Raw genomic sequence first — 114,433 nt, 5'->3', positions numbered from 1 at the left:
GGCTAGGCTCGGCTACGAGATGCGTGCCTCGTTGGCCGTCGAAGCCTGCACCAACATCTCCATGCCGGTGCGCGATCACACCGGCGCCGTCATCGCCGCACTCACGGTCCCGCTGCTGCCGCAGAAGGCCGCACGGTTCGACCGGCAAACCATCTTCGAACGCACCCGGGCAGCCGCCGAGAAGATATCGGCGGAGCTCGGCTGGGGGGAATCCAACTCTTCGTTACGTGCCGACCCGGAACGGCGGGGCTATCCGTTCAGCGATTAACAAAAGCGATAAACCTGGGAGAAGAAAATGCACTGGTCCAAGTCAATCCTGTTTGCATCCGCGGCCGTGCTGGCCATGGGCGCGGCGGCCGCACATGCCGAGAACATGCCGAAGCGCATCGGCTACGTCACCAATTACGCCACCCATGAATGGTACCAGAACGTCATCAAAGGCATGAAGGCTCACGGGAAGGAACTCGGCATCGAGGTCGAGGTGCAGGACGCCAACCTCGACATATCCAAGCAGGTCGCTGCAGCCGAAGACTTCATCGCCAAGGGCGTCGATGTGCTGATCATCACGCCGGTGAATGAAGAAGGTGTGGTACCGCTGCTGCGCCAGGCCAAAGCCGCCAACATTCCTGTGGTGCTCGAGGGCAATCCGGTCAAGGGCATGACCACGATGGTCGCCATCTGCGACTATGACACTGGCTATTTTTCCGGCGTCGAAGCCGGCAAATATGCCAAGGAAAAGCTCGGCGGCGTTGCCAAGGTGATGAATGTCGGCCTGCCGCTGCTCTCCGCCACGGTGCTGCGCTCGCACGGCTTCATGGACGGGCTGAAGACCGTCATCCCTGACGCGGTCATGGTCCACGACCTTGACGGCGGCGGCAATCCCGACCGAGCGCTCGAAGTGTCTTCGGCGGCACTCGCCAAGAACGCCGACATCAACATCATCTACGGCATCAACGATTCGTCGTCGCTGGGCGGCCTGCAGGCCTGGAAGGCGGCCGGCAAGTCGCAGGATGGCCTGTTGACCGTCGGCACCGGCGGCGAGGGGCTTGCCTTCATCAACGCGATGCAGAACGAGCCGTCGTATCGCATCGAGGCCGCGATGTTCCCGGAAAAGGAAGGCTTCACGGCAATCGATGCTGCGGTCAAGCTCTTCAACAACGAGGAAGTGCCGGAGCATATCGTCAGCCCGACCGCACCAATGAACGGCGAGGATTGGAAGAAGTTCTATGATTACGACGGCACCACCCGCACCATCAAATGGGATGCCGTCAACGCACTGCAGCCGCCGGCAAAGTGCATGAAGACCTCCGCCGACCTGAAGAAATAAAGCTGGCTGACTTTGCCCTTCCCGCAGTGCGGGAAGGGCGCCTGAACCATAGCGGCCCGAATGGATTGAGATGAGCGAGCTTACACACGCCTCCGCGCCGAAGCGCTTTGTCGGCGGACAGCTGCTGGGCAGCAGCCAGCTTGTGCTGGGTGTCATCCTGGCGGTGCTGTGCATCGCCATCTCGATCGCGGCGCCGCAATTCTATTCGGAGGCCAACATCATCGCCATTCTGCGCCAATGCGCGCTGGTGCTGATCGTTGCCTCGGGCATGACCATGCTCATCATCACCGCCGAGGTCGATCTGTCGGTCGGCGCGTCACTCGCCTTCGTCGGCTGCATCGGCATGGCGGTGCTCAATTCTACCCATAGCCTCACGCTCGGCTTGCTGGCGGCCCTTGCCTTTGCCGGCGGGGTCGGCCTGTTCAATGGGCTGGTCGTCACCAGGCTCCGGGTCAACTCGCTGATCGCCACCATCGGCACGATGATGATGCTGCAAGGCGGCGTCTATCTGTTCACGCGCGAGGCGGTGCAGAACCACAACCAGCTCGCGAGCTTCACCGATCTCGGCGCCGGCTATGTCGGCGCGGTGCCGGTCCCCGTCATTCTGGCGGCGCTGATCTTCGTGGTCGCCTATGTGACGCTGCGTTTCACCACGCTCGGCCGCTACCTCTATGCGGTTGGCGCCAATGAAAAGGCGGTGCGCCTGTCCGGCCTTCGGTCCGAGCGCCTCAAGCTGTTTGCCTTCGTCCTCACCGGGCTCTGCGTCGGCGTTGCCGGCATGATCCTGTCGTCGCTGATGAATGCCGGCCAGCCGACCGCCGGCCGAGGCTTCGAACTGACGGTCATTGCTGCCGTCATCCTGGGCGGCACCAGCCTGCTCGGCGGCCGTGGATCGCTGTTCGGCACCTTGCTCGGCGTGCTGGTGCTGAAGGTGATCGACAACGGCATCATCATTCTCGGCTGGAACCAGGACCTGCAGATGGTGGTGCCGGGCGTCGTCATCATCCTCGCAACCTATCTCGACATCATCCGGAACAAAGCCAATGTCCGTTGATTTCCTTCACCCTGGCGAAGGCGGGGCCATCGACACCAGTGTGCCGGCGCTCGAACTGCGCGGCATCGACAAGCGCTTCCCCGGCGTCGTGGCGCTCGACAATGTCGACTTCAGCCTGGAGCCCGGCAAGATCCATGCCTTGATGGGCGAGAACGGCGCCGGCAAGTCGACGCTGATCAAGATCATGGCTGGTGTCTACGGCAAGGATGCCGGCACCATCCGCATGCGCGGGCACGAGGTCGACATCAAGTCGCCGCGCGACAGCTTGAAGGAAGGCATCAAGGTCGTGTTTCAGGAGATCGCGCTGATCTCCGAATTCACCGTTGCCGAGAACATCTTCCTGGAAGGCTATCCGACCGGCAGAGCCGGCTCGATCGACTGGAAGAAGATTCGCGCCGATTCCGCCGCACTGTTCAACCGCATCGGCTTCAACGTCGATCCGGCGGCACGCACGGGATCGCTGCCGGTCAGCCAGCAGCAGATGGTCGAGATCGCGCGTGCGCTCGCCCATGAAGCCCGCGTCGTGGTGATGGACGAACCGACGTCCTCGCTGACGCCGAACGAGGTTTCGCTACTGTTCACAGTCATCCGCCGGCTGGCCAGCCTTGGCATCGCGGTGGTCTATGTCAGCCACAAGCTCGACGAGGTTTTCGAGATCGCCGACACGGTGACCGTGCTGCGTGATGGGCGCCACATCTCGACCAGGCCGATCGGCGAGCACACCAACGACACGCTGATCCAGGACATGATCGGTCGGCGCATCGACAATCTGTTTCCCCGCCAGCGTGGCCCGGCCGGCAGCAGGGTTGCCTTGTCGGTGGAGAACCTCAGCACGGCGAAGAAGCTGTCCGACGTCTCCTTCGAGGCGCGAGCCGGCGAGGTGCTCGGCTTCTTCGGCTTGATGGGCGCGGGCCGCACCGAACTCGCCAAGGCGATCGTCGGCTATGACCCGATCACCGCGGGTACGATCACCGTCGACGGCAGCCGGCTCGTGCCGCACGATACGCGCACCGGCGTCAAGCTCGGCATCGGCCTGCTCACCGAGGACCGCAAGAGCGAAGGGCTGATGGGCGAACTGCCTGTCTACCAGAATGCAAGCCTGGCCTCGCTCGGTGCTTTCGCCCGCCTGGGGTTCGTCGACAAGGCGAAGGAACACAAGGCGGTGCAGGACTATGTCGACCGTTTCCGCATCAAGACGCCCAGCCTGTTCCAGCAGGTGAAGAACCTGTCGGGCGGCAATCAGCAGAAAGTGCTGATCGCGCGTTGGCTGATGCGGGGCCTGAAAGTGATCGTCGTCGACGAGCCGACGCGCGGCATCGATGTCGGTGCCAAGTCGGAAATCTTCGCGCTGATCGACCGGCTCGCCGGCGAAGGCCTGGCGGTGGTCATGATGACGTCCGAGATGCCGGAGCTGCTCGGACTTGCGGATCGGATCGCGGTGATGTGCGAAGGCCGCCTGACCGTGATCATGTCGCGCGAGGAAGCCACACAGGAGAAGATCCTCAATGCGGCGATCGGGTAAGATGACGACATCAAGCGATCAGCCCCACCTCGAAGGGAGCACGCGATGAGCTTTGCAGCCACGGCCCCCGCAAAGGCCCAACCATCCATGCTGGTGCGTCTCGTTGCCCGACAGGAACTGGCACTGCTTGTCTGCCTTATCCTGGTTCTGGCGTTCTTTTCCTTCACGGTCGAGAATTTCTTCTCCGTGCGCAATTTGACCAACGTGCTTGGCCAGGCGTCGCTGCCGCTGATCGCCGGCATTGGCTGTGCCATCGTGTTCATTTCCGGCGAGGTCGACATCTCGATCGGCTCGCTGGTCGCGACCATTGCCCTGCCGCTGATCATCATCATGAACGACACCAACTCGCTGTGGCTCGGCATCGGTGGCGCGCTGCTGTTCGGCCTGATCATCGGCGTGGTGAACGGCTATCTCACCGCTTATGCCGGCATCAACTCGCTGATCGTGACTTTGGGCACGATGTTCATCATGCGCGGCGGTGTCTATCTTTATACCGGCCAGCGCGCCATCCCGGACGATGCCAGCCTCGACAGCTTTATCGCTCTGTCGGATGGCCGCCTGTTCAACACCATCCCCTATTCGGCTGTCATCGCCATCGTCCTGCTCGGCGCCTTCGCCTACATGATGCAGCATCGGCCGTTCGGGCGGCAGATCTATGCCGTCGGCGGCAATCAGGAAGTGGCGCGGCTGGCTGGCTATGATGTGCGGCGCGTCAAGTTCATCTGCTTCATCATCAGCTCACTGCTGGCGACGGTCGCGGGCATTATTCTCGCCGCGCGCGTCGGCTCGGCGCAGCATACGGCGGGGCTCAATTTCGAATTCCAGGTCGTTGCCGCGACAGTGCTCGGTGGGGTCAGCCTTGCCGGCGGCATCGGCAGCCTGACCGGCATGGCGCTGGGCGTGCTGATCCTGCAGTTCCTGTCCAACGGCCTGCGCGGGCTCGGCCTGCCGACCGAATGGCAGCTGGTCATCACCGGCATGATCATCATCGCCGCGGTCGCCTTCGACGAGGCGAAACGCCGGCGCGCGAATGGAGGCTGACATGGCCCGTCTCGAAGGGAAAACCGCCGTCATCACCGGTGCTGCCGACGGCATCGGGCACGCGATCGCTGAAGCGATGGCGCGCGAAGGCGCGCATGTTTTCCTCGGCGACATAGCCGACGGCGCGGGCGAGGAATTCGCGACCGCACTTCGCGCCGCCGGCCGTCAGGCCGATTACGTGCATTGCGACGTCTCTCAAGGGGCCGACATTGCCGGCCTCATCGACAGCGCCGTCAAGAAGACCGGGCACCTCGACATCCTGGTCAACAATGCCGCCATCGCCATTGGCGGCATGCCGGTGCACGAGATGACCGATGAGCAGTGGCACCGGCTGATCGCGGTCAACCTGACCAGCGTGTTTCACGGCTGCAAATACGCGCTGCCGCACATGATCGCGCAGAAGTCCGGCTCGATCATCAACATGGCCTCCGCACAGGGGCACATCGGGCTTGATGGCTGGACCGCCTATGCCGGTGCCAAGGGCGCGGTGATGGCGATGACGCGCCAAATGGCAGTCGAGTTCGGCCCCGTGAACATCCGCGTCAATTCGATCTCGCCGGGCACCATCAACACGCCGATGAACGACAGACTGATCAAGGAGATCGGCGGCAACTTGGCCAAGGCTTGGGTCAAGATGCATCCGCTCGGCCGCATAGGCGAACCTTCCGAAGTGGCCGAAGCCGCCGTCTATCTCGCCTCCGATGCCGCGGGCTTCACCACCGGCACCGATTTGCGTGTGGATGGCGGACTGACCGCCGCACCGCGCTATGTTCCCGAACTGCTTTGAAAACACGAAACGAGATTTGAAATGAACAAGGCCCTCGAAGGCGTCCGCATCCTCGATTTCAGCCATTTGCTGCAGGGGCCGTTCGCCACACAGCTGCTCGGCGACATGGGCGCCGACGTCGTCAAGGTCGAGCGTGCCGGCGCCGGCGACATGTTCCGTGGCATGACCTTCTTCGCCAAATGGGTGGGCGGCTCCGAGAGCCCGAATTTCCTCGCCTGGAACCGCAACAAGCGCTCGATCGCGCTCAACCTGAAGAGCCGCAAGGTGCACGCCATCCTCATGGAGATGGCCAAGACCGCCGACGTGGTGGTGCAGAATTTCCGCCCCGGCGTGCTGGCCAAGCTCGGCTATGGCTATGAGGACTTTAGGGCTGTCAACCCGCGCATCATCTATTGTTCGGGTTCAGGCTATGGCGAGGAAGGACCCTATGTCGAGCGCCCCGGCCAGGACATGCTGATCCAGGGGCTAGCCGGGTTGATTGCCAACACCGGCCGCGGCGACCAGGCGCCGGTCCCGGCCGGCGCCGGGCTCGCCGACCAGATCGGCGCCATGAACATGGTCTACGGCATCCTGTCGGCGCTTTACTATCGCGAGAAGACCGGCAGAGGTCAGAGGATCGAGGTCAATCTGCTGGCCGGCCTGCTGGCGCATCTCAATCAGGAATATGTCGCCGTGCTCAACCTCGGCGAGGACTTTGTCCGGCCCAATTCCGGCATCGGCCATCCCGGCATGCAGGCGCCGTTCGGCATCTACGAGGCGAAGGACGGCGGCTACATTTCGATCGCTATGAGCCCGTTCAAGACGCTGTACGAGGTGCTGGAGGCGCCGCAGCTTGCCGTCTATGACGACCTCAAGACCTTGTTCGACAAGCGCGACGAGGTGTTCGAGAAGGTCAATGCGGAGACGAAGAAATTCGCCACGCAGGATCTGCTGGCACGGCTGCTGGCGGTAGACGTCTGGTGCGCCGAGGTGAAGGATATCCGCCGCGCGGCCGAAGACCCGCAGGTCAAGCATATGGGCATGATCACCAGCTATGATCATCCGCGCGGCGGCAAGGTGCGGGTGGTGGCACCCGCGGTCAAGATGAGCGAGACGCCCGCGACCATCGAGCGGCCGGCGCCACTGGTCGGCCAGCATGGCCGCGAGATCCTGGCCGAGTTCGGCCTTTCCAACGAGGAAATCGCAGCACTGGAGGCGTCCGGCGACATGACCGTGGACGCGGCCTGACGATGCGCTTCTACCGGACACTCACGGTCGAAATTTCTGGCTGTGTCGCGGTCGTCACCTTCCGCCGCGCCGACCAGCTCAACGCCATGAATCGGATCATGCAAGGTGAGATCACCGACGCGTTCGAGGCGCTGTCCAGCGATGCGGGCGTGGGAGCGATCGTGGTGACCGGCGAAGGTCGCGGCTTCATGGCCGGCGCCGATATCAAGGAATACGCCGCGCAGACCGCCGCCGAGTTCGACACGTTCCAGGCTGCCGGCATGCGCATGTACGCGGCGATCGAGAACAACCGCAAACCGGTGATCGCGGCGGTCAACGGCTTTGCCCTCGGCGGCGGCATGGAACTGGTGCTGTGCTGCGACATCGTGATCGCCAACCAGTTCGCGAAGCTCGGTCTGCCGGAGATTAAGCTCGGGCTGGTTCCCGGCGGCGGCGGCACGCAACGTAGCGTCGCCAAGCTCGGCCGCAACCGTGCCAACCTTCTGCTGATGACCGGCGCCATCGTACCGGCCTCTGAATTCGTCGCTGCCGGCCTTGTCAACGAGGTCGTCGATGTCGACAGGCTGATGCCGCGCGCGCTGGAATTGGCTGAGATAATTGCCGCCGAGCCAGCCGCCGCGATCGAAGGGTTGAAGGCGCTGACGTTGCATGCCGTTTCGGGCGACCTGGCCTCAGGCCTCGCCATGGAGCGCGGCATATTGGGCGACCTCTATCGCAGCGAGATCGGCCAGCAGCGGGTCAAGGAGTTCGCCGACAGGAGCACTACAAAGAAGGCTGGGCCGTGAAGACCTGCGCGCTGACCGTCCAGCGGCTAGGCACGATGCTTGCGCTGGCCGGCAATCCCATGGCCCAATCCGGCGTTGCGACGGCGCTGGAATTCTCAACCGAAAAGCCGTTTGTGACCCGCTACCGCATCGAGGCGTCCGCGCTGTGAATGATCGTGCCGCAATGTCCCTGGTCAAGTCGAACCGGCCGCGCTTCACTGATATCGAAGGGCTGGCCGCGATGGTCCGACAAGGCGACTCGCTTGGCGTCGGCGGTCACCATTTCGCTCGGTTGCCGATTGCATTGCTGCGCGCGATAGCCCAGTCGGGCGTCAAGGATTTGCGTTACGTCTGCTGGGCCGGCGGCTTGCCGCTCGAACTGCTGCTCGAAGCGGGTGCGGCGGCGGAAATCGACCTCTGCTTTTCCAGCCTCGATATTTTCGGCCTGCCACCAAGATTCCGTGCCGCCGCCGAAAGCGAGGCGATACCGGTTCGCGATTGGACGGCTCTGGCCATGATCCAGGCGCTGCGGGCGGCACAGCAGAATCTGCCGTCCATGCCGTTCCAGCTTCCGGAAGGGTCGGACATGCTGTCGCGTTTGCCGGGTGCGAGCGCCATGCCCGATCCGATTGCCGGAACAGATATGGGATTTATCCCGCCGCTGAGGCTCGATGCGTTTGTCGTCCACGCACAGCGGGCGGATGAAAACGGCAATGTTCAGGTCATCGGCCCGCGCGCATTGGACTTCGCGATGGCGGGCGCGGCGCGCAAGGTGCTGGTCACGGTCGAGGAAATCGTCCCGGTCGGGGCGCTGCGGCAAGACGGGCGCCAGAGCGTGTTGACCCGCAACCAGGTTTCGGCCATAGCGCTTATGCCGGGCGGTGCCTGGCCGGCCTCGTGCCTGCCATTCTATGTCACCGATTATCAGGCACTGTCGCAGGCATTGGCGGCCCGGGAAACGCCCTTGGCGGACAGTCTGCGGCTGCCCTCCGATGGCGTGCCGAAGCCGCTGCAAAGGGCTGCGAAGGTTCGCGCCAAAACGGCCCTCGCAATGCCGGCGCTCGCTCATGATGCGGAGAAAGCATCCATCGACGAGATCATTGCCGCCCGCATCGCCGCCGAACTCGACAATGAGAGTTTTGCCAGCGCCGGCGCTGTCTCGCCGCTGGCCAACGTCGCCTACCGGTTGGCCAAGGCGACGCATGCGCCCGACATGATCATCGCGACGATGAGCTGCGGCCATCTCGACATAGCGCCGAGCCCGATGATCCTGTCGCTGATCGAAAGCCTTGATTGCGAGACGGCGGTGACGCATGCCGGCGGCGACGACACTTACTCGACTTACTATCAGGCAGGTGCGGTGACGCATGAGATCGTTGGCGCGGCGCAGGTCGACCGACGCGGCCGCGTCAACACCATCGCGCTGCGCAAACCGAGCGGCGGCCTGATACGGTTGCCAGGGCAAGGCGGCATGGCCGATGTCGCCAACATGCACCGCGACTATTTGCTCTACATTCCTCGGCATTCGGTCCAGTCGCTGGTGGATGAGGTGGAGATCGTGAGTTCCGCCCGCGGGCTGCTGACACCGGAGGAGCGAGAGCCGATGGGCTATCGCACCGGCCAGGCGCTGGTGTTCACCGATCTCTGCGTCTTTCGGCTCGACCGGACATCCCGGGAATTGATCGTCATCGAGACCATGCCCGGCGTCATGCAGCAGCAGATCCGCGACGCCACCGGGTTTGCGGTGACCTTCGACGCCGATTGCCGGGAGGTTCCGCTGCCTTCCAGCGATGCGCTCGCTGTTCTGCGCAATCGCATCGACCCGCTCGGCCTGCGGCGCCTCGAATTTGTCAGCGCCAAGGAGCGCGGCGCGCTGATCGCCGAGATACTCTCCGCCGACCGCGCGATGGTCGAGCTCTGCATCGCCGCACAGAAATCGCACATCGCAAGCTGAGGAGCGCTCGATGGCAAAACCATTGCTCGATATGTCCGCCGCGCGCGTCTTCTTCGATGGCATCTTCACCAGCCCTCGCGTCGCGCACCCGGAGGGCGTGGCCGTCCACCGTGACGGGTCGATCTGGTGCGGCACCGAAACCGGCGACCTCCTGCGGCTTGCCGCCGACGGCGGCTCGGTTGAGCGCATGGGCGGCACGGACGGTTTCCTTCTTGGCATTGCTTTCGACAGCATGGGGAACTGCTTCGCCTGTGACCTGAAGCACGCGGCGATCTTTCGTTGGGATGCCGCGACAGCGCGCATGGAGCGCTTCGCGTCGTCCGGCATCCGCGTGCCGAATTATCCCATCGTCGACGAGGCGAGGGGCTGGCTCTATGTGTCGGACAGCGTCGGCGAGGACAATCGTTCCGGCATCTTCCGCTACGATCTCGAAACGGGCGAAGGCCGTCTGTGGTGCCAGGAGGCGATGTCCTTCGCCAATGGCATGGCCATGGCGCCGGAGGGGAGCGGGATTTATGTGGTTGAAAGCAATGCCTCGTGTGTCAGCCATGTGCCGATCCTTGCCGACGGTGAGGCTGGGCCGAAGCAGGTCGTCATCGAGGGCGTGCATAACGTCCCGGATGGCCTAGCCTTCGCTCCGGACGGATCGCTGTTCATCTCGTGTTACGAGCCCAGCCGGATCTATTGCTGGTCCAACGATCGGGGGCTCGAAGTGCTGATCGAGGATCCGGCGGCAACCACGCTGGCGCATCCCACCAATATCGCCTTCAAGGGTAACAAACTCTACACCGCCAATCTCGGCCGCTGGCACATTACCGAGATCGATTTGACCTTGGGCAGTCGATAAGCCGACGACCGCCGCCCAGTCTGGGCTTCAGCTTCTCTTCTGCTTCACGGGACAAAGCGTGGATTTTCGGGCGCTGTGCCCAGTTCCGACCGGGCCAGTCGCCTCGGTCTCCTCCATTCGCCGCGTGCTTTTTCGGAAAGCACCAGTCCATGGCCGGGTCGATCGGGCGCATAGACGTAGCCGTCTCGGATTTCGATGGGCTGCTCCACCAGATGATCGAAATTCTGGAACGAATATTCCAGCCATTCGACCTCGGGAAGTGCGACCGCCATATGCACGCCAACCTCCAGGAAGGTGTTGCCGATGCTGACCGGGATTCCGAGTTCGGCGGCTAGCCACCCGATGCGCATGACGTCGGTCACCTGGCCGTGGACATTCAGTATGTCGGCTGCATGGGCTTCCAGAAGAAGCCGCTTGCCTTGAAGATCCAGATATTCGCCGCTGTTGACCTGGGTCCATGTCACGGCATGCCTGAGCGTTCTCAATCCTTCGTGGTCGTGACGCAGGATTGGATCCTCGACCCAGAGAAGATCGTGACCGGCATCGCGGATCGCGACCAATTTCACGAGCGCTTCCTTCGATGTCCACGCCTCGTTCGGATCGATCATGACTTTTGAGCCTGCCGGAACGCAGGTCTTCAACAGCTCCAGGCGCCGCAGATCGCGGTCGAAATCCGGATGGCCGACTTTGATCTTGAAAGCGGAGTAGCCAAGCGATGCCGCGTGAGAGAACAACGAGACGAACGCCTCATCGTCGAGGTGAAAATCGAGGCCGCTGGCGTAGGCTTTCACGCGGTTGCGGCGACTGCCAAGCAAGACGTGAAGAGGCAGGCCGGCTTCCTTCCCCGCAAGATCCCAAAGCGCCACCTGAACCGCCTCGTGAAAGGGCAGCGAATAGGTCCGCTGGTTGCCGCCGCGCGGGCGGTTCACACGGTGAACCAGCGCTATCGCCTTGTGCCCCTTGAGTGTCGGCCAAACCTCGTGTTCGAAAACAGTCTCGATCTCCGTCTGATCGGGTAGAGGATTGAAGAGCGTCTGGATGAACCCCAGCCCCACCTCGCCGCTTTCCGAAACGAGTTCCAAAGTGGCGACGTTGACGTCGTCCACCCGAACTTGACTGTCCCCGATTACCCGGTCGCGGGCGAACTGAAATCGGGTTATACGAAAATGCGAAAGGCTCATCACAAGGGCTTTCTGATCGTTTACAATGATAAACTGATCTATCAGATTGCGTCTTTAGTATCGGACCAATGGGGGTGCCGCAAGTGGTGGGCAAAGCAAAAACCGTCTCTACCGGCCTGGGGGCAGCCGTCCGTATGAGCGATATTGCCTATCAGCGTATTCTGGAGGGCCTGTTCGACAGGCGCGTTCCTGCAGGGGCCTTCGTTTCTCAAAACGAGTTGTCCGCGATCGTCGACGTGCCGGTTGCCCCGCTTCGGGACGCTCTGCGCGTTCTGGAGGCGGAAGGGATTCTGATAATCCACCCGCGCTCCGGCATCCAGTTCATCAGGCCCGGCATGGAGCTAACGCGTGCCACCTACCAATTCCGCGCCATCATTGAGCGCTCGGCGATCCGCGTCTTTGCCGAACAAGGCGACGAAACCGTCATGAATGCCTTGGAAATCCGGCATTCCCGTATGCTTAGAAGCGTGGAGCGGGATGGCCTCGGAAAGGAACAACTGGAGGCAATGGACGCGCTGGAGGGAGAGTTTCACGGCGCAATCATTGCGTCATTGCACAATCCTCTGATCGACAGCGCCTACCGGCGCATGCACAATTATCTGCGCCTGCTGCGGCTCGACCGCAAGATCACCGCGCCTATCATGGTCCGGACGATCAAGGAGCACCTCGACATCCTCGAGGCTTGCAGCACCAGGAATGCGGATGCCGCCGAAGCAAAGCTGCAGTCCCATTTCCAGGCTGCGATGCAACGGAATCTAGGTCTCGTCTGATAGGCCGGTAGCGATCAGTCGTTTTCCCAGTTTGCGCGCCGGCGCGGTTGCACGGCGTGGGAAAGGATGCTACCCAAAAACTGCAACTGATCGATCAGATTGCTGATCTGATATCTGGGAGGAGGTCGCATGCAGTTGAACAAGAGGCAGTTTCTCATGGGTTCGGCGGCTCTTGCGATGGCAGGGCGCGTCGGCGGTGCCCGTGCCGCGAATGCCATCAGTTACTGGCACCATTTCACCAGTCAGTCGGAAATGACCAGCCTGATGAAGATTATCGGATCGTTTCAGGCGGCGAATGCGGGTGTGGCGGTGACCCAGGAGAACATCCCGAACTCGGAATACATGGCGAAGGTCTCTTCGGCCGTGCTGACCGGTGGGCGTCCGGATACCGCCATGGTGATTGCCGAGCGCTTCGCCGATCTTACCGCGATGGAGGGGTTGATTGACCTTACCGAGCGGGTGAACGGATGGCAGGGCAAGGCCAATTTTCCCGAAAATCGCTGGACCGGGCTTTCCAGCAACGGCGCTATCTATGCGGTTCCCGCCTTTGCCTTCGTCGATTGGATGTACTACCGCGCCGACTATTTCGAGGAAGCCGGATTGGCCGGGCCACCCACGAAATTCGACGAATTCCTGGGTGCCTGCCGCAAGCTCACCGATCCGTCGAAGGGCAGGTATGCATTCGGCATGCGCGCCGGCGCCGGCGGTTTCAAATACGTCATCGATGTCATGGAGGCGTTTGGCTCGCCGATCGTCAAGGATGGACAGCCAGCCATCGACAGGGCGGCGGCGGTCGAGGCGATAACGTTTTATTCAGATCTCTTCCTGAAGGAAAAGGTTGTGCCGCCGAGCGCGCCCAATGACAGCTACCGCCAGATCATGGAGGGCTTCCGCACCGGGCAGACCGCGATGGTGTGGCACCATACCGGTTCGCTGAACGAAATCTCGGCTGCGATGAAGCAGGGCAACCAGTTCTCGACCGCACCGATGCCGGCCGGTCCGAAGGCGCATGTCGCCCGCGTCGCCTACGCCGGCAACGGTATCATGAAGGAAGACAATATCGAGGCCGCCTGGCAGTGGGTGAGTTTCTGGGGCCAGACCGATGCTGCGCTGACCTTGCTCGAGGGCACGGGCTATTTCCCGGCCTCCGCCGCTGCCCTGCAGGATCAGCGGATCACAGGCAATCCAATCTATAACGCGGCTGTCGAAACGCTGAAATTCGGACGCCTGCCGAACAATTTCGTTGGCGCGGCGGGTTGGTCCGAGAATGTCGTCAATCCCGCTTTCCAATCGGTGCTCACGGGTCAATCGACGCCGGAACAGGCTGTGGACCGGATGATCCAAGGCCTCGAAGCGGCCCTTCGCTGACATCCCGGCACGGCTGCTCCGACGTGTAGCCGTGCTTTGAACGCAACGGGACGGTGCTTTCGCTCCGGAGATACATGACGTCAAGCTCAAGCAGATATCTGCCTTTGCGGGCCCTCGGCGAACTGTCCGAGACCCGATATTGGATGTACTTACTGCTCCTCCCCAGCCTCGTCATGATCCTTCTGGTGATCGCCTATCCGACGCTTTACGGCATGGCCATCAGTTTTCGCGACATGCGTCTGACGCGTCCCGGGCTGGATGGCTGGGTCGGCTTCAAACACTATGCGGGAATGTGGTCCGACCCGGTCTTCTGGATCGCACTGAAGAATACAGTTGTGTGGGTCACTGCCGCCATCGTGCTGGAACTGGCGCTTGGCCTTCTCGCCGCGACAGCCCTCAACAGGGATTTGCCGGGCACGAAGATCTTCGCCGTGCTTATCCTGCTTCCCTATTTCCTCCCCAACGTCGTTGCGGGCCATATGTGGGCCTTGCTGCTCGATCCGCGGCTTGGCGTCATCAACGACCTTCTTGTCCGCGTGGGCGTGCTGGAGACCTACAAGGCCTGGTTCGCGGATCCCAATACCGCCCTGGCGGCGACCGTCCTCGTCGAGGCCTGGCATGGTTTTCCATTCTTCGCCTTGCTGCTGCTAGCGGGCCTGAAGAGTATTCCCGAAGATCTCTACAGGGCAGCGGCAGTGGACGGCGCCGGCGTCTCGGCGCAGCTCAGGCTGATCACCTTGCCCATGCTCAAGACCGTCATCGCGGCGGCAGTCATCCTGCGCGTCATTGGTCTGGTCAATTCGCCCGATCTGCTCCTCATTCTCACCGGTGGCGGACCGGGAGATGCCACGCAGGTCCTGTCGTTATATGCCTTCCAGACAGCCTACAAGGAATTCAATTTCGGCTACGCGTCGGCGCTGTCGGTGGTGATGTTTGTGATCCTGATGATCTTCGCGGCGGCATACATCCGCCTGTCCAGGATTACCAAGGGAGAGGGCGATGATTGAAAGCAAGCGCCGCCGGCGCACAGTTGCGAACATTGCTACCTACTTCGTCCTCGCGGGCCTGTCGATGTTCTGCATCGGTCCGATGATCTGGATGTTGCTGACATCGCTCAAATATGAGGCCGACATTGTCACCCAGACGATGCAGTACATACCGAGGCGCGTTACCTTCGACAATTATGTGGCCATCTGGACGCAGTCCGGTTTCCCGCGCCTGATAGGCAATAGCATCACCGTCACTTTCCTCACGGTGACGATCTGCGTCGCCACGGGTACGCTTGCGGCCTATGCATTTTCCCGCTTCGCGTTTCGGGGCCGAACTCAGCTCATGCTCGGCTATCTTGTCGTTCGCATGTTTCCTGCAGTCATGATGATCATTCCCCTCTATGTCGTCATGCGCGGCGTTGGTCTTGTAGACAGCCGTTTCGGCCTTGCGCTTGCCTATACGAGTTTCCTGCTGCCGCTGTTCGTGTGGATGCTCAAAGGTTTCTTCGATTCCGCACCCAGGGAACTCGAGAGCGCGGCACGCATCGATGGTTCGACCAGGCTTGGTGCCATGGTCCGTATCGTCATGCCGCTCGCCCGCAACGGCCTGGTCGCAAGTTCGGTGTTCATTGCCATCGCCGCGTGGAACGAGTTCCTGTTCGCCCTGATGCTGACGACGGGGCAGGGGTCCCGTACCTGGCCCGTGGGCCTGCAACTGATGGTCGGCGAGTTCCAGCTTCCATGGGGCGTCCTGGCGGCGGGCGGCATTCTCAGCATCCTGCCTGTCGTCGTTCTCTTCGCCATTGTCCAGCGAACCATGGTTCAGGGGCTCACTGCGGGCGCAATCAAGGGTTAGGAGTATTCGCATGGCGACACTTTCCATCAAGGACGTGCGCAAGTCCTATGGCTCCGTGCAGGTCCTTCACGGGGTCGACATCGAGCTTGAGGACGGAGGCTTTCTGGTTCTGCTCGGGCCGTCCGGATGTGGCAAGTCGACCTTGCTCAACATGATTGCCGGCCTCGACGACACGTCCGGCGGCGACATCCTGATCGGCGGACGCTCAGTCGTCGACCTTGCACCCAAGGACCGCAATATCGCGATGGTGTTCCAGTCCTATGCGCTTTACCCGACAATGTCGGTAGAGAGAAATATCGGCTTCGGACTGGAAATGCGGGGCGTGGACGCAGACCAGCGTAAGCGTGCCGTCGACGACGCGGCACGACTGCTGCAGATTTCGCACCTGCTCGACCGGCGCCCCGCCAACCTTTCGGGAGGACAGCGGCAGCGCGTTGCAATGGGGCGGGCGATCGTGCGCGACCCCGAGCTGTTCCTGTTCGACGAGCCGCTGTCCAATCTCGACGCCAAGCTTCGTGTAGAAATGCGCACGGAGATCAAGCGCCTGCACGAGCGTCTCGGCACGAGCATCGTCTATGTGACGCACGATCAGATCGAGGCAATGACGTTGGGCACCAAAGTGGCGGTGATGAAGGGAGGCCATATCCAGCAACTGGCCGATCCTCGCACCATCTATGAAAGGCCCGCCAACATATTCGTCGCAAGTTTCATCGGATCGCCGGCAATGAATTTCCTTCCTGGACGACTGGCCTCGAGCCCGAGCGGCGTGCGTTTCGCAGCGAACGGCGTGTCGGTCGCAATGCCGGCCGGCAAGCGACAGGTCGATTTCGACCGCCCGGTGATCCTGGGCGTAAGGCCTGAAGAACTAAAGGCGGTTGCGCGCGATGAAGCTTCGGTCACAGGGGTCATTGATGTGGTGGAACCTACCGGGCCTGAAACCATGGTGACGGTGCAGGTTGGCGAGCAGTCGATCATCGCACGCTTGCCACCGAGGTTTGCAGGCCGGCGAAAAGAGCCAATATTCCTCGCCGTCGATCCGGCGAGCGTCAATCTGTTCGACCCCGACAGCGAGCAGCGCATCGATATTTAGGGCGTGGACACTCCGAACATTCCGCTCAAATCCCCCGAAGTGGACTGCCACGAACGCAAACGCCTCCAGCGCTTCTTCTCCAAGCTCAAGCACGTCCGCCGCGTCGCGCCTCGCTGTGACACATCGGTCTTGCTCGCCTCGACACGGCTATCGCTCCGCCCCGCGGGTCTACGGCCCGAAATGACATGGAGCCGGCAGCGCATTGATTAAATCAAACATCCCGATATACAAGGTGATTTCGGATATAGATTTCGCACAGGGTTGGCAAATTCATGAGTCGCAATTTTCTTGTGATCGAACCCGAGGAGGGCATTGCCGTCCTCAGGGGGCTGGCCTCCTTGGCACGCATCTCCATGCTGAAATTGCTGCATGAGAAGGGGCCGATGAATATCAATGACATCGCCGCCGTGCTGTCGCTGCCGCAATCGACGGTCTCGACCAATATCCAGGTGCTCGAGGATGCTGGCCTGATCCGTACGGAGAACCAGAAGGCGAAGAAGGGCAGCCAGAAAATCTGCTATCCGACCGCCGAGGAAGTGCTCGTGGTCTTCAAGAGCGAGTATCGTTCGGTCAAGAACGACGCGATCGAAGTGTCGATGCCGATTGGGCTTTACACCGGGTTCGAGGTCACGGCGCCCTGCGGCCTCTGTTCGCCGGATGGGATCATCGGTCTGCTCGACGTGCCCAACACTTTTCTCGATCCGGACCGCATGAAAGCCGGGTTGCTGTGGTTCACGCGCGGCTTTGTCGAATACCAGTTCCCCAACAATGCCAAGCTTGCCAATGCCGAGATTACGGAGCTGGAAGTGGTGGTGGAACTGTCCTCGGAAGTGCCTGGCACCAGCGCCGACTGGCCCTCCGACATCACGCTGACGATCAATGGCATCGATGTCGGAACGTGGACCTCACCTGGCGATTTCGGCGACAAGCGCGGCGTCTTCACGCCCTCCTGGTGGAAGCTCAAGGGCTCACAATATGGCAAGCTGAAGAACTGGCGAATTTCCGCTGATGGCACCTATGTCGACGGTGTCAGAATTTCCGAAACCAGCCTCGCTGTCCTCGACCTCAAGAGCCATCATTCAATCCGCATCCGTATCGGCGTCAAGGACGACGCCGAGCGTCCCGGCGGGATCAATATTTTCGGCAAGGGATTTGGAAATTACGATCAGGACATCCTGCTCAGGATCAAAACCAGTTGATATCATCAAATCGGGTTTTAAAGATAGCGAAGCAATTTCAGTATCTTACCTCAATTCACGACCGCAGCCGCCGTTCTTTTGTCAGACATTTTGATGTTTTTGACTTGACGAACGAGCGCTGCTTCCCTTTGATATCGAATAAGGTGATTTAAATCACCATTTGTGATATCGTGGGAGGAATGCATGAAGGCAGCCGTAACGGCGCATCCGCACTATGTTGTCTCGGAAATCGATCCGCGGCTGTATGGATCCTTTATCGAGCATCTGGGGCGGGCAGTTTACACAGGCATCTATGAGCCGGGCCACCCGACGGCGGATGCCAACGGCATGCGTCAAGACGTTATCGATCTGGTCAGGGAACTAAACGTTCCGATCGTCCGCTATCCCGGCGGCAATTTCGTTTCAGCCTACAATTGGGAAGACGGCGTCGGCCCCAAGGAAGAGCGCCCGGTGCGCCTCGACCTCGCCTGGCACACGTCGGAAAGCAACGAAGTCGGCCTGCATGAATTTGCCGACTGGTGCGCATCCGCCAACACCGAGATGATGCTTGCCGTAAATCTCGGTTCACGTGGCCTCGACGAAGCCCGCAACTTCCTCGAATACACCAATCATCCAGGCGGAAGTGAGTGGAGCGACAAGCGCATCGCCAACGGCCGCCAGGAGCCTTTCGACGTCAAGCTGTGGTGCCTCGGCAACGAGATGGACGGCCCTTGGCAGATCGGCCACAAGACCGCCGACGAATATGGCCGCTTGGCCCATGAGACCGCCAAGGCGATGCGCGCCTTCTCCAAGTCGCTCGAACTGGTGGTCTGCGGCTCTTCTAATGCCAAGATGCCGACCTATCCCGAATGGGAAGCGACCGTGCTCGACCACACCTACAACGAGATCGACTACATCTCGCTGCATATGTACTTCGACAACCAAGCCAATGACGCGCCGAACTATCTCGCAATGAGCGAGAAGCTTGACGACTACATCGTCTCGGTCGCCGGCGTCATCGACTATATCAAGGCCAAGAAGCGCTCCAGCAAGCAGGTCTACATCTCGTTCGACGAATGGAACGTCTGGTACCATTCCAAGGAGCAGGACAAGAAGATTCTTGGCGGCAATGACGGCTGGCCCTTTGCGCCGCCGCTGCTCGAGGACATCTACAATTTCGAGGACGTGCTGCAGGTCGGCTTGATCCTCAACACCTTCATCCGTCGTTCCGATGTGGTCAAGATCGCCTGCCTGGCGCAACTGGTGAACGTCATCGCGCCGATCATGACCGTTCCCAACGGCCCGGCATGGCCCCAGACGATATTCTATCCCTATCTCTATGCCTCGATCTACGGCCGCGGCAATGCGCTGGATCTGAAGGTGGACAGCCCGACCTACAAATCCGCCGTCGCGGGCGACGTCTCCTATGTCGATGTGGCCGGCGTGCACGACACCAAAACCGGCCATGTCACCTTCTTCGCCGTCAACCGCCATTCGAGCGAGGCGATCGAAACCGTGATCGACATCACTGGTTTCGGCGCGGCTGATATCGTTGATCACCAAATGATGACGCACGCCGATCTCAAAGCCGTCAATTCAGCCGAGAATCCCGGCAATGTCGGCCCTAGGAAGGGAGTGGGCGCCTCGATGACTGACGGCAGATTGAGCCTGTCGCTGCCGGCCTATTCCTACCAGATGATACGCCTGAAGCTCTGACCTCGGGTCTGTTGTCGGAAAGTGCATGCGCTGAGGAGGAGCGTCGACGTGACGGCCGATATCGAAATCAGGAATGTGAACAAGCACTTCGGTGCCATGTCGGTGCTGGAGGATCTGTCGCTCTCCATCAAGGCACGCGAATTCATCGTGTTTCTCGGTCCATCCGGATGCGGGAAATCGACGCTTTTGCGCATGATCGCAGGCCTCGAAACTGTTGATAGCGGCGAGATCGCCATCAACAGGGAACGTATCGATCATCTGCCGCCGGGCAAGCGCGGCATTGCCATGGTGTTCCAGTCCTATGCGCTCTATCCGCATATGACGGTACGCGACAACATGGCCTTCGGGCTTGAGAATATCGGCATGTCGCGCGAGGTCATTGACGCGCGGATCAACGAAGCCGCCCGCATCCTCGAAATGCCGCATTTGCTCGAGCGCAAACCGGGCCAGCTCTCGGGCGGCCAGCGCCAGCGCGTTGCCATCGGCCGTGCGATCGTGAAAGAGCCGAAGGCCTTCCTGTTCGACGAGCCGCTCTCAAATCTGGATGCGGCGCTGCGAACCCGCACCCGCCTCGAACTTGCCCAGCTTCACCAGCGCCTGCAATCGACGATGATCTTCGTCACCCATGATCAGGTCGAAGCCATGACGCTCGCCGACCGCATCGTCGTCATGAACAACCGCAGGATCGAGCAGATCGGCTCTCCCATGGAAATCTACGAGCGCCCCGCGACCAAATTCGTCGCCGGCTTCGTCGGTGCCCCGGCGATGAACTTTATCGATGCGACACTCGACAGATCGAGTGGCAACGCCACGGCCAGGTTTTCGGACGGTATATCGGTTCGGACCGCGATTTCTTCCGACCTGTTGGCCGATGACAAGTACAGCTTCGGCATCCGTTCGGAAGATGTCCGCATCGTTCCTCCCGGGCAGGGCAATGCCGATGGCGTGGTCGATGTGCTCGAGCGGCTTGGCGAGCGCACCTTGATCTACATTCGTCTCGGCGATGGCCAGCAGATCGTCGGCTCGGATGTCGGCAACAGCCGGGTCGCGGTCGGCCACAAGGTAGGGCTCGCCTTCGACGGCCAGAAGTCGCATCTGTTCAGCGCGGCCGGCCGCGCCTGGCACGCGAGGGAGGCTTGATATGGCCGACCGGCTGACGATGCCGCGGACCGCGATGGCAACCGTGAGCGTCAGGGCTCCAAGCGTCGACATCTATGCGCCGCAATGGCGAAACTTCGTTTTCGTCGCGCCGTTCCTGTTCTTCTTCACGACGCTGCTCATCTTTCCGCTCCTCTGGGGGATGTGGCTGAGCTTCCACAAGGCCGACACGTTCTCGTCCGGAGATTTTGTCGGTCTCGGCAATTATGTCAGGCTGTTTCACGACAAGGTCTTCCTGCAATCGGTCTGGAACACCTTCTACTTCGTCCTTCTGACAGTGCCGACGCTGGCGCTGATCGGCCTTTTCCTCGCGCTTTGCCTCAACCGCCGCACGCGCACTGCCGCAGTGCTGCGGACCTTGTTCTTCTCTTCCTCGGTGCTGTCGGTCACAATCGTCACGCTGATCTGGCGCATCGTGTTCATTCCGAATGTCGGCCTTCTGTCGACGATCTACGGATGGTTCGGCGCAACCGCCCCGGCTTTCATTTCCGACCCCAGCCTCGCGATGATCGGTATCGCCATTGCCACCGTCTGGTGGTGCATCGGCTTGCCGATGATGCTGTTTCTCTCGGCCCTGCAGCAGATCCCGCAGGATGTTTACGAGGCGGCAGCCCTGGACAATGCCAATCGCTGGCAGACGCTGCGCTCGATCACGCTGCCGTCTATCAAACGCACTTTCATCCTGGTGATCATTATCCAGATCGTGCTGCAATTTCAGCTGTTCGGCCAGGCTTGGCTGATGACGCGCGGCGGCCCTAACAACCTCACCAAGCCGATCGTGCTCTACATCTATGACACCGCGTTCCGTCGTTGGGATCTGGGCATGGGTGCCGCGGCATCGGAGGTCCTGTTCATTCTGATCCTGATCGCGGCCATGGCCCAATACCTCGTAACACGCAACAAGGCGGATCAGACATGAGCGCGCCAGCCATTTCCATCAAGGGACGTGCGTTTGGCGACCGCGTGTTGCTGGCCCTCGTCATCCTGCTTTCGATAGCCATGATCGCGCCGGTTCTGTGGGTCATCGGCCTGTCGCTCAAGGACAATGCCGAGTTGATGGCCGATCCGAATTCGGTTTTTCGCCTACCCTACACGCTCAGGAACTACTTCAACACCATCGGCACCTCATCGGTATTTCTCTGGGTGCTCAACAGCATCATCGTCTCGGGCGGGCTGACACTCGGTACGCTGGTCCTGTCGTCGCTCGCCGGCTACGGGTTTGCACGTCTGAACTTCCCCGGCAAAAACATCCTGTTCGTGATCGTTCTCTTCGGTCTGGCGGTGCCGGAACAGGCCGTGCTCGTCGCCCGCCACCAGATCTTCAGCATATTGAAGTTCCACAACACCTATCACGGGCTCATTCTCCCCGGCCTGTCGGCTTCGTTCGGCGTCTTCCTGATGACCCAATATTTCAAGGCCATCCCGAAGGAGCTGGACGAAGCCGCCATGCTGGACAATGCCAGCCGGTTCCGGACCTTCTGGAAGGTGCTGCTGCCGCTCACCGTGCCTGCGCAGGCAACGCTCGGCATCTTCACCTTCCTTGGCGCCTGGAACGACTATTTGTGGCCGCTGATCTCGGCAACCAGGAAGGACATGTACACGCTGACCGTCGGCATGGCTTCGACACAGACGAATTTCGCCCAGTCCGAAGGCATCGGCTTCCTGATGGCGCAAGCTGTGTTCGCCGGCGCGCCGATCCTGATCGTCTACCTCTTTTTCCAGAAATACATCGTCACCGCCGTCTCCGGCGCCGCGGTCCGATAATGAGAATTGCAGGGCGGGGGAGTGCGCCGCAGCGATGGAAAGCATGACGCCAATCCAGTGTGGAGTGGCGGAAACTCAGTAGGAGGAACTGACATGAGAATGAAGAAAATACTGTTTGCCGCGGTCTCCGCGGGGGTAATGATGCTCGCAAGCCCAGGCTTTGCGGCAACGGAGCTGACGGTACAGCGCTTTTTCGGTGCCTGCGATGCCGATTTCGGCACCAACACCGATGTCACCAAGGCTGTTGGTGAATGCGGCATCATCACCTCGCTGATCAACAAGTTCAACGCCGACAACCCCGATGTGCATGTCAGCGTCAGCACCGTGGAATGGCCGGGCTATGACCAGTTGACCGCGCAATTCGCTTCGGGCGATGCCCCGGACATCGTCACCATCCATGAATCCGCGCTGTCGGACTACCAGTCCAAGGGGCTGTTGATGCCGCTCGACGATCTCTTGAAGTCCGTCGGCGTCACACCTGAAGCCTTCACGGACGCAGCGCGCAACGGTGCCACCAAAGACGGCAAGATCTACGGCCTGCCGATCGACAGCTGGACGATGCTCTATCACATCAACATGGATCTCTTCAAACAGGCCGGGCTCGTCAATGCCGACGGCACGCCGATGCTTCCGAAGTCGCCCGAGGAATTGCTCGCCCAGGCCGAACAGTTCAAGCAGAAGACCGGCAAGCCCTACTTCGTTCAGAACCTGGCTAATGAGACGGCACTCTACACGCGCAATCTCTACACCTATCTCTTTCAACAGGATTCCGACTTCTTTGCCGATCCGAAGCATGTGAAGCTGAATACACCGGAAGCCAAGAAGGTCGTCGAGATGTACAAGGCGATCTTCGACAAGGGCTACACCACCAAGGATCTCGACTACGGCGGCGCGATCAACGCTTTTCTTGCCGGTGACGGTGGCGTTCAGCTCAACGGCACATGGGTCGTCGGCGACAACAATGCCCAGTCCCAAACCAAGGGCACGGCGCTCAACAAAGGCGGCTACGCTGTGTACCCATATCCGCAGCTTTTTGGCGGTGCCCATGCGCAATATGCCGATGGCCACACCTGGGCAGTCTCGCAGAAGGACCGCACGCCTGAACAGACCGCGGCCATCGGCAAGTTCCTGAAGTTCTTCGCCGACAACGACTTCGAATGGTCGCGCACCGGCCACCTGCCGGCATACAAGGCCATCATCACCTCGGATGCCTTCAAGGCGCTGCCGCATCGCAACACGATCGCCGCTGTCGCCGATCTCGGCAGGCCGCTGCCGTCAGCCGTGCAGCGTCAGTTTGCGATCCAGGACATTGTCGGCGAAGAGATGAGCGCTGCAATCACTGGCCAGAAAGACGTCGACGCCGCCCTTGCCGACATGGAAAGCCGCGTCAACGAGTTGCTCGCCAACATTTGACCACCAGCTCTTCCCGAGAACGCTCCCAACGCCCCGCGACCGGAAACGGTCGCGGGGTTCTTTGCCAAATGGGAGCAGGTGCATCCGATCCAGACAACCACACCGATGCGGTTTGACACTCATTGCGGATGGTCCCCTCTGATGTAATTTGGACCTTTCTCGGATGGGGAAGGTGCCTGCTGTCGCGACGTTTTTCACTCTGTTGCTGTCTCGGCAGATTGTGAGCTCTTAACAGACCTTGATACCGCAACCTGAGGCAGTTGCCATGCTCCGGCTTTGCGGATTAATCGATGGCGATCGGCGGCCGATTGAACGATCCTGGTGGGATATTTTTATCGACAAAAAATCGAATTAAATCAGAATTCTATAACCATTGATGTCCATTTTGACGCGCGCGTCAAAAGGGTTGTCTCATAGATTGACGTTAAATTAACATCGATATATGGTTCGATTAATCCGTTGGATGCCATCGCTTTTGTATCACCGTTGCTCGTCGATCGCCGCTATGTCTGTCACCCTTGCCCCAGCCTGCAGGATAAGCTTGCAGTGCGCATTGCCAGTCGCTGAAAGAGGCGGTGACCGTGCCCAGTTTGCTCGGAATCGATAACGGTCTCACGGTTACCAAGGCGGTGATCTTCGATACCGATGGCACTCAGTTGTCCGTGGCGCGTCGGCGGGTGCCGCAATCGATGCCCCATGCGCGCTGGGTGGAGCGCGACATGGCCGGCCTCTGGCAGGCCACCGCCGACGCAATCAAGGAGGCGATCGCCCTCTGTGGCCGCCCGGCAGACGATATCAGGGCGGTGGCGGCGACCGCGCATGGCGACGGTCTCTACCTGCTCGACCAGGATCGTCGGCCGCTGGGGCCTGGAATCCTGTCGCTCGACAGCCGCGCCGGCGAGATTGTAGAACAATGGTCGGCGGACGGGGTCTTCGAAGATGCGTTGGCGCGCACCGGCCAGGCGCCGCACGTCTCGGCTCCATCGGCGCTGCTAGCCTGGATCAGGAAGAACGAGCCAGACCGCTACGGGCGCATCTGGCATATACTGGCCTGCAAGGACTGGCTGCGCTTTTGCCTGTCGGGCACGATCGGCACCGACCGTACCGAGGCCAGCACCTCATTCACGGATGTCCGCACGCAAGCCTTCGCGCCGGAAGCGATGCGCATCTTCGGACTGGATGGTCTTTTCGACGCGCTGCCGCCGATGGCGCATTCGGCTGACATAGTCGGCCACGTCACTGCTGAGGCCGCCGAAGTGACTGGCCTTCGCAAGGGGACACCCGTCGCGTGCGGACTGCATGACGTGACCGCCTCGGCCCTTGGCATGGGCGGCCATGAGGAGGGCATGCTCGCCATCGTCGCCGGGACCTATTCCATCAACGAAGTCGTCTCTTCGGAACCGCGCGTCGACCCGCGCTGGTTCTGCCGCAACGCCATCGACGCAGGCCGCTGGAACAATATGGCGATCTCGCCGGCCTCGACCGCAAACTATGACTGGTTTCTCGATACGTTTTGCCGCTCGGAGCAGGAAAAGGCATCGGTCGATGGTGGCTCGATCCATGAGTTGCTTGCAGCAGAGATCGACGTGGCGCTGAAGAAGCGGTCGACCATCCTGTTTCACCCCTATCTGTTCGGCTCCCCGTTTGGCGATTTCGCCAGCGGCAGCTTTGTCGGCCTGCACGGCTGGCACGATCGCGGCGATATGCTCAAGGCGGTTCTGGAGGGCATTGCTTTCAATCATCGCACCCATGTCGAAGCCTTGCGCGAGGGCTTTCCTATCAGCGAGATCCGCCTGACCGGCGGCGGTTCGCGCAATCCGGCTTTTGTCCAGATGTTTGCCGATGTGCTGAACGCCCCGGTCACCATCACCTCGACCGACGAGGCCGCGGCCTTTGGCGCTGCCCTTTGCGCGGGTGCCGCGGTCGGCATATTCGCGACGCCGCAACAAGGTGCCACGCAGGCCGGCATGACGGCGCGCCAATACGAGCCAGTGCCGGCCTCAAGTGCTGTGTTCAACGAGCGCTTTTCCCTCTATGGCCGCATAGCCGGTGCGCTCGAACCGCATTGGCCCGAGATCGAGAAGCTGGCGCGGCCAGACACTGGGGGAACCGCATGATCAAGGCCGACGAACGACGCGAAGAGATCGCCGACTATGTGATCAAGCTCGGCCAGGTGCGCATCGACGATCTGGTCGAGCATTTCGGCGTATCGCGCATGACCATCCACCGGCACATCGACCGGCTGGCCCAGCAGGGCGTATTGCGCAAGCTGCATGGTGCGGTGACGGTTCAGCCGTCCGGCCTCTACGAAAGCGCCTTCCGCTATCGGGTGACGGTCAATCGGGCTGAAAAGGATGCGCTGGCGCGGGCGGCACTGGATTATGTCGAAGCCGGCCAGGTGGTGATGCTGGACGATTCCTCGACGGCAAACGCCGTCGCCACGCTGCTGCTCGACGTCAAGCCGCTGACCGTCATCACCAATTCGGTGGCGACGGCGTCGCTGCTGACCAATGTCGACGACATCGACTTCATCTGTCTCGGCGGCCAGTACCACGTCACCTACAATGCCTATATCGGCATCGTCTGCGAGAACGCCGTGGCGCAATTGCGCGCCAATGTGCTGATCTGTTCGGCTTCGGCCATCACCGGAACCACCGCCTTCATCCAGGATCCCAATGTCGTGCGGGTCAAGCAGGCGATGATGGCCGCATCGGTCAAGCGCATCCTTCTGGTCGATCACGCAAAGTTCGACAGGATCGCGCTGCACGTCTTCGACGACCTGACCAGCTTCGACGTCGTGCTGGCGACCGAAGGCTTGGGCGATGCGCGGGCGCAAGCCCTCGAACGGGCCGGCGTCAAGCTGCGCATCGTCAAGACGAAAGCGCCATGAACCCAACGGAAGCAGCACGTACGGGAAACCCCGCAGGGCGTTTGGCTGCCATGGCCGGGACAGGCGAGGTCGACGTCGTCATTCTCGGCGCCGGCATCAACGGGGCGGGCCTGTTTCGCGATCTGTGCGCACAAGGCGTCAGCTGCCTGATCGTGGACAAGAGCGACTTCGGCGCGGGCACCAGTGCCGCGCCGTCGCGGCTCATTCATGGCGGTTTGAAATATCTCGAAACCGGCGAGTTCGGTCTGGTGGCGCAGTCGACGCTCGAACGCAATCTGCTTTTGAAGAACGCGCCGCATTATGTCAGTCCGCTGCCGACCGTCATCCCGATCTTCTCCTGGAGCAAGGGCATGCTGGCGGCGCTGCGAACGCTGTTCGGCTCGACCAGCGCACCGCGCAGCCGCGGCGCCATCCTGATCAAGATCGGCCTGATGATCTATGATTTCTATGGCTCGCGAAACCGGGTCATGCCGCGCCACCGCATGGTCGGGCGGCGCCAGGCGCTCAGCGGGATGCCGGCGCTCAACCCTTCGATCGTCGCCACCGGCACCTACTACGACGCCAAGATAAGCCACCCCGAAAGGCTGGTGCTCGAACTGATCCTCGATGGGCTGCAGGCGAACGCGGCCTCGGCCAGCGCGAATTACACGGCGCTGGTGGCCTCGTCCAATGGCGTACTGACATTCCAGCCGGAAAACGGCGCCGCCTTTTCGGTGCGGCCGAAGCTGGTGGTCAATGCCGCCGGTCCATGGATCGATCGTGTCAACGATCTGCTTGGCGCGCCCTCGAAGATGATCGGCGGCACCAAGGGCTCTCACATCCTGCTGAGGCACGACGAACTGGTCAAAAGCCTTGCCGGGCGCATGCTTTATTTCGAGGCCGACGACGGCCGTATCTGCCTCGTCTACGACTATCTCGGCTTGGCGCTGGTCGGCTCAACCGACATCAAGGCCGACAATCCCGACGAGGTGCGCTGCGAGCCTGACGAAGTCGAGTACCTGCTCGACAGCGTGCGAACGCTGCTGCCGGGCATGGCATTCGAGCGCGAGCAGATCGTCTACGTCTATAGCGGCATCAGGCCGCTGCCTTCCTCGGATGCATCGGTGCCCGGGCTGATCAGCCGCGATCACTCGTCACCGATCGCCGAGCCGGACCAGAACAGACCTTTCGCGGTTATCTCGCTGGTCGGCGGCAAATGGACAACGTTCCGTGGCTTTGCAGAGGAAGTCGCCGGCACCGTGCTCGGTCGCCTGCAGCGCAAGCGCGAGGTCTCAACGCAAGCCATGCCAATTGGCGGCGGCAGGGATTTTCCAGCCGATGCGGCGGCACGCGCAGACTGGCTGGCCCGGGCATGGTCGGAAACGGGCATCGCGGAACGGCGTCTCGATGAATTGCTGTCGCGCTACGGAACCAGAGCCCTGGAGATTGCCGGGCACGAACTGGACGATAAGGGCGATCTGCCGGATTCCGAAGGCTACAGAAAATCGGAAATCGACTACATCGTCCGCAGCGAGTTCGTGGAACATCTGACTGATATCGTCATGCGTCGCAGCACCCTGGCGATATCAGGTTCCCTGACAGGCCGGGACCTGCAGGAGATCGCGTCGATCGCCGGAAGGGCGTTGGGCTGGAGTGCTGGGCGCATTGCGCGGGAAGTCGAAGCCGCCGTTGTGGAGCTCAAGGGCCGCAACCTGATGCGGCTGGCCTGATCGCGTCATCGGGCAATGCCGATGGCTTTTCTCAAGGCAATCCTATCGGTTTGCCCATGGCTCCGTCGCATGTGCAACACACCGCAACACAGCCTGATTGGGATTTATGTGCCGCCGGGCATAAATGATTGAAAACAGACATTTAGTTTGAAGATCGGCAGCAAATACCGGTTGCTGTCTCGATGGCATTGAAGCGATATAACATCGATTGACGTTAAAATAACACATCATTATGATCACCCAATATGCAGACCTCCTAATAGGGCCACACAGAATTCCCCGTAGGCCAAATCCGGCGAGGGATTGACAGCGATGCAGGGATGTGAAAATTTTTGCACACAAAGATAATAATATCATCCTGGGGAGGAGATGGCTTGAAATCCGGCGGAACCGCTAACCGCGACCATGAATCCAGCCTCGCCACCCGCGCGGCCTGGCTTCACTATGCCGGCGGTCTCACACAGGCCCAGGTGGCCAAACGGCTCGGCTTGACCAGCCTCAAGGCGCATCGGCTCATCACCCGGGCCACTCAGGATGGCCTGGTCAGAGTGATTATCGACGGCGACGTCGGCGAATGCATCGACCTCGAGCAGCAGCTGATCGATGCTTATGGGCTCGATTACTGCGAGGTCGTTCCTGATCTCGATCAGGACGATCTGCCGCTGAAGGCGCTTGGCATCGCCGGCGCGCAGTTTCTGAAGCGCGAGATCGATCGCGGCGAGGACATGCTGATCGGCGTCGGCCATGGTCGTACCCTCGCGGCAAGCGTCGAGTATCTGACGCGCACCGCCGCCGCCCATATCCGTTTCGTCTCGCTGCTTGGCGGCGTGACGCGCAAATTCGCGGCCAACCCGCACGATGTCATGCATCGCCTGGCCGAGCGGACAGGCGCGCAGGCCTATGTGATGCCGGTGCCTTTCGTCGCCAACACTGCCGAGGACCGTGAGGTGCTGCTTGGCCAGCGCGGCATTAGCGATGTCTTCGCTCTCGCAAGCCGATCCGACCTGATGTTCGTCGGCATAGGAACCGCCATGCGGGAAGCCTCGCTGGTCGCTACCGGCATGATCGAACATTCCGAAATCGATGAGGTCAAACGCGACGGTGGCGTTGGCGAGCTGCTCGCCCACTTCTTCGATGACAAGGGACGCCCGGTGGAAACGGCGCTGTCGGAGAGAATTCTGGCGCTTCCGCGGGATCAGTTGAAAGGCCGCAGGATTGTCGCCGTCGCCGGTGGCAAGGTGAAAGTGCGCGCGATCAAAGCGGTGCTCGAGAGCCGTTATCTGAGCGGCCTGATCACCGATGAAAGCACTGCACGCGCTCTTGTCGAAAAGAACCAATCCAATGGTGCAAAGCGCCATGTGAACGGAGGATCGTCAAATGCGTGACAACGGCAGATCTGCCTTGCAGGTGGTTGCGTCATGAGTGCCAAGGCTGCCACCGCATCGACCCGGCAGGCCTCGGCCAGCTTGCGTCGGATACTGGCTGGCGTCGCGGTCGTTGTCCTGCTTGGCGCCATGGCGCTCGACACCAAGGTGGTCAGGATCGGCTCCGCCGGTGACGTCCGCAGCGCCGCCGTCTTCTCCGCCGCGGATTACGGCAAGTCGGAATTTCCCAAGGTGCAGGCCGATGTCGAGACCCGTGCCGCCGACGCCGTGACAGTGGCGACGGCGATCGCCAAGGACAGGGCGACGGCCGAGAAGGAATACGGCGTGCCCGCAGGTGTCGGGCCAGTCATTTCGGTCAAGTTCACCGGCGTTGTCGGCGAAGGAAAATCGGGCATCTACAAGGTCGCAGTCGACGGTTTGCCCGACACGTTGATGATCCGCGTGCAGACGGGACCGGCGATCAACGGCACCGAACTGCGCGACGCCACCGGCAAGATCACATTCGGCCAATTCACCAACCAGATAGAATACCAGGACGCCGGCTCGGCGCTGAACAACGAGATGAAGAAGGAAGTCCTGGCAAAGGTCGACACGAGCACCTTGGCCGGCAAGACCGTTTCGGTTGTCGGCGCGTTCAAGCTGGTCAATCCGAAGAGCTGGCTGGTCACTCCCGTGAGGCTGGACGTCAAATGAAACCGGCTGCGAATGGCGACGCCGTGCTTTCGGCGCGCAACATCGTCATGTCGTATGGCGGCGTCCATGCCCTCAGGGGCGTCAATTTCGACATCCATCGCGGCAAGGTCACGACGCTGTTCGGAGAAAATGGCGCCGGCAAGTCGACGCTGATGAAGATCCTGTCCGGCGTCGTCACGCCGACGTCGGGCGACATCGTGCTCGACGGCAATCTCGTCAGTTTTTCGTCGTCCTCGGACGCGCGCGATCGCGGCATCTCGATCATCCACCAGGAACTCAGCCTGGCGCCGAACCTCAGCGTACGCGACAACATCTTCATGGGCCGCGAACTGCGCACCAGGACCGGCCTCGATTTCGCCGAGGAATCGCGCCAGGCGCGCGCGCTGATGGCTGACCTCGAAGAGGACATCGATCCAATGACCCTGGTCGAGGATCTGCGCCTCGGGCAGCAGCAGATAGTCGAGATCGCGCGGGCGCTGTCGGTGGATTCACGTATCCTGATCATGGACGAACCGACCTCGGCGCTCAGCGCGACCGAGGTGGAGGTGCTGTTCAAGGTGATCCGCGATTTGACCAGCCGCGGCGTCTCCATCGTCTACATTTCACATCACCTCGAAGAAGCCCTGCAGATCACCGACTACGCCGTCGTCCTGCGCGACGGCGCGATCACGGCGACGGCCGAAGCCAGGGATATCGACCTCGAGTGGATCGTGCGCAACATGGTCGGCGAGAACTTCGATCTCGGTTCGCCACCGACCGGTCATGCGTTCGGCGACGTCGCCCTGTCGATCGAGGATGTCAGCGTCGTCGACACTTCGGGCTCCGGTTATTCCGTCGTCGATCATCTGTCGCTGGACGTCAAGGCGGGCGAGATCGTCTGCATCTATGGGCTGATGGGCGCCGGGCGCACGGAATTGCTGGAAGCGGTCGCCGGACGGGTGCCGATGGCGGGCGGCCGCGCGCTTCTGGAAGGCGAGGACGTCTCGGGACTGAGCATTGCCCAGCGCATCGCCAAGGGTCTGGTGTTGGTCCCCGAGGACCGCCAGCGTGACGGGCTGGTGCAGACCATGACCGTCGGCCGCAATCTCTCGCTTGCCAGCATCGAAGCGTTCGCAAAGGGGCTGTTTCTGTCCCGCACCAGGGAGCGTGGGCTGGTCGAGGATTCGATCCGCAAGGTGACCATCAAGACCGCCGGCGGCAACGCCATGATCGGATCGCTGTCGGGCGGCAATCAGCAGAAGGTCGTCATCGGCAAGATGCTGACGACCAACCCCAAGGTCATCCTTCTCGACGAGCCGAGCCGCGGGATCGATGTCGGCGCCAAGGCCGAGGTCTTCCGATTGCTCAGCGAACGCGCCGCGCAGGGCCTTGCGGTGATCTTCTCGACCTCGGAGGTCAACGAGTGCCTCAGCATCGCGCACCGCATCGTCGTCATGCGCCGGGGCAGGATTTCAGCGCAGTTCGGCGCCAACGCCACCAAAGAGCAGATCATGGCCGCCTCCGGCGAAGCCGTGGTCGCCTGATCACCAGGAATTTCGGAGCCCAGACCATGACCGATGTCAGCCAGGCCAGAAAACAATCCAGTCCAAGCGCGGGCGGCGAAGGCTTTGATCTCGCCAAGCTGCTGCTCGAGGGACGCGCTTTCTTTGCCCTGATCGTGATCATCGTCGTCTTCTCGTTCCTGTCGCCCTACTACCTCTCGGTGGCGAATTTCCTGACCATGGCCTCGCATGTCGCCATCTTCGGAATTCTCGCAGTCGGCATGCTGCTCGTCATCCTCAATGGCGGCATCGACCTGTCGGTGGGATCGACGCTCGGGCTTGCCGGCGTCGTTGCCGGTTTCCTGATGCAGGGCGTGACGCTGACCTGGCTGGGCGTCGTTCTCTATCCGCCGGTCTGGGTGGTCGCCGTGCTTGCCTGCATGCTGGGCGCCGTCGTCGGGCTGATCAACGGCGTGCTCATCGCGCGCTTCAAGGTTCCGGCCTTCGTCGCGACGCTGGGCGTCATGTACATGGCGCGCGGCCTGGCGCTGCTGATGACCAGTGGCCTGACCTACAATAATCTCGGTGGCAAACCGGAGCTGGGAAACACCGGCTTCGATGCGCTTGGCTTCAACCGCCTGTTCGGCGTGCCGACCGGCGTGGTGGTTCTCGCAGTCATCGCGCTCATCGGCAGCATCGTCTTGAACCGCACCGCCTTCGGGCGCTGGCTCTATGCCTCGGGCGGCAATGAACGCGCGGCCGAACTGTCCGGCGTTCCGGTCAAGACGGTGCAGATTTCCGTCTATGTGCTGTCAGGCATCTGCGCCGCCATTGCCGGCCTGATCCTGTCCTCGCAGCTGACATCGGCAGGACCGACCGCAGGCACCACCTACGAACTGACGGCCATCGCGGCCGTCGTCATCGGCGGCGCGGCACTGACCGGCGGGCGCGGCAACATCCGCGGAACCCTGCTCGGGGCCTTCGTCATCGGCTTCCTGTCCGACGGTCTGGTGATCATCGGCATCTCATCCTACTGGCAGACAGTGTTCACGGGCGCGGTCATCGTGCTCGCCGTGCTGCTCAATGCCGTTCAGTATCGCCGCCGCAGCAAGCTCCCAAGCGCGACAGGTGGCCAACCGACTTCTCAGAAACGGGGGAAGGCCGAAGCGGCCAATCCTGCCCAAGGGAAGACTGCCAGGTGACTGGCAGCAACACCGCGTAATCATTGGAGGAATGTACATGAAAACCATGCTGAAAAGTCTGCTTGCGGCCGCGATGGTCGTCGGGTTCACGGCCGCCGCTTCTGCCGCGGGCCTGATCTCGATCATCGTCAACGATCCGGCCAACCCCTACTGGCTCACCGAGGGCAACGTCGCCAAGGCCGAGGCCGAGAAGCTCGGCTACACGGCCAATGTCGGGGCCCACAAGGGCGACACCAACACGGAAAGCAACCTGATCGACACCGCCATCACCAACAAGTCGGTGGCCATCATTCTCGACCCGGCCAACGCTGACGGCTCTGTCGGCGCGGTGAAGAAGGCGATTGCCGCCAACATCCCGGTTTTCCTCGTCAATGCCGAGATCAACCAGGAAGGCCTCGCCAAGGGGCAGCTCGTCTCCAACAACGCGCAGGGTGCAGCTCTCGGTGCCCAGCAGTGGGTGCAGGCAGTCGGCGAAAAGGGCAAATATGTCGAACTGCTCGGCGCCCCGTCGGACAACAACGCCGCGACGCGCTCGAACGGCTACGCGACTGTGCTGAGCCAGTATCCAGATCTCGAAAAGGCCGCTTCGCAGGTCGCCAACTGGGATCGTACCCAGGGCCACGACAAGATGCAGAGCATGCTGCAGGCCAATCCCGATATCATCGCCGTGATCAGCGGCAATGACGAAATGGCTCTTGGCGCGGTTGCGGCGCTGAAGGAAGCCGGCAAGCTGGCTGGTATCAAGGTCGGCGGCTTCGACGGCTCCCCGGATGCGGTTGCGGCGATCAAGTCCGGCGAACTGCAGTACACTGTGCTGCAGCCGGTTGCCATCTTCTCGGCCAAGGCCGTGCAACAGGCGGACTCGTTCATCAAGACGGGCGCCACTGGCGCGGCGACCGAGAAGCAGCTGTTCGATTGCCTACTCATCACCAAGGACAATGTCGACAAGTACACTGCACCCTTCGTGCTGTCGGAGTGAACCTGAACAGGGGGTGTCCTTGAGGACACTCCCTGCCTCTTCTGCGAGACTGCCCTCGTGAACTGCCTTCTTAACCAACCGGAATTTGCGGCATGAAAGACCTGCTGATCGGCATCGACGCGGGAACGTCGGTGATCAAATCGGTCGCTTTCGATCTGTCCGGGCGGCAGCTCGCCATGACGTCGGTACCCAACAGCTTCGTCACACTGGAAGGCGGCGGTGCCGAGCAGGACCTTGAGCAGACCTGGCGCGACATGGCGCAGACCGTTCGCGATCTCGCGGCCAAGATCCCCGACCTCGCGCAACGAGCCGCGGCGGTTGCGATCACCGGGCAGGGCGACGGAACCTGGCTGATCGATGGCGACGGCTTGCCTGTCTCGCGCGCATGGCTGTGGCTCGACGCGCGCGCCGGACATCTGGTGGACGAGATGCGTGCCGATCCCCGGGATCGCAGGCGGTTCGAGCTGACCGGCACGGGGCTGAATTCCTGCCAGCAGGGCGCCCAGTTAGCCTTCATGAAAAAGAACAATCCGGAGATGCTGGAGCGGGCGGCGACCGCACTGCATTGCAAGGATTGGCTCCACTTCAAGATGACAGGCGAACGCGCCACCGATCCTTCGGAAGGAACATTCACCTTTGGCGATTTTCGGTCGCGCAGCTATTCCGACGAGGTCCTCGACATCCTGGATCTGACGACGCATCGCCGCCTGTTGCCGCCCATGCTCGAAGGCACCACCGACCATCATGCGCTGTCGCGATCGGCGGCAGCAGAGACCGGCCTGCTCGCAGGCACGCCGGTGGTGCTGGGTTACGTGGATATGGTCATGACGGCTCTCGGAGCCGGCCTCTATGATCCCTCAGGCAATGTCGGCTGCACGGTGATCGGCTCGACCGGCATCCACACGCGCTTCGCAGCCGCTCCCGGCGATGTCGTGCTGAACGATGATGGCTCCGGCTACACCATCGCCATGCCTATTCCAGGCGGCTTCGCGCAATTGCAGTCCAACATGGCGGCGACGCTCAACATCGACTGGCTGCTTGGCCTTGCGCGCGATGTGCTTGCAACGGGTGGTGGAAACCCTTCTCATGATGAGTTGCTAAAGGCACTCGATGTCTGGGTGGAAGCATCCGAGCCGGGATCGCTGATTTACCAGCCTTACATATCGTTGGCAGGTGAAAGAGGGCCATTCGTCGACCCCGATGCGCGCGCGGGATTCATCGGCCTTTCGGTCAAGCACGGCTTTGGCGATCTGGCGCGCGCCGTCCTCGAGGGGTTGGCTTTCGCGGCTCGCGATTGCTACCAGGCGATGGGTCCCGTGCCGGGCGAGATTCGCCTGTCGGGCGGCGCCGCGCGCAGCCCGTCCCTACGTCGCATCATCGCAGCGGCGACACGGGCGCAAGTCCGAACGAGCAGCCGCCAGGAAGCCGGCGCTGCAGGTGCCGCGATGATGGCCGCGGTCGGGCTGGGCGTCTATGACTCGATGGAAGATTGCGCCGCCGAGTGGGTGACGCCGCTTCTCGGCGACTGCGATGCCTATGACGAGGCGCTTTCGCAAACCTACGATGCGCTCTTCCCTTCCTTTGTTGCGGCGCATCGGGCGCTTCGGCCGGTGTGGAAGGGCATGGCGCACCGCACAGGAGCAAGATCTTGAGCAATACAACAGATGTCGTCGATCTCTTCGTGATCGGCGGCGGCGTCAATGGGGCCGGCATAGCGCGTGACGCGGCAGGGCGCGGGCTGTCCGTTATCCTGTGCGAAAAGGACGATCTCGCCCAAGGCACCAGCTCGCGCTCCGGCAAGCTGGTGCATGGCGGTCTGCGCTATCTGGAATATTATGAATTCCGGCTGGTTCGCGAAGCGCTGATCGAACGCGAGGTTCTACTCGAGGCGGCGCCGCACATCATCTGGCCGATGCGCTTCGTTCTTCCGCACAGCCCGCAAGACAGGCCGGCATGGCTGGTCCGGCTCGGACTGTTTCTCTACGACCACCTTGGCGGCCGCAAGCGGCTGCCGGGAACCAGGACACTTGATCTGAGAACGTCGCCGGAAGGCGCGCCGATCAAGAACGAATTCAAGCGCGGCTTCGAATATTCCGACTGCTGGGTCGACGATGCGCGGCTGGTGTTGCTCAACGCTCTGGACGCCAGGCAGCGCGGCGCGACGGTTTTGACTCGTACTGCATGCATTGCGGCACGACGCGAAAATGGCCTGTGGTCGATTGATATGCAGGATGGCCGCACGGGTGCGATCACGAAAGTCCGGGCGCGCGCACTGATCAATGCGGCAGGGCCATGGGTCAACGACATTGTCAGCCGCGTCGCTGGGCAGAATTCCACCCGCAATGTTCGCCTTGTGAAGGGCAGCCACATCGTCGTGCCCAAATTCTGGGAGGGACGGCAGGCCTATCTGATCCAGAACAACGACAAGCGGGTGATCTTCGTCAACCCCTACGAGAACGATCTGGCGCTGATCGGCACCACCGACATTCCCTACGAAGGCAGGCCCGAGGAAGTGGCAGCCGAGGCAAGCGAAGTCGATTACCTGATCAAGGTGGTCAATCGCTATTTCAAGCGGCAGCTGACGCCTCAGGACGTGGTCTACAGCTTCTCCGGCGTGCGTCCGCTCTATGACGACAATGCCGATAATCCAAGCGCGGTGACGCGCGACTATATTTTCGAACTCGACGCTTCCAACGGCAACGCGCCGCTGCTTTCGGTGTTCGGCGGCAAGATCACCACCTTCCGCAAGCTGTCCGAACATGCGCTGGAAAAGATCCAGCCGTTCTTTCCGACCATGAAGAAAGCCTGGACGGCCAAAATTCCCTTGCCGGGGGGCGACATTCCCAATGCTGACTTCGAGCAGTTCCTGAGTGATCTGCATTCCGAGTTTTCATGGCTCAGTCCGTCGCTGGTGAAGCACTACGCTCGAACCTATGGCACCCGCGCCAGGCAATTGCTGGCCGGCGTGCATAACGAAGCGGATCTCGGCCACCGCTTCGGACCCGATTTTTATGAACGGGAGGCGAAGTTCCTTGTCGAGACCGAATGGGCCGGCACATCAGTCGATATACTGGAGCGCCGCACCAAACATGGCCTGCATATCAATGCGGCTGAGCGCAAGACATTTGAAGACTGGTTCTCCAACATCATGGCGACGACGGACTGATGGCCTTCACGCTTTCCCTCAACACCAATCCCCTGGTCAACCGCTTCGCCGATCCAGATGATCTGATCGACGCGATCGCCTACGGCATTGGCATCCGGGACGTGCAACTGACGCACGAATTCGTCAATCCGGGCTGGCCGGCGGCGACGATTGCCAAATTCCTTCGCCTGTTCAACAGCGCATTGGCGAGGACCGGCGTGCGGATCACCTCGGGCATGACCGGACCCTATGGCAGGCTCAACCATTTCGGCCACCCGGATGCGGATGTCCGGCGCCACTATATCGACTGGTTCAAGACCTTTGCCGACATTTCCGCCGAACTCGGCGCGTCGGGCATGGGCACGCAGTTCGCCATCTTCACCTACAAGGACTTTAACGATCCGCAACGGCGGGCAGTGCTGCTCGACATCGCGCTCGAATGCTGGCGCGAGGTGGCCGAACACGCCAAGGCGGCGGGCCTGACCTATCTGTTCTGGGAGCCGATGTCGGTCGGCCGCGAGTTCGGCCACACGATCGAAAGCTGCGTCACGCTGCAGAGCGCCATCGATGCGGCGAAGCTGCCCATTCCGATGAAGATGATGGTCGATATCGACCATGGCGATGTGACCTCGCCCAACCCTGCCGACACCGATCCCTATGCCTGGGCGAAAGCGTTTCCATTGCAATCGCCGATCATCCACATCAAGCAGTCTTCCATGAACAAGGGCGGCCACTGGCCGTTCACGGCCGCCTACAACAAGGATGGCCGCATAGTGCCGCAAAAGCTGCTGGATGCCGTTCGGCAGGGCGGTGGCACCGACAATGAAATTTGCCTTGAACTTTCCTTCAGGGAGAGGGAACCGGTCGACCGTCAGGTTATCGAGATGATCCGCGAGTCGGTGGATTTCTGGGCGCCTTACATCGACAGTGGCCGCGACAGCCTCAAGCCTCGAGTCTGAGTGAAATACCGGCTCGACGCCGGCACTGGTGGCTAGGAAAACACGCGTTGAAGGAGAAAAGAATGACCCCATATTGGGTCGGCACGAGCTGGAAGATGAACAAGACGCTGTCGGAGGCGTTGCAGTTCGCCGATGCGCTGACGGCTTTCGTGCCCGGTTTCGATCAGGCGATACAGCCTTTCGTCATCCCGCCGTTTACCGCCGCGCGCCAGGTCAAGGCCGCGCTGGCCAAGACACGCGTGAAGGTCGGTGCCCAGAACATGCATTGGGCCGACGCCGGCGCCTGGACTGGAGAGGTTTCGCCGGTGATGTTGAAGGATTGTGGGCTCGACCTGATCGAACTGGGCCACAGCGAGCGCCGAGAGCATTTCGGTGAAACGGATGCGACAGTGGGACTGAAAACCGCGGCTGCGGTCCGGCACGGTTTCGTGCCGCTGATCTGCGTCGGCGAGACGCTGGCCGAGCGAGAATCCGGCCGCGCCGATGAGGTTTTGACCGCGCAGGTTCTTGGTGCGCTGCAAGGCCTTGAGGGCGATGCACCGTCAGCAGAAATCCTCTTTGCCTACGAGCCGGTCTGGGCGATCGGCGAAAAGGGCATTCCCGCCAGCGCCGACTATGCCGACAGGCAGCAGGCGCTGATCAAGAAAATTGCCGCCGACCGGTTGCCGATTGCCCCGCCTGTGCTTTACGGCGGCAGCGTCAATCCCGGCAACGCGGCCGAACTGATCGGCCAGCCGCATATCGACGGCCTGTTCATCGGCCGCTCCGCGTGGCAAGCGGAAGGCTATATCGACATTCTGAAAAAGGCGTCGGCCGCCATAGCTGACCGCTAAAGACCAAAGCAAAGGAGTTCATCACCATGAAGATCGCACTCGGAGCCGATAGCGCCGGCAAGCCGCTGCTCGATGTCATCGCCAAGCACCTCGCCGGCAAGCCGGAACTGCAGGTCGTTGATCTCAGCCAGGCTGGGTTCTACGCCGATATCGCCGCCGCGGTCGGCCACGAAGTTCTCGACGGCAAGTACGACCGGGCCATCCTGTTTTGCGGCACGGGCATCGGCGTCAGCATATCCGCCAACAAGGTGCCGGGCATTCGTGCCGCATTGACCCACGACACCTATTCCGCCGAGCGCGCCGCCAAGTCCAATAACGCCCAGATCATCACCATGGGCGCCCGCGTCATCGGTCCGGAACTGGCGAAATCGATCGCCGACGCATGGCTGGCCTCGGAATTCGATCCGAACGGCCCCTCCGCCGCAAACGTACAGGCCGTCGACAAGCTCGACGCCAAGCGCTGACGTGAGGGACCTGCTGAGTTAACTGGTCAAGGCGACCCGCATCGCCTCGATCACAGTCACGGCGGACGCGGCGCCTGGGTCCATATGCCCAAGCGAGCGCTCGCCGAGGCGGGAGGCCCGGCCCTTGGTGGCGATCATCGCCTTGGTCGCTTCCGCGCCTGCCTTTGCCGCCTGCGCGGCAGCCTCGAGACTGGCCGCCAGACCCTTGCCGGAAGCCAGCGCTTCGCCCGCCGCTTGCGCTGCTGGCGCCCATGCGTCGATCATCGTCTTTTCGCCAGGTTCAGCCTTGCCGCGATCCTGAATGCCCTTGGCCATGGCCTGGAACAGCGCGACCGTTTCCGCGTCGTCAAGCGTCGTCTTGCCCTTCACGGCTGCCGCGCCACGCATCAACGCAGTCGCATAGAGCGGACCCGAGGAGGCGCCGACCGCGTTCAGGAACGACTTTGCCGCCGTATTGAGCAAGGCAGTCGGGTCAGCGGCCGCCGTGTCGAGCGCGGCTACCGCATCGCGTGCCGCGGAAAACCCAAGCTCCATCGCGATGCCGTGGTCGGCGTCGCCGATAACCCCGTCAAGCGCGCACAGCCTGTCCCTGTCGGCTGACATGGCGTTTGCGATCGCCGCGAACATCGCAACAAGGCGGGCAGTGTCGATTGTCATGTCTTTGTCCTTGCCGCAGAGAAGGTTAGCCGGCGCGAAACATGGCGCAGTCACACGGGTGGTCCAGCATCGTCTGCAACTCGCCGTCAAGCCGATGCAGAGTGATCGAGGCCCCCGCCATTTCGAGCGAGGTGCAGTAGTTGCCGACCCAGCTTGCGTGGATGGACACACCGATCTCGTCGAGCCTCTGCTTCACGCGCCGGTTCATGATGTAGAGTTCCATCAGCGGCGTCGAGCCGAGCGAGTTGACGAGCACCGCGACCTTGTCGCCGCGCGCCGGCGCCATCTCGCCGAGGATCCTGTCCAGCATCTCGTCGGTGATCTCGTCGGCTGTTTTCAATTTTTCGCGCGCGATGCCGGGTTCGCCGTGAATGCCCATGCCGATCTCCATCTCGTCCGGCTCGATCTCGAAATTCGGCCGGCGGGTCTGCGGCAGCGAACAGGGCGACAGCGCCACGCCCATGGTGAAAGTGTGGTCGTTGGCCTTGCCGGCGATGCGCTCGCATTCGTCGAAGGACAGCATCCGGTCGCAGGCGGCGCCGGCCGCCTTGAAGATGAAGAAATTCCCGGCGACGCCGCGCCTCTTGTGCCGCTGGTCACGCGGTGCCGAAGCAACGTCGTCGGTGCTCAGCACGGTACGCACCTCGATGTCGTCCATGGCCGCCATCTCGGCGGCCATGTCGAAATTCATCACGTCGCCGGCATAGTTGCCGTACATGAACAGCACGCCGGCGCCGCTGCTGACTGCCTTGGCACATTCGAGGATCGGGTCCGGCGGCGGCGAGGCAAAGACATTGCCGATGGCCGCCGCGTCGGCCAATCCTTTGCCGACGAAGCCGAGGAAGCTCGGCTCATGGCCCGAGCCGCCGCCAATCACGAGACCCACCTTGCCTTGGCGCGGTCCGTCGCGGGCGATGATCGAGCGTGGACTGCCATCCACGCTTTTGAGATGGCGAGGATGTGCGGCGAGAATGCCTTCCAGCATCTCGTCGACGGCGCGATTGCCGTCATTGATGATCTTCTTGGTCTGCACCGGCATCCTCCCGATTTCGGCATTTTCGCAGATAATACCGGGTGTTATCGGGATTTCTACCCGGCAAGGAGTATTTCACGCCTAGAGGTGTTCCCGCCGGCCAGCACCTGGACGCAGTATTGGCTCAATCGCCGAGGCCATCGCGGATGGCTGAGAAATAGCGATCGGTTCCGACCTGGCCACCCTTGAGCGCAACCTCCAGTCCGTCGATCGCCTTGACGCGCGAATGGGCAACGCAGAGCGGCGAACCCGGTGAAGCGGGCAGCGGCATTCGGATTGTCAGGGCATCGACACCCATCTCGCCAAGTGCATGGCTCGACGTGTCGCCGCCGGCAATGACCACGCGCCGCAGGCTCTGTTCGATGGTAAGGCTGCGAAGAATTTCTCCAAGACTGCGACCAAGCTTGTGGCGCGCGCCTTCCTGCCGGTCGATTTCTGCGCCCCTTTCGGCGGCGGGACCAAGCGCGGTATAGAGGATGATGCTGCGCCCGGCTTGCAGACTGGCTCTGCCGCTTGCCGTAGCGCGCGCGATCGCCAGCTGTGACGCCTCGGAAACCAGTTCGACCGGATCGACCTCGATGCCGTCGAAACCGTCGGTCAGGGAATGCCGGATCTGTCGTTCGGTGGTCGGGGAGCAACTGCCCGACACGACGGCTATCCGCTCGGCTGCCCCCGGCGGCGTGAAACCCTGCCCAGCGCTGGCGATGCCATTCGACACCCATTCGGCCAGCAACGCATACTCGACCCCGGACGAGCCGACGACAAAAGAACCGCCGGGCTTGCGAACGCGCCAGATCTCTTTGCCAGCCAGGGCCTGGGTCTCCCGGCTGTCGACATCGACAAGCACGATGGCGGTGCCGTTTGCGGTCAGGCGATCGAATGCCGCCGACCGCGACGCAGACTGTAGCGTCGCAAGGTCGATCAGCCCGGAACTCAGCTCCGTCTGCCGCGACAGATGGATCAGCAGATCGGACTCATCCATCGGCGTCGTCGGGTGACGGCTCATCACGGGATGGCGATCGATGCGGAAATATTGATCGCGATAGGCGGCGAACAGATGGCCGAAGGCGGTGTAGCGCCGGAGCTGCGGCGCGCCGACTACCAGCGGCACACTGGCCTGCGCGAACACCGAGCGGCCGATCTCGATGGCCCGGCCGATGCTGCCGATCGTCGGGCTGGAATCAAAAGTCGAGCAGACCTTGTAGTGGCAGATCGCGGCATTGAGCGTCTTTAGCCAGGCGAAAGCCTCGCGCAGATGCGTGTCCATCCATCGCGGCGTCTCGCTGCGACTGGTGCCGGCCAGTCCGATCGCCCGGCAATGGGCGAAGCGCGACAGCAAGGTCTCGTCCGGCTGGCGCATGAACAGCACGGTCGGCACGCCGCCGAGCTCGAGCGCCTCCATGACATCGGTCGAGCCGGTCAGGTCGTCGCCATAATAGCTGAGAAGCAGGTCCTGCATGGCTTCAGGCCGCCTTGCCGTCGCCGAATTTTTCGATCGACCGCGCCAGTTCGGGATGGCTCAAGGCGAAGTCCGCCAGCGGAATGCCGTCGACCGCCGCCTGCCAGGCTTGCTGCACGGCCCGCACGCCGGCGCCCGGCCCGTCCGGATGGCTGACAATACCGCCGCCGCAGAGATAGAGAAGATCGACCGTCCGTCCCGTCCGCGCATACGTCTCGGGCGCCTGACCGCCCCACTGGCCGGAGCCCGCCACCGGCAAGGCGCAGTCCTCGGGTGAAAAGATCGGTGTTGTCACGGCCTTGAACGACTCGACGAAAGAGTCATCCGGTTCCCAGTATTTCGAGGCGATGCCGTTGATCTGGAACTGGTCGACGCCGAGCAGCCGCCAGAACTGCTGCCAGACCTTGAAATCCATGCCGAGGCCAGGGTGACGGGTGAGGATGTCCCAGCCATTGCGATGGGCGTGTAGCACCAGGCTGGAGCGTTTTCTCAGGAAGGCCATGCCACCGAAGCCGATCGAATTGATGTTGACAACAGCGCAATTGCCGCCGGCCTTCACAACCAGATCATGATTGCGCATCATCTCGTCCGGGTCGGCATGCGAGATGCCGAAGGCATACATCACTTTCTTGCCGGTCTTCTGCTCGTGATCGAGGATGAGCGGCATGATCGCCTTCACCCGTTCCGACAGCGGCGAATAGGCCGGGCTCATCAGCTTCTCATCGTCCTTGATGAAGTCGACGCCGGCGGCGATCAATTCCGCCACCATCGCCGCTGTCTCGTGCGGCCGCAGCCCGAGCGCCGGCTTGACGATCGTGCCGATGATTGGCCGGTCTGCGACGCCGGTAAGTCGGCGGCTGCCGGCAACACCGAACTGTGGGCCAGGATGCGCGCCACGAAAATCCTCCGGCAGCTTCATGTCGACGACGCGAATTCCGGTGAGGTCCCTGATCGAATAGGTGCCGCCGATGGCAATCGTCATCAGCGCCGAGAGGTCGGCGCCGATGGCATCGAACGGAAAGGCGATATCGACATCGGCGCGCCTGAACGGCCCCTCGCCGGCGTCGGGAAGGGACGGCCGTTCGGCATCGGGCAGAGGCCGGATCGCCAGCACGCGCGCCGCCACCCGGGCCTTCAACTCCTCGGTCTCGCCAGGCAGCGCCACGAAGGTGCCGGTCGACTGGTCGCTGGCGATCTTGGCGGCCAGCGCTTCGATGCTGCCGGGCGTTTCGATGCGATAGGTGAGGGTGATCATGGTCTGTTGTCTGAGGCCGAGCATTCGAAAAAGGTTCACCAGTGTGCGAAATCTGGTATAATGAGTACATAAGTATTGCAAGACATATCCGGAAGCCTTGGCGGATCAACAGACGGCAATTTCCGGGAATTGTGGCGGCAGTGTTAAATATGGCCGGCTCAAGGGAGTGATTCGCGACGATGAACCGTTCGGAACCGATTGTCCGGCGCAAGCTTTCCGATGAGGTCTTCTTGCGGCTGAAGCGCCTGATCACCAGCGGCGAACTGATGCCGGGCGACGACATGCCATCGGAGCGAGAGCTGATGGAGCGCTTCGAGGTTGGCAGGCCGGCGATCCGCGAGGCCATGCAGGCGTTGAGCAATATGGGCCTGGTCGCGATCTCGCATGGCGAGCGCGCCAAGGTGCTTCAGTTGACAGCCAAGTCGATCATCAAGCAGGTCGATGGCGCCGCCAAGATCATCCTGTCGTCATCGAAGGACACGCTTGAGCATCTGAAGAGCGCGCGCATCTTCTTCGAGCGCGGCATGGTCAGGGAAGCCGCCGAAAAGGCCACCGCTGAGGACGTGCAGCGGCTGCGGGCCATCATTACCGAACAGCGCGGCTTTCGCGGTGATTCCGAAGCCTTCATTTCCGCCGACATGAAGTTCCATACCCAGATCGCCGCGATTTCCGGCAATCCGATCTATGTCGCCGTAAGCGAGGCGATGCTCGGGTGGTTGAAGGAATACCACACCGAAATGCTGATCTGGACCGGCAAGGAAAACTTCACGCTGACCGAGCACGAAGAGATCATCGGCCGCATCGAGAAGAAGGATGCCGACGGCGCCGAGAAGGCGATGATCAAGCACCTTGAGCGCTCGCGCGCGCTCTATGTGATGAACTCCGAAAAGTAACTTCAGCCGATCCGGACGATCGCGTAAGGGGTCATCACGAGGTGGCCTCGGCCAAAAGCTGAAATGTCGACCGGCACGTCGTCCGCCGTCAGGTTCGCCAGCCACACGATTGTCTTGCCTGAAGTGGAGCGTCCAGCCAGAGCCAGCACCCTGGTCTCATCGCTCGTCCTTGCCGCCACATGCGCAAGGCCAGCCATCTCGCAAAGGCCCTTGATAGCCCTGAAGATGGGCCGGGGTGATCCTTCCGCGACGGGTTCTCCGGATGATGCCAGCACGCCGAACGGCCCGGTGAAGCTGGAAAGCGTCAGCATCTCCAGCCCGGCCGGTGCGACACGCGCTGCATATCCGATCGTCCACGCAGCGGCGAAAAGGCCGGCATGCCGCGGGTCGCGATCAGCCATCGCGATGCGCTGTCCCTGCGGATTGGGCTTGGTCGCGCCGCCATAGGGGTTTTGGCGCATGGCAATCGTCGACGGACCGATCCGGTAGGGTTTTGTCCCGAAGATCGCTCGTGCCGATTGGGTGACGAAAGGCAGCGCCTCCAGCGATTGCATGATGCTGAGATCGTCGGCGGCATGCACGATCGGGCAGGTGCAATGGGTAATGAAATCGAGCTGGTCCGCCGGTACGCGCTTCCGGTTGAGCTCGGTGAAATAACTGAACATGCCGCCGCCGAGTCGGATATCGGGAAAGGCGCGCCGCGCCGCGGCATAGACCGTTTCGAGTGGCGGGCAGGGCGGCCACGCACTGCCCGGCGGCGTCGACTGCCGGTCGACCGAAGGCGACACCGCAATGGCCGAGAGGCTCAGCCCGGCCTGGCGCACCAGGTCGGCGACGCCTGACAGTTCGGTATCGAGGTCGCCAGTGCAGGTAACGACGCATTCGAGGGTCGTTTCAGCTGGGTAAGCAATTGCGAGCCGCGCGAAAGCGCGCAAGGCGTCGAGCCCGTGGCCGCGCGTCGGATCGTAGTGAAACAGCAACTGTTGGGGGCCGAGTGTCGTCAGCGCGGAGAGATTCGCCAGCGCCGTCTCGACATCCTCGGATAGATGACCACGCCGATATCGGGCAGCCTCGGTCCGGCTTCGCCGAGTTCGACGCGGACCGGTTCGTTGGCCACGGCGGCAGCCGGCGCTGTGCCTTCACCGGTGATGCGCAGGCTGATCGTCTGGCGCAGGGGTTGGCCGGCAGGCAGTACATAGGGCCAAGGCAGCGCCAGCGGCCGCACATAGGTCTTGTAGGATGCGTCCGACCAGTTACGCTGGTCCTCCATTTCGAAAGTATCGCCATCCATCCGGCATTCGGCGGTGACACCAGGCCGAACCTGATGGGTGATGGCGCGCAAATCCTTGAAAGGCTGCCAGGGGTCGATCAGTTCGGGAAGCTTTGTCGCCACCACGTGGCCGTCCGTGTGCTCGACCGTGACCTGGCTGCCGGCCAGCCCGGCGATCGGGTGCAGGATGCAGAAGCCGCAGCGATTGGTCTCGAAATCGCTCTCGGGTAGGGCGCTCACATCGAACGTCAGGCGACCCTCGGCGGAACCTTCGATCGTGGCGCGGAAGCGGAGCCGGCTTCCGTCCGGCCCGGTGCAACTTGCCGAATAGCCGACCGAGAAACTGTTTGCGTCTTGGTCAATGGCAAGGTCCGTCAGCACTGGCTCATAGGTGCCCCAGTCGCGATCCCTGACGATGTAGGCGATGGCGCGCAGCAATTCGGTGCCGCCATGGCGGATGGTGCGCAGATTGCCGTTGACGAAGTCGGCGGTGAGCGCGCCTGCGCTCAGCCTGACCGGCTCGGCTTCTACCGCACGCGTGCCATAGAGCAGGAAGGCGTCGGTGGTCATTTCAGCAAGGCGTCGAGCTGCACCGGTTGGCGGCTCGCGGCACCGGCATAGGCGGCCTCGACCAGCGCAAACGTTTTGAGATTGTCGGCGCCCGAGGTCGCCGGTTCGATCCCCTTTGCCAGGCAGTCTACCCAGTGCTGCTGGATGGCAACGACGCTTTCCTGGATGTTGTGCCAGGGCCGCGACGCCCACGGTAGCAGCGGCGGCGAAACGTCGGTGACGGCCGTGCCGCTCTTGCCGGCGACGGTGAGCCGGTATCCCTGCGCCAGCCGGATCGTGCCGTCGCTGCCGTCGATCTCGACCAGCGTTTCGGGAAACGGCTCGGTGGCGAGCTTCGTCGCGTAGCTGCAATCGACCACAGATGTCGCGCCGCTCACGTGATCCATCAGCACGGTCGCGACGTCCTCACCAGCGATCGCTTGGTTGATGCGAGCCGTTCGTGTCGTGATCGTCGAGACGTCGCCGAGCAGAAAACGGGCGATATCGAGGATATGGATGCCGAGGTCCTCGATGATGAAGCGCTTTCCCGTCGCCAGATAAGGCTGGCCGGAAAACACGTCATAGGCGGAGCGGAAGGAAATGCGCCCGAAGAAAGGCGTGCCGATCTCGCCGCTGTCGAGCACGGCGCGTACCGCCTGGATCGGCGACTGCCAGCGAAAATTCTCATGCACCATCAGCGGCACGCCTGCGTCGGTGCAAGCCCTCACCATCGCCTTGGCGTCGGCGAGCGTCGGCGCGAACGGCTTTTGGCAGATCGCCGGAACGCGGTGGGCGGCCGCCATCTCGACAAGGGGACGATGGCTGGGCGCGGTGGTGGCGATATCGACGAAGTCGAACGTCTCGCCTTCGAACAGAGAGGTCGCGTCGGTATAGCGTTTCGCAATGCCGAACTGGTCGCCGACGATCCTGAGCCGTTCCGGATCGCGGTCGCAGATGGCGACGATCGAGGCGCCCGCTATGTCGCGCCAGGCATGCATCTGGTTGACGGCAAAGAAGCCGCAGCCGATCAGCGCTCCCCGCAGCTCCGCCATGATCAGCCCGCCTTTGCCATTTGCATCAGCGTTACGCGGCTCTGCAGACGCCGCTGCGCCTGGTCGACGACGACGGCGACGATGATGACGAGGCCCTTGATCACCATTTGCCAGAACGAACTCACACCCATCATCACCAATCCGTCCGAAAGAATGCCGATGACGAACGCGCCGACGATGGTGCCGCCGATCGTGCCGCGGCCGCCCGACATCGAGGTGCCGCCGAGCACCGCCGCCGCAATGGCGTTGAGCTCGAAACTTTCGCCTGTCGCGGGATGCGAGGCCATCAGCTCGGACGAGATGATCAGGCCGACGATCGCCGCGCAGAAACCTGAGAACATATAGACGAACATCTTCACCATGTTGACACGGACGCCCGAAATCCGCGACGCGCGTTCATTGCCGCCGACGGCAAAGATGTGGCGCCCGAGCGGTGTGTACTTGGCGAGATAGGCGGCCCCCAGTGCAACGACGATCAGGATCCAGATCGCCACCGGCAGGCCAAGCAGCCGGCCGGCGCCGAGAAAACCGAAACCGGTGGTTCCAAGCTCCGGCTTGCCGACGAGATTCGGGAAGGTGCGGCCGTCCGACGACAGCAGTGCCAGGCCGCGCGCGACATAGAGGACGCCCAGCGTGGCGATGAACGGCGCGACATTCAGCTTGGTGATCAGCAACCCGTTGACGGCGCCAATCAATATGCCGACCGCAAGCGTGATCAGCGCGATCTCGAAAACGTTGAAATAGATGGTGTAGCCGATCTGCAGGTCGATGCCGTTGAGCACGAGATAGCCGGCCACCATGCCGCACAGACCGACGATCGAGCCGACCGAAAGGTCGATGCCGCCGGTGATGATGACGAAGGTCATGCCCATCGCCAGGAACGCGTTCAGCGCCACATGCTTCGACATCAGGATCAGATTGGCGGTCGACAGGAAATTCGGCGCCGCGATCGAGAAGAAGATCAGGACGGCGATCAGCGCGATGAAGGTCCTGAGCTTCATCAGCGTCAACAGCACGGAGCCGCTGGGCGCGGAGGGAGCTGCCGCCTTGGCTGGGATGTCAGTCATGGGCGATGCTCTCCTTGTGTGCGGCCGGTCCGTGGCCAAGCGCCGATGCGGCGACGAGTGCCGCCTCCGTCGCTTCAGTGCGATCGAACATGCCAGTCAGTTTTCCGTTGCTCATCACCGCAATGCGGTCGGACAATGCCATGACCTCGTCGAGATCGGAGGTCGCGAAAAGAATCCCCAAACCGTCGCGGGACAATTTGCGCATGGTGCGGAACACATCCGCCTTGGCGCCGACATCGATGCCTCGGCTGGGCTCGTCCATCAACAGCACCTTGGGTCCGGTGAGCAGCGCCTTGCCGATCACCACCTTCTGCTGGTTGCCGCCGGACAGCGACGAAACCTCTTGCACCGGGTCGGCGACCTTGATCGCCAGTTCCCGCACCATCTGTGTCACCGCCTGCCTTTCGTCGGCGCCACGGATATGGAACAGGCTGGCAAATCGCGACAGGCTGGCCAGCGTCAGGTTGCTGGCGACCGAGAGGATCGACACCAGCCCCTCGCGCTGGCGGTCCTCGGGGATCAGTGCCAGCCCGCGCCGGATGCGTCGCGTCGTGTCGCGCTCCCTGACCTGTTTGCCGCCAATGAAGATCTCGCCCGTCGAATGACTATGGCGGCCCATGATGCAGTCGAACAATTCGCTGCGCCCGGCGCCCATCAGGCCGTATATGCCGAGAATCTCGCCGGCACGCAGCGACAGCGAGACATGGTCGACGGCAAGGCCGCCGGTGGCGCGTGGCAGGCAAATGTCCTCGGCCCGGAAGATCTCTTCGCCGGGAACATGACCGTCGGCCTTGGCGAAGTCCTTGGCGTCGGAGCCGATCATCTGCCGCACGATCCATTGCGTGTCGACGTTCTTCATCTCCTCCTGGCCGGTGATGCGGCCGTCGCGCAGCACGGTGATGTAGTCGCCGATGCGGATCAGTTCTTCCAGCCGGTGAGAGATGTAGACGATGGCGACGCCACGCGCCTTGAGGTCGGCGATCACCTTGAACAGGATCTCGACCTCCGCCGCACTCAGCGCCGAGGTCGGCTCGTCCATGATCAGAATACGCGCGTCGAGCGAGACCGCCTTGGCGATCTCGACCAGCTGCTGCTGGCCGATGCGCAGATCCTCGACCAGCATAGCGGGCCGTATGCCGGCTTGCAGGCGTTCCAGAAATTCCGCCGCGCGGCGCTCCTGCTCCTTGCGGTCGATCTTGCCGAACCGGTTGGTGATTTCGCGGGTGGCGAAAATGTTCTCGGCGACGCTCATGTTGCCGAACAGGTTCAGTTCCTGGAACACCATGCCGATGCCGCGGTTCACCGCATCGCCGGACGACGAGAAGGACACCTCTTCGCCCTCCAGCAGTATGCGGCCTGCAGTCGGCCGTTCGACACCGGCGATGATCTTCATCAGCGTCGACTTGCCGGCGCCGTTTTCGCCGACCAATACGTTGACCGCGCCCTTGCGTACCTCGAAATTGGCGCGCTTGACCGCAACGGTTCCGGAATAGACCTTGGAGACGTCCTCCAGCTTCAGGATGATTTCGCGCTCTGCGGTCGCGCTCATGGCTTCGACCCGATCTCTGCCTCCGCCGGCGTCACCAGCGGCAGGTCCTGGCCGCTGCCCAGCGTATAGGCGCCGAGCACCTTGGCGCTGCGGCCCTCCAGCGCCTCGCGCGGCAACTTGGACAGCACCGTCTTGTCGGCGTAGCTGTTGAACGCCTTGCCGAACTGGGCGAAGTCGATCTGGTTGGTGAAATCGTTGAACTGGATGAAGTCTAGGCTGTCGCGCAGTGCGGTTCCCCGCACCGCTGGTCCGATCTGCACCCGCGCATCGGCCTTGCCGTCGCCGTCGACATCGATGTCGACCGTCGCCGCACGCGACTGCGTATTCGCCGCGACGATCTTGCCTTCCAGGCGAACTGCGAAAGTCCACGGCGCGTTCGCCTGCTTGTTCGGATTACCGTATTTGGCTCCGGCCGCTGCGGCATCGGTTGTCGCTAGAGTGTGAACTTCTGGAAACGGTCCGGCTTTCTGCTGGAGATAAGGCACGACCTTTGCCGCCCATATCTCTTCGACCGTCTTGTCCGGATTGAAGACGGGAGCATTGCCGCCGTCTGCCGATTTTGTCGGCAAGATCTTGCAAGCGGTCAGGCAGACCATCAAGGCAAGGATCGGCCAGTTCGGCTTGTTGTTCAGCATGATGGCCTGTTGTTCAGCATGGTGGTGGTCGGCCCACGGAAAATGGCGGCGAGGGGCGAACCGAAATTCGCCCCTCGCTGTTCAAATCACGCTGGCTCAGTTGGTCAGCGCGAAGGTCTCGAGCTTGGCGGCATTCTCGCCATTGACCAGGACGCAATCCATCAGCTGCTTTTCCTTGGCCGGCGACTTCTTGTTCTTGATGAAGTCGTTGGCCTGCTCGACCGCCATCTGCGCCTGCGCGAAGGCCGGCTGCAGGACGGTCCCCTTGATGCCGCCCGAGGTGATGGAGTCGCGCACGTCGTTCGATCCGTCGAAGCCGACGACGATGACATCCTTGCGGTTCGCCGCGGCAAGTGCTGCATAGGCGCCCATCGCCATCGTGTCGTTGCCGGAGATGACGCCCTTGATGTCGGGGTTGGCCTGCAGGATCGATTCCATCTTGGAATAGGCTTCCGTCTGGCTCCAGTTGGCCGACTGCTGGGCGACCATCTTCAGATCCGGATAGTCGTCGATGACGTCGTGATAGCCCTTGGAGCGGATGCCGGCATTGGTATCGGATTCCTTGCCGACCAGCTCGACGAAATTGCCCTTCTCGCCCATCAGCTTGACGAATTCCTGCGCGCCGAGTTGGGCGCCCTGATAGTTGTTGGAGACGATCTGCGCCATGGCGACGCCGGTGGCGTTGATCTCGCGATCGATCAGGAAGGACGGAATGCCCGCATCCTTGGCCTTCTGTACGGCGGCGACTGTGGCGTCGGCGCCGGCATTGTCGAGGATGATCGCCTTGGCGCCACGACCGATTGCGGTGTCGATCAGCTCGGACTGCTTGTTGGCGTCGTCGTCATGGACGAGGACCAGCGCCTCGTAGCCGAGTTCCTTGGCCTTGGCCTCGGCGCCGACGGCTTCCGCCTTGAAGAACGGATTGTCGTGCGAGGGCGTGATGATGGCGATGAGATCCGCCGCACAGGCGGGCATCGCCGTGCCAAGCGCCAGCATGCCGGCGAAAGCCGCAAGCGTCATTCTGCGAGTGAGTTTCATGAAGTCCTCCCGTTTGAAAAATTACCTTGGTCAACCAAGGCCTCTGTCGGCATCCGAATTCGTCAGGCAGCGCGGGCGGCGGATCGCTTTCGGGCTAAAGAGCCGTTTGCCGGCTCCCCTCAGCGGATCGTTGCTCACCAGCCATCCTCCACTCGCCAGGCTTCGTACTCCCTGCGAAACCTTGTCGATCCGAGCCATGAACAGCTAAGCCAACTGGTATGATGAGTCAATCACTAATTCAGGTGACATGTGCCTGATGGCGGCAAACGGAGTGTCGGTAACGGTACGCCGACGCGTCGGGACGCTGCGCCAAGCGCATGTGCTCTTTCAGGTGATGCGCTGAATGCTTGCGGCGATCTCTTCCGGTTCGAAGACGCGCTTCCAGTCGTCACGCATCAGAACCGGCTTGCCGAATTCGATCGCCTTGTTGCAGGCGTCCGAGAACACGCCCTTGGTCTCGCCGAAGATGACGGCGCCGAGCACGTTCATATGGCCGAGCAGGAAGTCGAGCGCCGCCTGCTTGTCGACGCCGCGCGCCACGACCTCGTCGACGGCCTCCTTCATGACCACCAACAGCGAGGCGCAGACCGTCTCCGAAAGGCCAGGCTCGAGCAGCGCCATCTGTTCGACGGTGACGCGGTGCGAGCGCATGACCGGCGCCCAGATGATTTTCGCGATCGCCTCGCCCTTGGCGTAATCCTCTTCCGGTCCCTGCATCAAGGCGCTGACCATATGCTGCTTGGCCTTGACGCCGCCGAAATAATCCTTCTTGGCCGCCATGTCGGTCTCGTCATTGAAGATCGGCGGATGGCAGGGGTGGGTGACGAAATAGGTGAGGTCCGGCCGGTTCGGCAGATGACCGGCGAAAGGTGCCGCCGCGTCGAGCACCACCACCATCGTGCCCGGCGCCAGCTGGCTCTCGATGCTAGTCGCCACTTTGCCGATATGCGTGTCCGGAACGGCCAGGATCACCACGTCGGCCCCCTTGAGCGCCTCGTCGGCGCTCACCGCATCAAAACCCAGTCCGGTCTTCAGCCGTTCGCGGCCGGCCTCGCTGACCTCGACATGGCGTATCGTGTAGGGCGATCCGCGAAAATTGATCGACAGGCGGTAACCCATTTTCCCGCCGGCACCGAACAGCGCAATCGTTGTCATCTCTGGCCACTACTCCTGGTCTCATCCGACGGCATCGCCCGTCGTCAGCTTATCAACTGGTATAATCACACTACCATTCCTTGGCAATCCGATAACGGTGAATGCCCCAAGTCATGACTGCCGGTCTCCGGCCGCGCGTCCCCCGTTGCCCGTAGCTCGACCGGCTCTCACTTGCGCGGATCGCGTACCCACGTCAGTCTCGTTTCTATATAGTCAGGAATCTCGCTGGAGCTGTTGCATGCAGGACGACTTTCTGACCGGGCTGAAAGGCCAGCGCGTGCTGGTGACGGCAGGCGCTGGAGGCATCGGGTTTGCCATAGCCGACACGTTGTCGCGGCTCGGCGCTCGCATCATAGTCTGCGACGTTTCCGACGAGGCGCTGGCCGCTGCTCCCGGCAAGATCGATCTGGTCGCCGCGATCAAGGCCGATGTCTCGCGTGACGACGACGTCGACCGGCTTTTCGAGGCCGTTAAGGAAAAGCTCGGCGGTCTCGATGCGCTGATCAACAATGCCGGCATTGCCGGACCGACCGGCGGTGTCGAGGAGATCGATCCGGCGGACTGGCGACATTGCATCGACATCTGCCTGACCGGCCAGTTCCTGTGTGCCCGGCGCGCGGTACCGCTGATCAAGGCAGCGGGCGGCGGCTCGATTGTCTCGATGTCGTCGGCGGCCGGCCGGCATGGCTACGCCTTCCGCACGCCTTATTCGGCGGCGAAGTTCGGTGTCATCGGTTTCACGCAGAGTCTCGCCAAGGAGCTCGGGCCGCATGGCATAAGGGTCAACGCCATCCTACCCGGCATCATCGAGGGGCCGCGCATCGAAGGCGTCATCTCGGCACGTGCCAAGCAGGTCGGCATCAGCCATGAGGAGATGAGGGATCGCTATCTGCAGAACATCTCGCTGCGCCGCATGACCAGCCCCTATGATGTCGCCGCGATGGTCGCCTTCCTGCTCTCCGATGCGGGGATCAACATTTCCGGCCAGTCGCTCGGCGTCGACGGCAATGTCGAAACACTCTGAGGAATAGTCCATGGCCAATGTCGCGATTGTCGGAACCGGGTTCATCGGGCGAGCCTGGGCGATCAGCTTTGCCCGTGCCGGCCATAATGTGCGGATGTGGGATCAGTCGCCCGCCGCGACTGGCGGCGCCCGCGACTACATTGCCGGCGTGCTTGGCGATCTCGCTAGGAACGACCTCCTGCGAGGACAGGCGGTCGACGCCGTGGTCGGCCGGATCGCAATCGTCGCCGAGTTGGCGGAGGCGCTGGCCGGTGCAGCCCATGTCCAGGAGAACACGCCCGAAAACCTGGAGGTGAAACGTGGCGTATTCTCTCTGATCGACAGGCTTGCCGATCCGCAAACGATCATCGCCAGCTCCACCTCGGCGCTCTTGCCATCGAAATTCACCGACCATCTGCAAGGGCGCCATCGCTGCCTGGTCGTGCATCCAATCAATCCGCCCTATCTCATTCCGGCAGCCGAGGTCGTGCCGGCGCCGTGGACGTCCGCCGAGGCGTTGGAAAGGACCCGCGCCTTCCTCATCGATGCCGGCCACGCGCCGCTCGTGATGAAGCGCGAGCTCGACGGCTTCATCATGAACCGCTTGCAAGGCGCATTGCTTGAGGAAGCGTTCCGGCTTGTCGCCGACGGTTACGCCAGTGTCGAGGATGTCGACATCGGCATCCGCGACGGACTGGCGCTGCGCTGGTCATTCATGGGTCCGTTCGAGACAATCGATCTGAACGCGCCCGGCGGCGTGCGCGACTATGTCGAGCGCTATCAGTCGATATATTCGAACATATTTCCGCAGATGCTGCGCCGCGTCGACTGGGCGGGCGAGGTGATGAAGACCGTCGAAGCCGACCGCCGCGAACGCTTGCCGCGCGAGAACCTCGGCGAGCGGCAGGTATGGCGCGACCGCCGGCTGATGGCGCTGGCGGCGCACAAGAAAAAATCGGACCAGGAGTACGGACAATGATCGAGACGACCCGCAAGCCCGGCGTCCAGCAGACCAAGGGCAAGGTCATCATCACCTGCGCGGTGACGGGCGCGATCCACACGCCGACCATGTCGCCCTATTTGCCGATCACACCCGACCAGATTGCCTCGGAGGCGATCGCCGCGGCGGAAGCCGGTGCCGCGATCCTGCATCTGCATGCTCGCGACCCGGAGACCGGCAAGCCCGACCAGACGCCGGAGGCCTTCGCCCGCTTCCTGCCACGCGTCAAGCAAGGCACCAAAGCCGCCATCAACATCACCACCGGCGGCAGCCCCTACATGAAGGTCGAGGAGCGTGTGCGCCCGGCCGCCCAGTTCAAGCCCGAGGTCGCCTCGCTTAATATGGGTTCGATCAATTTCGGGCTCTATCACCTCGCCGACAAATATGAGACCTTCAAGTTCGACTGGGAAAAGCCGCATCTGGAAGCGACGCGCGACCTCGTCTTCCGCAACTCGTTCAAGGACATCGAGTACATTCTGGCGACCTGCTACGACAATGGCACGCGCTTCGAATTCGAGTGCTACGACATCGCCCATCTCTACAACCTTTCCCATTTCGCCGACCGTGGGCTGGTGAAGCCGCCCTTCTTCGTGCAGTCGGTGTTCGGGCTACTTGGCGGTATCGGCACGCATCCCGAAGACGTGGCTCATATGAAGCGCACGGCCGACCGGTTGTTCGGCGACCAGTTCCGTTGGTCGGTGCTGGGCGCCGGCGCCAGCCAACTGCGTATCGCCGCGCAATCAGCCGCACTCGGTGGCAACATCCGCGTTGGGTTGGAGGACAGCCTGTGGGCGGGCAAGGGCAAGCTTGCCAAATCGAACGCAGAACAAGTGCTCCTAGCCCGCAAGATCATCGAAGGGCTCGGCATGGAAGTGGCGACGCCCGACGAGGCACGTGAAATCCTGTCATTGAAAGGCGGCGACAAGGTCGCTTTCTGACGCGGCCCGACCAATCGCTGTGCGGCGCCAAATACCGAGATGACGGCATGAAGATCGAAGCGTGAAGACAGGCGAGCCTAGTCGGGTTTCGCCAGACCCGAATTGAACTTGCGCCGGGCGTTTTCCAGATGCTCGCGCATCGCTCGGCCGGCAGCTTCCGGGTCGTGCCGCTCGATGGCCTCGAACACGGCTTTATGGCCGGCAAAGCTCCTGCGGTTCTCCACCTCGGTGTTGGCCATATGGATGCGCTGGTTGATCAGCCATTCCACCAGCGCTTCGTGCGCGGCGAGGAAGATCGGGTTGCCGGGAATCGCGGTCAACACCCGGTGAAACGCCACATCGGTGACAGCGAAGGCGCGGGCGCGCGGGATGGCGCGCTCGTTCTCGGCAAGTGCCGCCGCCAGCGCATCGACCTGTTCGCGCGTCGCCGCCTCGGCGGCATGGCGCGCGATCGAAACTTCGAGGAACAGCCGCAGCTGCTCGAAATGGCCGATGCCGTCGGGCTGGTCCATCAACAGATGGGCCGTGCCGGTCAACTGCTCCAGCATGTTTTTCGACGTCGGCCGCGTCACCTTCGGCCGCTCGCCGCTGTTGATGCGCACCAACCCCATTTTCTCCAGCGCAAACAGCGCTTCGCGCACCGAGGGGCGCCCGACATCGAACATCGACATCAGGTCGCGTTCGGACGGCAGCGAGGCGCCGACCGCATAGACCTCGTCGCGGATCATCTCCTCCAGGCGGAGGCGGACTTCATCGGATAATTTTTTTCGAACCGGCATATTGTGCATGGTCTACCTTTTAAGCTATTAGACCAGTCGCCGCAAGCGAGGACTTGCGGAACCGATGGGTTTGGAGGAGGTCGCCGCCGGCCAATGGCGCGGCGGTCGGCGCGGCAGGCGAGGGTCTGACGCGGGAGTAGGCCTGGAGCAGGGGCATCGCCCCGATTTCGGCCGGCGGAAAGCAATGGGAGGAGGATTCCATGAGACGACTGCTGATGAGCCTTGTGCCGGCGATGGCGCTGATGTTTGCCGCAGTGATCGCCAAGGCCGAGGGGGGCGGCACGTTCCGTTCCGCCGTGCGCACCGGCTGCATCGAGATGGGAACACTGCACACCACGTGCGGCCATAGGCTCGACGAGACCGTGCTGCAGGGACTGGTCCACATCAAATGGACGGGCGATGGCGTGCAACCGATGCTGGCCGAAAGCTGGAAGACGCCCGATGGCGGCAAGACCTATGTCTTCAGCCTGCGCCATAGCGTCAAATGGCATGACGGAACGCCCTTCACCGCCAAGGACGTGGTGTTCAGCCTCAACCTCTACGCCAACCCCAAGGTTGGCTCGCCTTGGGCGCAGAAGCTCGGCTCGGTGGCCGGATACAAGGCTTTCCAGGATGGCTCGGCCTCCTCGCTTGCCGGGGTCAAGGCGCTTGACGACACGACCGTCCAGATTGAACTCGACAGCGCCAAGCCTCTCTGGGTCGAGCTGCAGCTTATCGCGATCAGCATCTTTCCCGAACACATCCTCGGCAAGGTCGCGCCCGGCGATATCAAGGGCAACGCCTTCTGGGTCAACCGCGTCGGCACCGGCCCGTTTATCTGGAAGAAATACGAAAGCGACCAGTATGTCGAGGTCGACCGCAATCCCGACTATTTCCTCGGTGCGCCGAAGCTCGAGCGCATCATCTACCAGATCTACAAGGACGTGCCGCCGATCATCGCCGCACTCGAAACGCAGGAGGTCGACGCCATGTCCTATGAGGGCGGTGGCGTGCCCATCTCCGAACTCGCCCGGCTGCAGAAGCTCGACTATTTGACGGTGCTGCCGAAATTCTCCGCCGGCTTGCCGACCTACTTGCAGTTCAACCTGGAGAACAAGCGCTTTGCCGACGTGCGGGTGCGTCAGGCGATGCTCTACGCCATCGACCGCAAGGCCATCATCGAGACGGTCAAGCAAGGCGCCGGCGAGCTGTCGAACACGCTGTTTCCGCAGGATTGGGCACGCGCCAAGGACCTCGAGCCCTACGACTACAATCCCGACAAGGCCAAGCAATTGCTCACCGACGCGGGCTGGGACGGCAGCCAGCCGGTCGATTTCATCTACTACTATTCCGACCAGATGAATGTCGACACCGTCACCGCCATCCAGAGCTATCTGGCCGCAGTCGGCGTCAACATCCAGCCGCGCCTGCTCGATCCGGCGGCAATCAACCAGACCTATGCCGACGGCAGCTTCCAGATGGGCTTTTTCGCCAACGGTATGGGGCTCGATCCCTCGCTCGGTTCGCCGGTCGTCGTCTGCGGCGCAAAACCACTCAGCATGGGCTATTGCAATACCAAGGTCGATGAACTGTTCAACAAGGGGCTGGAATCGACCGACCGAGCCGTGCGTGCCGAAAGTTACCAGGAAGCGTCACGCATCCTCAACGAGGAGCTGCCCAAGGCCTGGCTGTGGAACGAGGTGCGGCCGCTGGCTTTCAACAACCGCATCGTTGGCCTGGCGCAGCACTTCAAGGAGCAGCCGCTCGTGATCTTCAACCACCCGGTCTACAACGAAGTCGAGAAGTGGGAAGTGGCAAAATAGGCCGCTGCGTAGACGCCCTCATCGGTTGGTCATGAGGTGGAACCTCATGACCAACCGCCTCAACAGCCGCCTTCAGCGATAGGAGAAGCCGGTGCTCAGCTATCTCATGCGCAAGCTGCTGCTCAGCATCCCGGTGCTGTTCGGCGTCACCGTCATAGTCTTCGCGATCGCGCATGCCATGCCGGGCGACGCCGTGCTGGCGATGATCACGGCGGAGGCGCCGTCGAGCGAGGCGCTGATCGCGATGCGGCGCGGCGAGCTCGGCCTCGACCAGCCGTTCTACATCCAATACCTCAACTGGATCGGCCAGATCCTGCACGGCAATCTCGGCCGCTCCTTCGTCAACGGTCGCAGCGTCGGCGATATCATCGGCGAGCGCCTGCCGATGACGCTGGAGCTGATGGCGGTGGCACTGCTCGTCGCCTTCCTCATCGGCACCACGCTGGGCGTGATCTCGGCGCTCCGGCAATACAAGTTGACCGACTATTCGCTGACGCTGGGCGGCTTCGTCGGCGTGTCGATCCCGGATTTCTTCATGGGGCTGCTGCTCGTCTACGTCTTTGCGCTTGAACTGCGCTGGCTGCCGTCGTCGGGCATCTCGACGGCGGGCGACAACTTCTCGCTCCTCGACAATCTCAGGCACCTGATCCTGCCGGCGGCAGCACTTGCTTTGTTCCGCGCCGCCATCTTCATGCGCTATGCCCGCGCCGGCATGCTCGACGTGCTGAACCAGGACTATATGCGCACCGCCAAGGCCAAGGGCCTGCGGCCAAGCACGATCACGCTGCGCCACGGTCTGCGCAACGCGTTGATCCCGCTGGTCACTGTCTTCGGCCTCGCTTTGCCGACGCTGTTCGGCGGCTCGGTGGTGATCGAGACGATCTTCCAGTGGCCGGGCATCGGCCTGATGTTTATCGATGCGGTGGTCAACAGGGATAGCCCGGTCATCATGGGCTATGTGCTGCTCACCGCCATCATCGTCATGCTGGCGAACCTTGCGACCGACCTTGCCTACAGCGTGCTCGACCCGCGGGTGAGCTATGACTGACGTCACCGCCGCCGATGTAACGATCGCTGTCGGCGTCTCGCGCGGCCTGTGGGCCGAGGCGGTCCGCCGTTTCCTCAATCACCGTCTGGCGACGCTCGGGCTGATCATGCTCGCCATCATCGTGCTCGCCTGCATGCTGGCGCCGCTGATCGCTCACTACGGCCCCAACGACATCGATCTGCGCGGCCGCAACCAGCCGCCCGGGGACGTGCATTGGCTGGGCAGCGACGGCACCGGTCGCGACATCTTTGCCCGCATCCTCTATGGCGGCCGCATCTCGCTGACGGTCGGCTTCGTCGCGGTGGCGATCTCAGCGGCAATAGGCATCTTCATCGGCTGCATTGCCGGCTATTTCGGCGGCAAGGTCGACCTCTTGCTGATGGGCGTGATCGACATGGTGCTGACCTTTCCACGCCTGGTCATCATCATCGCCTTCGTCGCAGTGGTCGGCCCGAGCATCTTCAACACGATGGTGGTGATCGGCCTGCTCAGCTGGCCGTCCATCGCCCGGCTGACGCGCGGCGAGATCCTGGCGCTGCGCAACCAGGAATTCGTCCTCGCCGCGCGCTCGCTCGGTACCTCGCCGTCGGTCATCATTCTCGAACACATATTGCCCAACGTGCTGGGCCCGATCCTGGTGGCGATCACGCTCGACGTCGCCACCGTCATCCTGCTCGAAGCCTCGCTGTCCTTCCTCGGCCTCGGCGCGCAGGCGCCGGCGGCCAGCTGGGGCAACATGCTGCGCGATGCCCGCACGCTGTCGATCCTCGAGAGCCAGCCCTGGATGTGGATCCCGCCCGGCGCGATGATCGCGATGGCCGTGCTCAGCATCAACTTCGTCGGCGACGGCCTACGTGACGCGCTCGACCCGCAGCACATCATGGGCGGTGGTGGCAAATGATGGAGGCCAACACGCTTTCCGTCGACAGGGCTGCAAAGGGGATAGGACAGCAAGCTGTGCTTTCCGTACAAGGCGTAAGCGTCGAATTCGGCCCCAAAGGCAGCTCCGTCTATGCCGTCAACGACGTCTCCTTCGATCTTGCCGAAGGCGAGTCGCTGGCCATCGTCGGCGAAAGCGGCTCCGGCAAGTCGGTCACCGTGCAGACGCTGATGGGCCTGATCCGCAAGCCTCCCGGCCGGGTCACCTCCGGCCGTGCGTTCTTTCGAGGCCGCGATCTGCTGGCCATGCCCGACAGCGAACTGCGCCAGATCCGCGGCCGCGACATCGCCATGATCTTCCAGGATCCGATGTCGTCGCTGAACCCGGTGCTGACCATCGGCCTGCAGCTGACCGAGGCGCTGCGCGAGCACCAGGGCCTGAGCCAGCCACAAGCACAGCGCCAGGCGCTCGACATGCTGGATCTCGTCGGCATTGCCAACGCGCCGCAGCGCATGCGCGCCTTTCCACACCAGTTCTCCGGCGGGCAATTGCAGCGCATCGGCATCGCCATGGCCTTGGTTTGCAAGCCGTCGATCCTGATCGCCGACGAGCCGACCACGGCACTCGATGTCACTATCCAGGCACAGATCGTCGAGCTGGTCGCTCGCCTGCAGAAACAGCTCGGAATGGCGATCATCTGGATCAGCCATGACCTCAGCCTCGTTGCCGGCTTCGCCGATCGCGTCGCGGTGATGTATGCGGGCTCGATCGTCGAATGCGCGCCGGTCGATGAGCTGTTCTCGGCAACAACGCACCCCTATACGATCGGCTTGTTGAATTCGATTCCATCGCTGACGGCGGCAAACACAAGGCTGGTGCCGATCAAGGGCGCGCCGCCTAATGTCACCCTGCCGCCGGCGTTCTGCCCCTTCGCGCCGCGCTGCGATTATGCCGAGGCGCGCTGCCGCGAGCAGAAACCGCCACTGGAAACGGTCGGCGCCGGCCACACCGCCGCATGCTGGCGCTGGCGGCAAGTCGAGCGATCGCCGCGTGCGCCGGCAGCCGCGCCAAGCGCGGCACCGGCCGCGACGCTCCAACAAGAACCGCTGCTCGTCGTCGCCGATCTCAAGGTGCATTTTCCCATTCGGCGCGGTGTGCTCAGGCGACAGGTCGGCGCCGTGCATGCCGTCGATGGGGTGAGTTTCAAGGTGATGCGCGGCGAGACTCTGGCGCTGGTCGGTGAAAGCGGCTGCGGCAAGTCGACGACCGGCCGCGCGGTGCTCGGGCTCGAGCCGCCGAGCGCCGGCAGCATCGTCTTCGAGGGCAGGGACTATGCCGCTGCGACAGGCGAGCAGCTCAAGCTGCGCCGCCGCGACATGCAGATGGTTTTCCAGAACCCGTTCGGATCGCTCAACCCGCGCATGACGGTCGGGCGCATTATCGGCGAGGGGCTGCGTGCGCAGAAGATCGGCACGCGCGCCTCGCGCGATGCCCGCGTCAGTGAATTGCTGGCGCTGGTCGGCTTGCGGGAAGCGCTGCGCGACCGCTACCCGTTCGAGCTCTCCGGTGGCCAGCGCCAGCGTGTCGGCATTGCCCGCGCTCTGGCGGCCAATCCAAAATTCATTATTGCCGACGAGCCGATCTCGGCGCTCGACGTCTCCATCCAGGCGCAGATCGTCAATCTGCTGGACGACCTCAAGGCGCGCCTCGGGCTGACCTATCTGTTCATCGGTCATGACCTGTCGATGATCCGCTATCTCAGCGACCGTGTCGCGGTGATGTATCTGGGCCGGATCGTCGAGATCGGCACCACGGCAGGGGTGTTCGGCAGCCCGCTGCACCCGTATACACGCGCGCTGCTGTCGGCGATCCCGGTGCCCGACCCCAAGGCCGGTGGTACACGCCGGCGCATCGTGCTGGGCGGTGCGGTGCCCGATCCGTCGAAGCCACCGCCCGGTTGCCATTTTCATCCGCGCTGTCCGATGGCGAGCGACATCTGCGCGAGGGTGACGCCGGAGGTGCGCGATTTCGGCTCACCCATCACCGGGCAACATCTCGTCGCCTGCCACCATGCAGGCGAGGCCACACAATGAAATTTCCGAACGGACTGAGGATTCCCAAATGACCAAGGAATTGGCGGGCATGTATGCCGCCTTGATGACCGGACTAAGCGATGCCGGCGAATTCGATCCGCAGCGCCAGCGCAACATTAACGACTACGTCCTGCGCCAGGGCCTGGCCGGGCTCTATGTCGGCGGCAGCAGCGGCGAATCTGGCCTGCTGACGGCGGACGAATTGCTGGTTCAGCAAGAGGTGGTGTTCGCCAGTGCTGCAAGCACCGGCACCAGGCTGATCGCTCATGTCGGCATGCCGAACCTGCGCGATTCCATCCGCTTGGCACGGCAGGCGCAAAAGCTCGGCTATCACGCGCTGTCGGCGCTGCCACCGCATTCCTATCCATTCTCCGACGAAGAGGTCTTTGGCTACTACCAGGCGCTGGCGGCGGCGACGGACCTGCCGCTGATCGTCTACGAAATCCCCTTGCGCACCGGCCGGCCGCTGCCGCTCAACCTGCTGGTCCGACTGCTCGATCTGCGCAATGTCATCGGCATCAAATACACCTCCACCGACCTGTTCAAATATTCGCTGCTGCGCAAGCGGCAGCCGCAAAAGCTGTTCTACTACGGCTTCGACGAGATCTATGCCGCCGCCGGCATGCTCGGCACCGATGGCGGCATCGGCACCACCTACAATCTGCTCGGCAGGCTGTACCTGGCGATTGACCAGGCGATCCGCGCCGACGATCTGGCACGGGCGAAAGTGCTGCAGATAGTATCGCAGGACTTCGTTGAGGTGCTGCTGGAAACCGGCGTCCTGCCGGGCATGAAAGCGGCGTTCCGCGTCATCGGCGTCGATTGCGGCCCGACCCGCGCGCCGATGGCGCTGGCTGTTGCCGACGCCGAAGAGCGGATGCGCGCGGTTCTCGCTCGCCCGGCGGTGAAAGAGTGGCTGGCGTGAGAGGAGTTGGCTGAAAGATACGCAGCCGCCGAATGCGAAGAGACCATCGGGCAGTTCCCGCAAATTCGGAGGCATCTTGCCTCAAAAGGATTGCCTCACCGGATCGGTCGATTATCATAAACGGCGATAGCCGCATGGCTGAGGGCAGCACCACAGCGCTCTTGGCGGCGATAGCGGGAACGCGATGGTGTGGGTCAAGAAACTTTCGGCCGACGAGAAGCTGGCCATCGCCGCCGACTGCGAGCGTTTCATCGCCGATGTTCTGAAGCCACGGTTAATCCACGGCCAGCCGAATCGGCTCGACCATCCGTTAGACATTTTCGGCAAGTGGCGAGGAAGCAAATACGGTTTCTCCGCGCGCTACCGTTCGGATGACGGTGAAGAATTCAACGCTCCCTTCGCCCGGCTCGACCATGTGGAGGAGCATCTCGCCGAGACCCGGTTCGACCTCATGTGGCACAGGCACACCGGAACATGGTGGCGGCTGCATTCGACCGTTACGTTGGACGAGGCCCTGCGTCTCATCTCGGCTGACTCGAGGCTTCAGCCGCCACTATGAACCGCAAGAACAGTCGTCCCCGTTTCGATGTCGATGCCCTGCACGACCTTGTCGGCAGCAAGGTGTACTTGCGCGGCGAGGCCTACTGGCGTGACGGGCTGGTGCGACTGCTGACCGTCGGGCCGAAGCGCGTGCTGGCGCAGGTTGCCGGCACGGAGGACTATCGCGTTGAGCTGATGGGGCGTGCAGAGTCGGTCGACGGCACCTGTTCCTGCCGCGCCTTCGAGGATTGGGGCTATTGCAAGCATTTGGTGGCAACAGCGCTAGCGGCAAATGCGGTAGTCAGCGACGCTGAAGCGGAAAGCCTCGACGTCTTCGCGGGCATTCGCCAACATCTGGAGAGCAAGGACATCGCGACGCTCGTGGAGATGATCATGGATTTTGCCGAGCGCGACCCGATCCTGTTGCGTAAGCTCGAAATGGCCGCGCTCGCTACACATGGTGACGAGAGGACTCTCGAGGCGCGTCTGGGCAAGATGATTGACGGCGCAACCGCCACGAATGGCTTCGTGGACTACCGCGAGGCGTCCAACTGGGCCCAAGGCGTGGACGAGGCGCTCGACGTGATCGCCTCGGTCTCGAGCAAGCATGCGGCCATCGTCATGCGGCTCGCTATGCGAGCCATCGATCGGATCGAGGCTGCTATCGAGGGCGTGGACGATTCCGATGGCCATTGCGCCCCACTTCTCGACCGGGCATGCGAAATTCACTGCAACGCTGCCTTGGAGGCGCCTTGCGAACCCTTGTCCCTGGCGCGTGACCTTTTCGCCCGCGAGATGAACGGTGACTACGACACCTTTGCTGGCGCGGCCGGGGTCTATGGCGACATCCTCGGCGAGGAAGGATTGGCTGAATACCGTCGCCTTGCCACCGAGGCCTGGGATGAGCTGCCCGCGACCGCCAGCAGGAACCGGGCGGGTCACATACTGTCTGGGGACCATTTCAGGCTCCAGGAAATCCTCGACTTCTTTGCCGAACGCGATGGCGACGTGGAGGCGCGCATTGCGCTTCGCGCCAAGCATCTGTCCTCACAGCAAGCCTATCTGCAAATCGCCAAATTCTGCCTCTCGCAAGGTCGTGCGGAAGAGGCTTTGCGCTGGGCCGAGGATGGCCTGTGGATGTTCGAGGATGACCGACCTGACGAGCAGCTCGTTTTCTTTGCAGTCGACCTGCTGACCGCAGCCGGTCGCGATGCGGACGCTGAAGCGCATCTGTGGCGCGCATTCGAGAAGGCGCCGAGCCTGAACCTGTGTCAATGGCTGTGCAAGTCGGGTGGCAAGGAGGCGCGCGATCGCGCGATCGAGCGTCTCCAATCCAGACTGGCGCGCGAGAAGCCGTCCGCTTGGCATTATCCGGCCGATCTGCTTATCAGCATCCTAATTGAGGAGAAGCAGTTTGATTTGGCGTGGGCGAATACGCGCGCACATGGCGCTTCCGAGGGGCTGAAGGAAAAGCTCGCGCAGGTCAGTGAAGCCACTCATCCGCGCGAGGCATTGAAGACTTATGCGGAACGCGTCAACCAACTGGCCCAGTTTGGCGGTAACGGCGCCTATGCCGAAGCGGCAGCCCTGATCGGCCGTATGGCCGGTCTGCGCGGCGCGTCCGAACATGCCGCGTATCTGGCGGATGTAAAGGCCCGCTTCGGCCGCAAGCGCAATTTCATGAAACTGTTGGCCTGACATGCGGCGCGCGGCGATTGACGAGCAAAATCGCTACATGCTGGAACGCCAGCGGCAGTTCCGCGCTGCGGCTGATGTCGTCACCGATGCCTGGACGCGCTTCCGCGAGGTGGGGGCGGTGGCCGTTATCGGCTCCGTCGCGAAGCCGCTTTGGAAAGAGGTGCCGCGCTTCAGCGAATTCCGGCGCGAACGGATCGAGGTCTGGCATGAATGCAGCGATCTCGATCTGGCACTCTGGCTCGACTCGCAGGAACGCCTCGGCGAACTGCGCCGCGCCGCCGCGCTTGCCCTGCGCGAGGCCTTTGAGAAGGGAACAGGGATCAGCGTTGCCGATCACCAGTTGGATGTTTTTCTGATCGAACCCGGCAGCGACAATTACCTGGGCCGGCTCTGCAAGTTCAGTTCATGTCCGAAAGGAAAACTCGACTGCCTGGCTCCCGGGTGCGGGGAGGTCGCCTTCAACAAGCGCATCGTGGACTTCACGCCGCATGACGATCTGCTCGCCCCTGCCCAAGGCGCGATGCTCTACAAGCGTGGTCTCGGCCGGGTGCGCTCCGCGCTCGACCTGCCGCAGACTGGCTGAATGCCCGGAGGGCTGGACGAGCCACGCCTCTACGATGCCTGCGGCAACCATCGACTGCTCGGCCTGATCGAGGCGCACCACAATGCGGCCGATCGCTACGTTCGCATCCTGCTGTCGAACCTGGACTATCGCAACCGCTCGCAGACGGAGCACCGCGACTTGCTGGCTGCCTGCCGGCGACGCAATGGCGAGAAAGCCATAGTCATCCTGAGGCAGCATCTTCGCGAAGGAAGCGAGACGCTGGTCAGCGCGATCAGGGAAGATGGCCTGTCGCGAAAATCCTAGTTTGAGGCGTCGCTCGGATTCTTATGCCGGTTGGGCCACGGTCTCATAGACAGCGGTGAGTCTCAGCCCTGCGCGGGCCTGCGTTCGACGATGTAGATGTGGTCGGCCGCGAGCACCACTTCGCCGCGCTGATTGATCACCTCGCAGCGCTCGATCACCCGTCCTGAACCTGGCCGCTTGGGATCGCCTTCCTTGGCCGCGATGGTGGTGCGCGTGCGGATCGTGTCGCCGATGAACACCGGCTTGATGAAGCGCAGCCGGTCATAGCCGTAGGAAAAGGCGACAGGGTTGACGATGGTTGCCGTCAGCCCGATACCGACCGAGAACACCAGCGTGCCGTGGGCGATCCGCTGGCCGAACGGCGTCGTCTTCATGAACTCCGCGTCCATATGGTGCGGGAAGAAATCGCCGGTGTGGCCGGCATGCACGACAAAGTCCGTCTCGGTGATGGTGCGGCCGCTGGTAAGGCGGGACGAGCCGATCTCATAGTCCTCGAAATACTGGATCTGTTCCATCAGGGCCTTTCCGCGATCGGCGTCGCCGGTGCCGCGCTCGACTGATACGCGGCCTCGACCAGCGCCATCGTGCTCCATGCGTCCTCTACCGGACTGATCAGCAGAACATCTTCTCCGGCAGCAAAACGCTGGACATTGGCCATGCGGCCGACGAAGGCGTCGGGGAACCATGCTCCGGCCAATGGCACCGCGACCCAATCCGTTCCGCCTTTTGGGTAGATCTCCAGCACCTCCGCTTCGCCGCGCGGATAGTCGAGGTTGAGGCCAAGCTTGAGATAGGCCGCGCCCTCGGTGCCGCAGATGCGGAACTCGGAGGCTTGGTGCCGGCGACCGAACTTGTGATCGTGGTTGATCGACAGCGCGCAGCGCACGGTGTCGCCATAGTCGAGAATGGCGCTGGTGCGTGTCTGCGCCACCCTATGGTTGGGGTGGCCGAGCGTCTTGGCGTGCACGCCGCGCGGGTCGCCAAGCAGCTGCCGGATCAGGTCGAGATAGTGGATCGAGTGCATGGCGATCTCGACGCGCGGTGCCTTGAGCAGGAACTCCCACAGCTCCCACGGTGTCGCCAACGCCAGCCAGGCATCGAAGTCGACGATCTCGCCGAGCCAGCCCTTGGCGATGGCATCCTTCAGCGCCAGCATCATCGGTGCGAAGCGCCCCTGGAAATTCACTGCGGCCTGCAGCTTCTTGGAACGGCAGATCTCGAGGATTTCGGTTGCCTCGGCAAGGTGGCCGCCCATCGGCTTCTGGATCAGCGCCACGGCGCCGTCAGGTAATGCTTTCAGCACATCGGCATGGCGGGTGGGCGGCGTCGCGAGGTCAAAGATCGCACCCTCGACGGCGGCCGCTTCCTCAAGTGTGCGAAAGGCCGTCACGCCCCATTGGCTAGCAAGCTGTTCCGCTTTGGTGTGATCGGGATCATAGAGCCCAGCGACGGGAAAGCCGGCCTTCCGGTAGGCCGGGAAATGCGCGTCCCCGACAATCGAGCCGGCGCCGAAGGTGACGATCGGCCGGGGCTTGGAGGGTTTGGGCCATGACTGTACGAGCAAGGCAGGGTCGAAACCGCTTTCAGTCATGATGGAAGACCTCGTCCATATCAGCCCACCATTCGCCTTCCCTGCGCGTCGCCAGCGGTTCCTGGCAAGGCATGCAGACCGCCCACCATTCCTGTGTCCTGGGGTCGGCAGCCATCTTGGCCATGTCGGCTTCGTAGTCGGTGCCATGGTACTCGAAGGTGCTGAACAGCAGGTTCTCCGGCCGCTTCAGGTAGATCGAATAGTTCTTGATGTTGCAGGCCGAGATCATGGTCAGCACGTCGGGCCAGACGGCGGCGTGCAGGCGGACATACTCCTCGACTTTTTCCGGCTTCAGCCCCAGAACCATCCCCATCCGCTGCATGCCCGTCTCCTATTTCGTGATCGCCGTGGTGAATTCGGCGATGCTCATGGCCTTGACCGCGTCCCAGTCCCAGTCGATGCCGATGCCCGGTTCGTCCGGCGCCAGCGCCTGGCCATCTTCGATGCGTATGCGCTTGCCGGTCAATTGGTCGAGTTGCGGAATGTACTCGACATATCTGCCGTTCTGAACAGCGCAGGTCAGGCTGACATGCAGTTCCATCAGGAAATGCGGACAGACCGGAATGTCGAAGGCCTCCGCCGCATGGGCAATCTTGAGCCAGGGCGTGATGCCGCCGATGCGGCCGACATCGACCTGCACGATCGAGCAGGCGCCTTTCTGCATGTATTCGCGGAAATGGCGGATGGAGTAAAGCGACTCGCCGATGGCGATCGGCGTCGGCGTCGAGTTCGACAGCCGCACATGCCCATCGATGTCGTCGGCCGGCAGCGGCTCCTCGATCCAGGCGAGGTCGAGTTCGCGCAGCCTCGCCGCGCGCCGGATCGCCTCGTCGATCGAGAAACCCTGATTGGCGTCGGTCATGAGCTCGTAGCCATCGCCGACCGCCTTGCGCACCGCCGACAGGCGGGCAAGATCCTCCGAACCGTGCGGCCTGCCGATCTTCACTTTTGAGCCGCGAAATCCCTTGGCCTTGGCGGCCAGCGCGTCGTCGACCAGTGCCTGCGTCTCGATATGCAGCCACCCGCCTTCGGTCGTGTAGAGCGGGCAGCGGTCCTTGGCACCGCCGGCCAGTTTCCACAGCGGCAGGCCCTGCTTCTTCGCTCGCAGATCCCACAGAGCGGTATCGATCGCCGCGATCGCGATTGCGGTGATCGCGCCGATCGTCGTGGCATGCGTGGCGAATTCGAGATCGTGCCAGATCGCCTCGATCATTTCGGGGTCGCGGCCGATCAGGCGCGGCACCAGATGGTCGGAGAGGAGCCGCATCACCGACGAGCCGCCGGTGCCGATCGTGTAGCTGTAACCGGTACCGACCGCGCCGTCGGAATCCGTGATGGTGACGATCGGCGTTTCCTGGCTGACGAAGCTCTGGATCGCGTCGGTGCGCTTGACCTTGGGCACAAGGTCCACCATGCAAAGGTCGACTTTCTCGATTTTGGCCATGCCGATCAGCTCCGCAGCGTCTTTCCGGTCTCGGTGGCAAACAGATGCGCCTGCGACATGTCGAGGCTCATGGCGACCCGCTCCCCCGGCCGCAGCGGCCTCGGATTCAGCATCCGCGAAACCCAGTCTTGGCGGTTGAATTCGACGAACACCAGCGTCTCGTTGCCGAGCGGTTCGGTGACCGTGATCGGCAGTTCGATCTGGTGGACGTCGGCCGCAGCGCCGGAGCTGATGCCATGGCCGGTTGGGTAGATGTCATCCGGCCTCAGTCCGAACACCACTCTATCGCCGGTCGCGACATTGGCCTTGAACTGGCCGGGCAGCGGCAGCTTTTCGCCGCTGGCGAAGACCAGCTTGCCGTCATCGACTGTCGCTTCGTGCAAATTCATCGGCGGGGAGCCGATGAAGCCCGCGACGAAGCGCGTCGCCGGCCGCCGGAAGACTTCGTCGGGCGTGCCGACCTGTTCGATGTGACCGTCGCGCATGATGACGATGCGGTCGGCAAGCGTCATCGCCTCGACCTGGTCATGTGTGACGTAGATCACCGTCGACTGCACCTTGGCATGCAGCTTCTTGATCTCGGTGCGCATCTGCGTGCGCAATTTGGCATCGAGATTGGAAAGCGGCTCATCGAACAGGAACACATCGGGGTCGCGCACGATGGCGCGGCCCATGGCGACGCGCTGGCGCTGGCCGCCGGACAGTTGCGAAGGGCGGCGATCGAGCAGCGCGTCGAGGCCGAGGATGGTCGAAGCTTCGGCGACGCGGCGCTCCATGTCTTCCTTGGCGGCGCCGGCGATCTTCAGGGAGAAGCCGAGATTCTCGCGCACCGTCATGTGCGGGTAGAGCGCGTAGGACTGGAACACCATCGAGATGTTGCGCGAGCGCGGCGGCAGGTCGTTTACCACCCGCCCACCGATATCGATCGAACCGGCGCTGATCTCCTCCAACCCGGCGATCATGCGCAGCGTCGTCGACTTGCCGCAGCCGGACGGGCCAACCAGCGCGATGAATTCGCGGTCGGCGATGTCGAGATCGATACCGTGCACGATCCCGATATTGCCATAACGTTTGGTCAGCTTGGTGAGGGTAATGGTTGCCATTGGATCAGCCTTTCACCGCGCCGGAGGTCAGGCCGCCGACAAGGTGTTTCTGGACGATGTAGGTGAGGGTGAGCGCCGGAATGATCATCACCACGGCCAGCGCGCACATGCCGCGCCAGTCGATGGTGAACTCGGCGGTGTAGTCGAGCAGGCCGACCGGCAGGGTCTTGGCGCTCACCGAGCGTGTCAGTTGCGAGGCCAGTGCGAATTCGTTCCAGCAGGTCAGGAAGGCGAAGATCGCGGCCGACGCGATGCCCGGCCCGGCGAGCGGGAACTCGACCTGCCAGAAAGCCTGCCAGCGCGTGCAGCCATCGATCTGCGCTGCTTCCGCGAGGTCCTTCGGCACCTGGCGGAAGAAGCCGTCGATCAGCCAGATGGTGAACGGCACGTTGAGCGCGACATAGGCGAGGATCAGCCCGAAATGCGTGTCGATGATGCCAAGCCGCACATAGAGGAAGAACAGCGGTAGCGACAGCGCGATGCCCGGCACCGTGCGCGTCAGCATCAGGCCGAGGAACACGCTGGACTTGCCGTGGAAGCGATAGCGCGCGAAGGCATAGCCACCGGCCATGCCGATGGCCACTGCAATGACCGTCGAGGTCACCGAGATGATCAGCGAGTTGCGGAAATATTCGATCACCGGGATGCCGCCCTTGCCGATGCCGGAGAACATCGCGATGTAGGCGTCGAACGAAATCTCCTGCGGGATCCACACCGGTGGCTTGGCCATGATCTCGACCGCCGGCCGCAGCGACGAGAGGACGATCCACAGGCCCGGCAAGCAGATGGTCAGCATCGCCAGGAACAGGCCGATGCGATAGATGATGCCCAACAGCCGGCGCTTGAGGCGGGCGGAAGAATTCTCGTCCATTCTCACCACTCAGCACCGATCTGCGTGCGCGCCGCGGCGAGCTTGTTGAAGAAATAGACGGTGAAGGCGATCGACAGCAGGATCGAGAAATAGGCCATGGCGTTGGCCATGCCCATGCGTCCGTCGCTGTAGGCGGTGCGCGCCACCAGTGTCCAAAGCAGTTCGGTGCGGCCCGCCGGTCCGCCATCGGTCATGATCTTGACGATGTCATAGGCGCGCGCCACGTCGAGCGAACGTATGGTCATGGCAATGTAGGCGAACGGCATGACGAACGGCCACGTCACATAGCGGAAAGTCTGCCACGGCGTGCAGCCGTCGACCCGTGCCGCCTCGATCGGCTCCTTGGGCATCGCGAGCAGTCCGGCGAGGATCAGGATCGCGAAGATCGCCGTCGACGACCAGATCTCGGCGATAGAAATGGCGATGAAGGCGAGATGGCCTTCGATCAGCCACGGTATGGCATCCCTGGTGATGCCGAGCGACTGCAGGGCATTGTTCACCAGGCCGATATTGTCGTTGAACATGAACTTGAACTGGAAGCCGACCAGGATCGGCGAGAACATCATCGGAAACATCATCAGCGTGCGCAGGACACGCTGGCCGCGCGTTGCCTTCTCGACCAGCATCGCAAGTCCGAGGCCGAGCAGCATTTCGAGATTGAGCGCGATGGTCAGCAGCAGTACCGTGCGGCCGAACGCCCACCAGAAATCGGTGTTGGACAGGATTGAAAGATAGTTCCTGAAGCCGATGAAGACGTAAAATGTCTCGGGCCGCGTCAGGCGGAAAGGCGTGAAGCTGGAGTAGAGCGACAACAGCAACGGCACGACAACAACCGCCGCCAGCACGATCATGGCCGGAAGCAGCAGCAGGAATGGCGCGGACGGCTTGAAGCCCTTCATCAGAATCCTTGAGGTGTTTGCATTGGACGGCGGTGCGCGGGCCTGGGGCGAAGGATCAGCGTAAACAGCTGAGCATCCCGCGAAAACGCGGTCGCCTCCCCCATTTTCTGATGGAGGAGGCAGCCCTGGGAACCGTTACTAGAGCTTGCCGGCGTCCTGGAGGATTTGCGTCGCCTTGGCGGCGGCTTCATCCAGTGCCTGCTTGGACGTCTTGTCGCCGAGGATCGCCGCCTGCAGTTCGGGATAGACGGCGTTCGAAATCTCGATCCATTCAGGCGTCTGCGGCACGGCAAAAGCGTGCTTGGCCTCTTCCTGGAAGGCGGTAAGAACCTCCTTCTTGTAAGGATCGTTTTCGGCCTGCTTCAAGTCCCAGTCCCACACGGCCGTGCGGGTCGGTAGCGGACCTGCGGCAGCCTCGAGCTTCTGGCTGTCCTCGTTGGTCAGCCACCATACCAGCGAGGCCGCAGCCTCCTTATTCGGGCAATTCTCGGTCACCGAGAAACCATGGAAGCCGGACCAGCCGGTGCGCTTGCCAGAAGAACCCTTCGGCGCAACCTTGACGCCGACATTGCCGGCGACTTTCGACGACTTCGGGTCATTGAAGAAGCCGGCCCAGCCCGGCCAGTCCAAGTTGATGGCGACGGTGCCCGAAGCAAAGCCCTGGCCGAGATCGTCCCAGAGATAATTGGTGGTTCCGGCCGGCACGGCCTTCGCCTTGTAGAGGTTGACGAACCAGTCGAGCGCCCGGATGCCGGCCTCGGAATTGAAGACCGGCTTGCCGTCCTTGCCGAGATACTCGCCGCCCTCGGCGACGACCATCTCGTAGAAGCGGCCGTTGATCGCCTCTTCCTTGCCGGCGAACTGCGTGCCGTAGAAATTTGGCGGGTTGGCGAAGAATTCGGCCTGGTCGGTGACTTCCTTCCAGGTGTCCGGCGGCACCAGGTCATAGCCGTATTTCGCCTTGAACTTGGTCTTGTTGTCGGCGTTGTCGTAGAGGCTCTTCTGGTAGTAGAGCGCCGAAACGTCGAATTGCGCGCGCGGCAGCATCTCCAGCTTGCCGTCGATGGTTGCCGACTTGATCGTCGACGGCACAAAGGCGTCGATCTCTTCCTTAGGCAGCAATTTGCTGAGGTCGGTGTAGAGGCTCGTATACTGCGGCGCGAACGACGAATGGTTCCAGCCGACGCACCAGTTGGTGCTGCCCGAGGCAATGTCGGACTTGAGCTCCTTGTCGATGTCGAAGCCGTTCTTCTTGGTCAGGATGTTGACCTTGGCGCCGGTCGCCTTTTCCCATTCGGGAATGCGCTCGTAGAGTTTTTCATATTGTTGGCCGCCGATCAGTTTCACGTCGACGGTCACACCTTCGAACTTGCCGGGCAGGTCGCCGGCAAAGGCCGTGCCCGCAGCTGACGCAAGCAACAATGCGCCGGCGGACACGCCGGAAAGCAGTCTGTTCATTGATATCCTCCCTTGGTGCCGCCTCAGCGGCGACCGCAACTCGTCTGATGACAAGAAGTCCTACATTCATATACAAACAAAACATTCACGGACACGTCAAGACGAAATTTGTTTCCGCCAGCCATGTTCCTGCGTATATGAAGGATGAAATTCACTGGAGGGATGAGTCATGGACGATAGCGAAGACGAGCGCTACCGAGCGCCGGCGCTCGACAAGGGACTCGATATCCTCGAACTGCTGGCGGGCGTCGACGGTGGTCTTACGCAGGCCGAAATCGCCAAGAAACTCGATCGCAGCCCCAACGAATTCTACCGCATGCTGGATCGGCTGGTGCGGCGCGGCTACGTCACGCGGCTCGACGGCGACCGCTATTCGCTGACGCTCAAACTGTTCGGACTGGCGCAATTGCACGCGCCCGTCCGTCGGCTGGTTTCCTACGCCACACCGCTGATGCGCGAATTGGCCGAGACATCGCAGCAGGCCAACCAACTCGTTGTTTTTGATCGCGGTTCCGCCGTCGTCATCGGCCAGCAAGAGGCACCGAACTACTGGGGGATTTCGATCCGGGTCGGCTCGCATATCAGCCTGTTCGACACCGGTTCGGGACATGTGCTGCTCGCCTTCCGCTCACCGGAAGAGCGTCAGATGATGATTTCGGAACACGTCCGCAGCACCGACAAGACGGCGCAGTCGGCCGAGTTCTTCACCCGGCTCGACCAGATCCGCGACCGCGGTTACGAGATGATGGCCTCGATGCAGACCGCCGGGGTCTTCAACCTGTCCGCTCCGGTGCGCAGTTCCGACGGCAAGGCGATCGCCGCGCTATCGATTCCCTATATCACCGTGGTCAACGCGCCGTCGGCACCAGACATTACCCGGACGATCGAGTTGTTGCTGGCAACATGTCAAAAGCTGTCGCACCTCGCGGGCTCGGCAGTCGGCTCATCGGCGTGAATTCTTATTTGAATGAAGAATTCCTCCGTGAGATGATCTGAAACAGCCACGAGGAGGAGCCCGTCATGATCATCGACACCCATTTGCATCTCATCGATCGCTCAGCCTTGCGCTATCCCTGGCTGTCAGGCGTGCCGGCGCTCAACCGCGATTTCTCCTATGAGGAATATTCCGTGGAGGCGCAGCGTGTCGGCATCGGGCGTGTGCTGCATATGGAGGTCGATGTCGACCCGGCCGAGATCGAGGCTGAGACCCTTCGGGTCGAAGGGCTGGCACGGCAACCCGGCAGCATGCTGGCTGGAGCGATCGCATCCTGCCGCCCCGAAGAGGCGGATTTTCCGGCCTATCTTGAAAGGCAGCGAGCAAATCCGTTCGTCAAAGGGTTCCGCCGCGTCCTCCATGTCGTGCCGGATGATCTCTCGGAAGGCGCACTCTTTCGTGAGAACATCAAGCGGCTTGGCGGCACCGGCCTGACCTTCGATCTCGTCGTGCTGCCGCACCAGATCCCGAAGGCATTCGCGCTGGCCGACCTGGCGCCGGATGTCCAGTTCGTTCTCGACCATTGCGGCGTGCCCGATATCAAGGGCGGAGCCGAGCATCCGTGGCGTGAACACATGAGTGAGATCGCGCGGCGCCCGAATGTCATGGCCAAGATTTCCGGTGTCGTTGCCTATGCCGATCCGGGCAGCTGGACGGCTGAGACGCTGCGGCCCTATGTCGAGCACACAATCGGCGCGTTCGGCTGGGACCGTGTTGTCTGGGGCAGCGACTGGCCGGTCTGCACGCTCGGCGGCGGCCTGTCGACCTGGGTGGCGGCGACCCATGCGCTCCTTGCAGGCTGCGGCGTCGATGAGCGCGACAGGCTCTTGTTCGCGAATGCCCGCAAACTGTGGCGGCTCGACTAGGCGAGCTCGCTTACGCTTTAGAGGCATCGCTTGATGCCGAACGATTCTCCCGGAACAGGCGATTGAGATCGGCAATGACCTCGGCGGCTTTGTGCCGGGAGGTCATGCCGGAAAGGATGCGGTCGGACGCCGCCTGCTGGAACGCCATATAGCCGTCATGGCGCGGCCGCACCCACGCACCCTCCAGCGTCGCGCGCGTGTCGCGATAGAAATTGCCTGTCGCTTCATTGACGGCCCGGTCTTCCCAGGCCGCCGCATGGCCGGGCTGCCCGCCAGCGGCGGCATAGGGACCGCGCTGGACCTCGCCGCTTGCCACCCAGTAGGCGAAGGCGATCGCGGCATCCTTCGCTTCGGCAAAGGCCGATACGGCTATGCCGGTGCCACCAAGCGCCGAACCGATCGGACCGCTGGAGCCGACGACCGGGATGTCGGCGAACGCCAGCCGGTTCGCGCGAAAACCAGACATTGCATAGGAAACATAGCCGTAGATCAGCGGTGCACAGATGATGCGGGAGCCGGCCTCCGCCATGCGTTCCGAAACTGCGATCGGATCCATCTCGAAGCAGGCGGGGCCGACCAGTGCGGCTATCTCGCGCATCGTCTCGAAGACTTCGCCGCCGGCGTCGGCATCGATGAGATCGCCGGACGGGTCCGTTGCGCAAGGGCGGCCAAAATTGCCGGCGAGCGTGTAGAACGCCATCAGCACGTGAGGCGGGCGCAATGGCAGCAGCACCCGGCCTTGGCGGGCTAGATCGAGCACATCGCTCCAGCGCGCCGGCGGCGCGTCGAGCGCGTCCGGCCGCCAGGCCTGGACCTGGCTGGCCGCATCGATCGGGAAAGCCCATTGCCGCCCCTGCCAGTTGTAGCTCGGATAGGACCGGCCGACGCTGCCCGAGGCAAGTGCTGCAAGTTCCGCCTCGCGGCCAGCGACATCCAACGGCTCGAGGCAGCGCTCCGCAGTGATCTGGCCGACATGCGGATGATCAATGACGATGAGATCATAGGCGCGCGCCAGTTCCTCGACCGGGAACGATTCGAAATCCTGCAGCGAGCGCTTGTCCCATTCGATGGTGATGCCAGTCTTCTGCTTCCACAGCGACGAGCAGGCGACCATAGGATCGTAGCCGCGCGGATGGCTCCAGGTCATGCCCTTGAGCGTGGGCACGCTCACAGGCCGAACTCCTCGCGGATTGCCGCACTGTGCTCGCCGATGCGAGGCGCTGCCCGATCGACCTTGGCTCTGACGCCATCGACCCGGAGCGGCGAACTGGTGGTCAGGATCGAGACATTATCCTCGCGCGTCACCGTCTGCAGAATATCGAGCGACTGGAAGCCCTCGCTCGCCAGCATCTCCGGCCAGGTCAGCACCTTGGCGCACCAGATGTCGGCCGGCTCGAGGACATCAAGCCACTCGTCGACGGTTTTAGTGGCTATCCGTTGCGCAATAATCGCCTTGATGTCGTCGCGCGCGGTGAACCAGGATGCAGGCAGGTCACGATAGGGCGCCAGCTCGTTAAGTGACAGCAGGTCGGCGAGCTTGGGGATCGGCGTCATGGCGATGGCGAGATAGCCGTCCTTGGCCGGGTAGACGCCATAGGGCGCCGACAGATAGGCATGTGCACTGCGGAAGCTGGAGCGGCGTGGCAAACGCCGGCCGTCGTTGAGATGCGTGGTCAGCACCTCGAACTGGAAGTCGACCAGCGCCTCCAGCAGGCTGGTCTCGATATGGCTCCCCTGGCCGGTGATGCCACGTCGCACCAGTGCCGCCAGAACGCCTTGCGCGCAGGCAGCACCGGCCAGCATGTCGCCGATGGCAAGGCCGAACGGCACCGGCCCCTGGTCTTCGTCTCCATTGAGCCACATCACGCCGGAACGCGCCTGCGCCAGCAGGTCCTGGCCCGGACGCTCGACCCAAGGGCCGTCCTCGCCATAGCCACTGATCGAGGCGTAGACCAGCCGCGGATTGAGCATGCGAACGGCCTCGTAATCCAAGCCAAGCCGCTCGATGACGCCGGGCCGGAAATTCTGGATCAGCACGTCGGCCTTGGCCAAAAGCCCGCGCAGCGCCTCGAGATCCGCCTCGTTCTTCAGGTCGACGGCAAAACTTTCCTTGGCCCTGTTGATGGCGTGGAAGATGGTGGAATCGCCGCCGATCTCGGTGTCACTGAGATAGAGCCGGCGCGAGAGGTCGCCGCCATCCGGACGCTCGATCTTGATCACGCGGGCGCCGAGGTCGAGCAGCCTCAACGAGCAGTATGGGCCCGACAGGAATTGGCTCATGTCCACGACAATGAGACCGGCAAGCGGCAATTCGGCTGCTGCCGGCATTGCTATTTCTCCGTCTTGCCGACGAAGTCGGCCGGGTTGCGGTACTTCACCGTCTGCAGGTGCTCGCAATAGAGGACGAGCTCGCCCTCGCCCTTGAACACTTCGTAGCTGGCGCGGATCAGCCCCATTTCCTTGTAGCGGGGCTTCTTGTCGAGGTTGGTGCGGATCGAATAGATCGTATCGCCGATGAAGACAGGCCTTATAAAGCGGAGCTTGTCATAGCCATAGGAAAAGGCGTTGATGCAATTGGTGGCGACCAGCCCAAGCCCGGCCGAGAAGACGAAAGCGCCGGCGATCAGCCGCTTGCCGAAAATGCCTTCGCTCTCGGCAAACATCTGGTCCTGCACATAGGGGTGAATGTCGAGCACCAGCGTGTTGAACAAATGGCTGTCGCCTTCCGCCATGGTACGCCGCAACGAGCGGATTTTCTGGCCGACCGGCCAGTCCTCATAGAACCAGTTCTCGGCATTCCACACCGGCAGCGCGGCATGGTCCTCAGGCATGTCTTTGGGGTGCGTCGAGGCGACGCCGACGGTAGCAGCGAAGTCGTTCATGGTCAGTTCCGCCACTCGTGCCGAAGGTCTCGCGCAACCGTTTGAACACGCGTCAAGCCGCCTGAATGCACGCCGTCTCCTCCCGTCAATCTTCTTTTGTAAATATTCTTTTCACATGTGGGATTACGATGCAAGCACGAAGAGGCGAAATGTCAGCCGCCCCCGCGCGCCGAAGTGGCGGCGGGGGAGGGGAGCAATTCATGCGCAAGGATTGTCAGGTATTTGCCTGCGAGGCGCTGAGCGATACCGGGCACGCCATCGAGATCGGCACGCGTCTGTCCGTTGGTTCGCCGAGCGCCCGCAAGCAGCCGCCTCGGACAAAGCTCAGGCCTGTTGTATTGCCGAGAGCTTCCAGTTCGCGCCATTCTCGCGCACGAACGTCCACAACTCGGTCGTCTCTGTCGGGTGGTCACCGTCGCCCTCGACGACCTTGCCGCTGGCCCGCTCGCGCGTCACGTCACGAGACTCGTAGCGCAATGCGGCCGTGGCATAGTCGCGGTCATCCTCGTGCCAGCTTTCCGCAATGTCGGCCTGCAACAAAGTGATGTCCGTCACCTCGTTCCTGAGACCTTTCTGGGCATTGTCGGCCAGCTCTTCCGAGAGATAGGACACCATCTCGGGGGTCGTCGCCCGGCGCAGAGCAGCATGGTCTTCGCGCCCGAAGGCTTCCTGAACATCGGTCAACAGCTGCTGGAATGTGTCGAGGTCGGTCTGGGCCAGCGTGATCTCCTCGGAACCGGTGTCCGCAGAGCCTCCCGAACCGCCGCCAAAGCCGGGAATCGTGAAAGGGCGCTCGGTCTGTTGCTGTGTCGTTGCGCGATTCTCAAACCGCGACGCCTGGGCATTGTCGGCACCGGCGAGCGCCTGGGCGGGACCGCGCGCGGATTGCGACCGGAAGAACCTGAGAGCCAGCATGATTGCGCCACCAATGAGCAGGGCCTGAAGCAGGAAACCGAACATGCCGGCCAGTCCGCCGAAGCCTTGGCCCACGAGCAGGCCGATCAGGCCGCCGAGCAGCAGGCCACGCATCATTGTCCCACCGAAGCCGCTCATGAAGCCGGGCCTCTGCATGCCGGCCTGCGGCTGCCGGGCCGCGTTGTTCACACCGGTGTTGGGCGTCATCGAACGCTCGACCGGTGCGGTCGGCGCCGGTGCGGTTCTGGTCGGCGGTGCCGATTGGAACGTGCGCATGCCACGACTGCCGAAACTGCCGCCGCGACGGGCCTCGGCATGATCCATCGCGACCATGGAAAATGCGAGGAACAGTCCTGCAACGAGGGCTGCAAATCGGCTTGTGCGCGAAATCATCGGGATGGACCTTTGTCGATGCGGTTTTGAAGTTTTCAGCAAACGCCGGCCCGGGGTATCGGGCGTGGTGCGGTCAATCGAACAACTCTTCGAAAAATGATTTCTTCCGCTTCGGATAGCGGTGGCCCTGCGAGCGGGAATAATCGTCATCGCGCCCTTGGCCATGTTGCGGCTGGGAGAATGCTGCCGGCTGCGGCGCGGGCGAAGCCTCCCTGCCGGAACGCTCGATTATCTTGTCGAGTTCGCCTCGATCAAGCCAGACGCCGCGGCACTGCGGACAGTAATCGATTTCGATACCCTGGCGTTCGCTCATCACGAGCGCGACGCGACAGGAGGGGCAAACCATACCAAGGACGGAAGATGTCATGTGGGGCTCCAAACCAAAAGTATTTGAGCCCGCTTGATCGAAAGGAATGGAAACGGGCCCGTTAAGCGGTCCGACATCACAATCGCCAAAAGCGACTGTCAGAGGGGCCCGGCCCGCACGGCACAGTTAGGAGTGCAGAGTCCCGCCTTCAAGGGCGATGCTGCTGGCAACGGTGATTTGTTCGCCATCTCTGCTCAAACCGTCACCACGATCTCAGATCGTCACCACGATCTTGCCGAACTGCTCGTTCGATTCCAGGTAGCGATGCGCTTCGACGATCTGGTCGAACGCAAAGGTCCTGTCGATGATCGGCCTCAGCGTTCCGCTCTCCAGACCGTCTAGGATGAACGCCTTGGCCGTTTCCAGTTTCGCCGGGTCGCCGGTGATCTCATGGACGAGGTAGCCGCGCAGCGTCAGCGTCTTGCCCAACACTGCGCCCAAAGGGAACGGCGTCGGCTCGCGGCTGAGGCCACCATATTCGATGAGGATGCCGCCGCGTGCCATTGCCGCCGTCAGCGGCTCGAAAACCGGGCCGCCGATAGCATCGAAGACGACGCGCACGCCTTGCTGCCCTGCGATCTCATTCAGCCATGCCGACAGATCCTCCTCGGCCGAGACCACGACATGCGCCGCACCGGCGTTGAGCAGCACCTGCTTCTTGGCTGACGTTCGCGTCACCGCGATCACGGTCGCGCCGACCCAGTTGGCGATCTGGATCGCGGCAAGGCCGACACTGCTCGATGCAGCGGTGATGACGACCATATCTCCGCTGTGCAGGTTAGCGATGTCGATCAACGCCCCATAGGCGGTCAGATACTGCATCCAGACCGCCGCTGCAGTCCGCCAGTCGAGCGATGGCGGGTGCTTGACGACGAGATTGGCGGGATAGGTGACCAACTCGCCATAGGCTGGCCAAAGGATCATTGATTGCGGCGGGATGATACTAACGCTGTCGCCAGCCATAAAGTCGTTCACGCCTTCGCCCACCGCCTCGATAACACCTGCCGCCTCGAGGCCAAGCCCCGAGGGCAGCGTCGGCGTCTCGATATAGGCACCGGCGCGCAGCAGTGCCTCGGCGCGATTGAGACCAAGCGCCTTGACGCGGATTTGGACTTCGCCCGGACCCGGTCGGGGCAATTCGACATCCTCGATGCGTAGAACCTCGGGGTCTCCATGCCGGTGAAAGCGAACTACACGCGCCATTCGGTATACTCCAAATTATCTGAACCGAATGAGCTATGCAGCTAGGTTCGACGAGGATAAATGGCTGCAAAGGAGAACAGTAGAAAGCAGGAGTTCCGAATATGGATAGGCTTGAGAGCATGGCCGTGTTCGTCAGGGCTGTCGACCTCGGCTCGTTCGCAGCCGCGGCGGTCGCACTCGATCTGTCCGGACCGATGGTTGGCAAGCATGTCCGGTTTCTTGAGGAACGGCTGGGCGTGCGTCTGCTCAACCGGACCACGCGCAGGCAGAGCCTGACCGATTTCGGACGCGCATACTATGAACGCTGCCGCGTGGTGCTGGCCGAAGCCGACGCCGCCGACGCGCTAGCCGCCGATCAGCTTGCGGAGCCGCGTGGGAAATTGCGTGTCACCATGCCGGCGCATTTCGGCCGCCACTGCGTGACGCCCGTGCTGCTGCAATTGGCGCGGCAATATCCAATGCTGGAGCTGGATCTGTCGCTCAGCGACCGCTTCGCCGACCTCGCCGAGGACGGCTACGATCTTGCCATCCGCACCGGTGCCCTCGACGACAAGGCGGGCGTGATCGCCCGTCGCGTCGCGCGCCAGGGCATGGTCGTCTGCGCCGCACCCGCTTATCTCCAACGTCACGGCGAACCGCGGCGCATCGAGGATCTCGTCGACCATCAAGCGATTGTCTACCGCCGGCTCGGCCAGATCGTTCAACCGTGGCTGTTTGTGCGCGAGGGGCAACTCACGCAAGAGATCACGCCAGCCGGCCGGCTGCGTCTCGACGATCTCGATGCCATCGCCGACGCGGCTGCCGAGGGCATGGGGGTCGCCTGGCTGCCCTACTGGCTGGTGCGTGACCGCATCCGGGCCGGAGCGCTGGTGGCGCTGTTGCCGGATGAGCCGCGCTTTCTCTACGACTGCTACGCGCTTTGGCTGCAGACGCCGCATTTGCCATTGAAGGTGCGGCTGGCCGTGGATGCACTGGCCGCCGCCTTGCCGAAATCGATGGCCTGATCAGGCCAAAATGCGATCGCCGATACAGGCGGATGCGGTCGATGCCCTTGGCGCCGACCGGAAACGCGCAGCCCAGACTGATGCAAACGTGATTGGGGCCGACCACGTCGGCAAGACATCCGATGTGGTCGGGCCAGACTGTCCGACACGGATTTGATCGCCCCTGAGTTCATGAAACAGCGCAAAAAATCATTTTACCGAGCCAAACGCCTTGTGCAATGTGGGGATGGAGGATCGAAATCGTGCCATTCGTCACCATCGGCGGCATCACGCTGCACCATCGCCACATCAAGGCGACCGGCAATGTGCGCCCGATCATATTCATCAATTCGCTGGGCACCGACTTCAGGATCTGGGACGACATTGTCTCGGCGCTTGATGGTGAAATGCCGCTGGTGGTCTATGACAAGCGCGGCCACGGGCTGTCCGATATTGGCGACATCAGTTCGATCGACGATCATGTCGATGACCTCTCAGGCCTCATCGATCATTTCGGATTGAGCAAGGTCGTGCTGTGCGGCCTATCGGTCGGCGGCCTGATCGCGCAAGGCTTCTATCGCAGGCGCCCAGAAATGGTCGAAGGCCTGATCCTGTGCGACACGGCCCATAAGATCGGCACCGCCGAAAGCTGGAACGCACGCATCGCGGCGGTCAAAAGCAAAGGCATTCAGGAGATTGCCGGCGCGGTTCTCAAAACTTGGTTCACGCCGGCATTCCACGCGCAGCGTCAGCCTGACCTGAACGGTTATTGGAACATGATGACCCGGCAGGCGCTTGCCGGTTACATCGGGACTTGCGCGGCCGTTCGCGATGCGGATTTCACCGACAGCGCGCGGCGCATCGCGGTACCGACGCTCTGCGTCGCCGGCGACCAGGATGGCTCGACGCCTCCCGATCTTGTCCGATCCCTGGCCGACCTTATCCCCGGCGCGCGCTTCGAAATCATCGGCGACGCAGCGCACATTTCTTGTGTTGAACAGCCAGAGGCACTGGTCGCCCTGATCCGCGATTTTATCGCATCGCTTGCCTCCGGAGCCGAAACCGATGGATGAAGTCCCCGTCAACGAAGCCAGATATCGCACCGGTCTCGCGGTGCGCCGCTCGGTGCTAGGCGATGGCCATGTCGACCGCGCCGAGGTCGCCGCCACCGATTTCGACCGGCCTTTCCAGGAGTTGATCACCGAGGCGGCCTGGGGAACCGTGTGGGCACGACCGGGCTTCACCAAGCGCGAACGTTCGATCGTCACGCTGGCGCTGCTGGCCGCACTCGGCCATGATGAGGAGGTCGCCATGCATGTGCGCGCCACCGTCAACACCGGTGCCTCGCGCGACGATATCTGCGAAGCTTTCCTGCATGTCGCCATCTATGCCGGCGTGCCTGCCGCCAACCGTGCCTTCAAGATCGCCAAGGATGTGTTTTCGGAAATGGACGGTGCCAAGAATGCCCGCTGAGTCAGGCTTGAACCGGAGACCCGAGACCGGCGCCTTTTTCCAGCGCGACCGGACATGGCATCCGCCGGCCCTGACGCCGAACTACAAGACTTCGGTGCTGCGCTCGCCTCAGAAGGCGCCGCTCGCTTTCGACAACACACTGTCGGAAATAACAGGTCCTGTCTTCGGCCACGCCATGTTGGGCGAACTCGACGCCGACCTGATCCACAATTTCGCCGGACCCGGCGAGAGCGCCATCGGCGAGCGCATCATCGTCTATGGGCGGGTGCTCGACGAGCGCGGCGTTGGCGTGCCCGGCGCGCTGCTCGAATTCTGGCAGGCCAATGCCGGTGGCCGCTATCGCCACAAGAAGGACGGCTACCTGGCGCCGCTCGACCCGAATTTCGGCGGCTGCGGCCGTGCCATATCAAGCGACGATGGCGGCTATGCCTTTCGTACCGTCAAGCCCGGGCCCTATCCCTGGCCGAACGGGCCGAACGACTGGCGGCCCTCGCACATCCATTTCTCGGTCTTTGGCCATGGCTTCGCGCAGCGGCTGATCACGCAGATGTATTTCGAGGGCGACCCGCTGATCTGGCAGTGCCCGATCGCGCGTGGCATCCCCGACAAGTCAGCCGTCGAGACCCTGATCGCCGCGCTCGACATGCAGGCGACAATCCCCTTCGACGCGCGCGCCTACAAGTTCGACATCGTGCTGCGCGGGCGGCGCTCATCGCTGTTCGAAAACAGGCTGGAGGGCAATTGATGGCCCAGTCGCTCGACCGGCTGAAGGAGAGCCCCTCGCAGACCGCGGGACCATACGTCCATATTGGGCTGACGCCTAATTTCTGCGGCATCGGCGGCGTCTATGCGAGCGACCTTGGCGCCACCATGGTCAACGACAAGACCAAGGGTGAGCGCATCGGTCTTCGCATCCGGGTGCTCGACGGCACCGGCACGCCGCTCAAGGATGCGCTGATCGAGATCTGGCAAGCGGATGCGGACGGGCTTTACAACTCGCCGGTTGAATTGCGCGGTGCTGCCGATCCGAATTTCTTCGGCTGGGGCCGCTGCCCGACCGACATGGACACCGGCCTGTGCACGTTCGAGACGATCAAGCCGGGCCAGGTGCCGTTCAGGGATGGCAGCCTGATGGCGCCGCACATCACGCTCTGGATCGTCGCGCGCGGCATAAACCTCGGCCTCCACACACGGCTCTATTTTTCCGACGAGGAAAAGGCCAATGCCGGGGATGCGATCCTGGCACGCATCGAGCACCGCATCCGCGTGCCGACGCTGATCGCCGAGCGCCAGGGCGATATTTATGTGTTCGACGTCCATCTCCAGGGGGAGAAGGAAACGGTCTTCTTCGACAGCTAGGAGATCCGCGACATGACCGTATCGCCTTTCGATCATCCGCTGCTCTCCGCGCTCCTTGGCGACGACGAGGCATCAAGGCATTTTTCGGTCGAGGCGGAAATCGAGGCCATGCTGGCGTTCGAGCGCGCATTGGCCGAAGCGGAAGCCGAAAACGGGATCATCACCAGGGATGCGGCGGCAGCGATCGCGGCGGCGCTGGCCACGTTCCAGCCCGACACTGCCTTGCTGCGGGCCGCTGTCGCCAAGGACGGCGTCATGGTGCCGGAACTGGTGCGCCAGATCAGGGCGGCGGTCGGCGAACCGCATGGCGAGAAAGTGCATTTCGGCGCGACCAGCCAGGACGTCATCGACACCGGCCTTGTGCTCCGGCTGAAGTCCGTCGTCGAGCATCTCGGGCTGCTGCTGACCGAGACCATCATCCGGCTCATCTCATTGGAGGAGCGCTTCGGGGGCAGGGCGCTGACCGGCATGACCCGCATGCAACCCGCGATCCCCATTCATATCGCGGATCGCATTGCGGCGTGGCGGGCACCTCTGGAGCGACATCAGGAAAGACTGTCGGGACAGTCCGGGCGTTTGCTGGTGGTGCAGTTTGGCGGCGCTGCCGGCACGTTGGAAAAGCTTGGCGATAAAGGGCCGGCGGTACGCGCGGTCCTTGCTGCAAAACTCGGCCTTGGCGACGCGCCGCAATGGCAGAGCCAGCGTGACGCGCTCGCCGACTTTGCCGGCTGGCTTTCGTTGGTGACGGGCAGCCTTGGCAAGTTCGGCCAGGACATCGGGCTGATGGCGCAAGGTGGATCCGAGATCGAACTGTCGGGTGGCGGCGGCTCGTCGGCCATGCCGCACAAGCAGAACCCGGTGAAGGCCGAAGCGCTGGTGGCGCTTGCCCGCTTCAACGCCACGCAGCTCTCCGCCATGCATCAGTCGCTTGTGCATGAACAGGAGCGCTCAGGCGCGGCATGGACGCTGGAATGGCTGTTGCTGCCGCAGATGGTCGTCGCCACCGCCGCGTCGCTGCGGCTTGCCGCCGAACTCGCCGCACAGGTCGAAAGTCTCGGCCACTGATGCGCAGCCAAGTCGTTATCATCGGTTCGGGACCGTCCGGCCTGCTGCTCGGCCAACTGTTGGCTGGCATCGGCGTCGAGACGATCATTCTGGAACGCGCGAGCCGCGAGCACGTGCTTGGCCGCGTACGCGCCGGCGTACTCGAACAAGGCACTGTCGAATTGCTGGAGGAAGCGGGTGCTGCGGCACGGCTGCACGCCGAGGGACTGCTGCATTCCGGCATCTCGCTCGCCTTCGACGGACGCCTGCACCGCATCGACCTTACCGCCCTCACCGGCGGCAAGCATGTCACCATCTACGGCCAGACCGAGGTTACGCACGATTTGATGGACAAGCGCGACGCGGCAGGACTGACCACGGTCTATGAGGCGGCCGATGTCGCGCTGCACGATTTCGATTGTGAGGCACCTTTCGTCACCTATGACAGGGACGGCGCAACGCATCGTATCGACTGCGACTTCATTGCCGGCTGCGACGGCTATCACGGCATCAGCCGCAAATCTGTGCCAGCGGATGCGCTGAAGACCTTCGAACGGCACTATCCGTTCGGCTGGCTCGGCGTGCTGGCCGAAGTTCCGCCGGCCGATCATGAACTGGTCTATGCCAATCACGAGCGAGGTTTCGCGCTTTGCTCGATGCGTTCGACGCATCGCAGCCGCTACTATGTGCAGTGCCCTGAGGACGATCGCGTCGAGGCGTGGTCCGACGACCGCTTCTGGGACGAGTTGCGTAGCCGCTTGCCGGAACAGACGGCGGCAAGTGTCATCACCGGCCCATCCTTCGAGAAGTCGATCGCACCGCTGCGCTCTTTCGTTGCCGAGCCGCTGCGCTTCAACAGGCTTTTCCTGGTCGGTGACGCCGCCCACATCGTGCCGCCGACCGGCGCCAAGGGCCTGAACCTTGCCGCCAGCGACGTGCGCTATCTCTTCGCCGGTCTTCGCGACTTCTACGTCGAGAAATCACACGCTGGCATCGACGCCTATTCCGGCAAGGCGCTGGCGCGGGTCTGGAAGGCAGTGCGCTTCTCCTGGTGGATGACGACGATGCTGCACCGCTTTCCCGACACCGGCGAGTTCGGCCAGCGCATTCAGGAGGCCGAGCTCGACTACCTCGTGCAGTCGCGTGCCGCTTCGACCGCACTTGCGGAGAATTATGTCGGCCTGCCGTACTGAGGGCTGCGGATCATCCGGCGCCTTGCTGCCTGGCAAAATCTAATAGCATCGGGCGCTGCCCCTTTAGGATCTTCGCTTCGGCCTCGGGCAAAGTGAACCAGCCCGCTTTGTCGATCTCCGGGAACTCCTTCAGGAATCCTGACTTTGGCGGCCATTCCATGGTGAAGATGTTGCTGTTGATGGCAGCCACATCGATGTCGACGGTCGGTTCGACAGACCAGGCCACGACGATCTTTCCGCCCGGTTGCCTGTAGTCGCCGAGGCGCGTGAAGGAGCCGTCGATCCTGACGCCGAGCTCTTCCTCGGTTTCGCGTCGCGCAGCCGCCAACTCGTCCTCGTTCTCGCCGACGAGGCCCTTCGGTATCGACCACGCACCGTCGTCTTTCTTCGTCCAGAACGGCCCGCCCGGGTGAACCAGCAACACCCTGAGATCGCCGTCGCTACGGCGATAGATCAGCAATCCGGCACTGCGTTTTGCCATTGTGATGCGTCCGTTTGCGATGTTGGCAACGAAGACCTGCATTCTATCGACTGTGCGTGATCGTTGGTTCGAACCTTGCTTCACAGCATTGCGACGCTATGTCAGTTGCATCTGCATTGCGCCTCACCGACGAGTCCGGCAATCTGATACATCGCTTATTTGGCGGCTCGAAGGCTAGGTGACGATGCAACTCGGTCTTATTGGCTACTACAGCGACTTCGTGGTCTATCCGCTGGTTATCGCCGTGCTGGCAGTGGCCGGGCTGCTTGAGGCCGGCGAAGAGGGTGCGCCAGGCTGGATAGGCACTGTCCTCGTCTGTCTCTTCCTTTGGACGCTGACCGAGTACGTGCTTCACAGGTTCATCCTTCATCACATTCCCTACATCAAGGACTTGCACGAGCGTCATCATGTCGAGGAGCGCAGTTCTGTGGGCACTCCGACCTGGCTCAGCCTCGGTGTGCATGCGCTGGTCGCGTTTGTGCCTGTCTGGATGGTCTCAGGTTTCGCAATCGCAAGTGCCGTAAGTTGCGGGCTGATGCTGGGGTACCTCTGGTACATCAGCATCCACCACATGGTTCATCACTGGCATCCCAGCCATCCGAGCTATCTCTACACCCTCAAGCGCCGCCACGCCGTGCATCACCACATCGACGAATCGGCCAATTTCGGTGTCACGTCGGCATTTTGGGATCGGCTCTTCGGCACGGCACGGCTCTGATCCTCGGTTCTCGGCCTTCAACGCCTCTTTCCGCGACCGCCGAGAGACCTGGCCCCGCGCGGCCCGCTCTGAACCGGCGTGTTGTGCTGGTTTTCGTCGGACAGTTTGCGCCAGCGGGCAAGACGCTCCGGATCGAGCGTCCCGGATTTCAAGGCAGCCTGCACCGCGCAGCCCGGTTCATGCACATGCGTACAGTCGCGGAACTTGCAGAGTGGGGCGAGTTCGGTGATTTCAGCAAACAGCGTGTCGATGCCGGAGGCGACATCACTGACGTGCAATGTCCGCATGCCGGGCGTGTCGATCACCCAGCCGCCGCCGGCGATGGCGTGCAACGATCGCGACGTGGTGGTGTGGCGTCCTTTGGAATCGTGTTCGCGAATGCCCCCGGTCTGTTGCGGCGATTGCTGCGCCGGTCCGGCAAGCGTGTTGACCAGCGTCGATTTGCCGACGCCGGAGGAACCGATCAACGCCACCGTCTGGCCGACACCGCACCAGACAGCCAAGGCGGTTGCCGCATCTGAGGTGCGGGGATTCAGGATCACGACCGGCAGTCCACGCTGCAACGCGGCAGCCTGCCTTTCATACGCTTCGGCATCCTCAGCGGTATCGGCCTTGGTCAGCAGGATCACAGGCGTCGTTCCGGCCTCGTTGGCAAGCGCCAAATAGCGCTCGAGCCGGGCGGGATTGAAGTCGGCATTGCACGAGGTGACGATGAACAGCGTGTCGACATTGGCCGCGGCAAGCTGTGGCACCCTGCCGCCCTGGGTGCGGCGCTCGAGCACCGTCTTGCGGGTCAGGCGGCGTTGCACAAGCTGGTCATGCGCGTCGACGAGCACCCAGTCGCCGACGGCATAATCGCCTGTGTTCGCCTGCGCCGGCAGCGTCAGATCGACTGGCCCTGCCTGCGACAGGCCGGTCAGGCGGTCGCGATGGACCATGGCGATGCGCGTCGGGACGAGATTAGCCTCGCCGGGCTTGAGCTGGTCGCCGAAGAAATCCGTCCAGCCCAGGCTGGCGAGCGATGGTGTGGAGTGACCCGTCAAGGCTTTGACCGAGGCGTCGCAGACATTGGACAGTATCCTTGGCAAAATTGAAAGTGAGGCGGACCACAATCTCGGGTGGGCTGTGTATGGGCGGCGTGGCGGCATTTGGCAAGCAGGGCCGATGCCGTGGCCGATCAGCGCCGTAGCCGGCGGTCAGTCCGTCGCGCTGCCCGATGCCACACTTTCCATCCCGAACCCCTTGTCTCCGGTTTTAAAGCGTCCATAAATAATTAACGCGCGCAATATTTTTGCTTTGTATTGCGAAGTGTGAAAACTTGACTGAATAAGTTCGGCCAAGCATTGCTGCTTTCGGACAACGGCCGCATGAGTGGTAGCGGCTCGTCCGGTCGGCAATGACGGTATGGGGATCAGGAATATCGATGGCGGAGAAGACTCACCGCACGATGGATGACTTCGCCCAGGCATGCGGCGTGTCCCGGCCGACTTTGTCCAAATATTTCGACGACCCGGCAAGCGTGAAGCCGGCGACGCGGGCGCGAATCGAAGCCGCACTGCGCTCCTCGGATTATCAGCCGAACCTTTTCGCGCGCAACCTCAACCGCAAGCGCACCCGCAACATCGGCATCATCGTGCCGACGATCACCGATCCGTTCTACGCCGAGATGGTCAGCCGCATCGAATTTCGCTGCCGCGACGAAGGCTACTGGCCGATCGTCATCTCCTCGCATGGCTCGCCGAAGCTGGAGGTGGAGTCGGTCAGGACGCTGCTATCACTGAAGGTGGCCGGCGCGATCATCGCCCCGCTGGGGCTGGCCTCCGACCGCGGCGTTTTCGACAAGCTTGGACAGGACATTCCGGTCGTCTATTTCGACACCTATATCGAGGGCGATACGCCGTTCGTCGGCAATGACAACCGGCAGAGCGTGTCGACCATCGTCGATTATCTCTGCCGCTCCGGTGAGCCGCCGGCCTATCTCGACATTCCGCATGTCAACCACAACTCCGGCGAACGCCAGCAAAGCTATATCGTCGCGATGGAAACCGCCGGGTTCAAGCCGGTCGTCATCGAGGCTGCGCGCGACTACACCTGGGACTTCGAACGCATTGGCTACGAGCAGATGGAAAGAATGCTGGAGACCGGCACCTTGCCCGGCCGTACCATCCTGTGCGCCAATGATCGTCTCGCCTTTGGCGTAATGGCTGCCGCGTACTCGCGCGGCCTGAAGGTCGGCCGCAGGCCCGACTGCGATCTGCGCCTTGCCGCGCATGACGATCATCCGCTGAGCCGCTACACCTGTCCGGCGCTGACCACCATGGCGCAGGATTTCACCGCCATGGCCGGGCGCAGCGTCGAGATCCTGCTGGCTCTGCTGGACGAGACCGATCCGCCAAAGCAGGGCCTGTCGCGCACGGTCAAGCTCGGCGCGACGCTGGTGATGCGTCAGTCGGCCTGAGCGTTGGTCGTCGGCGAATTCCTCTCGAACTGGCGCCAGGCAGCCACCGCCTCGGCTACCGCATGTCGGCCCCCAGGAATATGGCGTCCCATCGAGACGAAGCCGTGGATCTGGCCCGGCCATTGCCGCAGGATCACCGGCACGCCTTCGGTTTGCAGGCGCGCGGCATAGGCTGTCCCTTCGTCGGCCAGGATGTCGTAGCCGGCAAGCGCCACGAAGGCCGGCGCGACACCGGCGAGGTGAGGCGCCAGCAGGGGCGAGACGCGCCAATCCAGCATGTCGTCGGGCGTTCGCACATAGTGGTCGCGGAACCAGGCCATGGTGCTTGCGGTAAGACCGAAGCCGTCGCCGAAGCGCCGATAGCTGTCTGCCATCTGGCGGGCGTCGGTGTTGGGATAGATCAGGATCTGCGCCGCAACGGGCGGCGCCAACCCATCGCGGGCGAGCAGCGCCAGCACAGCGGCGAGATTGCCGCCGGCACTATCGCCGGCCACGCCGATGCGCGTCTTATCGATGCCGAGACCGGCGGCATTCTCTGCCATGAAGCGCAGCGTTGCCAGCCCATCCTCCAGCCCGGCGGGGAATTTGTGTTCCGGCGCCAGGCGATAGTCGGGACAGACAATGACCGCGTTGCCGAGATTGGCCAGCCAGCGGCAGATCTCGTCATGCGAATCGAGATTGCCGATCACCCAGCCGCCGCCATGCAGATAGAGCAGCGCCGGCGCCCCGTTCGGTAGTGCGCCGATGCCGCGATGGATGCGCACGGTAATCGGGCTGTTCGGCCCCTCGATCTGCTGTTCCAAGGTCGTGGCTACCGGCTCGTGCTCTCCCTGCAGCGTCGGGAACGAAGCATTGTAGGCGGCGCGCGCCGCCGCCACGCTGCCGGTCTCGAACGGCTTGCCGCCGGCTGCGCGGCTGATTTCGAGGACGCGCAGCGCATCCGGGTCGAGTGTCATGGTCATATCCTCAGGCCAGCAGGTCGCTTGCCTCCTCTTCGGTCAGCAGGGCCGGCTGGACGACATCGCCCGCGATGGCGACCGAGCCCTGTGTCTCGCCGGAACGCAGGATCGCCTCCATGATCTCAAGCACATGCAGCGCAAGGCTGCCGGAAGCGCGCGGCGTGCTGCCGGTTTGAAGCGAACGCACCAGATCTGCGACGCCGAGCATGCGGTAATTGGCGCGATCGGGCGCCGCATAAGGCCAATTGCGGGCGCCATAGAGCTCGCCTTCACTGGTGAAATCCTTCCAGTCGGCGCCGCGTTCGGACAGCGACACGGTGCCGCCGAACGTGTCGGGATCGGGCAGGCGCAACGAGCCTTCCGTGCCGTGCAGCTCGATCGGATGGTTGGAATGGCGAAAGACATCCCATGAGGCGCCGAAGGTGACAGTTGCGCCGGAGCGGAATTCGAGCAGCGACAAAACGCTGGTCGGCGTGCCGACCTTGAATGTGGTGTTCTTGAACGGCCCTTCGGCTGATATCAGCCGTTCCTCCTGGCCGCGCGTCGCCATCGCCATGACGCGCTCGACCGGACCAAGCAGATTGACCAGCATGGTCAGGTAATAGGGGCCCATGTCGAACACCGGCCCACCGCCCGGCTGGTAGTAGAATTGCGGGTTGGGATGCCAGTGCTCCATGCCGCGCCCCATCATGAAGGCGGTGCCGGTGACAGGGCGGCCGATGGCACCCTCGTCCATCAGCCGGCGGGCGCGGCGTCCGGCGGCACCCAGGAAGGTGTCGGGCGCCGAGCCGAGCAGCAGGCCGCGCGATCTCGCCTCGTTGACCAGACGCTGTCCATCTGCGGCCGAGGTGGCGAGCGGCTTTTCGGTGAAGACGTGCTTACCGGCCGAAAGCGCGGCAAGTGAGATTTCGAAATGCGCCGCCGGAATGGTCAGGTTGAGGACAAGATCGATCTCGGGATCGGCCAGCAGCGCATCGACACCGAGTGCCTGGATGCCATATTCCTTCGCTCGCATCGCCGCCATGTCAGCCGAGATATCGGCGCAGGCGCGCAATTCGATCCCGCCGAAGAGAGCGGCATTGCGCAGATAGGTCATCGAGATATTGCCGCATCCGACGACGCCGATCCCGAGTTTCGTCTTTGTTTTTCCGTGCATTTCCGATCGTACCTCCCAATGCGGCCATTGTCTGCCGGCCCCGCCTAACCGGTAACGTGATCGCCTAGGATCGGGCTATACAGCATTTCAAATATTGACGCGCGTAAAACTTTTATACAACATACGAAAACGCTGGCTCGATATCGGGAGGCTGCCAGCCCTAGGAGGAGAAGATGACAGACATGAAAAACGGCCAACCGCCGGTACTGAGCCTGTGGGTCATGTGCGCATTTGGATATTTCCGTCGCCGCTAGGGACCGCGACGGGTCAGGCATAGATCACCTTGGCCCCGGTCCTATCAAGCTGGCTGCGTATCGCGCCGGACAGGCCATCGTCGGTGATCACAACATCGACGCTCGACAGCGAAAATGCCTTGGAGGTCCCGCTGACGCCCCATTTGCTCGAATCCGCAAGGAGGACAACGCGCCGGGCCATGCGCACGAGGTTCCGCTTCGTTCGCGCCATGTCTTCGTTCACGTCGACCACATCCAGTGACGCGTCGATCGCATGCGCTCCAACAAAGACCTGATGCGCTACCAAGCCGCCGAGAGCCGTGTCGGGATCGGTGATCAGCGTGCTCACCGTGTCTGGATAGACCCGGCCACCGATCATGTGAACGTCGAGTCCGGGCCGATGCATCAGATGCTGCACGATATTCATCGCCGTGGCCGCGACCACGACATTGCTGAGCGGCGGTAAAAGCATGGCAACCTGCATCAATGTCGAGCCGCCGTCGAAGATGACCGATTGGTTGTCCTCGAACAGGTCTATCGCTGCCCGGGCGATGCGTTTCTTTGCATCGAGGTTCGTTTGCATCCGCCGGGCAAACGCGGCCGTGGTCGAATCTGTGGTCCGGGTCACCGCGCCTCCACGGGTCTTGGTCAGCAGTCCCTTGCGGTCCAGTATCTCGAGGTCGGAGCGCACCGTGACTTCCGACACGCCAAAATCGTCTGACAGGTCCTTGATGCGAACCTGTCCGCTGCGTTGCACTTCACCCAGGATCGATTGGCGTCTCTGCTCCGACAACATTGCCTGTCCTTGCCTCCATGCGCCAAGCGATCGCCCTGGCCTCGGTTCACTCTACCAAAAATACGCGAATTCGAAAGCTTTCGAAAGATTGCATTTATCCTTTCTTTCGCAAACACTGATCCAGGATTTTGAAATCAATCGATTGGAGAGTTTTGGACTCATGAGCCTCGGAACCAAGGTGCGCCTGGCACGCCTCTTCTCACATCCATCTGGGAATCTTTTTGGCGGCGCGGTCGACCACTTTGTCGGCTATGGCGACGTGCGCAAAGGAGGTCTTGCCGACCTGCCAGGCGCGCTTGCACGCGTCATGGTGGGCAAACCCGACTACGTCAGCATCCAGCCCGGCACCGCGCGCCATCTGTGGCCGCAATACGCGGGCAAGGCTTCCCTGGTGATCCAGGCAGGCTGCTTCACCCCAGACGATCGCATCAGTGAACTGATTGCAACGCCCGAGGATGCGGTGCGCGCTGGCGCCGATGCGTTGGCCGTGGCCATTCCGGTGCGCGGCGCGACCGAGGGCAAATACATACGCTGGCTGACCGATTCGGTGAATGCGGCGGCCCGTTACGGCATGCCGGTGGTGGCGCATATCTACCCTCGCGATTTCACCGATGGGGCAAAAATCGTCTTCACCCCCGACGAGATCGCCTATGCGGCACGCATCGGCTACGAGTCCGGCGTCGACGTGATCAAGATCGGCTACACGGGCGATTTCGAGTCGTTTCGGGAGACCGTTCGGACCTGCCCGGTGCCGGTCGTGATCGCCGGTGGTCCGAAGACCGACACGCTGCTCGGCGCCCTTCAGCAGACGGCGGACGCCATCCGTGCCGGCGCGCGCGGTGCCGTGGTGGGCCGTAATCTCTGGGGGCATGGCGATCCGGAAAAGGCAGCGATTGCCTTTCGGGGCGTCATCCATGACGGCCTTTCGGCGCAAGACGCCTTGGCGAAGGCGGGTGCCTGAACGATGCCCACCGTCCCTTCAATCCTCGGCTTCGGAGCTATTGCGATCGACGACATCGTCTATGTCGATCAGCCGTTGTCGGCGGGCAAGGGAAAGGTTGTGCAAAGTGCCCGAGCTTTCGGGGGAAATGTCGCGACGGCACTTGCCGCCGTCGCGCGGCTCGGCGGAACCGCCGGCTTCGTCGGATGGCTGGGCAGTGCCGACGACGACGCCGTATTATGCGATCTCGTTGCGAGCGGCGTTGAAACCGCGTTCGCGCCGCGCCACCCGCACGCGCGCCCGGTGCGCTCGCGGATCACCGTCGGTTCGGATGGGGAGCGGTTCATCGCGTATGACGACGACGCGATGCTGGGCACCGCGCCGGACTTTCCGGACGAGGTCCTCAGCCGCGCGACCGTCCTGATCGTCGACAGTTACGGGATCGGGTCGCTGGATGTCGTGGCTCGGGCTCGCGATCTCGGCGTTGCGATCCTCGGAGATGTCGAATGGAGCCGCGGCCCAGCCACCGAGAGACTGATCGGGCTCTGCGACCATCTCATTCTTCCGCTCGGCTTTGCGCGGACCGCCACGGGCCGCCGGTCACCGGCCGAGATACTCGATGCATTGTGGTTGCCATCGCGGTCCGCCGTGGTTCTGACGGATGGTGGCAGGGGCGTTTTCTATCGCGGGCGCGACGAGACAGGGCTCTGGCACCTGCCTCCGCACCAGGTTGCCGTCGTCGACTCGACCGGCGCCGGTGACTGCTTTCATGGCGCCTATGCCCTTGCATTGACGCGCGGGGCCGGCACCGCGGGCCGGGTCGCATTCGCGGCCGCGGCGGCGGCCCTATCGATAACGGGGCGGGGCGGGCGCGAGGCGCTCCCGACCCACGACCAGGTCACGGAACTCCTGGCATCGACGAACGCGCCGTCGGCGGTCGAACTGAAATATGCGCGGCTCGATACCGGAACATAGCCCGAACTATCCGAGGAAATATTTCGCAGGTGAACATAAGCCGAGCATAATCATAAAAATCAGTGGCTTAGACTTGTGGAGGAGGAATATGGCAGAAGTCGTTCTTGAGAATATCTGCAAGACATACGGGAACAATTTTCACGCAATCGACCAATTGAACCTGTCGGTTGAGGACGGCGAGTTTTTGATTCTCGTCGGGCCTTCCGGCTGTGGCAAATCCACCGCGTTGCGGATGATCGCGGGATTGGAGGACGTCACCAGCGGCAGCCTTCGGATAGGCGGAGACGACGTCGTCGACATGCCGCCAAAGGACCGCGACATCGCGATGGTCTTCCAGAGCTATGCCCTCTACCCGCATATGTCGGTGTTCGAAAACATCGCCTTTTCGATGCGGTTGGCAGGCAAGCCGAAGGCCGAGCGCAAAAAGCGCGTGGACGAGATCGCCAAGACCCTTCAACTGACGTCTCTGCTGGACAGCAAACCCGCGAACCTTTCGGGCGGACAGCGTCAAAGGGTTGCCATGGGCCGCGCCATGGTGCGCGAGCCGGCAGCCTTTCTCATGGACGAACCCCTTTCCAATCTGGACGCGAAACTGCGTGTTCAAATGCGCGCCGAAATCACCAGTCTGCAAAAGCAGCTCGGCGTAACGACCATATATGTGACCCACGACCAAACCGAAGCCATGACGATGGGCGATAGGGTCGCGGTGTTGAAAGGCGGCGTGCTGCAGCAGGTCGACACACCCAAGAGGCTCTATGAATCGCCGGTGAACGCCTTCGTTGCCGGCTTCATCGGGTCTCCTTCGATGAACCTTTTCGAGGCGATCCTGACGGGCGACGAACTGATGTCCGGCGTCGTGTCCATCCGGCTACAGAATGCAGCCTTCGTGCGCAGGCCGGGCTTGAGGTCGTATGCAGGGCGCAAGGTCGTGTTCGGGATACGACCGGAGGATCTCTTTGACAGCAGCCTCGAATCCGGCCGCAAGTATCAGACGATACCGGCAAAGGTGACTTCGATCGAAGAACTCGGATCCGAACATATCGTCCATCTCAACATCGACGCGGTCCGGGTGGACTCCGGCGACCCTGACGCGGTGCAGGATTTCGGCCTGGCGTCGAATGCGGTGGCGAAATTCGAACCAGCCAGCACAGTCCGCTCCGGCTCGGAGATCAGGTTGGCCCTGGATGACGCCAAGCTCCATTTCTTCGATTCCGAGACGCACCTGGCGATCTGAATATCCGCGACAAGACCCGCGGGCGAGGGGAGGCGCCTGCATAATGAGACTTCTGAATAACCAGACGATCGGCCGCATTGTGCGGTCGATCCTAAAGAAGGAGGAGAAAATGACGTTTCGTATAAGACCCGCGATGCTGAAAATAGCCGCGGCCGCATGGTTGCTTGGCGCAACCGGCGCCATGGCGGATACGACGCTGGAATTCACCCAATGGTGGGAGCCAGAATTGCCGGCTGGCTCGCTCAGGGCAATCATGGATGACTTCGAGGCCGCAAACCCCGGAATCAAGGTGACACTGGTCAGCGGCCCCTACGCGACCACGCGAGACCAGATCTCGGTTGGTGCTGCAACCGGAACCCTCAGCGACGTCGTCGGTCTCGATGGTGCCTGGGTGAACAATCTGAATGCGCAGAACGCACTCGCCGACATGAATCCGATGATGGATGCGAGCGGTTTCGACAAGAGCCAGGTCGCGGACATCATCAAGGTGGACGGCAAGGCGGTGATGTTTCCCGTGGCTTCCTTCGTCTATCCGGTCTTCGTGAATTTGGACCTCGCCGCCCAGGCAGGCGTGACCAAGCTGCCGTCGACCCGTGCGGAGTTTCTCGAAGCCGCCAAGAAGATGACGCACGCCGACAAGAACCAGTATGGCTGGGTGCTGCCCCTGTCGCTGCAAACGCCATCCGGCGTCCAGAACGACATGATGTCGTGGGTTTGGGCTTCGGGTCAGTCGATGATGGCGAACGGCAAGCCAGACCTTGAGGGCAAACCGGTGGTCGATATGCTCACCTTCGTCAAATCACTCAACGACGCCGGCACCATCTCGCCCGGCATCGCCACCAAGACCGAGCAGGAAAAGGTCGAGGAATTCGTCAACGACCGCGCCGGGATGATGATCGACTCGCTCGCGCATGTGAACCTCATCCGCAAGCGCAATCCCAAGCTGAACTTCGACCTCATCCCGGTCCCGGTCGTGGAAAACTATACCGGCAAGCGCGGCCTTCCCTATGCCTCCTGGGGCATCGGCATCTCTGCTGCCTCGAAACATCAGGAAGAGGCCTGGAAACTCGTCCAATATCTGATGAGTGAAAAGGTGAACGCCAAGCTCGTGTCGCTTGCGAACGCCTTCCCGGGTAACGTCAACGCCAAGCCGGATTTCGTGACCTCGGACAAGGCTTTCGGCAAGGCTTTTGAAATCTTCAAGACCGGTTATCTCGCCAACGAGTTCACGGGCCTGCCGGTGGCTGAAGACCTGATGACCCAGTTCGACGTGCAGGCTCAAAAGATGCTCGCTGGTGAGCAGTCTCCGGAACAAGCCGCAGCCACCGCTCAGAAGGGCTGGATGGCGAAATTCTGATCGGCCTGTTCCCGTTTGCTATCTTCGACCGGGTGGCCGGACTTCGGCCTGGCCCCCCGGCAACAACGGATCGGCAATTTGAGATGGACCTGTTTCCGAAGCTTACCTTCTTTTGAAGGCGTATCCCAAGGTTGGCACATGACCCGGCAAAAGCGCTCCCACCATAAGCTGAAACGAGCGGTCGCACCCTACCTCTATCTGTCGCCCTCGCTGCTCATAATCGGGCTTCTGATGCTGCTGCCGATGGTGACGGTGATTGCCTACTCGTTCCAGAACAGCGCGGTGCTGCGTCGTGACCCATCCTTTGCCGGACTGAAGCACTACCAGGCGATCTTCGACGACCCCGTGTTCTGGGCTTCGCTGTGGCACACGCTCTACTTCACATGCATGAGCGTCGTCTTCCACATGACAATCGGCATGATCTTCGCGCTCATGCTGAACAGCGACCGCATCAATCCGATGCTGCGCAATATTCTGCGCGTGCTCTACATACTGCCCTGGCTGTTCACCGCGGTGATTATCGCCGTGATCTGGCGCCTCCTGCTTGAGCCGAACGGTGTCGTGAATAGCATTCTCATGCAAATCGGCATCATCGGTTCTAAGGTCGAATGGTTTTCCTCGCCTGAGACCGCGCTGCACGCCGTCACCTTCGCCAATATCTGGGCGGGCTATCCGCTCTTCATGGTCAGCCTGCTCGCGGGTTTGCAGGGCATTCCCAAGGATTTCTACGAGGCCGCCGATATCGACGGGGCAAAAGCCTACCAGAAGCTGATCTTCATCACCATTCCTATGCTGATGCCGATCATCATAAGCATCTCGCTGCTCGACTTCATCTGGACCATGCAGGTCTTCCCGTTAATCTGGATAACGACGGGCGGTGGCCCGATCTACTCGACCGAAGTCCTCAGCACCTACACGTACAAGCTGGCGTTTTCGAGCTACAACCTGTCGCAGGCTTCGGCGAGCGCTGTGGTCATCTTGTTGATCTCTCTCGGCCTGACGCTGTTCTATATTCGCTATCAAAAGGCTCGGTAGTCACCATGAGGAAAAGACATACGCCGAAAGACAGGCTGATCACCGTCGCGCTCCATGTAGCGCTTGCTGCGGGGCTCTTTTTCGCGGCATTCCCGATCTACTGGATGCTGAGCAGTTCGTTCAAATCGAACACCGAGATCTTTGCCCTGCCACCAACAATCCTGCCAAAGGCCTTCACGCTGGAAGCGTATGCAGCCATCCTTGGCGACCCGGTAAAGCTGCGCTTCTTCTTCAACAGCTATTTCGTGGCGGGAGCGGTGACCGTGCTGACGGTGTTGATCGCCTTGATGGCGGCCTACGGCTTCAGCCGCTTCAACTTCCGCGGCAAGGGCAGCCTGAACACACTCATCATCAGCACGCAGACGATTCCGCCGATCACACTTTTGATCCCCTTCTTCGGGCTTGTCGTCTCATACGGTATCTTCGATACCTACGTCGCACTGATCCTGACCTACCTGGTGTTTACACTGCCGTACGCGATCCTGCTGATGACGGGATATCTGAACACCTTGCCCCGCGATCTCGATGAAGCCGTGGCTGTCGATGGCGGCACCAGTTGGACAGCGCTTTGGCGGGTGATCGTCCCGATTTCTTTGCCTGGTATCGTGGCGACCGCGGTCTACACCTTCCTGTTGTGCTGGAACGAATTTCTCTTTGCGCTGACGCTGACGAAGTCAACGTCCATGCGCACCGTCCCGATCGGGATCCAGCTGTTGATGGGGCAGCACGCCTTCGAATGGAACCAGATGATGGCGATGAGCGTGCTCGGCTCGCTACCGCTCTTGCTCATCTACCTCGTTGCCCAGAGGTACTTCCTCGCCGGCATGACCGCGGGCTCGGTCAAGTAGGATGTCCATCCCAGGGAGAACCGAAGGAGCAGGCCCCGCGTATCGCAATCGATGATTTACGCCGATCGTGCTGGTGCTGCTCTTCCCGCGCCACCTCATCGAGCGGCTGACGCAGGGCGCGCATCAAGAATAGGCGGTATCAAGGAATGAAAGGATGAACGTGAAAGACCTCAAAGTCGGCTGCCAGACCTTCACCTGGGAAATGCTTGGCAAGGGCTGGACTGGCGGCCCCGATGATCTGCTCAAGGCGATCACCGATGGCGGCTATACCGGCATCGAAATCACCGACACCATGATCGGTCATTATGCCGGCAAGCCGTCGGAGTTCGCCGCTGCGCTGAACGCGTCCGGGCTGACGCTCGTCTCCTGCGCCTTCGGCTCGAACAGCGGTTTCACGCTGAAGGAGAAGATCAGCGCCGATCTTGAGACCGCCAAGCGCTGGATCGACTTCGCCGCTGCGTTTCCCGGCGCGCTGATCTCGATGGGCTCGGCGACCGTGGTGTCCGAAGGGCCGCGCGACGACAAGTTCGGTATCGCCGCGGAGGTTTACAACAAGGCCGCCGAGATCGGCCGCAAGGCCGGTGTGGATGTCGCGGTACATCCAAGCTCGCACCACAACACGCTGCTGTTCGACCGCGCCGACTACGACACGATCTTTGCCTTGCTCGACCCCGACCTGGTCGGCTGGGTGCCGGATACCGGCCATATCCTGCGCGGCCACAAGGACTTGTCCGACACGCTGCGCACCTATCGCGACCGCATCCGCTACATCCACTTGAAGGACGTCGACGCCAACGGCGCCTGGGCCATGCTCGGCAAGGGCGTCTGCGACACGCTCGAAGTCATCGAGATCGCCGGCACCGCGCCACGCTTCAACGGCTGGGTGGTGCTGGAGGAGGAATCCGAGACGGCCGCCGCCGACCCTGCCGGGGCGGTCAAGACCAACCGCCAGACAATGCGCTCCTACGGCGCCTGAAGAACGAGACGATGATCCAGAAACAGGACAGACGCCTCAGGGTCGGCGTGCTCGGCTGCGGCCCCATCGCGCAGTTCGCGCATCTGGAATCCTGCGTCAAGGCCGGCAATGCCGACCTTTATGCCATCTGCGACGCGGCGCCCGATCTGCTGGCCCGCATGGGCGCCACCTACGAACCGCAGAAGATGTATGGCGACTATGACGCGATGCTCGCCGATCCCGAACTGGAAGCAGTGATCGTCGCCACGTCGGACGCCTATCACGTGCCGATGTCGATCAAGGCGCTCGATGCCGGCAAGCATGTTCTGTGCGAAAAGCCGATCGGAACTTCGGTCGAGGAAGGCGAGGCGCTCGCCGAAGCGGTTAGGCGTTCGGGCAAGGTGCTGCAGGTCGGGCACATGAAGCGGTTCGACCCGGCGCTGGAAGCAGCGCGCGACTTCGTCCGCGACGAGATCGGCGAGGTGCTGGCGCTAAAGGCCTGGTATTGCGATTCCACCCATCGCTACACCAACACCGATGCCGTGCAGCCGCTGCCTGTCACCAGCAAGCTGGCGATGAAGCCGGCGGGCAATCCCAAGGCCGATCTGCGGCAGTATTTCATGCTGGCGCATGGCTCGCATCTCGTCGACACGGCGCGCTTCCTGTGCGGCGATATCATCGCCGTGCGCGCCCGCCTCAACGAACGCTTCGGTGCCTATTGCTGGTTCGTGGAGACCGAGTTCGCCAGCGGCGCGCTCGGCCATCTCGACCTCACCGTCGCCGTACGCATGGACTGGCACGAAGGTTTTCAGCTTTATGGCGAGAACGGCTCCGTCATCGCCAGGACATTCAACCCCTGGTATTTCCGCGCCAGCGAAGTCGAGATCTTTCATGAGAAGACCGCCACGGCCCACAAGCCGCTCGGCGCCGACGGCCATTTCTTCCGCCGCCAGCTGGAAGGTCTTGCCCAAACCGTGCTGGAAGGCACGCCGATGCGCGGCGCCAATGTCGAGGACGGCGTTGCGTCGATCCGCGCCATGATTGCCATCGCACGCTCGGTAGCATCAGGTGAACGCGTTGAGCTCGCCTCGGTTTCGGGAGCGGTTTGATGCGTCTCGGCATTTTCGCCAAGATCTTTCCCGGTGCCGAGCCGGCCGCGGTGCTCGCAGCCGTTCGGCAGGCGGGATACGAGGCGACGCAGTTCAATCTCGCCTGCGCCGGCCTGCCTTCGATGCCGGATGTGGTGCCGGCGGATGCCATTGCAGCCATCCGCGCCGCCGCGCAATCGAGCGGTGTTTCACTCGCCGCACTGTCGGGCACGTACAATATGGCGCATCCCGACAAGGCCGTGCGCGACGAGGGCCTTCGGCGTCTCGCCGTCGTCATCGAAGCGGCTGCTGCCCTTGACATTCCGCTGGTCACGCTCTGCACCGGCTCGCGCAACGCCGTCGATCAGTGGGCGTATCATCCTAACAATGCCACGCCTGCCTCCTGGTTCGACATGGCCACCGAGATGTCGAAGGCGCTGGCGCTGGCCGAAGAGGCCGGCGTCGATCTCGGCATCGAGCCCGAACAGGCCAACATCGTTACCTCGGCCAAGGATGCGATCAGGCTGATCGCCGAGATGGGATCGAAGCATCTGAAGATCGTGCTCGATCCGGCGAACCTGTTCGAACACGCGACGCCCGACGAGGCGCGCTCCATCGTTGCCGCAGCGATCGACGAGGCAGCCGGCCACATCGCCATGGCGCACGCCAAGGATCGCCACGGTGACGGCCGCTTTGCCACGTCTGGGCAAGGCATCGTCGACTTCCCCGATTTCGTCGCGCGGCTCAAGGCAGTCGGCTTCGAGGGATCGCTCGTCACCCACGGCCTGTCCGCCGAGGAAGCTCCCGGTGTCGCTGCCTTCCTGCGAGGACTGCTCTGATGGGCGCAGCACCGGCAATCCTGCTTCGCGACGATGCGGCACTTCGTGTTTTCGACACGCGGCAAGCCGGGCTTCCCGTAGTCTTCCAGCATGGCCTTGGCGGCGATGCCGCGCAGGTGGCGCTGAACTTTCCCGACAGTCCTTCCTACCGCCGGCTGACCGTCGAATGCCGCGCGCAGGGCGGCTCCGGCGCCGGCAGCGGTCGCCCCTTTTCGATCGACATGTTTGCCGACGATGTGCTGGCTGCCGCCGATGCGGCTGGCATCAAGCACTTCGTTGCCGGCGGCATTTCGATGGGCGCGGCCATCGCCTTGCAGCTTGCCGTCCGGTATCCGGACCGTGTCCTGGGTTTGGTGCTTTTGCGCCCGGCCTGGGCTTTCGAAGCAGCGCCGCAAAACATGCGCCCTTACGTGGAAGTGGCGGAATTCATCCGCAACGGTTCGCTTGATGAAGCGCGCGATGCCTTCGCTGCCTCGGCGACGGCAGTCCGGCTTCGCACGGAAGCACCGGATAATCTCGCCTCGTTGCTTGGCTTCTTCGCACGTGAAAATGCGGCTGTCTTCGCCGAGGTGATGCAGGCGATCGCAGCGGATGGGCCTGGCGTCACGCGGGTGGCGGCCGCCGACCTCGCAATCCCGACGCTCGTCATCGGCAGCGGTGTCGACCTCGTCCATCCGCTGGCGACCGCTCGCAGCCTTGCCGACGCCATCCCTTATGCAGTCTTCACCGAGGTGGCGCCGAAGGCCACCGACAAGGAACGCCATTTCGCCGAGATCCGCGCTGCTATCGCGGGCTTTCTCGATGCTCGTTTCAACAACCAGGACCAGTCATGATTTCGAAACCAGTCTCAGGCCCGGCCGCTATCGCCGCATTGCCACGCGATCGCATGATCGCTGAATTCTCGCTGTGGTCCGCCGACCTCGTCAATTTCGAGAGCGATCTCAGGCGTATCGAGCCCTATGTCGATCTTCACCACATCGATGTGGCGGATGGGCATTTCGCCCCGTCCTTCCTGTTCTTTCCTGATCTCGTCGCCCGCATCGCCAGGCTGACAGCCAAGCCCATCCATGTCCATCTGATGATCGACAAAGCAATCGTTGAGGCGCAGACGCGCCAGTTCATCGAGGCCGGCGCCGACATGATCAGCGTCCATGCCGAGAATGGCGAGGCGGGGTTGCGCGCCGTCCGGTTGGCCCGGGAACTCGGCGCCGAAGCCGGCGTCGTGCTCAGGTTGGAGACGCCGGTCGAGACGGTGACGCCTTTCGTCTCCGAGGTCGCCTTCGTCACGCTCCTCGGGACGGCAATCGGCGTCAAGGGGCAGAGCCTCTCGGACAAGGCCTGCGACAGGCTACGCGACGCCCGCGCCGTCCTCAAGCAGGCCGGCCGCGAGGCAGACGTGGTTCTGGCGGCCGATGGCGGCATCCGCCACGAGACGGTGCCATTGCTGCGTGCCGCCGGGGCCGAAACCGTGGTTCTCGGTTCGCTCGCCTTCGGCGACAAAGACCTCGCCGGCCGCATCGCCTGGCTGTACGGATTGAAGGTCGCGGCATGACAATACAAGCCGCCCTCGCGATCGATCTTGGCGGGACGGAGCTTCGCGCCGCCCTGGTCGACCGTGAAGGCAAGATCCGGGCATTCGCGGCGGTGCCGACGCAGGCGCACGCTGGTCCCGATGCGGTGATCGGCCAGATCGAGGCGCTGGCGGCAACCGTGTATGCCGAGGCCCCGGCGCTCGCCATTGTCGGTGTCGGCGTTGGCGCGCCGGGGCCGCTCGATCCGCAAGCCGGCATTGCGGTCGGACCGCCGACGCTCGCCGGCTGGCTAGACGTGCCGCTTGCCGATATCCTCGAACGGCGGCTCGGTCTGCCGGTGCGGCTGGAGAACGACGCCAATGCCGCCGCGCTCGGCGAATGGCGCTTCGGCGCCGGTCATGGTGCGCGCTCGCTGGTCTTCGTCACGGTTTCCACCGGCATCGGCGGCGGTGTCGTCGTCGACGGGCGCATCCTGCACGGCCGCCGCGGCCTTGCCGCCGAGATCGGCCATATGACCATCACCAACGAAGGCGAGCGCTGCATATGCGGCGTCGTCGGCTGTTTCGAGGCGATCGCTTCTGGAACAGCGCTCGGCCGCCGCGCCACCGCCGCCACGACCGCCGGCGACGGCTCGACGTTGCGGCGCCTGTCTGCGGACGCGGAGGTGACTGGCCGCCATGTCGTCGAGGCGACGCGGCTGCGGGATGGCCTTGCCTCGGCATTGCTGGATGAGGAAGCCCGCTGGCTAGGCGTCGGCTTCACCAACCTCTTGCATCTCTATTCGCCCGATGTGCTGGTCGTCGGTGGCGGCATTGCAAATGGCCTCGACCTGATGCTGCCGACCATCGAGGCGACGATCAGGCAGCGGGCCATGCGCGCCTATCGCGACGTGCCGGTCGTTCAGGCCCAACTCGGCCGCCACGCCGGTCTCGTCGGCGCCGCCAGCCTTGTCCTGTTCGATGATGTGGGCACCCTGGCGGCTCGCATGCCTGTCGGCCCGAGCACCTATCCGGACCAGAGGAGGGACTTCAATGGCTGAGTTCAAGGTGCGCGGTGCGCGCAAGTCCTATGGCGAGGAGGTGATCAAGGGCGTCGACCTTGATGGAGGCGACCGCGAATTCGTCGCCTTCGTCGGGCCGCGGAAAATCGACGTTGCGACCTGAACGACAACGGCCGGAGGCGGCATGCCTCCGGCCGTTGTTGGTATGAGACCGGACGGATTATTACTCGGCGGGAACGACATCCGCCGGCAGGTTGTCATCCGCGGTGCCCGCCAGCGCTCTCGCCAGCTTGGCCTCGTCGAGTTCGCCTTCCCAGCGCGCCACAACCAGCGTGGCGACGGCATTGCCGACGAAGTTGGTCAGCGCCCGGCACTCCGACATGAATCGGTCGACGCCGAGGATCAGCGCCATGCCGGCGACCGGCACCGCCGGAACCACCGAAAGCGTGGCGGCAAGGGTGATGAAGCCTGCCCCGGTGATGCCGGCGGCACCCTTGGACGAGAGCATCGCAACCAGCAGCAGCAGGATCTGGTCGCCCATCGACAGGTGGATGTTGGTTGCCTGCGCGATGAACAGCGCAGCCAGCGTCATGTAGATGTTGGTGCCGTCGAGGTTGAACGAATAGCCGGTCGGAATGACCAGACCGACCACCGAGCGCTTGGCGCCGGCCTTCTCCATCTTCTCCATCAGCGAGGGCAGGGCTGCCTCCGACGATGAGGTGCCCAGCACCAGCAACAACTCTTCCTTGATGTAGCGGATCAGGGACAGGATGGAGAATCCGTTGTAGCGGCAGACCGCACCCAGCACGACGAAGACGAACAGAAACGACGTCACGTAGAAAGTGCCGACCAGCATGGCGAGGTTGATGACCGCGCCGATGCCGTATTTTCCGATGGTGAACGCCATGGCGCCAAAAGCGCCGATAGGGGCTGCCTTCATCAGCACGCTGACCAGCTTGAAGATCGGCGTCGTCAGCGCCTGCAGGAAATTGAGGACGGGCGTGCCCTTGTCGCCGACCAGCGCCAGCGCAATGCCGAACAGCACCGAGAAGAACAGCACCTGCAGGATGTCGCCGTCGGCAAAGGCACCGACGATCGTCGTCGGGATGATGTTCATCAGGAAGCCGGTGACCGACTGGTCGTGCGCCTTCGCGGCATAGGTGTTGACGGTCGAGGCATCGAGCGTCGCCGGGTCGATGTTGAAGCCAGCGCCCGGCTGCACGACATTGGCCACAACAAGGCCGATGATCAGCGCCAGTGTCGAGAAGGTCAGGAAGTAGAGCATCGCCTTGCCGGCGACACGCCCGACCTTCTGCAGGTCGCTCATGCCGGCAATGCCCGTCGTCACGGTCAGGAAGATGACCGGGGCGATGATCATCTTGACCAGCTTGATGAAGGCGTCGCCGAGCGGCTTCATGCTTTCGCCGATCGACGGATAGAAATGGCCGAGCAGGATGCCGACGGTGATCGCGACGAGCACCTGCACGTAGAGTTGGGCATAGAAAGGCTTGCGCCGCGCGGAAGCCGCGCCTGAATGATCTGCGATGTGCATCGAACTCTCCCTGCCGGATGGGGCGGAATGCACCGCCCTGCGTGACTTCTCCCATCGCGGCGCTCCGGTCGCACGCCGCTGCAAGGACTTTTGCAAGCGTCGTGCCAGATCGGGAAAAGGCCGGAATCCCGGTATTTCGGCCCTTGTTCGAAATTAAGCGGGCAATGCCTGTGCGGATTTCCGCACAGGCATTGTTTGCCTGGGCGGATTTTCGCATTACACTGGCCGCAAAGCCGGGAACGCTTGAGGAAGAGGAGCGGGCAGACGTCGCAAGCAGGCACCGATAGCGAATCCCCTGGATTTGCCGGACGTCAACTGCTGCGCGAGGTGGCGGCCCGGCTGCGCGATGGCCGCTGGCTTGTCGTGGTCGTCGCCCTTGCCTTCCTGGCTGGCGCGATTGCAATTGCCGGGCGCATTGCCTCCGGCCAAGCGGCAGACAATCTGCGCGACACAGCGCTTGCGGCCCTGCCGCTGGCGGCGGGGACGCTGACCGGCGAAATCGAAAAGCAGCGTCTGGTTCCCTTGGTGCTGGCACGTGACGACGCTGTGCGCGGCGCTCTGCGCCGAGCCGGAAAAATGCAAGAAAAGGCCCTAAACGACAAGCTCAAGGCGATTGCCGGCGATGCCTCGGCGTCCGCCATCTATGTCATCGACACGGCAGGCATCGCCATATCGGCCAGCAATGCCGGCGAACCGACCAGCTTTGTCGGCACCGACTATAATTTTCGGCACTATTTTCAGGAGGCCATGGCGAAGGGTGCCGCCAGCCAATATGGCCTCGGCACGATCAGCGGCAAGCCAGGCCTTTATTTGGCCAGCCGGGTCGACGATGGCGCCAAGCCGCTTGGCGTGGCGGTATTGAAGGTCGAGCTAGACAGCGTCGAAGCCAACTGGCGCTCCAGCGGCTTTCTCGTCTTCGTCACCGATGAACGTGGCGTGGTGCTGGCTACCAGTCAGCCCGACTGGCGGTTTCGTGCCCTCGCACCACTCTCGGCGCAGGACACCGCCGCTGCCCACGAGCAGCTCCAACTGGCCGATGCCGGCTTCGAGCCCCTGCCGATCCGACGCGGCGCTGGTGACGGCCTGGCGACGATCGACAGTGCCGGCAAGCATCGCCAGTTCGTCGAGGTGGTGCAGGACCTGCCGGGTGCTGTCCCCGGTTGGCGTCTCTGGCTGCTGACGCCCGCCGATGCTGCTCTCTCCGCCGCCGCCAACACGGCGCGCCTCACCACACTGCTCGGCTTGCTGCTGATGGGCTTGCTAACCTTTGTGCTTACCCGGCGCCGGCGCGCCCACCGGCTGAGGCAGGAAGCGCTGGCGCGGATGAATGTCGAACTGGAGAGCCGGGTCAGCATGCGGACGGCCGAGCTGACGCGCTCCAACGCCGCACTTGCCGGCGAAATCGCCGAGCGCGAGAACGCCGAAGCCAAGGTCCGCCGGCTGCGTGACGACCTCGCCCAGGCCAACCGGCTTTCCATCCTCGGCCAGATCGCGGCCGGCGTGGCGCACGAAATCAACCAGCCGGTCGCCGCGATCCGCACTTACGCCGAGAATGCCGGCCGCTTTCTCGACAGCGGCAAGACCGAACCGGCCAGCGGCAATCTGACGTCGATCGTCTCGATGACCGAACGCATCGGCGCGATCACCAGTACCTTACGCAACTTCGCCCGCCGGCCAGGAGTCGCCGCATCGCCGCTGCCGGTGCGCGAAGCGATCGACGGCGCGCTGTCGCTGCTGTCCGGCCGCATCCGCGATTCCGGCGTGACCATCGTCAAGCCGCGTGGCAACGCGTCGCCGGTCGTCATGGCGAGCCGCATCCGGCTGGAGCAGATCCTGGTCAATCTGTTGCAGAATGCGCTCGACGCCATGAAAGACCAGCCCGATCCCCGCATCGAGATTGAACTCGCCGAGCGCGACGATAGGGTGCTCATTTCGGTGCGCGATAACGGCCCCGGCCTCGGGGCGGAGGCCGCCGGCAGTCTGTTCATGCCGTTCCAGACCACCAAAGAAAAGGGGCTTGGCCTCGGACTGGTGATTTCGCAGGAGATCGCCCAGGAACTCGGCGGCACGCTGCGGCTCGATCCCGGCAGCGCCAGCATCCCCGGCAGCGCCAGCGCCCCCGGTGGCGCCAGCGGCGCATCCTTCACCATCGACCTGAGGCGGATAGAATGACGGACCGATCAGGGCTGGTGGCACTCGTCGACGACGATGCGGACCTGCTTCACGCCACCAAGCAATTGCTCGAGCTTGCCGGCTTCACCGTGGCCGCGCTCGACGCCGCCGAGGCAGCCCTTGGTGTCGTCGACGGGAATTTCGAGGGCGTGGTCGTCAGCGACATCCGCATGCCGGGCATGAATGGTCTGCAGCTGTTCGATCGCATCAAGGCGATCGACCCGGATATACCGGTGATCCTGGTCACCGGCCATGGCGATGTCGATCTTGCGGTGGCCGCGCTCAAGGACGGCGTCTACGATTTCATCCCAAAGCCCTATGCCGGCGATCGCCTTGTCGAGGCGCTGAAGCGGGCAAGCGAGAAGCGGCGGCTGGTGATGGAGAACCGGCGGTTGCGCGAAGTCGCAGCGCAGGCTGCCGACGGTCTGCCGCTGATCGGCGAAGCGCCCGCCATCAGAAGGCTGCGCGAAACCTTGCGCCAGATCGCCGACATGGATGTCGACGTGCTGGTTGAGGGGGAAACGGGAACCGGCAAGGAAGTGGTGGCGGATCTGCTGCACAGATGGGGGCGGCGCCGGGCAAAACCCTTCGTGGCGCTGAATTGCGGCGCGCTGCCTGAGACCGTCATTGAAAGCGAGCTGTTCGGCCATGAGGCGGGCGCGTTCACCGGCGCGCAGCGGCGGCGCATCGGCCGCATCGAGCATTCCAGCGGCGGCACGCTGTTTCTCGATGAGATCGAATCCATGCCGCCAGCCCTCCAGGTCAAGCTGCTGCGGGTGCTCGAAACGCGCAGCGTGACACCGCTTGGCTCGAACGAGACCCGCCGCGTCGACCTCAGGGTCGTCGCCGCGACCAAGGTCGATCTCGGCCGGCCAGACCGGCGCGGCGACTTTCGCGAGGACCTGTATTTTCGCCTCAACGTGGTGACGCTGCTCATCCCGCCCCTGCGTGAGCGGCGCGGCGACATCCCGATGCTGTTCGGGCATTTCCTCGGCAAGGCCTCGGAGCGGTTCGGCCGGCCCGTCGCCAAGGTGAACGCCGCAGTCAGCGACCATCTCCAGTCGCATGCCTGGCCGGGCAATGTGCGCGAGCTCGCGCATTTTGCCGATCGCGTCGCGCTCGGCCTCGGCCCGGACGATGAGACGAAGGTGGTACCCACCCGCCTACCGGAACCAGAGGCGACGCTGCCCGAACGGGTCGGCCTCTACGAAGCAGAACTCATCCGCGATGCGCTGCGCGACCATGGCGGCGATGTGCGCAGCGCCATCGATGCGCTCGGCGTGCCGCGCAAGACCTTCTACGACAAGCTCAAGCGCTACGGCATCGCCGCGTCCGAATTTCGCAATGGCGGCGATCAGGACGCGCACCCTATTCGGGGATCGATATGAAGACGACACTTGAAACGACGACAAATCCCCTGCCGGAAGAACTCACCTTTCTCGGCGAGCGTCTGACGGCGTTCAACGATGGCGATGTCGGTGCTTCCAAAAGGAAGGCCTTGGCCGTGTTCGTGCGCGACGAGGCCGGTGCGGTCGTTGCCGGCATTTCGGGCTACACCGCCTGGGGCTGGCTCTATGTGCAATGGCTGTGGGTCGATGAGAGGCTGCGCGGCCAGCAAGTGGCCGGCACTATGCTGGACGCGGCCGAACAGGAAGCTGTTGCGCGCGGCTGTAAAAATGCCTGGATCGACACCTTCAATCCAAACGCCGCCAAGGTCTATCAGCGCCAGGGTTATCAGCCGTTCGGAACGCTTGCCGATTTCCCGGTCGGCCGCAGCCGCATCTTCCTGCAGAAGAAACTGGTTGGCTGACTATCCGGCCAGCCGTCCGCCGCGCATCGGTTTCGGTGCGCCTGTCGTGCTCGGGAAACTGATCGGCAAGCCGCGTAGCACGCGAACCGCGAGGAACGCAAAGCACTCCGCCTCGACCGCGTCCCCGCTCCAGCCCAGGGTCTCGGCCTGCACCACCTCGACACCGGCACGGCTGGCGAGCATTGCCATCATCGTCGGGTTGTGGCGCCCGCCGCCGCTGACCACCAGCTTTCTAGGCCGCCGTGGCAAAAGGTCGAGCGCCTTGCCGACGGCAGCAGCAGTGAAGGCGGTGAGCAGGGCAGCACCGTCTTCGGCGTTCAAACCGTTCGCCATCACGGCACCGAAGTCGAATCGGTCCAGCGATTTGGGATAGGCTTTGGTCAGATAGGGGTGCTGCAACAGCTTGGCGAGCCTTGCCTCATCGACCGTTCCCGCTCGGCCAAGTGCGCCATCGCGGTCCATTTCGCCGAGCCCTTTCGATTTGATGAAATCATTGAGCGGCGCATTGGCGGGGCCGGTATCGAAAGCAACGACATTGTCGGCGCCGTCCCACCAGGTGATGTTGGCGACGCCGCCCAGATTGAGCACCGCCACCTCGCCATTGGCGCCGGCGCTGCGCATCAGCGCCGTGTGATAGACAGCGGCCAAAGGCGCGCCTTGCCCACCGGCGCGCATGTCGGCCGAACGGAAATCGTAGGCGACCTTGGTGCCCAACAGGGCGTGCATCAGTTCGCCATCGCCGAGCTGCCGGGTCTGGCCCAACCGTCCGGCCTGCGGCGCACGATGCAGCACCGTCTGGCCGTGAAAGCCGACGACACCGATGTCGGCCATCGTCATGCCATAGCCTTCGACCAATTCCCTGACCGCCGCCGACTGGGCTCGCGTCAGCGCTTCCTCCGCCTTGCGAAAGATCGCCGGCTCCGGCCCGGTGAAGTTCCAGGCCCGTGCCTCCATCAGAGTCTCTTCCAGCAGGGTGCGGATCGACGAGGGATAAGGCATCAGCCGATAGGTGCCGAAATCGTCGATCCGTTCGCCATCGGTCTTGATCAGTGCGACGTCGATGTTGCCGTCCAGCACGGTGCCGGTCATCAGGCCGACGGCCCAGATTGGTTCCATTATTGAGCTCCATTGACGAGATCGCCGACCGCCTGCCGAAGCGAACCGATTCCACTGTCGAAATGACGTGTCGGATGGATCCGGTTGGTGAGCAAGGTCCAGGCCTTGCCTCCGTCGAAGTCGATCCACAGTCCCGTGCCGGTAAAGCCGGTGTGGCCGATAGTGCCCGGACTGCACAAGGTCCCGCCGGACCAGCCTTCATAGGGGCGCTCCCAGCCATGGGTGCGGGTGGCCGACAGCGGCGTGCGCATCAGCGCGATCGAACGTTCGGATGCGTCGCTCAGCAGCCCTTGCGCGAAATCCAGCACCGAAGCGGCTGTTCCGAACAGGCCGGCGTGACCCGCGCCTTGCAGCGCCGAGCAATTGTCGTCGTGGACCTCGCCGGACAGCACGCGATGGCGCCAGGTGCAGTCCTCGGTCGCGGCGGCAGCATCCGGTTCGGCGGACCAGGCGAATCCGGGGCCGGGATCCATGTTCCGGATCGTTTTCCCCGACAGCCGCTCCAGCGCAAAGCCGAGCAGGATGAAGTTGATGTCGGAATAGACCGGGTCGCGGGCCCGCCATTCGCGCTGCAGGACGAAGGCGCGCAGCAGTTCGGGGTCGCGCCCATACGTGTAGATCGGCTCGACCGCCGGAAAGGGCGTCTGGTGGCCGAGGCACTGCCGAAACGTCACCTTCCGCTCCCAGGCTTCGGCATCATACTGGCGCAGGTCCGGCAGCACCGAGACCAGCGGCGCATCGAGATCGATGACCCCATCTTCCGCCAGTGCCAGGATGCGCGGCGTTATGAAGATGACCTTAGTTAGCGATGCCAGGTCGAACCAGGTGTTGTCCCGCATGGGGCGGTGCTTCGGCACTAGCTGGGCCGAGCCGATCGATCGGATGATGCGGCCGCCGTTTTTATCGGCGATGCCGAGCACGCCGCCGGGTATGCGCTTGGTGGAAACTGCCGTTGCTAGCGGTTGGAATGCGCGATTGAAGAGTTGGGAGAGGTGGTTCAATGTTGGCCTCCGTCCGAGAGGCCGTGATCCGTCACACCCCCCTCTGTCCTGCCGGACATCTCCCCCCTTGCGGCAGGGCTATCGCATATGAGTAAAGAGGCTAAGCAGGTTTTGATCGGCCCCTCGTGCCTTGAGTCGTTTGTGGCTGAGCGGGATGTTTTCAAGATCGGCTCTGAGAACATTGAGAGTGAGGCGGCGAAGTATGGCG

Annotated in this window: 108 protein-coding genes and 2 pseudogenes (1 of these 110 cut by a window edge); 75 read left to right on the top strand and 35 right to left on the bottom strand. The window is 62.6% G+C overall.

Annotated features, from left to right (window positions below; genetic code table 11):
* The 11 genes from NKJ90_RS18170 to NKJ90_RS18120 form a co-directional block, all read left to right on the top strand.
* Positions 1-268 carry the 3' portion of an IclR family transcriptional regulator gene (locus NKJ90_RS18170; protein WP_352486437.1) on the top strand. Its footprint begins 584 nt before the window's first position, so 268 of the gene's 852 nt are visible here — the last part of the coding sequence; the start codon falls outside the window, past its left edge; its stop codon occupies positions 266-268.
* Positions 269-295: 27 nt separating this feature from the next.
* Complete coding sequence (locus tag NKJ90_RS18165) at positions 296-1,327, top strand: sugar ABC transporter substrate-binding protein (RefSeq protein WP_023756767.1); 1,032 nt, start codon at positions 296-298, stop codon at positions 1,325-1,327.
* A 70-nt stretch (positions 1,328-1,397) separates the two neighbouring features.
* Positions 1,398-2,381, top strand: coding sequence for an ABC transporter permease (locus NKJ90_RS18160; RefSeq protein ID WP_031259451.1), 984 nt, complete (start codon positions 1,398-1,400; stop codon positions 2,379-2,381).
* On the top strand, positions 2,371-3,903 hold the full coding sequence (locus tag NKJ90_RS18155; RefSeq protein ID WP_023756765.1) for a sugar ABC transporter ATP-binding protein: 1,533 nt from the start codon (positions 2,371-2,373) through the stop codon (positions 3,901-3,903). Before NKJ90_RS18160 ends, NKJ90_RS18155 begins: the two co-directional genes overlap by 11 nt.
* A 45-nt stretch (positions 3,904-3,948) precedes the next feature.
* Positions 3,949-4,944: an ABC transporter permease gene (locus tag NKJ90_RS18150; protein ID WP_023756764.1), complete on the top strand. Its 996-nt coding sequence runs from the start codon at positions 3,949-3,951 to the stop codon at positions 4,942-4,944.
* 1 nt (position 4,945) lies between these two features.
* Entirely contained in the window at positions 4,946-5,731 is a 786-nt protein-coding gene (locus NKJ90_RS18145; protein WP_023756763.1) for an SDR family NAD(P)-dependent oxidoreductase, read from the top strand.
* 21 nt (positions 5,732-5,752) lie between these two features.
* Positions 5,753-6,958, top strand: coding sequence for a CaiB/BaiF CoA transferase family protein (locus NKJ90_RS18140; RefSeq protein WP_023756762.1), 1,206 nt, complete (start codon positions 5,753-5,755; stop codon positions 6,956-6,958).
* Between the two features lie 2 nt (positions 6,959-6,960).
* Positions 6,961-7,743 (top strand): enoyl-CoA hydratase/isomerase family protein, encoded by a 783-nt coding sequence (locus NKJ90_RS18135; protein WP_023756761.1) that lies wholly within the window; start codon positions 6,961-6,963, stop codon positions 7,741-7,743.
* Complete coding sequence (locus NKJ90_RS18130; protein WP_023756760.1) at positions 7,740-7,892, top strand: hypothetical protein; 153 nt, start codon at positions 7,740-7,742, stop codon at positions 7,890-7,892. Before NKJ90_RS18135 ends, NKJ90_RS18130 begins: the two co-directional genes overlap by 4 nt.
* Complete coding sequence (locus NKJ90_RS18125; protein WP_023756759.1) at positions 7,889-9,676, top strand: CoA-transferase; 1,788 nt, start codon at positions 7,889-7,891, stop codon at positions 9,674-9,676. Before NKJ90_RS18130 ends, NKJ90_RS18125 begins: the two co-directional genes overlap by 4 nt.
* Before the next feature lie 10 nt (positions 9,677-9,686).
* Positions 9,687-10,523: an SMP-30/gluconolactonase/LRE family protein gene (locus NKJ90_RS18120; RefSeq protein WP_023756758.1), complete on the top strand. Its 837-nt coding sequence runs from the start codon at positions 9,687-9,689 to the stop codon at positions 10,521-10,523.
* A gap of 44 nt (positions 10,524-10,567) precedes the next feature.
* Here the strand turns inward: NKJ90_RS18120 and NKJ90_RS18115 are convergent, their stop codons facing one another.
* On the bottom strand, positions 10,568-11,704 hold the full coding sequence (locus tag NKJ90_RS18115; RefSeq protein WP_023756757.1) for a mandelate racemase/muconate lactonizing enzyme family protein: 1,137 nt from the start codon (positions 11,702-11,704) through the stop codon (positions 10,568-10,570).
* 134 nt (positions 11,705-11,838) lie between these two features.
* Between NKJ90_RS18115 and NKJ90_RS18110 the strand changes: the two genes are divergently transcribed.
* The 24 genes from NKJ90_RS18110 (at position 11,839) to derI (ending at position 39,746) form a co-directional block, all read left to right on the top strand.
* Entirely contained in the window at positions 11,839-12,474 is a 636-nt protein-coding gene (locus NKJ90_RS18110) for a GntR family transcriptional regulator (protein ID WP_156938465.1), read from the top strand.
* A gap of 129 nt (positions 12,475-12,603) precedes the next feature.
* Positions 12,604-13,842: an ABC transporter substrate-binding protein gene (locus NKJ90_RS18105; protein ID WP_023756755.1), complete on the top strand. Its 1,239-nt coding sequence runs from the start codon at positions 12,604-12,606 to the stop codon at positions 13,840-13,842.
* A gap of 143 nt (positions 13,843-13,985) precedes the next feature.
* Complete coding sequence (locus NKJ90_RS18100) at positions 13,986-14,849, top strand: carbohydrate ABC transporter permease (RefSeq protein WP_245266357.1); 864 nt, start codon at positions 13,986-13,988, stop codon at positions 14,847-14,849.
* Positions 14,842-15,687: a carbohydrate ABC transporter permease gene (locus NKJ90_RS18095; RefSeq protein WP_023756753.1), complete on the top strand. Its 846-nt coding sequence runs from the start codon at positions 14,842-14,844 to the stop codon at positions 15,685-15,687. Before NKJ90_RS18100 ends, NKJ90_RS18095 begins: the two co-directional genes overlap by 8 nt.
* A gap of 10 nt (positions 15,688-15,697) precedes the next feature.
* Positions 15,698-16,777 carry an ABC transporter ATP-binding protein gene (locus NKJ90_RS18090; protein WP_023756752.1) on the top strand — a complete coding sequence of 360 codons (1,080 nt, stop codon included), beginning with the start codon at positions 15,698-15,700 and terminating at the stop codon, positions 16,775-16,777.
* Positions 16,778-17,049: 272 nt separating this feature from the next.
* A complete protein-coding gene (locus tag NKJ90_RS18085) occupies positions 17,050-17,976 on the top strand; it encodes an ArsR/SmtB family transcription factor (protein WP_023756751.1) in 927 nt (308 codons plus the stop codon).
* A gap of 183 nt (positions 17,977-18,159) precedes the next feature.
* Entirely contained in the window at positions 18,160-19,671 is a 1,512-nt protein-coding gene (gene arfA / locus NKJ90_RS18080) for an arabinosylfuranosidase ArfA (protein WP_352486434.1), read from the top strand.
* Between the two features lie 48 nt (positions 19,672-19,719).
* Entirely contained in the window at positions 19,720-20,811 is a 1,092-nt protein-coding gene (locus tag NKJ90_RS18075; RefSeq protein ID WP_023756749.1) for an ABC transporter ATP-binding protein, read from the top strand.
* Between the two features lie 34 nt (positions 20,812-20,845).
* Entirely contained in the window at positions 20,846-21,748 is a 903-nt protein-coding gene (locus NKJ90_RS18070; RefSeq protein ID WP_245266395.1) for a carbohydrate ABC transporter permease, read from the top strand.
* Positions 21,745-22,593, top strand: coding sequence for a carbohydrate ABC transporter permease (locus NKJ90_RS18065; protein ID WP_023756747.1), 849 nt, complete (start codon positions 21,745-21,747; stop codon positions 22,591-22,593). The genes NKJ90_RS18070 and NKJ90_RS18065 overlap by 4 nt, the downstream gene beginning before the upstream one ends.
* Before the next feature lie 99 nt (positions 22,594-22,692).
* Positions 22,693-24,006, top strand: a complete 1,314-nt coding sequence (locus NKJ90_RS18060; RefSeq protein WP_023756746.1) for an ABC transporter substrate-binding protein — start codon at positions 22,693-22,695, stop codon at positions 24,004-24,006.
* Between the two features lie 581 nt (positions 24,007-24,587).
* A complete protein-coding gene (locus tag NKJ90_RS18055; protein ID WP_023756745.1) occupies positions 24,588-26,123 on the top strand; it encodes an FGGY-family carbohydrate kinase in 1,536 nt (511 codons plus the stop codon).
* Positions 26,120-26,896 carry a DeoR/GlpR family DNA-binding transcription regulator gene (locus tag NKJ90_RS18050; protein ID WP_031259448.1) on the top strand — a complete coding sequence of 259 codons (777 nt, stop codon included), beginning with the start codon at positions 26,120-26,122 and terminating at the stop codon, positions 26,894-26,896. The genes NKJ90_RS18055 and NKJ90_RS18050 overlap by 4 nt, the downstream gene beginning before the upstream one ends.
* A gap of 50 nt (positions 26,897-26,946) precedes the next feature.
* A complete protein-coding gene (locus NKJ90_RS18045; protein ID WP_245266393.1) occupies positions 26,947-28,605 on the top strand; it encodes a glycerol-3-phosphate dehydrogenase/oxidase in 1,659 nt (552 codons plus the stop codon).
* A gap of 374 nt (positions 28,606-28,979) precedes the next feature.
* A complete protein-coding gene (locus tag NKJ90_RS18040; RefSeq protein ID WP_023756742.1) occupies positions 28,980-29,990 on the top strand; it encodes a sugar-binding transcriptional regulator in 1,011 nt (336 codons plus the stop codon).
* A gap of 33 nt (positions 29,991-30,023) precedes the next feature.
* A complete protein-coding gene (locus NKJ90_RS18035; RefSeq protein WP_023756741.1) occupies positions 30,024-30,683 on the top strand; it encodes a DUF2291 family protein in 660 nt (219 codons plus the stop codon).
* A complete protein-coding gene (locus tag NKJ90_RS18030; RefSeq protein ID WP_023756740.1) occupies positions 30,680-32,206 on the top strand; it encodes a sugar ABC transporter ATP-binding protein in 1,527 nt (508 codons plus the stop codon). The genes NKJ90_RS18035 and NKJ90_RS18030 overlap by 4 nt, the downstream gene beginning before the upstream one ends.
* Positions 32,207-32,232: 26 nt before the next feature.
* Complete coding sequence (locus NKJ90_RS18025; protein WP_023756739.1) at positions 32,233-33,366, top strand: ABC transporter permease; 1,134 nt, start codon at positions 32,233-32,235, stop codon at positions 33,364-33,366.
* Between the two features lie 37 nt (positions 33,367-33,403).
* Positions 33,404-34,345, top strand: coding sequence for a D-ribose ABC transporter substrate-binding protein (locus NKJ90_RS18020; protein WP_013533072.1), 942 nt, complete (start codon positions 33,404-33,406; stop codon positions 34,343-34,345).
* Between the two features lie 92 nt (positions 34,346-34,437).
* Positions 34,438-35,997 (top strand): FGGY-family carbohydrate kinase, encoded by a 1,560-nt coding sequence (locus NKJ90_RS18015; RefSeq protein WP_023756737.1) that lies wholly within the window; start codon positions 34,438-34,440, stop codon positions 35,995-35,997.
* Entirely contained in the window at positions 35,994-37,511 is a 1,518-nt protein-coding gene (locus NKJ90_RS18010; RefSeq protein WP_023756736.1) for a glycerol-3-phosphate dehydrogenase, read from the top strand. Before NKJ90_RS18015 ends, NKJ90_RS18010 begins: the two co-directional genes overlap by 4 nt.
* Entirely contained in the window at positions 37,511-38,449 is a 939-nt protein-coding gene (locus NKJ90_RS18005; protein ID WP_023756735.1) for a sugar phosphate isomerase/epimerase family protein, read from the top strand. Before NKJ90_RS18010 ends, NKJ90_RS18005 begins: the two co-directional genes overlap by 1 nt.
* Positions 38,450-38,511: 62 nt before the next feature.
* Positions 38,512-39,282, top strand: a complete 771-nt coding sequence (locus NKJ90_RS18000) for a triose-phosphate isomerase (RefSeq protein WP_031259445.1) — start codon at positions 38,512-38,514, stop codon at positions 39,280-39,282.
* 26 nt (positions 39,283-39,308) lie between these two features.
* Positions 39,309-39,746, top strand: a complete 438-nt coding sequence (gene derI / locus NKJ90_RS17995; RefSeq protein ID WP_023756733.1) for a D-erythrulose-4-phosphate isomerase — start codon at positions 39,309-39,311, stop codon at positions 39,744-39,746.
* A gap of 18 nt (positions 39,747-39,764) precedes the next feature.
* Here the strand turns inward: derI and dhaL are convergent, their stop codons facing one another.
* The 4 genes from dhaL to oiaX form a co-directional block, all read right to left on the bottom strand.
* Positions 39,765-40,403 carry a dihydroxyacetone kinase subunit DhaL gene (dhaL, locus tag NKJ90_RS17990; RefSeq protein WP_023756732.1) on the bottom strand — a complete coding sequence of 213 codons (639 nt, stop codon included), beginning with the start codon at positions 40,401-40,403 and terminating at the stop codon, positions 39,765-39,767.
* Between the two features lie 25 nt (positions 40,404-40,428).
* Positions 40,429-41,442, bottom strand: a complete 1,014-nt coding sequence (locus NKJ90_RS17985) for a dihydroxyacetone kinase subunit DhaK (RefSeq protein ID WP_198032165.1) — start codon at positions 41,440-41,442, stop codon at positions 40,429-40,431.
* A gap of 118 nt (positions 41,443-41,560) precedes the next feature.
* Positions 41,561-42,895 (bottom strand): four-carbon acid sugar kinase family protein, encoded by a 1,335-nt coding sequence (locus tag NKJ90_RS17980; protein WP_352486433.1) that lies wholly within the window; start codon positions 42,893-42,895, stop codon positions 41,561-41,563.
* Positions 42,896-42,899: 4 nt separating this feature from the next.
* Entirely contained in the window at positions 42,900-44,150 is a 1,251-nt protein-coding gene (gene oiaX, locus NKJ90_RS17975; protein WP_023756729.1) for a 3-oxo-isoapionate-4-phosphate decarboxylase OiaX, read from the bottom strand.
* 179 nt (positions 44,151-44,329) lie between these two features.
* Here oiaX and NKJ90_RS17970 point away from each other — a divergent pair, with 179 nt between their 5' ends.
* Positions 44,330-45,043: a transcriptional regulator NanR gene (locus NKJ90_RS17970; protein WP_023756728.1), complete on the top strand. Its 714-nt coding sequence runs from the start codon at positions 44,330-44,332 to the stop codon at positions 45,041-45,043.
* Between the two features lie 2 nt (positions 45,044-45,045).
* Here NKJ90_RS17970 and apnL read toward each other — a convergent pair.
* The 7 genes and pseudogenes from apnL to NKJ90_RS17935 form a co-directional block, all read right to left on the bottom strand.
* Positions 45,046-46,883 (bottom strand): annotated as a pseudogene (apnL, locus tag NKJ90_RS17965) (D-apionate lactonase).
* On the bottom strand, positions 46,880-47,914 hold the full coding sequence (locus tag NKJ90_RS17960; protein WP_352486432.1) for a Gfo/Idh/MocA family protein: 1,035 nt from the start codon (positions 47,912-47,914) through the stop codon (positions 46,880-46,882). Before NKJ90_RS17960 ends, apnL begins: the two are co-directional and overlap by 4 nt.
* Positions 47,915-47,916: 2 nt before the next feature.
* On the bottom strand, positions 47,917-48,981 hold the full coding sequence (locus NKJ90_RS17955) for an ABC transporter permease (RefSeq protein WP_023756725.1): 1,065 nt from the start codon (positions 48,979-48,981) through the stop codon (positions 47,917-47,919).
* A complete protein-coding gene (locus NKJ90_RS17950; RefSeq protein WP_023756724.1) occupies positions 48,974-50,530 on the bottom strand; it encodes a sugar ABC transporter ATP-binding protein in 1,557 nt (518 codons plus the stop codon). The genes NKJ90_RS17955 and NKJ90_RS17950 overlap by 8 nt, the downstream gene beginning before the upstream one ends.
* Positions 50,527-51,165: a DUF2291 family protein gene (locus NKJ90_RS17945; protein ID WP_023756723.1), complete on the bottom strand. Its 639-nt coding sequence runs from the start codon at positions 51,163-51,165 to the stop codon at positions 50,527-50,529. The genes NKJ90_RS17950 and NKJ90_RS17945 overlap by 4 nt, the downstream gene beginning before the upstream one ends.
* Before the next feature lie 96 nt (positions 51,166-51,261).
* Positions 51,262-52,203, bottom strand: coding sequence for a D-ribose ABC transporter substrate-binding protein (locus tag NKJ90_RS17940; protein WP_023756722.1), 942 nt, complete (start codon positions 52,201-52,203; stop codon positions 51,262-51,264).
* Between the two features lie 327 nt (positions 52,204-52,530).
* On the bottom strand, positions 52,531-53,358 hold the full coding sequence (locus NKJ90_RS17935) for a phosphogluconate dehydrogenase C-terminal domain-containing protein (RefSeq protein ID WP_023756721.1): 828 nt from the start codon (positions 53,356-53,358) through the stop codon (positions 52,531-52,533).
* 238 nt (positions 53,359-53,596) lie between these two features.
* Between NKJ90_RS17935 and NKJ90_RS17930 the strand changes: the two genes are divergently transcribed.
* From NKJ90_RS17930 to kce, 3 genes are read left to right on the top strand one after another with little or no spacing between them, the layout of a single operon-like run.
* The gene (locus NKJ90_RS17930; protein WP_023756720.1) at positions 53,597-54,382 is read left to right on the top strand and encodes an SDR family oxidoreductase; all 786 of its coding nucleotides are present in this window, start codon (positions 53,597-53,599) and stop codon (positions 54,380-54,382) included.
* 10 nt (positions 54,383-54,392) lie between these two features.
* Positions 54,393-55,340: a 3-hydroxyacyl-CoA dehydrogenase gene (locus NKJ90_RS17925; RefSeq protein ID WP_352486430.1), complete on the top strand. Its 948-nt coding sequence runs from the start codon at positions 54,393-54,395 to the stop codon at positions 55,338-55,340.
* On the top strand, positions 55,337-56,299 hold the full coding sequence (gene kce / locus NKJ90_RS17920; protein ID WP_023756718.1) for a 3,5-dioxohexanoate:acetyl-CoA acetone transferase: 963 nt from the start codon (positions 55,337-55,339) through the stop codon (positions 56,297-56,299). Before NKJ90_RS17925 ends, kce begins: the two co-directional genes overlap by 4 nt.
* A gap of 77 nt (positions 56,300-56,376) precedes the next feature.
* Here the strand turns inward: kce and nanR are convergent, their stop codons facing one another.
* Positions 56,377-57,078 (bottom strand): transcriptional regulator NanR, encoded by a 702-nt coding sequence (gene nanR / locus NKJ90_RS17915; protein WP_280948930.1) that lies wholly within the window; start codon positions 57,076-57,078, stop codon positions 56,377-56,379.
* Between the two features lie 200 nt (positions 57,079-57,278).
* Here nanR and NKJ90_RS17910 point away from each other — a divergent pair, with 200 nt between their 5' ends.
* The 9 genes from NKJ90_RS17910 to NKJ90_RS17870 all read left to right on the top strand — a co-directional run bounded on the left by NKJ90_RS17910 (position 57,279) and on the right by NKJ90_RS17870 (position 66,932).
* Positions 57,279-58,880, top strand: a complete 1,602-nt coding sequence (locus tag NKJ90_RS17910; RefSeq protein WP_023756716.1) for an ABC transporter substrate-binding protein — start codon at positions 57,279-57,281, stop codon at positions 58,878-58,880.
* 91 nt (positions 58,881-58,971) lie between these two features.
* Positions 58,972-59,928 carry an ABC transporter permease gene (locus NKJ90_RS17905; RefSeq protein ID WP_023756715.1) on the top strand — a complete coding sequence of 319 codons (957 nt, stop codon included), beginning with the start codon at positions 58,972-58,974 and terminating at the stop codon, positions 59,926-59,928.
* Positions 59,921-60,829 carry an oligopeptide ABC transporter permease gene (opp4C, locus tag NKJ90_RS17900; protein WP_023756714.1) on the top strand — a complete coding sequence of 303 codons (909 nt, stop codon included), beginning with the start codon at positions 59,921-59,923 and terminating at the stop codon, positions 60,827-60,829. Before NKJ90_RS17905 ends, opp4C begins: the two co-directional genes overlap by 8 nt.
* Positions 60,826-62,901, top strand: a complete 2,076-nt coding sequence (locus NKJ90_RS17895; protein ID WP_352486427.1) for a dipeptide ABC transporter ATP-binding protein — start codon at positions 60,826-60,828, stop codon at positions 62,899-62,901. Before opp4C ends, NKJ90_RS17895 begins: the two co-directional genes overlap by 4 nt.
* 28 nt (positions 62,902-62,929) lie before the next feature.
* Positions 62,930-63,826 (top strand): dihydrodipicolinate synthase family protein, encoded by an 897-nt coding sequence (locus tag NKJ90_RS17890; protein WP_023756711.1) that lies wholly within the window; start codon positions 62,930-62,932, stop codon positions 63,824-63,826.
* Positions 63,827-64,010: 184 nt separating this feature from the next.
* Entirely contained in the window at positions 64,011-64,385 is a 375-nt protein-coding gene (locus NKJ90_RS17885; protein WP_023756710.1) for a DUF3024 domain-containing protein, read from the top strand.
* Positions 64,382-66,064, top strand: a complete 1,683-nt coding sequence (locus tag NKJ90_RS17880) for an SWIM zinc finger family protein (protein ID WP_023756709.1) — start codon at positions 64,382-64,384, stop codon at positions 66,062-66,064. Before NKJ90_RS17885 ends, NKJ90_RS17880 begins: the two co-directional genes overlap by 4 nt.
* A gap of 1 nt (position 66,065) precedes the next feature.
* On the top strand, positions 66,066-66,647 hold the full coding sequence (locus NKJ90_RS17875) for a hypothetical protein (RefSeq protein ID WP_023756708.1): 582 nt from the start codon (positions 66,066-66,068) through the stop codon (positions 66,645-66,647).
* Positions 66,648-66,932, top strand: coding sequence for an FCD domain-containing protein (locus NKJ90_RS17870; protein WP_023756707.1), 285 nt, complete (start codon positions 66,648-66,650; stop codon positions 66,930-66,932).
* A 62-nt stretch (positions 66,933-66,994) separates the two neighbouring features.
* Here NKJ90_RS17870 and NKJ90_RS17865 read toward each other — a convergent pair whose 3' ends face one another.
* The 8 genes from NKJ90_RS17865 to NKJ90_RS17830 all read right to left on the bottom strand — a co-directional run bounded on the left by NKJ90_RS17865 (position 66,995) and on the right by NKJ90_RS17830 (position 74,298).
* Positions 66,995-67,450: a MaoC/PaaZ C-terminal domain-containing protein gene (locus NKJ90_RS17865; RefSeq protein ID WP_031259438.1), complete on the bottom strand. Its 456-nt coding sequence runs from the start codon at positions 67,448-67,450 to the stop codon at positions 66,995-66,997.
* Positions 67,447-68,523: a Gfo/Idh/MocA family protein gene (locus NKJ90_RS17860; protein ID WP_352486424.1), complete on the bottom strand. Its 1,077-nt coding sequence runs from the start codon at positions 68,521-68,523 to the stop codon at positions 67,447-67,449. Before NKJ90_RS17860 ends, NKJ90_RS17865 begins: the two co-directional genes overlap by 4 nt.
* Complete coding sequence (locus NKJ90_RS17855) at positions 68,516-68,845, bottom strand: L-rhamnose mutarotase (RefSeq protein WP_023756704.1); 330 nt, start codon at positions 68,843-68,845, stop codon at positions 68,516-68,518. The genes NKJ90_RS17860 and NKJ90_RS17855 overlap by 8 nt, the downstream gene beginning before the upstream one ends.
* A gap of 9 nt (positions 68,846-68,854) precedes the next feature.
* A complete protein-coding gene (locus NKJ90_RS17850; protein WP_023756703.1) occupies positions 68,855-69,967 on the bottom strand; it encodes a mandelate racemase/muconate lactonizing enzyme family protein in 1,113 nt (370 codons plus the stop codon).
* Positions 69,968-69,972: 5 nt separating this feature from the next.
* Positions 69,973-71,070: an ABC transporter ATP-binding protein gene (locus NKJ90_RS17845; protein WP_352486422.1), complete on the bottom strand. Its 1,098-nt coding sequence runs from the start codon at positions 71,068-71,070 to the stop codon at positions 69,973-69,975.
* A gap of 4 nt (positions 71,071-71,074) precedes the next feature.
* Positions 71,075-71,941, bottom strand: a complete 867-nt coding sequence (locus tag NKJ90_RS17840; protein ID WP_023756701.1) for a carbohydrate ABC transporter permease — start codon at positions 71,939-71,941, stop codon at positions 71,075-71,077.
* Between the two features lie 2 nt (positions 71,942-71,943).
* Entirely contained in the window at positions 71,944-72,840 is an 897-nt protein-coding gene (locus NKJ90_RS17835) for a carbohydrate ABC transporter permease (RefSeq protein ID WP_023756700.1), read from the bottom strand.
* A gap of 138 nt (positions 72,841-72,978) precedes the next feature.
* On the bottom strand, positions 72,979-74,298 hold the full coding sequence (locus NKJ90_RS17830) for an ABC transporter substrate-binding protein (protein WP_023756699.1): 1,320 nt from the start codon (positions 74,296-74,298) through the stop codon (positions 72,979-72,981).
* Between the two features lie 169 nt (positions 74,299-74,467).
* Here NKJ90_RS17830 and NKJ90_RS17825 point away from each other — a divergent pair, with 169 nt between their 5' ends.
* Complete coding sequence (locus NKJ90_RS17825; RefSeq protein ID WP_023756698.1) at positions 74,468-75,253, top strand: IclR family transcriptional regulator; 786 nt, start codon at positions 74,468-74,470, stop codon at positions 75,251-75,253.
* 65 nt (positions 75,254-75,318) lie between these two features.
* The gene (locus tag NKJ90_RS17820; protein ID WP_023756697.1) at positions 75,319-76,158 is read left to right on the top strand and encodes an amidohydrolase family protein; all 840 of its coding nucleotides are present in this window, start codon (positions 75,319-75,321) and stop codon (positions 76,156-76,158) included.
* Between the two features lie 10 nt (positions 76,159-76,168).
* On the opposite strand, the gene NKJ90_RS17815 is transcribed toward NKJ90_RS17820, so the two are convergent.
* From NKJ90_RS17815 to NKJ90_RS17790, 6 genes are all read right to left on the bottom strand, one after another.
* Positions 76,169-77,329 (bottom strand): extracellular solute-binding protein, encoded by a 1,161-nt coding sequence (locus NKJ90_RS17815; protein WP_023756696.1) that lies wholly within the window; start codon positions 77,327-77,329, stop codon positions 76,169-76,171.
* Positions 77,326-78,486 (bottom strand): CaiB/BaiF CoA transferase family protein, encoded by a 1,161-nt coding sequence (locus NKJ90_RS17810; RefSeq protein WP_023756695.1) that lies wholly within the window; start codon positions 78,484-78,486, stop codon positions 77,326-77,328. The genes NKJ90_RS17815 and NKJ90_RS17810 overlap by 4 nt, the downstream gene beginning before the upstream one ends.
* Before the next feature lie 2 nt (positions 78,487-78,488).
* Complete coding sequence (locus NKJ90_RS17805; RefSeq protein WP_023756694.1) at positions 78,489-79,040, bottom strand: MaoC family dehydratase; 552 nt, start codon at positions 79,038-79,040, stop codon at positions 78,489-78,491.
* A 324-nt stretch (positions 79,041-79,364) separates the two neighbouring features.
* Entirely contained in the window at positions 79,365-80,348 is a 984-nt protein-coding gene (locus tag NKJ90_RS17800) for a Tim44 domain-containing protein (RefSeq protein ID WP_352486419.1), read from the bottom strand.
* Positions 80,349-80,421: 73 nt separating this feature from the next.
* Positions 80,422-80,715, bottom strand: coding sequence for a TFIIB-type zinc ribbon-containing protein (locus NKJ90_RS17795; RefSeq protein WP_023756692.1), 294 nt, complete (start codon positions 80,713-80,715; stop codon positions 80,422-80,424).
* Positions 80,716-80,928: 213 nt separating this feature from the next.
* A complete protein-coding gene (locus NKJ90_RS17790; protein WP_352486418.1) occupies positions 80,929-81,918 on the bottom strand; it encodes a zinc-dependent alcohol dehydrogenase family protein in 990 nt (329 codons plus the stop codon).
* 101 nt (positions 81,919-82,019) lie between these two features.
* Here NKJ90_RS17790 and NKJ90_RS17785 point away from each other — a divergent pair, with 101 nt between their 5' ends.
* The 7 genes from NKJ90_RS17785 to pobA all read left to right on the top strand — a co-directional run bounded on the left by NKJ90_RS17785 (position 82,020) and on the right by pobA (position 87,970).
* Complete coding sequence (locus NKJ90_RS17785; protein WP_023756690.1) at positions 82,020-82,922, top strand: LysR family transcriptional regulator; 903 nt, start codon at positions 82,020-82,022, stop codon at positions 82,920-82,922.
* A 242-nt stretch (positions 82,923-83,164) separates the two neighbouring features.
* Positions 83,165-83,974 (top strand): 3-oxoadipate enol-lactonase, encoded by an 810-nt coding sequence (gene pcaD, locus NKJ90_RS17780; RefSeq protein ID WP_023756689.1) that lies wholly within the window; start codon positions 83,165-83,167, stop codon positions 83,972-83,974.
* Complete coding sequence (gene pcaC, locus NKJ90_RS17775) at positions 83,967-84,374, top strand: 4-carboxymuconolactone decarboxylase (protein ID WP_023756688.1); 408 nt, start codon at positions 83,967-83,969, stop codon at positions 84,372-84,374. The genes pcaD and pcaC overlap by 8 nt, the downstream gene beginning before the upstream one ends.
* Positions 84,364-85,119, top strand: coding sequence for a protocatechuate 3,4-dioxygenase subunit beta (gene pcaH / locus NKJ90_RS17770; protein WP_023756687.1), 756 nt, complete (start codon positions 84,364-84,366; stop codon positions 85,117-85,119). The genes pcaC and pcaH overlap by 11 nt, the downstream gene beginning before the upstream one ends.
* Positions 85,119-85,733, top strand: a complete 615-nt coding sequence (gene pcaG / locus NKJ90_RS17765) for a protocatechuate 3,4-dioxygenase subunit alpha (protein WP_023756686.1) — start codon at positions 85,119-85,121, stop codon at positions 85,731-85,733. The genes pcaH and pcaG overlap by 1 nt, the downstream gene beginning before the upstream one ends.
* A gap of 12 nt (positions 85,734-85,745) precedes the next feature.
* Positions 85,746-86,798, top strand: coding sequence for a 3-carboxy-cis,cis-muconate cycloisomerase (locus NKJ90_RS17760; RefSeq protein WP_023756685.1), 1,053 nt, complete (start codon positions 85,746-85,748; stop codon positions 86,796-86,798).
* Entirely contained in the window at positions 86,798-87,970 is a 1,173-nt protein-coding gene (gene pobA, locus NKJ90_RS17755) for a 4-hydroxybenzoate 3-monooxygenase (protein WP_352486416.1), read from the top strand. Before NKJ90_RS17760 ends, pobA begins: the two co-directional genes overlap by 1 nt.
* Before the next feature lie 10 nt (positions 87,971-87,980).
* Here pobA and NKJ90_RS17750 read toward each other — a convergent pair whose 3' ends face one another.
* Positions 87,981-88,451 carry an NUDIX hydrolase gene (locus tag NKJ90_RS17750; RefSeq protein ID WP_023756683.1) on the bottom strand — a complete coding sequence of 157 codons (471 nt, stop codon included), beginning with the start codon at positions 88,449-88,451 and terminating at the stop codon, positions 87,981-87,983.
* 184 nt (positions 88,452-88,635) lie between these two features.
* Here NKJ90_RS17750 and NKJ90_RS17745 point away from each other — a divergent pair, with 184 nt between their 5' ends.
* Complete coding sequence (locus tag NKJ90_RS17745; RefSeq protein ID WP_023756682.1) at positions 88,636-89,169, top strand: sterol desaturase family protein; 534 nt, start codon at positions 88,636-88,638, stop codon at positions 89,167-89,169.
* 17 nt (positions 89,170-89,186) lie between these two features.
* Here the strand turns inward: NKJ90_RS17745 and rsgA are convergent, their stop codons facing one another.
* Entirely contained in the window at positions 89,187-90,245 is a 1,059-nt protein-coding gene (rsgA, locus tag NKJ90_RS17740; protein WP_084025078.1) for a ribosome small subunit-dependent GTPase A, read from the bottom strand.
* Positions 90,246-90,592: 347 nt separating this feature from the next.
* On the opposite strand from rsgA, the gene NKJ90_RS17735 reads away from it, so the two are divergent.
* Positions 90,593-91,627 carry a LacI family DNA-binding transcriptional regulator gene (locus tag NKJ90_RS17735; RefSeq protein WP_023756680.1) on the top strand — a complete coding sequence of 345 codons (1,035 nt, stop codon included), beginning with the start codon at positions 90,593-90,595 and terminating at the stop codon, positions 91,625-91,627.
* On the opposite strand, the gene NKJ90_RS17730 is transcribed toward NKJ90_RS17735, so the two are convergent.
* The 3 genes from NKJ90_RS17730 to NKJ90_RS17720 form a co-directional block, all read right to left on the bottom strand.
* Entirely contained in the window at positions 91,615-92,583 is a 969-nt protein-coding gene (locus tag NKJ90_RS17730; protein ID WP_023756679.1) for an alpha/beta hydrolase, read from the bottom strand. The genes NKJ90_RS17735 and NKJ90_RS17730 overlap by 13 nt on opposite strands.
* A gap of 10 nt (positions 92,584-92,593) precedes the next feature.
* Positions 92,594-93,742, bottom strand: a complete 1,149-nt coding sequence (locus NKJ90_RS17725) for a Gfo/Idh/MocA family protein (protein ID WP_023756678.1) — start codon at positions 93,740-93,742, stop codon at positions 92,594-92,596.
* A gap of 267 nt (positions 93,743-94,009) precedes the next feature.
* Positions 94,010-94,771 (bottom strand): DeoR/GlpR family DNA-binding transcription regulator, encoded by a 762-nt coding sequence (locus tag NKJ90_RS17720; RefSeq protein WP_023756677.1) that lies wholly within the window; start codon positions 94,769-94,771, stop codon positions 94,010-94,012.
* 160 nt (positions 94,772-94,931) lie between these two features.
* Here NKJ90_RS17720 and NKJ90_RS17715 point away from each other — a divergent pair, with 160 nt between their 5' ends.
* From NKJ90_RS17715 to NKJ90_RS17655, 13 genes and pseudogenes are all read left to right on the top strand, one after another.
* Complete coding sequence (locus tag NKJ90_RS17715) at positions 94,932-95,732, top strand: beta/alpha barrel domain-containing protein (protein WP_023756676.1); 801 nt, start codon at positions 94,932-94,934, stop codon at positions 95,730-95,732.
* Positions 95,733-95,735: 3 nt separating this feature from the next.
* Positions 95,736-96,686: a PfkB family carbohydrate kinase gene (locus NKJ90_RS17710; protein ID WP_023756675.1), complete on the top strand. Its 951-nt coding sequence runs from the start codon at positions 95,736-95,738 to the stop codon at positions 96,684-96,686.
* An 88-nt stretch (positions 96,687-96,774) separates the two neighbouring features.
* Positions 96,775-97,920, top strand: a complete 1,146-nt coding sequence (locus NKJ90_RS17705) for an ABC transporter ATP-binding protein (RefSeq protein ID WP_023756674.1) — start codon at positions 96,775-96,777, stop codon at positions 97,918-97,920.
* A gap of 109 nt (positions 97,921-98,029) precedes the next feature.
* Positions 98,030-99,277 (top strand): ABC transporter substrate-binding protein, encoded by a 1,248-nt coding sequence (locus NKJ90_RS17700; protein WP_352486446.1) that lies wholly within the window; start codon positions 98,030-98,032, stop codon positions 99,275-99,277.
* A 138-nt stretch (positions 99,278-99,415) separates the two neighbouring features.
* A complete protein-coding gene (locus tag NKJ90_RS17695; protein ID WP_023756672.1) occupies positions 99,416-100,312 on the top strand; it encodes a carbohydrate ABC transporter permease in 897 nt (298 codons plus the stop codon).
* Between the two features lie 5 nt (positions 100,313-100,317).
* Complete coding sequence (locus NKJ90_RS17690; protein ID WP_023756671.1) at positions 100,318-101,160, top strand: carbohydrate ABC transporter permease; 843 nt, start codon at positions 100,318-100,320, stop codon at positions 101,158-101,160.
* A 154-nt stretch (positions 101,161-101,314) separates the two neighbouring features.
* The gene (locus tag NKJ90_RS17685; protein WP_023756670.1) at positions 101,315-102,136 is read left to right on the top strand and encodes a sugar phosphate isomerase/epimerase family protein; all 822 of its coding nucleotides are present in this window, start codon (positions 101,315-101,317) and stop codon (positions 102,134-102,136) included.
* Between the two features lie 11 nt (positions 102,137-102,147).
* On the top strand, positions 102,148-103,224 hold the full coding sequence (locus tag NKJ90_RS17680) for a Gfo/Idh/MocA family protein (protein ID WP_023756669.1): 1,077 nt from the start codon (positions 102,148-102,150) through the stop codon (positions 103,222-103,224).
* Positions 103,224-104,042: a sugar phosphate isomerase/epimerase family protein gene (locus NKJ90_RS17675; RefSeq protein ID WP_023756668.1), complete on the top strand. Its 819-nt coding sequence runs from the start codon at positions 103,224-103,226 to the stop codon at positions 104,040-104,042. Before NKJ90_RS17680 ends, NKJ90_RS17675 begins: the two co-directional genes overlap by 1 nt.
* Positions 104,042-104,875 (top strand): alpha/beta fold hydrolase, encoded by an 834-nt coding sequence (locus tag NKJ90_RS17670; protein WP_023756667.1) that lies wholly within the window; start codon positions 104,042-104,044, stop codon positions 104,873-104,875. The genes NKJ90_RS17675 and NKJ90_RS17670 overlap by 1 nt, the downstream gene beginning before the upstream one ends.
* Positions 104,872-105,594, top strand: a complete 723-nt coding sequence (locus tag NKJ90_RS17665; protein WP_023756666.1) for a ribulose-phosphate 3-epimerase — start codon at positions 104,872-104,874, stop codon at positions 105,592-105,594. Before NKJ90_RS17670 ends, NKJ90_RS17665 begins: the two co-directional genes overlap by 4 nt.
* Positions 105,591-106,613 (top strand): ROK family protein, encoded by a 1,023-nt coding sequence (locus NKJ90_RS17660; RefSeq protein WP_023756665.1) that lies wholly within the window; start codon positions 105,591-105,593, stop codon positions 106,611-106,613. Before NKJ90_RS17665 ends, NKJ90_RS17660 begins: the two co-directional genes overlap by 4 nt.
* Positions 106,606-106,713: pseudogene (locus NKJ90_RS17655) on the top strand (ABC transporter ATP-binding protein); the annotation flags it as partial. The gene NKJ90_RS17660 and the pseudogene NKJ90_RS17655, both read left to right, overlap by 8 nt.
* An 84-nt stretch (positions 106,714-106,797) precedes the next feature.
* On the opposite strand, the gene NKJ90_RS17650 reads toward NKJ90_RS17655, so the two are convergent.
* Positions 106,798-108,126, bottom strand: a complete 1,329-nt coding sequence (locus NKJ90_RS17650; RefSeq protein WP_023756663.1) for a dicarboxylate/amino acid:cation symporter — start codon at positions 108,124-108,126, stop codon at positions 106,798-106,800.
* Between the two features lie 315 nt (positions 108,127-108,441).
* On the opposite strand from NKJ90_RS17650, the gene NKJ90_RS17645 reads away from it, so the two are divergent.
* The 3 genes from NKJ90_RS17645 to NKJ90_RS17635 are packed head-to-tail and all read left to right on the top strand — an operon-like array spanning position 108,442 to position 112,108.
* On the top strand, positions 108,442-110,298 hold the full coding sequence (locus NKJ90_RS17645) for a sensor histidine kinase (protein WP_032906894.1): 1,857 nt from the start codon (positions 108,442-108,444) through the stop codon (positions 110,296-110,298).
* Positions 110,295-111,686 (top strand): sigma-54-dependent transcriptional regulator, encoded by a 1,392-nt coding sequence (locus NKJ90_RS17640; RefSeq protein ID WP_023756661.1) that lies wholly within the window; start codon positions 110,295-110,297, stop codon positions 111,684-111,686. The genes NKJ90_RS17645 and NKJ90_RS17640 overlap by 4 nt, the downstream gene beginning before the upstream one ends.
* Positions 111,683-112,108 (top strand): GNAT family N-acetyltransferase, encoded by a 426-nt coding sequence (locus tag NKJ90_RS17635; RefSeq protein WP_023756660.1) that lies wholly within the window; start codon positions 111,683-111,685, stop codon positions 112,106-112,108. Before NKJ90_RS17640 ends, NKJ90_RS17635 begins: the two co-directional genes overlap by 4 nt.
* Here NKJ90_RS17635 and NKJ90_RS17630 read toward each other — a convergent pair whose 3' ends face one another.
* Positions 112,109-113,224: an anhydro-N-acetylmuramic acid kinase gene (locus tag NKJ90_RS17630; RefSeq protein WP_023756659.1), complete on the bottom strand. Its 1,116-nt coding sequence runs from the start codon at positions 113,222-113,224 to the stop codon at positions 112,109-112,111.
* Entirely contained in the window at positions 113,224-114,225 is a 1,002-nt protein-coding gene (locus tag NKJ90_RS17625) for a serine hydrolase domain-containing protein (RefSeq protein ID WP_023756658.1), read from the bottom strand. Before NKJ90_RS17625 ends, NKJ90_RS17630 begins: the two co-directional genes overlap by 1 nt.
* Positions 114,226-114,433: the final 208 nt, after the last annotated feature.

The organism is Mesorhizobium sp. M0051, assembly GCF_040323235.1.
In the GTDB taxonomy this organism is placed as follows: Bacteria; Pseudomonadota; Alphaproteobacteria; order Rhizobiales; family Rhizobiaceae; genus Mesorhizobium.
The sequence above is the reverse complement of the archived record's forward strand: the minus strand, read 5'-3'. Positions and strand labels throughout refer to the sequence as shown.

Bases quoted from the DNA above. Each gene is read 5' to 3' on its own strand.
- NKJ90_RS17750 (WP_023756683.1), bottom strand. From the start codon at position 88,451: ATGGCAAAACGCAGTGCCGGATTGCTGATCTATCGCCGTAGCGACGGC.
- NKJ90_RS17630 (WP_023756659.1), bottom strand. From the start codon at position 113,224: ATGGAACCAATCTGGGCCGTCGGCCTGATGACCGGCACCGTGCTGGAC.
- NKJ90_RS18150 (WP_023756764.1), top strand. From the start codon at position 3,949: ATGAGCTTTGCAGCCACGGCCCCCGCAAAGGCCCAACCATCCATGCTG.
- kce (WP_023756718.1), top strand. From the start codon at position 55,337: ATGATCGAGACGACCCGCAAGCCCGGCGTCCAGCAGACCAAGGGCAAG.
- NKJ90_RS17820 (WP_023756697.1), top strand. From the start codon at position 75,319: ATGATCATCGACACCCATTTGCATCTCATCGATCGCTCAGCCTTGCGC.
- NKJ90_RS18050 (WP_031259448.1), top strand. From the start codon at position 26,120: ATGATCAAGGCCGACGAACGACGCGAAGAGATCGCCGACTATGTGATC.
- NKJ90_RS18095 (WP_023756753.1), top strand. From the start codon at position 14,842: ATGATTGAAAGCAAGCGCCGCCGGCGCACAGTTGCGAACATTGCTACC.
- NKJ90_RS17705 (WP_023756674.1), top strand. From the start codon at position 96,775: ATGGCAGAAGTCGTTCTTGAGAATATCTGCAAGACATACGGGAACAAT.
- NKJ90_RS17745 (WP_023756682.1), top strand. From the start codon at position 88,636: ATGCAACTCGGTCTTATTGGCTACTACAGCGACTTCGTGGTCTATCCG.
- NKJ90_RS18060 (WP_023756746.1), top strand. From the start codon at position 22,693: ATGAAGAAAATACTGTTTGCCGCGGTCTCCGCGGGGGTAATGATGCTC.
- NKJ90_RS17855 (WP_023756704.1), bottom strand. From the start codon at position 68,845: ATGCAGCGGATGGGGATGGTTCTGGGGCTGAAGCCGGAAAAAGTCGAG.
- NKJ90_RS18165 (WP_023756767.1), top strand. From the start codon at position 296: ATGCACTGGTCCAAGTCAATCCTGTTTGCATCCGCGGCCGTGCTGGCC.
- pcaH (WP_023756687.1), top strand. From the start codon at position 84,364: ATGCCCGCTGAGTCAGGCTTGAACCGGAGACCCGAGACCGGCGCCTTT.
- NKJ90_RS18135 (WP_023756761.1), top strand. From the start codon at position 6,961: ATGCGCTTCTACCGGACACTCACGGTCGAAATTTCTGGCTGTGTCGCG.
- NKJ90_RS17800 (WP_352486419.1), bottom strand. From the start codon at position 80,348: ATGATTTCGCGCACAAGCCGATTTGCAGCCCTCGTTGCAGGACTGTTC.
- NKJ90_RS18140 (WP_023756762.1), top strand. From the start codon at position 5,753: ATGAACAAGGCCCTCGAAGGCGTCCGCATCCTCGATTTCAGCCATTTG.
- NKJ90_RS17725 (WP_023756678.1), bottom strand. From the start codon at position 93,742: ATGCACGGAAAAACAAAGACGAAACTCGGGATCGGCGTCGTCGGATGC.
- NKJ90_RS17940 (WP_023756722.1), bottom strand. From the start codon at position 52,203: ATGAAACTCACTCGCAGAATGACGCTTGCGGCTTTCGCCGGCATGCTG.
- NKJ90_RS17925 (WP_352486430.1), top strand. From the start codon at position 54,393: ATGGCCAATGTCGCGATTGTCGGAACCGGGTTCATCGGGCGAGCCTGG.
- NKJ90_RS17650 (WP_023756663.1), bottom strand. From the start codon at position 108,126: ATGCACATCGCAGATCATTCAGGCGCGGCTTCCGCGCGGCGCAAGCCT.
- NKJ90_RS18005 (WP_023756735.1), top strand. From the start codon at position 37,511: ATGGCCTTCACGCTTTCCCTCAACACCAATCCCCTGGTCAACCGCTTC.
- NKJ90_RS18100 (WP_245266357.1), top strand. From the start codon at position 13,986: ATGTACTTACTGCTCCTCCCCAGCCTCGTCATGATCCTTCTGGTGATC.
- NKJ90_RS18065 (WP_023756747.1), top strand. From the start codon at position 21,745: ATGAGCGCGCCAGCCATTTCCATCAAGGGACGTGCGTTTGGCGACCGC.
- NKJ90_RS17985 (WP_198032165.1), bottom strand. From the start codon at position 41,442: ATGCCGGTGCAGACCAAGAAGATCATCAATGACGGCAATCGCGCCGTC.
- NKJ90_RS17695 (WP_023756672.1), top strand. From the start codon at position 99,416: ATGACCCGGCAAAAGCGCTCCCACCATAAGCTGAAACGAGCGGTCGCA.
- NKJ90_RS18000 (WP_031259445.1), top strand. From the start codon at position 38,512: ATGACCCCATATTGGGTCGGCACGAGCTGGAAGATGAACAAGACGCTG.
- NKJ90_RS18110 (WP_156938465.1), top strand. From the start codon at position 11,839: ATGAGCGATATTGCCTATCAGCGTATTCTGGAGGGCCTGTTCGACAGG.
- NKJ90_RS18045 (WP_245266393.1), top strand. From the start codon at position 26,947: ATGGCCGGGACAGGCGAGGTCGACGTCGTCATTCTCGGCGCCGGCATC.
- NKJ90_RS18020 (WP_013533072.1), top strand. From the start codon at position 33,404: ATGAAAACCATGCTGAAAAGTCTGCTTGCGGCCGCGATGGTCGTCGGG.
- NKJ90_RS17970 (WP_023756728.1), top strand. From the start codon at position 44,330: ATGAACCGTTCGGAACCGATTGTCCGGCGCAAGCTTTCCGATGAGGTC.
- NKJ90_RS17720 (WP_023756677.1), bottom strand. From the start codon at position 94,771: ATGTTGTCGGAGCAGAGACGCCAATCGATCCTGGGTGAAGTGCAACGC.
- NKJ90_RS17640 (WP_023756661.1), top strand. From the start codon at position 110,295: ATGACGGACCGATCAGGGCTGGTGGCACTCGTCGACGACGATGCGGAC.
- NKJ90_RS18160 (WP_031259451.1), top strand. From the start codon at position 1,398: ATGAGCGAGCTTACACACGCCTCCGCGCCGAAGCGCTTTGTCGGCGGA.
- NKJ90_RS17895 (WP_352486427.1), top strand. From the start codon at position 60,826: ATGATGGAGGCCAACACGCTTTCCGTCGACAGGGCTGCAAAGGGGATA.
- NKJ90_RS18035 (WP_023756741.1), top strand. From the start codon at position 30,024: ATGAGTGCCAAGGCTGCCACCGCATCGACCCGGCAGGCCTCGGCCAGC.
- NKJ90_RS17980 (WP_352486433.1), bottom strand. From the start codon at position 42,895: ATGCAGGACCTGCTTCTCAGCTATTATGGCGACGACCTGACCGGCTCG.
- pcaG (WP_023756686.1), top strand. From the start codon at position 85,119: ATGGCCCAGTCGCTCGACCGGCTGAAGGAGAGCCCCTCGCAGACCGCG.
- NKJ90_RS17890 (WP_023756711.1), top strand. From the start codon at position 62,930: ATGACCAAGGAATTGGCGGGCATGTATGCCGCCTTGATGACCGGACTA.
- NKJ90_RS17700 (WP_352486446.1), top strand. From the start codon at position 98,030: ATGACGTTTCGTATAAGACCCGCGATGCTGAAAATAGCCGCGGCCGCA.
- dhaL (WP_023756732.1), bottom strand. From the start codon at position 40,403: ATGACAATCGACACTGCCCGCCTTGTTGCGATGTTCGCGGCGATCGCA.
- NKJ90_RS17735 (WP_023756680.1), top strand. From the start codon at position 90,593: ATGGCGGAGAAGACTCACCGCACGATGGATGACTTCGCCCAGGCATGC.
- NKJ90_RS17835 (WP_023756700.1), bottom strand. From the start codon at position 72,840: ATGAAGGGCTTCAAGCCGTCCGCGCCATTCCTGCTGCTGCTTCCGGCC.
- NKJ90_RS17950 (WP_023756724.1), bottom strand. From the start codon at position 50,530: ATGAGCGCGACCGCAGAGCGCGAAATCATCCTGAAGCTGGAGGACGTC.
- NKJ90_RS17710 (WP_023756675.1), top strand. From the start codon at position 95,736: ATGCCCACCGTCCCTTCAATCCTCGGCTTCGGAGCTATTGCGATCGAC.
- NKJ90_RS17675 (WP_023756668.1), top strand. From the start codon at position 103,224: ATGCGTCTCGGCATTTTCGCCAAGATCTTTCCCGGTGCCGAGCCGGCC.
- NKJ90_RS18155 (WP_023756765.1), top strand. From the start codon at position 2,371: ATGTCCGTTGATTTCCTTCACCCTGGCGAAGGCGGGGCCATCGACACC.
- NKJ90_RS17825 (WP_023756698.1), top strand. From the start codon at position 74,468: ATGGACGATAGCGAAGACGAGCGCTACCGAGCGCCGGCGCTCGACAAG.
- NKJ90_RS18030 (WP_023756740.1), top strand. From the start codon at position 30,680: ATGAAACCGGCTGCGAATGGCGACGCCGTGCTTTCGGCGCGCAACATC.
- opp4C (WP_023756714.1), top strand. From the start codon at position 59,921: ATGACTGACGTCACCGCCGCCGATGTAACGATCGCTGTCGGCGTCTCG.
- NKJ90_RS17790 (WP_352486418.1), bottom strand. From the start codon at position 81,918: ATGGCGCGTGTAGTTCGCTTTCACCGGCATGGAGACCCCGAGGTTCTA.
- pcaC (WP_023756688.1), top strand. From the start codon at position 83,967: ATGGATGAAGTCCCCGTCAACGAAGCCAGATATCGCACCGGTCTCGCG.
- NKJ90_RS17945 (WP_023756723.1), bottom strand. From the start codon at position 51,165: ATGCTGAACAACAAGCCGAACTGGCCGATCCTTGCCTTGATGGTCTGC.
- NKJ90_RS17840 (WP_023756701.1), bottom strand. From the start codon at position 71,941: ATGGACGAGAATTCTTCCGCCCGCCTCAAGCGCCGGCTGTTGGGCATC.
- NKJ90_RS18145 (WP_023756763.1), top strand. From the start codon at position 4,946: ATGGCCCGTCTCGAAGGGAAAACCGCCGTCATCACCGGTGCTGCCGAC.
- NKJ90_RS17885 (WP_023756710.1), top strand. From the start codon at position 64,011: ATGGTGTGGGTCAAGAAACTTTCGGCCGACGAGAAGCTGGCCATCGCC.
- NKJ90_RS17955 (WP_023756725.1), bottom strand. From the start codon at position 48,981: ATGACTGACATCCCAGCCAAGGCGGCAGCTCCCTCCGCGCCCAGCGGC.
- NKJ90_RS17785 (WP_023756690.1), top strand. From the start codon at position 82,020: ATGGATAGGCTTGAGAGCATGGCCGTGTTCGTCAGGGCTGTCGACCTC.
- NKJ90_RS17845 (WP_352486422.1), bottom strand. From the start codon at position 71,070: ATGGCAACCATTACCCTCACCAAGCTGACCAAACGTTATGGCAATATC.
- NKJ90_RS17715 (WP_023756676.1), top strand. From the start codon at position 94,932: ATGAGCCTCGGAACCAAGGTGCGCCTGGCACGCCTCTTCTCACATCCA.
- NKJ90_RS18085 (WP_023756751.1), top strand. From the start codon at position 17,050: ATGAGTCGCAATTTTCTTGTGATCGAACCCGAGGAGGGCATTGCCGTC.
- NKJ90_RS17910 (WP_023756716.1), top strand. From the start codon at position 57,279: ATGAGACGACTGCTGATGAGCCTTGTGCCGGCGATGGCGCTGATGTTT.
- derI (WP_023756733.1), top strand. From the start codon at position 39,309: ATGAAGATCGCACTCGGAGCCGATAGCGCCGGCAAGCCGCTGCTCGAT.
- NKJ90_RS18120 (WP_023756758.1), top strand. From the start codon at position 9,687: ATGGCAAAACCATTGCTCGATATGTCCGCCGCGCGCGTCTTCTTCGAT.
- NKJ90_RS18115 (WP_023756757.1), bottom strand. From the start codon at position 11,704: ATGAGCCTTTCGCATTTTCGTATAACCCGATTTCAGTTCGCCCGCGAC.
- NKJ90_RS17870 (WP_023756707.1), top strand. From the start codon at position 66,648: ATGCCCGGAGGGCTGGACGAGCCACGCCTCTACGATGCCTGCGGCAAC.
- NKJ90_RS17670 (WP_023756667.1), top strand. From the start codon at position 104,042: ATGGGCGCAGCACCGGCAATCCTGCTTCGCGACGATGCGGCACTTCGT.
- NKJ90_RS17680 (WP_023756669.1), top strand. From the start codon at position 102,148: ATGATCCAGAAACAGGACAGACGCCTCAGGGTCGGCGTGCTCGGCTGC.
- NKJ90_RS17860 (WP_352486424.1), bottom strand. From the start codon at position 68,523: ATGACTGAAAGCGGTTTCGACCCTGCCTTGCTCGTACAGTCATGGCCC.
- NKJ90_RS18105 (WP_023756755.1), top strand. From the start codon at position 12,604: ATGCAGTTGAACAAGAGGCAGTTTCTCATGGGTTCGGCGGCTCTTGCG.
- NKJ90_RS17935 (WP_023756721.1), bottom strand. From the start codon at position 53,358: ATGACAACGATTGCGCTGTTCGGTGCCGGCGGGAAAATGGGTTACCGC.
- NKJ90_RS17880 (WP_023756709.1), top strand. From the start codon at position 64,382: ATGAACCGCAAGAACAGTCGTCCCCGTTTCGATGTCGATGCCCTGCAC.
- NKJ90_RS17805 (WP_023756694.1), bottom strand. From the start codon at position 79,040: ATGAACGACTTCGCTGCTACCGTCGGCGTCGCCTCGACGCACCCCAAA.
- NKJ90_RS17660 (WP_023756665.1), top strand. From the start codon at position 105,591: ATGACAATACAAGCCGCCCTCGCGATCGATCTTGGCGGGACGGAGCTT.
- NKJ90_RS17930 (WP_023756720.1), top strand. From the start codon at position 53,597: ATGCAGGACGACTTTCTGACCGGGCTGAAAGGCCAGCGCGTGCTGGTG.
- NKJ90_RS17690 (WP_023756671.1), top strand. From the start codon at position 100,318: ATGAGGAAAAGACATACGCCGAAAGACAGGCTGATCACCGTCGCGCTC.
- NKJ90_RS17665 (WP_023756666.1), top strand. From the start codon at position 104,872: ATGATTTCGAAACCAGTCTCAGGCCCGGCCGCTATCGCCGCATTGCCA.
- NKJ90_RS17760 (WP_023756685.1), top strand. From the start codon at position 85,746: ATGACCGTATCGCCTTTCGATCATCCGCTGCTCTCCGCGCTCCTTGGC.
- NKJ90_RS17875 (WP_023756708.1), top strand. From the start codon at position 66,066: ATGCGGCGCGCGGCGATTGACGAGCAAAATCGCTACATGCTGGAACGC.
- NKJ90_RS18070 (WP_245266395.1), top strand. From the start codon at position 20,846: ATGGCAACCGTGAGCGTCAGGGCTCCAAGCGTCGACATCTATGCGCCG.
- NKJ90_RS17795 (WP_023756692.1), bottom strand. From the start codon at position 80,715: ATGACATCTTCCGTCCTTGGTATGGTTTGCCCCTCCTGTCGCGTCGCG.
- NKJ90_RS17960 (WP_352486432.1), bottom strand. From the start codon at position 47,914: ATGGCGGAGCTGCGGGGAGCGCTGATCGGCTGCGGCTTCTTTGCCGTC.
- NKJ90_RS17850 (WP_023756703.1), bottom strand. From the start codon at position 69,967: ATGGCCAAAATCGAGAAAGTCGACCTTTGCATGGTGGACCTTGTGCCC.
- NKJ90_RS17635 (WP_023756660.1), top strand. From the start codon at position 111,683: ATGAAGACGACACTTGAAACGACGACAAATCCCCTGCCGGAAGAACTC.
- NKJ90_RS18015 (WP_023756737.1), top strand. From the start codon at position 34,438: ATGAAAGACCTGCTGATCGGCATCGACGCGGGAACGTCGGTGATCAAA.
- arfA (WP_352486434.1), top strand. From the start codon at position 18,160: ATGAAGGCAGCCGTAACGGCGCATCCGCACTATGTTGTCTCGGAAATC.
- nanR (WP_280948930.1), bottom strand. From the start codon at position 57,078: ATGCCGGTTCGAAAAAAATTATCCGATGAAGTCCGCCTCCGCCTGGAG.
- oiaX (WP_023756729.1), bottom strand. From the start codon at position 44,150: ATGATCACCCTCACCTATCGCATCGAAACGCCCGGCAGCATCGAAGCG.
- pobA (WP_352486416.1), top strand. From the start codon at position 86,798: ATGCGCAGCCAAGTCGTTATCATCGGTTCGGGACCGTCCGGCCTGCTG.
- NKJ90_RS17810 (WP_023756695.1), bottom strand. From the start codon at position 78,486: ATGCCGGCAGCAGCCGAATTGCCGCTTGCCGGTCTCATTGTCGTGGAC.
- NKJ90_RS17830 (WP_023756699.1), bottom strand. From the start codon at position 74,298: ATGAACAGACTGCTTTCCGGCGTGTCCGCCGGCGCATTGTTGCTTGCG.
- NKJ90_RS17685 (WP_023756670.1), top strand. From the start codon at position 101,315: ATGAACGTGAAAGACCTCAAAGTCGGCTGCCAGACCTTCACCTGGGAA.
- NKJ90_RS17730 (WP_023756679.1), bottom strand. From the start codon at position 92,583: ATGACACTCGACCCGGATGCGCTGCGCGTCCTCGAAATCAGCCGCGCA.
- NKJ90_RS18025 (WP_023756739.1), top strand. From the start codon at position 32,233: ATGACCGATGTCAGCCAGGCCAGAAAACAATCCAGTCCAAGCGCGGGC.
- NKJ90_RS18090 (WP_023756752.1), top strand. From the start codon at position 15,698: ATGGCGACACTTTCCATCAAGGACGTGCGCAAGTCCTATGGCTCCGTG.